Raw genomic sequence first — 110931 nt, 5'->3', positions numbered from 1 at the left:
GCGCAGGCAGCCGACGTCCGCGAGGCCGGAAGGCGCGAGCTGATCGAGGCGGCCGCCCGCAAGGAGGTCTTCATGATGGTGCCGGTCGTGTTCCTCGTCCTCCCGATCACCGTGCTCTTCGCGTTCTGGCCCGGCGTCGTCGGGCTCCACCTGACCACCCGTTGATGTGCCTACTGGCAGAGGAACCCTTGGAGATCGGACGAACCCATGGAACACATCTCGATGGCGCTCACGCGCCTCTACCTCGCGTTGACGGTGCCTCGTGCCCGTGACGAGCGCGGTGACGTGCCGGGCTGGGTGATGATCACGGTGATGACCGCCGGTCTGGTCGTTGCCATCACCAGCGTCGCGAAGGACCAGCTGACGGGGATGCTCGACTCCGCGCTCAACCAAGTGAAGTAGGCGTGGTGAGCAGGCGGCGGGGTGGTCAGCGCGGGTCCGCGGTCGTGGACTTCGTGCTCGTCCTCGTCGTGCTCGTGCCGCTCTTCCTCGGCATCCTCCAGGTGGCGCTCGTGCTGCTGGTGCGCAACACCCTGGCGTCGGCGGCCTCCGAGGGCGCCCGCTACGCCGCCACGATGGACCGGGGTCCCGCCGACGGCGCGGCCCGGACTCACCGCCAGATCGACGGCGCGATCTCGGGCCGGTTCGCGCGCGACATCGAGGCCCGCCCCGCGATGGTCGACGGGGCGCCGGGCGTCGAGGTGATCGTGCACGCCACCGTTCCGGCGCTGGGCATCGGCGGCCCCGGGATCTCCCTGACCGTGACCGGGCACGCCGTCGAGGAGGAGCGACCGTGAGGCCCCGGTGCCGGGGCCGCCGCGACGAGCGGGGGAGCGCGCTGGTCGAGCTGGTCTGGCTCGGCATCCTGCTGCTCATCCCGATGCTCTGGATCGTGATGTCGGTCTTCGAGGTGCAGCGCGGCGCATTCGGCGTCAGCGGCGCCGCCCGCGCCGCGGCCCGGGCGTACGCCCTCGCCCCGACCGACGTCGAGGGCAAGGCGCGAGCCGAGGCGGCGGCCCGGCAGGCGTTGGACGACCAGGGTGTCCACGGCGTCCCGATCGACGTCCAGGTCCGGTGTACGCCGTACCCGCACGACTGTCACGCCGGCACCTCCGTGATCACGGTGGTCGTGTCCTCCCACGTCGACCTGCCGCTGCTGCCGAGCTTCTTCGGCGGCGGGGCGCCGAGCTTCGCCCTCGACGCCACCCACACCGTCCCGATCGGGCAGTTCCAGGAGATCGACCGTGCGGCGCCCTGACCCGCGCCCTGACGAGCGCGGCCAGGCCACGCTGATGATCATCGGGTTCGCGTTCGTGCTCGCGATGGCGGTGGCGATGGTCGTGGACGCCTCGGCGGCGTACCTGCAGCGGCAGGGTCTCGACACCGTCGCCGACGGGGCCGCGCTGCGCGGGGCGGATCTGGGAGCGACCGGTCGCGAGGTCTACACCGGCGGCGTGCCGTCGGACCGGCTCGACGTGACCGCGGCGGCCGTGCGGGCTTCGGTGCACGACTACCTGGTCGCCTCCGGCGCCTATGCGAGCTACCCGGGGCTGAGCTTCACCGTCGATGTCGACCCGGCGGTCTCGAGCGTCACCGTGCACGTGCGCGCGCCGCTGGACCTGCCCCTCACCGTGCCCGGCTCGCCCGGTATCGCCGAGATCGGGGCCACCGGGTCGGCGATCGTGGCCGTCGAGCAGTGAGTGTGCCGAGGGGCGAGCGGGTCACAGGCGGAGGCGGTGAGCCTCGCGTCCCCCTCAGGGGACGGGCTGAGCGCCAGCGCCGCCTCGTGGAGCTCGAGGGCTGGCACGTCTCCACGCACTCGCGATCGGGGAGCAGACGCCAGGTCGTTCGCCGGCCACCCCTGCTTTGCTCGTGGCGGTCGCCTCCAGAGCGGCCCCGTCTCCCGGTGACGACGGCCCCGAGCGGCCCCGGCCGACTCAGCTCACGGGTGCGACGAAGCCCAGGCGGTAGGGGTCGCGGCCGCCGAGGTTGGGCTCGATCCAGGACGTGAACGCCAGACCTGTCTCGGTGTCGCCGGTGATCGACCACAGGCGCCCGCCCCAGCCGTCGGTCGGGTCGGGCGCCACCGCGCCGGTGGTGGCGTCGAGGAATCGGTGCGAGGCGCCGTCGACCCACAACAGGTCGCCGAGCGGGGTGACTCGCGCCAGCACCCGGTTGCCGGTGAACGCCGCCGGAGCGAACGTCGAGGACCGGTGAGAGCGGCTGTCCATCATCGTCAGCCCCGGGCTCGTGAAGTCCGAGCCCTGGTAGACCCGGGTGAACAGGCCGGCGGCGTACAGCGAGCGGCCGTCGCTCGCCACGTCGTAGACGGGGCCGTCGATCTTGGGGTCGAACCAGCCACGGCGCTTGCCCGTGCGCGGGTCGACCCGGATCACCGCGGTATCCCGGATGGGGTATGCCTTGAAGCTGCCCGCGGCCACCAGGTCGCCGTCGATGGTGCCGAGCTCGGTGACGTACCCGCGCAGGGGGAGCACGTACGACGCCACCCGCGCGCCGGTCGGGCCGTAGACGTCGACCCGGTTGCGGGGGAACCGGACGTCGCTCTGGAGCCGTCGCGCGACGTAGAGCCGGTCGCCGATCGTGGTGAGCCCCGTCAGGTCGCGCACCCGCAGCGACCGTCCGGGGAGCGCCGCCCCGGTGGCGGTGTCCAACGCGCGGACCGGCCACGTGTAGTGGGAGTAGAAGTGGTGGCTCGCCGCGGCCACCCGCGACGTGTCGTAGCCCATGAAGTGGGTGTTCGCGACGAAGAGCGCCCCGTCGCCCGGGACCAGGTCGCCGTACGCCGGCTGTGACACCGCGAAGCCCGGCACCGGCTCCAGCGTCTCGGCGTCCAGCGCCGCGATGCCGGCGGTGCGGACGTAGTCGGTCAGGTAGAAGTGCCCGCCGACGAAGGCGCGTCCGCCCGAGAGCTCGACCGCGTTGACCTGCAGGTCGTACGCCGGCACCGCGGGGCCGGCCAGGGCGCCCGTCTCGGCGTCGAGCACGGCGAGGCCGCCCACGGGCGTGCCGGCCACGGAGGTGAAGCTGCCGGCGGCCCAGAGCCGGTCGCCGTCCAGGGCGAGGTCGTAGACGCCGGCGGGCACGCCGGCCGGGTTGCGGCCGGGATCGACCTGCGGAGCGAACGCGGGGTCGACCGCGCCCGTACCGGGGTCGAGCGCCATCAGCCTGTCGGCGGCCTGGTCTCCGCCGGCGTAGAGCCGGTCGCGGGTGTAGAGCAGCGCGTGCACGCGCCCGTCGGAGGCCGGCCCCGTCGGAGGCGCGAACGCCGGGTCGGTGGCGCCGGTGGTCGGGTCCAGCGCGACCAGGCGCGAGGCGCCCACATAGAGCCGATCCCCGCCCACGACCATCGCCCGCACCGGCCCGTCCACGGTCGCGGTGAAGCCGGCGACCGCGTGGCCCGTGGTCGGGTCGACTGCGGACACCTGCTCGGCGCCCACGAACAGGCGCGCGGAGCGGCCTCCCGCGGCCGGTGTGAGCGCCAGCTCGGTCACGCGGGCGGCCTGGGGCGCGTCGAAGTCCGTGACCGTCCCGTCGCTGGTGCGCAAGGCGACCAGGTGCCGCCGCGACACCCCGCCGACGGACTCGAAGACGCCGCCCGCGTAGAGCGTGTCGCCCTCGAGCGCCAGCGCGCTGACCAGGCCGTCGGCGACCGGGAGGAAGCCGGGGTCCAGGGTGCCGTCCGCGAGCACGTGCGCCAGCCCGCCGGCCGCGTGGCCGTCGATCCGGGTGAAGTCGCCGCCGAGGTACCAGCCGCCCGCGCCGTCGGCCACGCTCGCGGAGACCTGGCCGTCGGCGATCGACGGCCCGGCCGCCCGGGTGCCGGTGACGGCGTCGAGCACCGCGCCGGGACCGGCGTACCGGCCGACGGTGCGGAAGTCGCCGTGCGCGTAGACGCGGTCGCCGGCGCGGACCAGCTCTTCGATGCGCTCGTCGGCGACCACGGAGCCGGCCGGCAGGTCGTCCGCGGTCGGGCCGGTGGTCGTGCGCGGGGCGCGGGCGAGGTCAGGGCCGTCCGCCGGGACGGGGCTCACGGGCCCGAGGCCCAACGCGAGACCCAGCGAGAGCGCGGCGGGCACGACGACGGTACTGAGGCGATGGGGGGACACGGGTCGGCACGCTAGGCGGACAACCCCGCCATGGTCGGGTGATGCGCGGAATCCGTCCCGACGTCTAGCCCATGCCGGTCCGCCATCCGGAGATCCGGCGGGGCCACGAGGTTCCGATCGCGCGCCGATTCACCTAACGTGGAGACGACTCTTACCGATTCGGGGGACAACGGTCGCAGGCGTGAGCGTGCTCTGGACCCTGAACAGGAAGTCGTCGAGACGATGCCCCATCTCGGAAATGTGGACTCCGGCCCGAAGGGACGCCCGGGCAGGCTATCCCGCCCCCAGGCCCCGGCGGGCCCCTCCCAACGGGTGAGTCTCCCCGCGCGTGTGCGGTCCCGCGCCCGGTTCCGGGCAGCTCTCGGGGTGTGGGCGCTCAGCGTCGCGACCGCCCTGTCCGCCCTCGGGGTGGTGACCACCGCCGCCGCGCCCGCTCAGTCGCGGACGATCACCGCGACCTACCAGTCCGAGGCGTTCGCCGCGACCAACACACAGCGGGTCCTCCACGCGCGGCTGGCGCTCGCCCCTGGTGCGTGCGTGCAGAAGTGGGCGGTACGCCAGGCGCGGAAGATGGCCAACCAGCAGCGGATGTTCCACCAGGACCTCCAGCGCGTCGCGAACGACTGCCACCTCTCCTACGCCGGGGAGAACGTCGCCTACGGCTATGCGTCCGGCGCCGACGTGGTCCGGGCCTGGATGAACTCCGAGGGCCACCGAGCCAACATCCTCAACCGCCACTACCGGGCGATGGGCATCGGGGCTCGCAGGGACGCCGACGGCACGTGGTACGTCGCGCAGGTGTTCGGCCGCCGCGCGCCCTGAGCGCCGATCGTACGAGTGACGATCAGCGCTGGGCCGGGTCGCTCACCGTGACCTCGGTGGGCCCCATGTCGGTCGCCGCGGCCAGCTGCGCGACCGACACCAGCGTCACCGCGAGCAGGCCGACGCCCGCGACCACACCCGCGATGCGCGCACGGTAGCGGCGCAGCGCGGGGGTCGGGCGGACCTCGATGATCATGGGGGCTCCCACGGCGGTCGGGCGAGTGGTTGGCAGGCGCTACCCGAGCAGCGCCTGCGGAAACGGTGACATGTCGTCCGGTGGTCCGGGCCGGATTCGTGCCTCACTTACGTGCGCTGCAGAAACCTGCAAAAGGCCCGCCGGCGGAGCGCGACACCAGGCCACCGGTTGGGTTAGGTTCCCCGGGTGTCCGGGGGCGTGGGTGAGGCGGCGGGCCGTCCGACGATCGTGATCGTCGACGACGCCCCGGAGGTGCGGGCGCTGGTCCGCACCCGGCTGCGCCTCTCGGGCCGGCTGGAGGTGGTCGGCGAGGGGTCGAACGGCGTCGAGGCGCTCGCAGCGGTCCGTGAGCACCGACCCGACCTGCTGCTGCTCGACGTCTCGATGCCGGTGATGGACGGGCTCGAGGCACTGCCCCGGGTGCTCGAGGTGTGTCCGTCGACCCGGGTCGCGATGTACAGCGGGTTCTCCGAGGAGGGCCTGGCCCAGCGGGCCCGCGAGCTGGGCGCGTCGGCCTTCCTGGAGAAGTCGACGTCGCTGGAGCAGCTCGCCGACCAGCTGGTCGCACTGCTCGACGACCCCGCTGCCGCAGCGGTGGCGAGCGCGCCCGTCGTACCCGAGCTCGACGAGGCCGACCGCACGGTCCTGCGCGAGCACCTCGAGCGCTTCCGCGAGGTCTTCGAGGATGCGGCGATCGGCATGGCGACCGTGACGCTCGCCGGCCAGGTGGTGCGCGCCAACGCCGCCCTCGCGTCGCTCCTCGGGCTGCGGCTCGAGGAGCTCGTGGGGACGGCGTACGGCGACCTCGCGGGCGAACGTGCCGACCTCGTCGAGGACGCGCTCGACCAGATCCTCTCGGGACGCAGCCGCGTCGTGCAGCTCGAGCACGACGTCGCGGATCCGGTCGGGTCCCGGCGGGTGATGGCGACCCTCGCGCCGGTGCTGGACAGCAGCCAGCGGCCGCTGTACCTGTTCCTCCAGGTGCAGGACGTCACCGCGGAGCGCCGCGCCGAGGAGCAGCTGCGTCGCAGCGAGGCGAGGTTCCGGCTGCTGGTCGAGAACGTCGAGGACTACGCGATCTTCATGCTCTCGCCCGAGGGCCTGATCGAGAGCTGGAATGCCGGAGCCCAGCGGATCAAGGGCTACACCGAGAGCGAGATCGTCGGCCGGCACTTCCGGACGTTCTACCCGCCCGAGATCCAGACGAACCGGCACCCCGAGCACGAGCTGGAGCTCGCTCTGCGCGACGGCCACTACGAGGAGGAGGGGTGGCGGGTCCGCAAGGACGGGAGCAGGTTCTGGGCCAACGTGCTCATCACCGCGGTCCACGACCAGACCGGCGCCCACATCGGGTTCGCGAAGATCACCCGCGACAACACCTCCCGCCGGGAGATGCTCGAGGAGCGCGAGCGTGCTGCGGCGCTGCTCGCCGAGGTCAACGCCCAGCTCCAGCGGGCCGCCGAGGACCAGTCGCACTTCCTCGCCGTCACGGCCCACGAGCTGCGCACGCCGGTGGGTGTGCTCGCCGGCACGGCCGAGATGCTCGCGGCGCACGGAGACGCGCTCGAGGAGGAGGAGAGGCGTGAGCTGCTGGCGGGCATGAGCTCGAGCGCGGCCCGGCTGCGCCGGCTCCTCGCGGACCTGCTCACCGCGTCCCGCCTGCAGGCCAGCGCCCTCGACCTCGCCGTGGAGACCGTGGACGTCGCCGAGATGGTGGAGGCCGCGGCGCGAGCCGCTCGACGGTCCCATCCGGGCGTCGCGGTGGAGGTCGCCGCAGAGCCCGGACTGCTCATCCGCGGCGACCGCGACCGCCTGGCGCAGGCTGTGGACAACCTGATCGCCAACGCGCTGCGCCACGGCACCCCGCCGGTGCGGGTGACCGTCCACGGTGTGGCCGCGGACGCGCCCGGCGGTCGCGAGGCCGTCGAGATCCAGGTCTCCGACGCGGGGACCGGGGTCAGCGACGACATGCGGGACCGGCTGTTCGAGCGGTTCGCGACCGGCCGGACGGGCGGCGGCACCGGGCTCGGCCTATACATCGTCCGCCAGCTCGCCCGCACCCATGACGGGGACGCGACGTACCGCCCCGGCGAGCAGGGCACCAGCGGCTCCTTCGTCATCACGCTGCCGCGGGCGGACGGCGAAACCGCCTGATCAGCGGCTGACACGCCGTCGGGTAGGTGCCAGGACGGCTCGGAGCGCCTACGCTTCCTCCGTGCCCATCCGCGTCCTCCTGGTGGACGACGTCGTCGAGGTACGCCGGCTGGTCCGCACCACGCTTCGTTTCCGGGGCGGATTCGAGGTCGTGGGCGAGGCGGCTGACGGTGTCGGGGCCGTCGAGCTCGCCGCGCAGCTGCGTCCCGATGTCGTCGTCCTCGACCTCGGCCTGCCCGACATCGCGGGCCGCGAGGTCCTCACGCGCGTGCGGGAGGTCTCGCCGGGCACGAAGGTCGTGGTGTTCTCGGGGCTCGAGACCACCGATCGGGCCTGGATCAGCGATCACTCCGAGGGATTCGTGGTCAAGGACGCCGACCTCGGCTACCTCGTCGACCTGCTGGAGTCGGTCGGCCGGCGCGACGAGACCCGCGCCGTGCTCGACCTGCCCGACGACCTGCGCAGCGTGAGCACCGCCCGCGGGTTCGTGCGCACCAAGCTCTCCGAGTGGGGGATCGACGGCCCGCTGGACGACGCCTTGCTGGTCACCAGCGAGCTCGCCGCCAACGCGTTGACCCACGCCCGCTCGTCGTACCGGCTGCTGCTGTCGATCAGCGACCACGCCCTGCGCATCGAGGTCGCCGACGCCGGGTCCGGCACTCCTGAGCCGCAGCCGCTGACCGAGACCGAGGAGCACGGCCGCGGCCTGCACCTCGTGGGAGCGCTCGCCGCCTCGTGGGGCATGGAGGCCGCCGAGACCGGCGGCAAGCGGGTCTGGGCCGAGCTCGCGCTGCCCGTCTCAGTCGCCGACTAGGCGCGAAGTAGGCGGGCTGCGCGCCGCACCGTAACCTTGGTCCTTGTGGCAGGACCGGATTACGACACCCAGATCAAGCAGCTCCAGGCGACGATGCACACCATCGAGCAGGTGCTCGACCTGGACACGATGCGCCGTGAGATCGACGACCTCGGTGAGCAGGTCGCCGCGCCCGACCTCTGGGACGACCAGGCCCACGCCACCCGGGTGACCGGGCGGCTCTCCGCGCTGCAGGGCGAGATGGACCGCGTCACGGCACTGCGGGGTCGCATCGACGACCTCGCGATCATGGTCGAGATGGCGCAAGAGGAGGGCGACGCCGACGCGTTGGCCGACGCCGACGCCGAGCTGGCCCGCCTGAAGAAGTCCGTCGAGGGCCTCGAGGTCCGCACGCTGCTCTCCGGTGAGTACGACGCCCGCGAGGCGATCGTGTCGATCCGCTCGGGCGCCGGCGGCGTCGACGCGGCCGACTTCGCCGAGATGCTGATGCGGATGTACACGCGCTGGGCCGAACAGCACAAGTACCCCGTCGAGGTCTACGACGTCTCCTACGCCGAGGAGGCCGGCATCAAGTCGGCCGAGTTCGCGATCCACGCGCCGTACGCCTACGGCACGCTCTCGGTCGAGGCCGGCACCCACCGGCTGGTCCGGATCTCGCCGTTCGACAACCAGGGCCGCCGCCAGACGTCGTTCGCCGCCGTCGAGGTCGTGCCGGTGCTCGAGCAGACCGACGAGGTCGAGATCGACGAGAACGACCTCCGCGTCGACGTGTTCCGCTCCGGTGGTCCCGGCGGCCAGTCGGTCAACACCACCGACTCCGCGGTCCGCCTCACGCACCTGCCCACCGGCATCGTGGTCAGCTGCCAGAACGAGAAGTCGCAGCTGCAGAACAAGGCGTCCGCGATGGTCGTCCTCAAGGCCAAGCTGCTCGCGAAGCAGAAGGCAGAGGAGGCCGCGCTGAAGAAGGAGCTCAAGGGCGACGTCGTCGCCGCCTGGGGCGACCAGATGCGCAACTACGTGCTCAACCCCTACCAGATGGTCAAGGACCTGCGGACCGGTCACGAGGTCGGCAACCCGCAGGCAGTGTTCGACGGCGACGTCGACGACTTCATCGAGGCCGGCATCCGGTGGCGCCGCGGCGCCGAGAAGGCCGCCGCCAACTGACCCGGTGACATCACCGGCGCCGCTGAGGCGGAACCTGTTCTAGTCTCACCTCCATGCGCCGCGACCACTGGAAGATGCGGAACGACTCGCTCGACCCCGAGACCGACTTCGTCGAGATCTACCGCAACGTGGTGATGTACGAGTTCCCCTGGGACATGAACCAGGCGCTGAGCTTCGCGCTCTTCCGCACCTACGCCGTGCCCGGGATCGGCCGGCTGCTCGACGAGACCGGCGCGTTCACCCTCGAGGTGCAGAAGCGGTACGACGACACCGCGCTCCTGCTCGAGCCGCCGACCCGGCTCGGCTTCGCCCACCCCGAGGCCAAGGCCGCGATCCGGCGCATCAACGCGATGCACCGGGCCTACGACATCCCCAACCACGAGTTCCGCTACGTGCTGGCCACGTTCGTGGTGGTCCCGAAGCGGTGGCTCGACGACTACGGCAAGCGGCCGCTCACGCCGACCGAGCTCGAGGCCTCCGTGCGCTACTACCGCACGCTGGGCCGGCACATGAACATCCAGGACGTGCCCGAGACCTACGCGGGCTTCGAGGAGCTGATGGACTCCTACGAGGCCGAGCACTTCGGCTACGACCCGGGTGCCCGACGGGTCGCCGACTCCACGCTCGCGCTCATGCAGACGTTCTACGCGCCGCCGGTGCGACGGCCGGCCGGGCTCTTCGCGAAGGCGCTGATGGACCAGCCGCTGCGCGAGGCGTTCCGGTACGGCGCTCCGCCGGCGGTCGTCCAGCGGGTCAGCCGGGCGGCGCTGCGGGCGCGAGGCCTGGCCCTGCGCGCCTTCCCGGCCCGCCGGTCCCCGAAGCTGATCGAGGACATCTCCTGGATCCGCAGCTACCCCGAGGGCTACCGGGTCGATGAGCTCGGCACCTTCCCGGTGCCCGGCGTCGCGGGCTGCCCGGTGCGCCACGAGGAGCGCCCGGCCGGCTGACCGGTCAGGCCGTCGCGGCCGCCAGGACGGTCGCGCACCACTGCGCGGCGCGGTCGAGCTGGTCCGGCCCCGGCCCCGGTGTCCGCAGGGAGCAGGAGAGCCACGCATCGCCGAACAGGCCGTGGAACGTGGTCTCCACCCCGTTCCCGCTGGCCGCACCGTCCCCGCCGGTGCACCGCAGGGCTGCGTCGTGGGTCCCGAAGCCGGGCGCTCCCGGCACGGGCTCGCACCCGGCGACCCGGGTCGCCGCCCGCCGCAGGGCCTCGGCCTCGGCGGCGGTGACCGGGGGAGCGAACACCCACGCCCGGGCCGTCGTACCGCTCGCGGACCAGGCGCAGCCGTACTCGTGGGCGACGTCGGTGACGCCGGGCGCGAGGCGGGCGCGTTCGCCGTTGGACCAGGTCTGGGACCCGGCCGGTGCGGATCCGAGCGCCGCCTCGACCGCCGCGGGCGCCACCTGCTCGCAGAAGTCGTCCCGGGCGACGGTCACCGTGCCGGTGTCGACCTCGGCCAAGGGGGTGGTCCCGGCACTGGGCGTCGGGTCCGCAGCGGGCTCGTCGTCGCCGGTGCAGGCGGTGAGGACGGACAGGGTCAGCAGGGTGGCGGTGATCACGGCGACGACCCGGGCTGACCTCACATCCATGATCCTCTCAGGTGGGGCGTCTAGGCTCGACTCCCGTGATCCGGTTCGAGAAGGTGGTCAAGACCTACCCAGGCCAGGCGAGCCCCGCGCTCGACCAGGTCTCGGTCGACATCGAGAAGGGCGAGTTCGTCTTCCTCGTCGGCACCTCGGGGTCCGGCAAGTCCACGTTCCTGCGGCTGGTGCTGCGCGAGTACCGCGCCACCTCCGGTCGGGTGTACGTCGCCGGCAAGGAGATCAACCGGCTCGCCAGCTGGAAGGTGCCGCGGATGCGCCGTCAGATCGGCACCGTGTTCCAGGACTTCCGGCTGCTCCCCAACAAGACCGTGAGCGAGAACGTCGCGTTCGCGCTGCAGGTGATCGGCCGCTCGCGCTCGGAGATCAACCGCCTGGTCCCCGAGACCCTCGAGCTGGTGGGGCTGGACGGCAAGGGCGACCGGATGCCCGACGAGCTTTCCGGCGGTGAGCAGCAGCGGGTCGCGATCGCCCGGGCGTTCGTGAACCGGCCGATGATCCTGATCGCCGACGAGCCCACCGGCAACCTCGACCCGACGACCTCGGTCGGCATCATGAAGCTGCTCGACCGGATCAACCGCACCGGCACGACCGTGCTGATGGCGACCCACGACGCCGGCATCGTCGACCAGATGCGCAAGCGCGTCATCGAGCTCGACGACGGCCGGGTCGTGCGCGACCAGGCCCAGGGCATCTACGGCTTCCAGCACTGACCACGCGAGACACCCGAGACCGAGCACCGACCCCCGAACGAGGACTCTCACTCCGCCATGCAGCTTCGCTACGTCTTCTCCGAGCTCGGCCAGGGTCTGCGCCGCAACCTGTCGATGCACCTGGCGGTGATCCTGACGCTGTTCGTGTCCCTCACGCTCGTCGGCCTGGGGGTGCTGCTCAACCAGCAGGCCACCAGGGCCGCGGACCAGTGGGGTTCCGAGCTGCAGATCACGGCGTTCTTGTGCAAGGCCCGTGACGACAACCCGGCCTGCACCAGTGAGGTGACCGACGCCCAGAAGGAGCGGATCACCAAGGTCGTCGAGGACAACCCCGAGGTCGACAGCTACCGCTTCGAGTCCAAGGACGAGGCGTTCGCGAAGATCAAGGACCTCTTGGGTGCCGACAAGTTTCAGGGCCCCAACCCGGCAGCGACGGCGGACGACATGCCGGAGTCCATCTGGATCACGCTCAAGGACCCCGACCACTACACCGGCATCGAGAGCGCCATCGTCGGGCTCGACGGGGTGTCCAACGTGCGCGACCAGCGCAAGATCGTCGGGCCGGTGCTCCAGGGGCTGCGCGTGATGCAGTGGGGCGCCTTCTGGGTGGCGGCGTTCCTGGTGCTCGCCGCGCTGCTGCTGGTGGCCAACACCATCCGGCTCGCGGCGTTCGCCCGGCGCCGTGAGATCGGCATCATGCGGCTGGTCGGGGCCTCGACGCTCTACATCGCGCTGCCGTTCATCATGGAGTCCCTGGTGACGGCGGCGATCGCCGTCGGGGTGTCCATCGGGACCCTGGGGGCCTTCATGTGGTTCGCCGTCCATGGCCGGTTGGAGGACCTCGTGGGCTTCATCCCGTGGATCGGCGTCGACGAGTTCGCGGTCGCGTCGGTGTGGGTGGCGATCCTCGGACCGGTGCTCACCCTGCTTCCGACACTCGTGCTGACGCGCAAATACCTCAAAGTCTGATCCGCGCACGTTACCGTCGAGGCGTTCACTTCCCCGAACACGTGAAGGCATACCGGTGCGTCTCTTCCCCCGTACCGCACGCCATCGCCTTGCGGCGGCCACTGCGGCCTGCTCGCTGGCGGTCGGTGCGCTGGCCGTTCCCTACGCGAACGCCGACCCCAAGGACCTCAAGCACCGCCAGCACCAGGCCCATCAGCAGGTCGCGAGCGCACAGCGCGACCTGGATGAGTCCAGCGACCGGCTGCGCCAGACCCAGGGCGCTCTCGACCGGGCGGTGCGTGAGCTGTCCGCGGCCCGGGGCGACCTGCGGGTCGCCACGGCCCGGCTCCAGGCGGCACAGCTGCGCGACCAGGAGATGCAGGACCGCCTCGATGCGGCCGAGCAGCGGTTGACCGATGCCCAGACCAAGCTGACCGACGGCCAGTCGGCGCTGGCCGACCAGCGGCTCCAGCTCACCGACACCGTCACCGACATCTACGAGCAGGGCGACCCCCAGCTGCTGGCCTTCGCGACGATGCTCGAGTCCCGGAGCACGGCCGACCTGACCCGCCAGTCCGCGTTCAACGACGTCGTCGTGGGCCGCGAGGCGCGGGCGTACGACGACCTGCACGCCGCCGAGGTCCTGCTCCAGGTCCGGGAGAACGAGGTCCAGGCCGCCCACGACGACGTCGAGGTCCAGCGCGAGGCCGCCGCCGAGCACCTGGTCACGATGGAGCAGCTCCACCAGCAGGCCACCGACGCGCGCAACAAGGTGGTGGGGCTGGTCGAGACCCGCCGCGGGGCCCGCGCCGACGCCGTACGCGCGCGGCAGCAGGACCGCCGTGCGCTCCAGGAGGCGCAGCGCCGCGAGAACCACGTCAAGCAGCTGATCCTCGCCGCCCAGCGCCACGCCAGGGGCGGCTACACCGGATCGACCAACGGGCTGCTGATCAAGCCGGTCGACGGCCCCGTGACGTCGCCGTTCGGCTACCGCATCCACCCGATCTACCACTACTGGGGCCTGCACGACGGCACCGACTTCGGGGTCTCGTGCGGGGAGGGCATGCGGGCGGTCGCCTCCGGCACCGTGATCTCGCGGTACTACTCCGAGGTCTACGGCAACCGCCTCTACCTCAGCCTCGGCAACATCAACGGCAAGAACGTCACCGCGGTCTACAACCACGCCACCGGCTACCGCGTCGGCGTCGGCGACCACGTGAGCCAGGGCGAGGTGGTGGGGTACGTCGGCTCGACCGGCTGGTCCACCGGCTGCCACCTGCACTTCACGATCCTGGTCAACGGCAGCCCGGTCGACCCGATGACCTGGCTGTCCTGACGCCGACTCGGCATCCCGGTTGCAGCCACTGAGAGAATGGTGGGATGGCGAAGGAGCAGGGGCACAAGCCGGTCGCGCAGAACAAGAAGGCGCGGCACGACTACCACATCGAGGACACCTATGAGGCGGGCCTGGTCCTCCAGGGCACCGAGGTGAAGTCGCTGCGGCTGGGTCGTGCGTCCCTGGTCGACGGATTCGTGGACATCGAGGGCCATGAGGCCTGGCTGCACGGTGTCCACATCCCGGAGTACTCCCAGGGCACCTGGACCAACCACGCGGCCCGCCGCAAGCGCAAGCTGCTGCTCAACCGCGACGAGATCGACAAGATCGAACGCCGCGTCAACGAGAAGGGCCTGACGGTCGTCCCGCTGTCGCTGTACTTCAAGGACGGCCGGGCCAAGGTCGAGATCGCCCTGGCCAAGGGCAAGAAGTCGTGGGACAAGCGCGCCGCCCTCGCCGAGCGACAGGCCACCCGCGAGACCGAGCAGGCGATCGGCCGCCGGATGAAGGGCATGGATGACTGAGCACCCGGACGTCGCTGACGTCCGGAGGTTCTGGGAGAGCCTCGGCCTGCCGGGGCTCTTCGACGTCCACGTGCACTTCCTGCCCCCGAACATCCAGCGCGCCGTCTACGCCGTGTTCGACGCCGCGGGTCCCAAGATCGGCCGCGAGTGGCCGATCCGCTACCGCCAGTCGCACCAGGAGCGGGTCGAGCTGCTGCGGGCGATGGGTGTGCGCCGGTTCCCGACCCTGCCGTACGCCCACAAGCCCGGCGTCGCGACCTATCTCAACGACTGGGCGGCCGGGTTCAAGCGGGACGTGCCGGAGTCGCTGTGGTCGGCGACGTTCTTCCCCGAGCCCGACGCGCCGGTGTACGTCGGGGCGGCGATCGCCACGGGCGTCGAGGTGTTCAAGGTGCACCTGCAGGTGGGGGAGTTCCACCTCGACGACCCGCTCCTCGACGAGGTCTGGGGTCTGCTGGAGGCCGCCGGCACCCCCGTGGTCGTGCACGCCGGGTCGGGACCGGTCGGCAACGACTTCACCGGTCCGGGCTCGACCGAGCGGCTGCTCGCGCGGTTCCCGCGGCTCAGGCTCGTCATCGCGCACATGGGCGCCCCGGAGTGCGCGGAGTTCCTCGCGCTCGCGCAGCGGCACGAGCGGGTCTTCCTCGACACCACGATGGTGTTCACCGACTTCTTCCCGCCCTACCCCGTCGACCTGGTGCCGCGGCTGCGCGACCTGGGCGACCGGGTGCTGCTCGGCAGTGACTTCCCGACGATCCCCTACCCCTACGCCCACCAGCTCGAGAGCCTCGCGCGGCTCGACCTCGGCGACGACTGGCTGCGGGCCGTGTGCTGGGAGAACGGCCTGCGCGTGTTCGGCGAGGCCGCAGACGGGGTAGGAGGCTGACCATGGGACGCCACGACGACGATCGCGAACGCACTGTGTCGGGAGGGCTGGGCACGCCCGCCCGGGCCCTCGAGGGCGAGGTCAGGCTGCGCACCGGCGCCGCCCTGGCCTGCCTGGTCTGCGGCGGGGGTGACTTCACCCACCGCGAGATCAAGCTGAACACGACCGGCATGACCTTCATGGACCTCGACTGGGCCAACCGGTCCGGCGACGGGGCGATCTGCCGTGCGTGCGGCTATGTCCACACGTTCCTCGACGGTGACCTGACCTGGGGCTCCTGACTTCCTGAACGCGTGGCCGCGGGGGCCTCGGCCCGCCAGAATGTGCCCATGGACCCGTGGGCACAGATCGCCGCCGAGCGCCGCTCGCTCGCCGACCTGCTCGACACCCTCACCCCGGCGCAGTGGGAGACCACCAGCCTGTGTGGCGCCTGGACGGTCAAGGAGGTCGCCGTCCACCTGACCAGCGGCCCGTCCACCTCGGTGGGCACGTTCCTCAAGGCGATGGCACGCGGGCACGGTCGCTTCGACCGGGCCAACGAGCTGTTGGTCGCGTGGCGGTCCGACGTCGAGCCCGCCCAGGTCACCGGCTGGCTGCGGGAGTACGCCGAGCACCGGTTCAGCCCGCCGGGCATGGACTGGCGCGCGCCGCTCAGCGACCTGCGCATCCACACCCAGGACATCGTGGTCCCGCTCGGCCTGGACGCCGGCGTACCGCTCGAGCCGTGGCGCGACGTGCTCGGGTTCCTCGCCTCCAAGGCGGCCGCCCGCGGCTTCGTGCCGAAGGGGCGCCCCGCGCTGACCTGGTCTGCGACCGACATGGACTGGTCGGCCGGCGCCGGGGCGAGGGTCGAGGGCCCGGCGCGCGCCCTCGCCACGACCATGTGCGGCCGCAGTGCGCTCCTCGACCAGCTCGCCGGCCCCGGCGTACCCGCTCTGGAGGCCTGGCTGCGGAATCGATGAGGCCTCGCAGACGTTGTGCACCTAGACTGGAAGCACAACTCAAGAGGGGCTGATCGGTTTCGACTTGGGACGTTAGTTCCAGGGGAAGCGGGTCGAGAAGCCAGCGTCATCTCGTAAACGATCGCTGGAAACCTATAACTGCCAACACCAATCGCAGTTCCTTCGCTCTCGCTGCCTGAGCAGTGATCGAAGCGCACACCCGGGCATCCGTCTCCGTCCCGGTCGTGTGCGTCATCTAGGAGACTTGCTGCTCACTCCGGGTCACGGAGGGTGAGCGGGACTATTCCGTGACTGAGCCTGTCGGGGACGCGTCCGTGCGAGCCCCGGGGCCGAGAAAAGCGACATCGCGGACTGCACCCGGAGAAGACCTGGTTCGACGCTCGAGGACGCGGGTTCGATTCCCGCCAGCTCCACTGACACGACCCGGCCCGGCGCGAAGCGTCGGGCCGGTCGTGTTACTGACCGAGCCGAGTCGGCGGTTCTGCATCGGGGGAGCGAAGCGGAGGAGGTGCCGAAGCGCCGACTCGGCTCGGTCACCGCCGGCGGCGGGCGGCCACGGCGAGCGTCGTGCGGGCCCGCGCGTGCGGGCGCACGCCGTGCGCGTCGACGCCGAGGAGTGGACGATCACCGCATGGGTACGTCGTGACGGGGCGCCGTACGGCGTCCACCCCCGACTCGAGGAGTACTCACGTGCCGAAGATCCTGTTCGTGCTGACCGGTTCCGACCACTGGACCCTCAACGACGGGACGGTGCACCCGACCGGGTTCTGGGCCGAGGAGCTGCTGGCGCCGCTGCAGGTGTTCGCCGACGCGGGGATCGACGTCGACATCGCCAGCCCCGAGGGCAAGACGCCGGTGGTCGACGAGGGCAGCCTCGACCCGGGCACCATCGGCGAGGAGGAGTCGGCCAAGCAGCGCAAGGCTCTCGACGCCATCGCAGATCGCCTCGAGTCGACGCGGGTGCTCGCCGATGTCGACCTCGGCTCCTACGACGCGGTCTTCGTGCCCGGTGGCCACGGGCCGATGGAGGACCTCGCCGTCAGCGAGGACCTCGGCCGTCTCCTGGTGACGATGCTCGACGGCGGCAAGGTCGTGTCCTCGGTCTGCCACGGACCGGCCGGTCTCCTGCCGGCTCAGCGCGCCGACGGCTCCTGGCTGTTCGCCGGGCGCAAGCTGACCGCCTTCACCGATGCCGAGGAGCAGCAGGCCGGGCTCGCCGACAAGGCGCCCTGGCTGTTGGAGTCCCGACTGCGAGAGGCGGGCGCCACCTTCTCCTCGGGCGAGCCGTGGGCACCCTTCGTGGTCGTCGACGACAACCTGGTGACCGGTCAGAACCCGGCCTCGAGCACCGAGGCCGCGCAGCAGGTCGTCGGACTGCTCACGGCCTGAGGCGCCCCACCGCCGGCGCGTCAGGAAGCAGGCTGCGGTGCGGCCGCCGAGAAAGTGCTCGGATCGGCGTGCCCGCGGGTGACGACGAAGTACTCACCGATCATGTCCCCGAGCAGGGTCCCGCCGGCGATGTCGCTCGCGACGTGCCCGGCCATGTAGATCCGCGAGTAGTCGATCTGGTCCTGCCACGAGCGGTACTCCTCGTCGCGCTGCGGCATGAAGTAGGCCAGGAACGTGCGCGACGCCGCCGCGGCGGAGGCGTGCCGCGAGGGGTAGCTGCAGGGGCAGACATCGCCCGGGTTGACGGTGTGATCGGTGCGCAACGACGGCTCCAGGACGTACGGCGCGGACATCTGGAACTTGGTGCCCAGGTCGTCGGCGACCTTCTTGGTCATCGACAAGACGTCGTCGACGGCGTTCTTCCGGTTGTCGCCGGACGTGCTGGTGAGGTACTCGGCCTGGTCGTGCGCCTCGAGCTTCCACAGGTCCTTCTTGCCGTGGGTCTCCAGCCACGTGGCGGCGGTGATGCCCGCTCCGGTCCGCTGCCGGTCCAGGCGCTCGACCTCGGACATCTCGTTGCTGCGCTCGGCGGCCGTCGGCGGCCCGGGGAGCGAGGCCTCGAGGAACGCCTGGAACCCGCCGTCGTCCGCACTGGTCCCGTGCTCGCTCCACCACTGCCGCATCAGTGCCGTCGCCCGGGCGAGCTGGGGGTCGGTCAGCGAGTCGACGCGCCGCACCGTCGCTTCCGGGAAGAGGCTGGGAGGCGGGTCTGCTGCGATCCGGTCCTTGGCCGTGCTGCCGGTCAGGTGCCCGTAGACGGCCGGAGCGACCAGCGCACCGACCAGCGCCAGCACCGCGAGCACGGCGACGACGACGTAGCGGGCGGGCGGCCGACGGCGCCGCGCCTTCGGGGTGGGCGCGACGCCGCCGGCGGTCTCTGGGCGAGCGATCGTCTTGGTCGTCATGAGGCCTCCTGGGCGAGTCGGGGGAGCTCGTCGTGGACGCTGACACCGCGCCCCACCAGCCGGCGTACGTGGTTGTCGGGGATCTCGTCGGCCAGCAGCGCCGCGGAGGTGGCGTACTTGCTGAGCGCCAGCGGGCGGTGACCCATCGCGCCGAGCAGCCGGTCGGCGGGCCCGGGACGGAGACCGCTCTTGGTCTCCACGATCACCCGGTCGTGATCGACGCACACGGCGCCGGTGCCGAGCACGCGTGCTCCGGCGGCAGTGGGGCGCCCGACGACACCGTGGTCGACGGTGAGCCGGGTCCCCTCGTCGAGGTCGACGAGGGTGGCCCGGGTGTAGCCGATCTCCAGCACGGGGTGCAGATCGGCGACCGCCGCGTGCCGCTCGTCGAGAGCGCCGCTGATGAACACCCGCTCCACGGCGCCGTAGCGACCGTAGGCGGCCGGGTCCAGGTCGACCGAGTGCTTGAGGGTCTCCCCGCGCGCGCCCCGGACCTTGACCTCGAAGCGGCACAGCCCGTCCTCGACGTAGAAGCGGCTTCGCGCCTTCCACCGCAGCCGGCGTCCCTGGAGGTGGTCGCGGCACAGCCTGAGGTCGTCGGTGTCGAGGTACGTCGACCGGTAGGTCGTGGTGCGGCGACCGCGGATCTGGAGCGCGTGGTGGGTGTCGGCGAGTGCCGCGACCAGCCGCGACGCGTCGCTGGTGGGGACGAGGTACTTGCGGTCGACGCGGCGGGCCAGTGGCGCCACCCTCATGACGGTGGCCAGGTCGACGGGCGCGAGCTCGGCGAGTCGGAGGCGCTCGGTGAGGGTCATCGGACCGCCCCCGGCTCCAGCAGCTCGTCGTCGAGCTCGTCGGGCGCCTGGTCGCGGGTCGCCCACCAACCGGGCGTCGACTCCACCAGCACGGAGACCCGGGTGGTGTCCCGCACGGTGTCGATGTCCTCGATCACCACCGCGACCGGTGGCTCGGCGAGCCGTTCGGCCAGTGCGGCCCGGGCGGAGGCCTCGTCGAACACCGCGCGGTCCAGGATGACCCGGATGCGCCGGGTCGTCGGTTGCCGCCGCGAGTCGTCGGTGACCCACACCGCGACCAGCACGACGAGGTTGAGGCCGAGCACCAGTGCGAGGTTGCGCTCGGGCAGCCCGTTGACCAGCGCCAGGACGAGCACCAGGAAGGTGTAGGCGACGTCCTTGAGCGTGAACGCGGCGCTCCTCAGGCGGACCAGGCTCAGCAGGCCGAACAGCCCGAAGCCGATGCCGGTGGGGAAGTCGCCGGTGCCGATCACCGTGACCGCGGCGAACAGGCCGATGTTGAGCGACGTCAGGACCAGGGCCATCTCGGGCAGTGTCGAGCGGCGGCGGTGGAGGATCCCGACGAGGATCAGGATCGCGACGACGTCGAGGCCGAGGCGACCCACGAAGCCGGACAGGGCGGTATCGAACATGGACGCGACGGTAGGAAACGGTCGATGAAGGGAAGATGAACGACGTCTCGTGGCGGGTCGAGACCGCTCGACGTCCGGTGATCGTCGCGGTCGGCGCCGACTCGTCGTACGTCGCGTGGAGGGCTGGTCAGGCTGTCGAGTCCTCGAGGCCCGCAGCCTCGCGACCCGCAGCCTCGAGACCCTGGCGGTACGCGCGGGAGACCGCCACGTCGGCCAGGTAGACGGACGCGCCGATCGCGACCGCACGCAGGGGAGCCGGAACCCGAGCCGCGCGGGCCCCGGCGTCGACGAGCAGGTTGAGCGCCGCCCAGGACGCTGCTCCCGTCGCGCTGGTGACGAGGTCAGCGTCGACGCTGACCAGGACATTGATGCCCGAGCTCGGGCTGATCGCCAGCGGCTGGAGCCCGACCGGGTCGAGCCGGCGAGCCCCCAGGTCGGAGCCCGCGAGGATCAGCGCCCGGGTGGAGAGAGATGCATGGCCGCCGATCGCGGCGGCGAGGGCCGCCCCAGTGGCGCGGACCAGTGAGCTCTGGCGGATCTCCACGCTGCGATCTCCTCTGTCGGTCCTGCCCGGGGGTGCCGCCGAGCATGTCAGGCGCCGTTGTCGCCTGTCACCCGTCGGGGGCGTTGACGAAGTGGCTGCGACCGGCAATAGTTAGGTATGTGCCTAAGTATCACGACGAGCTCGACGCCGTGCTCCGCGCTCTCGCGGATCCCACGCGCCGGGCTGTCGTGGAGCGACTGGCGCAGTCGCCGGCGGTCGTGTCCGAGCTCGCAGCGCCGTTCTCGATGGCGCTGCCGTCGCTGATGCAGCACCTGCGAGTGCTGGAGGACGCCGGCGTCGTGACGTCGGAGAAGCACGGCCGGGTGCGCACCGTGAGCCTGCGCCCGGGTGCCCTCGACGTCCTGCACCTGTGGCTGGGCGAGCAGCGCACACCTGCCGAGCGCCAGGCCGACCGCCTCGGCATCCACTTGACCCGCACGTCCCCCCAGGAGCCCTGACATGACCCGCGTCCGCATCGACCTCAACATCTCGCTCGACGGCTTCGCCTCGGGCGAGCCGACCCCCGACCACCCGATGGGTGCCGGCTGGGACCGGATCACCGCGGCCTACGTCGGCACCCGCACGTTCCGCCAGCGGGTCCTCGGCGACACCACCGGCGAGGGGACGACCGGCATCGACGACGCGTACGCCGCGGCGTACTTCGAGGGGGTCGGGGCCGAGATCATGGGTGCGGCCATGTTCGGTCTGCACTCGTTCCCCGACGACCCGGACTGGAAGGGCTGGTGGGGCGACCGGCCGCCGTTCGGCTGCCCGGTCTACGTCCTCACCCACACCGCGCCGCGTCCGTCGATCCCGATGGAGGGCGGCACGACGTTCCACTTCCGCAGCACCGCGATCGAGGAGGTGCTCGCCGAGGCCGTCGCGGCGGCCGGCGGCTCGGACGTCCGGGTGGGCGGCGGCGTCGGCACCGCGCGCGACTTCCTGCGAGCCGGGCTGGTCGACCAGCTGCACGTCGCGGTCGCGCCGGTCCTGCTCGGCGGGGGCATCCGCCTGTGGGACGACCTGCGGGACCTCGATCTGACCCACGAGGTGACCGCGGAGGTCGCCGAGAGCGGCACGACCCACGTCACGTTCGCGCGCTAGGAGACCGGGCCATGACGATCGAGCGCCGCCTCGCCCACGCCGGATTCACCCTGACCCGCGACTACCCCGTCGCCGTCGAGCGCGTCTGGGCCGCGTTCGCCGAGGAGGACCAGAAGGTCGCCTGGTTCGGCGACGCCGACGCGTTCGAGCGCGGCGAGTGGGTCTTCGACTTCCGGGTCGGCGGACGAGACGTCGCGGAGGGCAGGTTCCACGACGGGCCCGTCTCGCGCTACGTCGCGACGTACGCCGACATCGTCGAGCACGCCCGGATCGTCACGACGTACGACATGTGGCTCGACGGGGTGCACATGTCCACCTCGGTGGCGTCGTTCGAGTTCGAGCCGATCGAGGCCGGCGCCCGGTTCACGCACGTTGAGCACGGGGTGTTCTTCGACCAGTTCCGGGCGGACGCGCCGGGCCGTGAGGAGGGCAGCCGGGGACTGCTGGAGCTCCTGGCCCGACACCTCGCCTGAGGCCGGGCCTCGCGACGATCTCGGGTCAGGCGTCGACCGAGGGCGGGGCCTGCACGATCCTCAGCGCGGCGTTCCGCACGGCGATCCGCTCGAACGCCCAGCTCCACTCGGTGATCTCGAGGTGGGCCCCGCGGATGGCGGCCTCGGCCTGCGCCCGCGCGAGCGCCTGAATGCCGGCCGCGTCCACGAACGTCACCTGGCGTAGGTCGAGCCGGACCCGGTCGCTGTGCTCGTCGAGGCTACGGGTGATGGTCGTCCGGAGGAGCAAGGCGGTGCTGAGGTCCAGCTCGCCGATCACCTCGATGACCACCGCGGGGGAGCCCGGCAAGGGCTGAATGGTGAACTGCATGATGTCCCGATCCGTTGACGAACAACCGGGAACGGCGGCGCCTCGACCGGCGCAACACGAGAGACTCTCGGAGTGTGTGCCCAGCGTACGTCGGCCGCTGTTCTGGCGGGTACACCCACAAGGGTTGTCATCTGTCAGCCCGCGATCGACCGCGATTACCGTGGCCGGATGAGCCTGACCGTGCGGGCACCGGCGCGCACCGACCACTGGCGGTCCCTCCCGGGCGAGACGCGCTGGGTCGACTACTCCCACCAGCAGGTCGGGGACGACCTCGTCGTCTACCTCCACACGTTCCGCCGCGTGCGCGAGCGGTACGACGGCCGCACCGACGTGCTGCTGTGGAAGCCGGCGACGACCGGCCTGGCCCACCGCTACGTCGAGGGCGAGTGGGTCGACGTCGTCGACGTCGAGCGCGCGTGGCCTCCGACGGACCTGGTGCACGTCCCGCGGCGCGAGCGGACTACCCCTCGTCGAGGCCGTGCTCGATGGCGTAGCGGGTGAGCTCGACCCGGTTGTGCATCTGCAGCTTGCCGAGGGTGTTCTGCACGTGGTTCTGCACGGTGCGGTGGGAGACCACCAGCCGCTCGGCGATCTGGCGGTAGGACAAGCCCTTGGCGACCATCTTCAAGACCTCGGTCTCGCGGTCGGTCAGCGGGGTCAGCGGTCCTTGGGGGGTCTGGGGGGTCTGCTCGGAGTGGCGCTGGAACTCGCCCAGCACCAACCCGGCCAGGCCGGGCGTGAAGACCGGATCGCCCTCGGCGGTCCGGCGTACGGCGTCCAGCAGCTCCTCGCGCGAGGCCGACTTCACCAGGTAGCCGGTCGCGCCGGCCTTCACTGCCGCGAGCACGTCGGACTGCTCGCCCGAGGCCGACAGGATCAGCACGCGCGCCTCCGGCAGCTGCTCCGCGATCGCGGCGGTGACCGCCACCCCGTCGGGCTCGGGGATCCGCAGGTCGAGGAGCACCACGTCCGGCCGGGCGGCGGGGAACCGCGCCATGGCCTCCCGGCCGTCGGCGGCCGTGGCGACCACCTCCAGCCCGGCGGCGGCCAGGTCGCGCTCCACGGCCTCGCGCCACAGGGGGTGATCGTCGACCACCATCACCCGGATGCTCATGCCGGCGAGCCTAGATGAGTGGGTCCACGGATCGTGCCAGCAAGCATCGCGCAGCGCGCGCGACAGCGGACTCACCCATCGAGGGGGACCGTGAGCTCCCACTCCGTGCCGAACGCACCCGTGGTGAGTACGGCGGTGCCGCCCAGGTCGGCGAGCCGGCCGCGGATCGACCCGGTCACACCGAGGCGACCCTGCTCGGCCGCCTCCTCGAGCCGGCCGGGCGGGATACCGGGTCCGTCGTCGCGCACCGACAGCTCCACCCGGTCGGGGAACGCCTGGAGCAGCACCCAGGCGGGGGCCCGCTCGCCCACGTGGACCCGGACGTTGTCCAGGCAGGCACGCACCGCGGCCACCAGCTCGAGCCCCACGGCCGTCGGCAGCTCGACCGGGGCTCCGGGCGTCGAGACCGTGACGGCGTACCCGCGCTCGAGCTCGGTCAGCTCGGCCACCAGGTCGACCGTCCCCTCCGTGGCCGGCACCAGGTCGTCCTGGGTGCGGATCAGTCGTCGCAGCGCGCGCTCCTGCTCCCCGGCCAGGCGGCCGAGCTCCGCACCCTCGCCGCCCAGCTCGCGACCGCGCCGCTGCACCAGTGCGAGCACCTGCAGGACACCGTCGTGCACGGCCCGAGCCAGGCGCGCGCGCTCGGCGGCCATCGCCGCGGCCCGCTCGGCGACCTCCCGCTCGGTGGCCATCCGCTGCACGGAGCCGCTCATGAACCCGACGATCGGGCCGGCGATCACGAGCAGGAACGCGTTGCCGTAGTCGGACTGCGCGACATCGGCTCGCTGGACGAGGTCGGCGGTGGCCAGCACGAGCCCGGCGGCGAGCCCGCCCTGCCACCGGTAGTGGATCGACCAGCTGAGCAGCGCGCCGGCGATCCAGAACCCGGGCAGGCTGGCGGTGAAGTCGTCGCCCTTCACGAGCGGTGAGAGCAGCAGCATCCCCAGTGCGATCCCGAGGTCGGGCCCGAGGACGAGGGCCGTGCGCCGGTCCGGCGCCGCACAGGCCCACGTCACGAGAGCGGTCCACCCGACCATCACCGCGATGCAGGCCGCTCCGACTCGAGGGTGGGTGAAGTCGTCGGCTCGGTAGATGCTCAGCGCGACGGTGTTGAGGAGCACGATGACGCGCAGCACGGCGAGTGCGCGGAAGAGCCGGCTCTCGACCGCGACCGCGGCGGGGGAGGACCACGAGCTCACGTGGCGCAGTTTCGCACCTCAGGCGCTCGGGGGCGGTGATGGCGGTGTCGAGCCTCGACATCCATGGATCTGAGTACGCGTACCCGTGCCGGTGCGGCGCCGGTCCGATGGGATCAGGTCATGGAATCCAACGCACCCACCGCCAAGAACACCAACGCCTTCTTCGCCCAGGCCGCCATCGCCTTCGGGGTCTCGCTGCTCACGATGCTGCTCGCGATCTTCTACCTCCCCAGCGACCCGTGGCCCAAGGCGTTCCTCGCCCTCGGGACGCTGTTCCTGACCACCTCGGCGTTCACGCTCGCCAAGTGCGTGCGCGACGCCCAGGAGACGCAGTACGTCGTCTCCCGGCTCGACCAGGCCCGGGTCGACCGGATCCTCGCCGAGCACAACCCGTGGAAGGAGGTCGGGTGATCACCGGATCGCGATGACCGTCGTCCCGCGCCAGGTCTTCACCCGAAAGTCACGGTGCGACCACCCGGCGGGTCTTCCATTTCTCCCGAGTTCGGAGTATTCAAGAAGTCAGCAGTCGACAGGCCTCGGAACCGCCCTTACGCAGTGGCGATCCGAGGCCATGTCGTGTCAGGGCGTCCGGGCGCTCAGGCCCGGTCGGAGTCCCGTGTCCGTGCGCCCCTGAGACGCGGCGCGAGCGCAGGTCGCCCCTCAGGCGGTGCGGGCCAGCGGTCGGACCCGGCCGATCTCGGCCAGCACCGACATGATCGACCGCGGGGTCATGCCGGTCGCGAGCAGTGCGCGGCACGCCGCGTCGACCACGGGGTCGCCGGTCGCGGCGCCGTCCTCCAGGCAGGCGAGGAGGTCGTCGGGCCAGCTCTGATGCCTGATCGCCATGCTGCCTCCTCTGATCGGGGCGGGTTGTCGTTCATCGAGTGTCGGACGGGTGTGACGTGGGCGACAGGGACCTTGGTCCTGGTCCAGAGGTCCCTGTCTCCCGGGCTGCCGTCCTGGGGTCAGGCCGCCGGGGTGGCGCGGGTGCGCCGGCCCGCGTGCCGCGTCAGGAGCGCGAGCACCCGGGCCCTGCCCTCGGTGAGGTCGCGCGGCCAGACCCGCGCGACCTCCGCGAACGCGCGCTCGACCGCGGCCTCGGCGCGGTGCTGGTCGGCGTGCAGGCAGCACGCCAGCCGCCAGGCGGCCGGGATCGTGGCGTCGTAGAGCTCCTCGGGAGAGGGTGGGTCAGTGACGGTCATCGGGTCCTCCCCGGTTGTGTTCAACGCGGTGTTGAGGTTTAGGGTACAACTATGAACATGATGTCGAGTTCTGCGCAAGAGGTGACCCTCTCGATCGGCGATCTCGCCGAGCGCACCGGCGTCGCGCCCGCCACCTTGCGCATGTGGGAGCAGCGCCATGGCTTCCCGGTCCCCATGCGGCTCGCCAGCGGACACCGCCGCTACCGAGCTGAGGACGCGGTGGTTGTGGAGGACGTGCTGCGGCGCCGCGAGGAGGGGGTTCGCCTCGACGTCGCGATCGAGCAGGCCACGGCCAAGCTCGCGGAACACGCCGAGCAGTCCCCGGCGTCGGTGTTCGCCGAGCTCACCCGGCGCCACCCCGACCTGGCCGTCCACCGGCTGCGGAAGTCGTCCCTCATCGCGCTGTCGTGGGCGATCGAGGACGAGTTCTGCGCCAAGGCGTCGCGCCCCTACCTGTTCGGTGCCTTCCAGCGCCCGGAGTTCCTCGAGTCGTCGCAGCCGCGGTGGCGCGAGCTGGCCCGGGTCGCGCGGGCGGCGTACGTCTTCGCCGACTTCGCGCAGCGCGACGCGGCCGCGCGACCGGTCGAGGTCGACCTGGCCGAGGATGCCCCGATGCGTCGCGAGTGGGTGCTGGTCTGCGACTCACCCGAGCTCTCCGCCGTCCTGTCGGCCTGGGAGCTGCCCGGTCAGCACGACGTGCCCGACCGGGAGCGGGTCTTCGAGAGCGTCTGGACCGTCGACCCCGCGGCGACCCGCGAGGCGGCCCGGGTGTGCGCGCGCATGGCCGCCGCCGCGGACGCCGCCGGCGCGGCCGAGGTGGCCGCCGAGCTGGCCGCCCGCGAGATCGAGTCGCGCCCCGACCTGGTTGCGGTGACGGCACTGTTCAACCGCGTCGTCGCCTACGGAGACGCGGCCGCCGGGCGGGACCGGCGGCGCACCCGCCAGGACTAGCCCTCGGAGCCGGGAAGGCGGGTTCGCCGGACGTGCACTGCGGCGGCACCTAGCCTCGCCCCGTGCCCCTCTCTGCTCGTCGTCGCTTCGGCCTGCCCGCAGCACCCGCCATCGCGCTGACCGCGGCCCTCCTCCTGCTCACCGCCGCGTGCTCGGCCGGGGGGTCGGACGGGGGCTCGGACGGCGGTCCCGGAGGGGCGAAGCCGGCCGCCCACACCGGGCGTGAGGGCGACGGGTGGACGGTCCTGCACTACTCGATGGCCGACACCAACCTCGAGCCGTTCATGGTCGCCGACGTCAACGAGCTCGGGGCCGTGGGCTCCAACGAGAACCTGCAGATCCGTGAGTTCATGGACCGCTCGAGCGAGTACGGCGAGGATGCGGTGCTCGACCAGGGCAGCTGGGTCGGCAGCCGCGTGCTGGACCTGGGCGCGGATGGTGCGACCGAGGTCGTGGACGACCTCGGGGACGTCGACTCCGCCGACCCGGCCGTGCTCGCGTCGTTCATCGCCGACGGCATCGAGGCGCACCGAGCCGGCCACTACGCCCTGGTGATCTCCGATCACGGCGCCTCCTGGCCGGGCATCGGGCCCGACGAGGGCAGCGACTACGACGTCCTCGACCTCGCCGAGATCACCGACGCGATCTCGAGCGGGCTGGAGCAGGCCGGGGTCGACAAGCTCGACCTGCTGGGCTTCGACGCATGCCTGATGGCGAACTACGAGGTCGCGAGCGCCGTCGCGCCGTTGGCCGACCGGCTGGTCGCCTCGCAGGAGCTCGAGCCCGGCCACGGCTGGGACTACGGGTCGCTCCAGCTGTTGGCCGACGACCCGGACGCCACGGCGGACGAGCTCGGCGAGGAGATCCTGTCCGGTTTCGCGGGCCAGGCCGCCGACCAGGGCACCCAGGACCAGATCACGCTCGCGCTGATCGACCTGACCAAGATGGGCGCCGTCGACGAGGCGGTCTCGGGCTTCGCGAACGCGCTCACCGAGCAGTCCACCGACGTCGCGCCGGTCGTCGGGCAGACCGAGGCGACCACGCTGGGGTTCGGCAAGAGCCCGGACGAGACGCAGGACAAGCACCTCAGCGACCTCGGCCTGCTGGCGCGGGGGATCGGGGATGCCGCGCCCGAGGTGGCCGAGCAGGCCGATGCCGTGGTCGGCGCCCTCGACGACGCCGTGGTCGACACGGTCGACGGGCTCGGCACCGCCGGCGCCACCGGGCTGTCGATCTACCTCCCGCCCGTGCCCGGGCTCGCGGACCCGGCGTACGCCGACGTCGCCACCTCCGGCGACTGGGCCGGCTTCCTCGACGCCTACTACAGCGCCGGCGAGGCGATCCCGGCCGCCGAGCAGCCGGAGTTCACCGACCCTGCGGACGGGCCCGACGTCAGCTTCGACGACGACGGCAGCATCACCTTGACAGGCACGTTCGACCCGGCCGCGCTCGACAACATCACCGAGGCGACGATCAGCTACGCCCTGGTCAACGACGACGACTCGGTCACCTACCTCGGTGAGGAGGTCGCCGACTTCGCCGACGACGGTGCCGCACCGGAGGCCTCGGGCAACTACGACCTCACGGTCCTGCAGATCACCGACGGGGAGGACACCGCCTACGCCTACGTCGACCTGGGCCTCAGCGACGACCTCAGCACCGCGTCCTTCGACGTACCCCTCACCTACTACGCCTCCACCGATCGCCGCGGTAAGCACCCGCTCGATGCGCAGCTGTCGCTGGTGCTCGACATCGAGGCGGGTGAGTTCACCAGCGAGACCATCTACATCTACGACGAGGAGTCGGGCGGGTACGGCGAGCTCGCGCCCGACCCGGAGGGCATCATCGTCCCCGACGTGCTGACCGTGGGCGCCGACGGCGAGCAGACCTGGGAGCCCACCACCGACGTCGGGCTGTACGCCGACATCGCGAACCTGACCTACGAGTTCGTGCCGCTCGACTCCGGCACGACGATCCAGGCGGACCTCACGCTCTACGACTTCGGGGGCAACTCCAGCACGTTGAGCTCGCTGGTCGAGGTGCCGTAGCGCCGCCGAGCCGGCTCGCCGCCCGGGGGGCGTCAGGCACACTGAACCGCATGCATCTCGGGCATGCGGTCGTGGTCGGCGTCCTCTCAGCGGTGGTCGTGGTGGGTGTGCTGCCCGCTGCCTCCGCGGCACCGACGCTCCGGGCGGCGACGTCCGAGCTGTCCCTGCGCGCGGATCCGGCGTATGCCGACGACGACACCGGCCTGCACGTCGAGCTGGTCGACGGGGGAGGGGCACCGGTTGCGAACGCCCCGGTCACCCTCGAACGGAGCACCGCGGACGGTTGGTCTCCGGTGGCGACGGTGACCACCGGCGAGGACGGCCGGGCCGCCCAGTCGGTCACGCTCAGCCGGGCGCCCGGCGACAACGTGTTCCGGGCGACCTTCGCCGGCGACGAGAGCCACGACGCGGCGACCGCCCAGACCCAGGCCGAGCTGAAGCGACGGGCCAGCCGGCTGATGGTCGGTGGGCCGGGCACGGTGGTCGACGGCAGGCCGGTCGCCGTCAGCGTGCGGTGGACGACCAAGGGCGGAACACCCGTCGCGGGCCGGGTCACGCTCTACCGGTCGCTCGGCTCCGGCCCGTGGCGGCGTGTCCGCACGCTCACGACCGGTGACGACGGCCGCGCGCGCATCACCACGACCCCGCGGCTGGACTCGCGCTGGCGGGCTCGAGCGGCGGCACAACCGTGGGTCGCGGGCGACCGCAGTCCGGTGCACCGCATCGACAACCTGCCGCCCGGCAGGCCGGTGCGCCTGCCGCGGGCCGCGCCCGCCCCGCGCCGCCACCTGCCGCCGCAGCCGCACGCGGTCGGGGCCGGGGCGAACGTCGTGGTGAGCGCGATCCCGGACGCCATCTGGCGACAGATGACGGGGGCCTCCTGGCATCGCGGCTGCCCGGTCGGGCGGGCCGGCCTGAGGCTGGTCCGGGTCAACTACTGGGACTACGACGGCTACCCACGGCGTGGGGAGCTCGTCGCGAGCACCACGGCCGCTCGGGCGATGGGGTCGGCGTTCGCCGAGATGTTCCGCCGGGAGCTGCCGGTGCGCGCGATGTACCGCGTCGACCGCTTCGGCTGGGGCGGGCGCTCCCACGGCGGCAACGACTACGCGTCGATGGCGGCCGGCAACACCTCGGCCTTCAACTGTCGCGACGTCACCGGCCGTCCGGGCGTCCGCTCGCCGCACAGCTACGGCCGGTCGCTCGACGTCAACACCTGGGAGAACCCCTACCGCTCGGCGCAGGGCACCGTACCCAACACCTGGTGGCAGTCCCACTCCCACCCGCGCGTCGCCTGGCGCTCGCGCTCCCACCCGGTCGTGGCGCTGATGGCGCGTCACGGGTTCCGCTGGACCTACGGGCTCGGGGACACCCAGCACTTCGACTACGTCGGCAGCCGGGCCCGGGCCGAGGTCTCGCCGCGTCCGTGCGACCGGTGGTGCGACGAGGTGGTGACTGATCCGCAGCCCACGGGCTAGCGTCCCGCGCATGGTCGCCTTCCTCGTCGCCGGCGTGATCCTCGGAGTGCTCGCCCGGGTGCTCCACCACGAGCCCGACGACCCGGGCGTGCCTGTCACCCTGGTGCTGGGCGTGGCCGCCGCCGCGGTCGGCGGCGCCGGGATGAACCTCGTCCTCGGCGACCCGCTGACCGACCTGGGGGCCTGGAGCTTCGCCGCGGCCTGCGTGCTGTCGTTCGTGCTGCTCGGCCTGCTCGAGGGCGGCGTGGGCAGGAAGCGGCCGTGAGCGACTGCGTGTTCTGCGGGATCGTCGCCGGAGACGTCCCCGCCGACGTGGTGATCGAGGACGACGACTTCGTCGGGTTCCTCGATCGGCGGCCGCTGTTCAAGGGGCACACGTTGCTGGTGCCGCGCGAGCACATCGTCACGCTCCCGGACCTGCCCGCGCGACTGCGCGACGGGTTCCTGGCCGCCGGGCAGCGGCTCGCGACCGCGATGGTCGACGGGCTCGGCGCGCAGGGCAGCTTCGTGGCGATGAACAACGTCGTCAGTCAGTCGGTGGCGCACCTGCACCTCCACGTGGTGCCGCGCACCAAGGGCGACGGGCTGCGCGGGTTCTTCTGGCCGCGCACGACGTACGCCGACGGTGAGGCGGCGGCGTACGCCGAACGGTTGCGCACATCACTTCGCTGACCGGCAACCATCGCGACCAGGGCGGCGTCGGATGGGTATGCGAGCACGCCTCCTCGGCATCCTGGCCCTGATCCTCCCGCTCCTGGCCCTGCCCTCCGCGGCTCCCGCGGTCGCCGCCCCCGCGCCCGGTGAGGGGTGGTACCTCGCCGTCGTCGACCACGGACCCCGCGGGGAGTTCGGCATCGAGCCGACCCGGCAGCGGCTGGTGCTGATCGCCCCCGACGGCGAGCAGCGCACGGTGCTCGAGCGCAGGGCCGGGATCCAGCTCGTGGACTGGACGCCCGACGGGGCCACCGCGCTGCTGCTGGCGGGCCGCGACGGCCATCACCGGGCGATCGCCGTGGACGTAGCCACCGGTGACACCACCTCGATGCGCGTCCCGTACGACGCGGCGACCGTCGTCCTGGCGCCGGACGGCACCGGGCTGCTGGTCGCCTCGTTCGGCGACGGCATGGGCGAGCCCCTGTCACGCGTCGCGTGGGACGGCACCCGGACTCGCTTCGAGACCCGGATGAACAGCGCGGTGCTGCCCTCCCTGGACGGCACCACCCTGCTGACCAACGGCTCGCGCTGGGGCGTCCACGTGATGCGAGTGCTCTCAGCCGTCGACGGCTCCGTCGTACGCCGGATCCCGGTCGACGGGCACTGCCAGCCGGTGCGCTGGTGGGACGCCGACCGGGCGCTGGTCACCTGCGACGGCGACCTGGCGCTCCTCGACCCCGCCACCGGCGACGTCGAGAGCCTCACCCACCGCCACGATCGCCGGATCGGCGACCTCGGTCACCTGGACGCCCGGCGGATCGACAGCGGCCTGTTCGTGCAGGTCGCGGGACCGTGCGGATACGTCTTCCTCGGCCGGCAGCACCCCGACGGCCGGGTCACCCAGGTCGACGTGCCGCGTGCCGTGGGCAACGTGATCCTGCTCGGGGCGACCGCGGACCGGCTGGTGATCGAGCACGCCCAGAGCTGCGACGGCGGCGCGCCACGGTCGGTGATCGCCCGGTTCGACCCCGCCACGGGCCACGAGCGCACCCTGGTGCGGCTGCCCCGCTCGGAGGACTTCGGCCGGATCCTGGAGTTCGGGACGCGTCAGGCCCTCGGTTACTGACCGGTTCGGACGTCGCTAGGGTGGGCCCGGACGGGACCGACCGCCGGGCCCGCCGGACCACGAGGAGCCACTTCCATGGGCCGTTTCGACGGACGGGTTGTTGTTGTCACCGGCGCCGCACGCGGCATCGGCTTCGGGACCGCGACGCGGTTCGCCGAGGAGGGCGCCTCGGTCGCCGTCCTCGACCTCGACGAGGCCGCCGCCGCCGAGTCAGCCGCGAGGCTGCCGCTCGCCGACGGCGCCAAGGCAGTCGGCATCGGCTGCGACGTCAGCGACAGTGCGGCCGGCGAGGCCGCGATCGAGCGCGTCGTCGCCGAGCTCGGCGGCATCCACGTGCTGGTCAACAACGCCGGCATCACCCGCGACAACCTGCTCTTCAAGATGACCGACGACGACTGGGACCTGGTCGTCAACGTCCACCTGCGCGGGGCCTTCGTGATGACGCGCGCCGCCCAGAAGCACTTCGTGGCGCAGAAGTACGGCAAGATCCTCAACCTCTCCAGCGTCTCGGCGCTGGGCAACCGCGGCCAGGCCAACTACTCGGCCGCCAAGATGGGCATCCAGGGGTTCACCCGCACGCTCGGCATCGAGCTCGGCCCGTTCGGCATCAACGCCAACGCGATCGCGCCCGGTTTCATCGCGACCGAGATGACCGACGCCACCGCCGCGCGTCTGAAGATGGACGTCGAGGAGTTCCGCAAGCTCAACGCCGAGGCCAACCCGGTCCGCCGCGTGGGCTATCCCGAGGACATCGCGGCCGCGGCGGCGTTCCTGTGCAGCGACGAGGCGTCGTACATCACCGGTCAGACGCTGTACGTCGACGGCGGCGCCAAGCTGGGGTGAGGGACGCGTCCCTCCTGGGCGCGCCTCCCCATCCGGACGGCGCGCCGCTGCACACTTGAAGTCGACCAGACCACACGAGTTTGATGATTCGGAGCGATCCCGTGCGCCGTGCCCGCCTCACCTCCACCGCCCCCCTCGTGGCTCTCGCCGTCACCGCGAGCCTCGCGCTCGCCGGCTGCGGCGGTGGCAGCGACTCCGGCGGCGACAAGACCCCGGCCTCGCAGCAGGTCGAGGGCGCCCAGGAGGTCGCGGCGGACTGGCCGCTGACCGGGCTGCCCGTCACCGGTGACGACGAGGTCGAGCAGGACCACCCGGTGCTCGTGGCCAAGATGGACAACACCTACGCGAGCGCGCCCCAGATCGGGCTCGGGTCGGCCGACCTGGTCGTCGAGGAGCTCGTCGAGGGCGGGCTCACCCGGCTGGCTGCGTTCTACTACTCCAAGATCCCCGACCTGGTGGGCCCGGTGCGCTCGATGCGCGCCAGCGACATCGGGATCGTCTCCCCGGTCGGCGCCACCATGGTCACCAGCGGCGCCGCCGGCCAGACGATCGCGCGGATCAAGGGGGCCGGGATCCAGTTCTTCCAGGAGGGGGCGAAGGGCTTCGAGCGCGACAACTCGCGCAGCGCGCCGTACAACCTCTTCGCGCACCTGACGCAGGTCGCCACCGAGGCGAAGACCGACGCCGCTCGGCCTCGCGACTACCTGCCCTGGGGTGACGAGAGCGCGTTCCCGAAGGGCCAGCCGGCCAAGACCATCGCCGCGGTGTTCGGCGGCGGTCACACCACGAACTGGACGTACGACGGCAAGGGCTACGTCAACGAGAACAGCTATGCCGCCGACGGCGACCAGTTCCCGGCCGACACGGTTCTCGTGTTGCGGGTGCAGGTCGGTGACGCCGGCTACCTCGACCCGGCCGGCAACCCGGTGCCCGAGACCAAGCTCGAGGGCAAGGGCGACGCGATGATCTTCCACGGCGGCCGCCTGGTCCGTGGGACCTGGGAGAAGAGCGGTCTCGACTCGCCGATCACCCTCTCGACCAAGGCCGGCAAGCTGGACGTTCCCGCGGGCCACACCTGGATCGAGCTGGTGCCCGCCGCCAGCGGTAACGTCACGTTCGCCAAGTAGGCCCACCGCGGCGGGCCTCCGGGGTCAGTCGACGGTCTCGACGACCTCGCCCGAGGGCAGCTCGACGCCGCTCTCGGCGAGCGCCCGGAAGCCGGCGAGGATGAAGCCGATCGCGGTCTCGACGTTCGCCGCGGCCTGGATCGGGTCCGGGGCGCTCGAGACCGACTCGCCGGCGGAGGACATCGCGCCGAAGAAGATCCGCGCGAACGTCTGCTGCAGTGCGTCGTCGAGCTGCCACTTGCCGGCCGCGAGCACCGACTGGACGATCTCGAGGACGTTCGCGAACGTCGAGCGCTCCTCCTGCTCGCGGTAGCGCTCGTAGCCGAGCACGGAGGGGCCCTCCTGGATCACGATCCGGCGGTAGCGCGCCTCTCGCACGACCTCGAGGAACGCCCGCAGGCCCGCCTGGGCCTTCTCCCACGGGTCGCGGTGGCCCTTGAGGGCCTTCTGGATCGCCCGGGCCGCGTCGTTCTCGACCCGCTCGAACACGGCCTCGAAGAGCGCCTGCTTGCCGCTGTAGTGGTGGTAGAGCGCGCCCTTGGTGACCCGGGCGCCGGCCACGATCGCGTCGAGGGAGGTCGCGGCGTACCCGTTCTCGGTGAAGAGCTCCTCGGCGACGTCGACCAGGGCGCGCTTGGTCGAGGCGGAGTACTGCTGCCGGCGACTGGCGCCCGGCACCGGGACGCCCGGCACCCGGGGGACCAGCTTGGAGACCGACGGCTTGCTCATAGTCCGGGCAGCCTAGGCCATTCCGTCGGTACGTACCCCCGGTACGGGTGACCACGATCACCGCGGCTGCGATTGCGTACCGTCGGTATGGTTACGTACCGTGGGTACGTACTTACGGTATGTAGGCCGTGCCCCTTCGAAGGAGCAGACCATGACCTGGAAGTCCTTCCACTCTCGCGGTGAGATCCTCCGCGCCGTGATCACCACCGCCAACGAACGCCGCGACGGCGTCCTCCCGATGGACGTCGAGGGCGTCACCGACACCTTCGGCGACGAGCTCACCCTGCTCGGCGCCCTCCAGCTGCGCTGGCACACCCGGCTTGCCGGTCGCATCGACCGTGAGCTGATGAGCCAGCCCCTGGACCTCGAGGGCGCCGTCCTCGCCGCGTGGCACGCCACGGCCGACGAGCTGCCCGGCGTGCTCGCGATCCTCGACCACTACCGCGCCGAGCCCCTCGACGAGCCCATGGCCGAGGCCATGACCAAGTCGTCGGCGAAGGAGCGGATCATGCTGGCCGTGATGGCCGGCCGGGTCAGCACGCCCGACCGGGTCGCGGTCCGGGTCGGTGCGTCGATCGAGGCCCAGGCCCGCGCGACGTACCGCCCGGTGCGTCCCGCGGTGCCCTCTCGTCGAGCCGCCCACCCGCGGCTCCTCGCTCGCCTCAAGGCCGCGCTCGCGGCCTGAGCCCCACGACCGACAGCCCCGACCCGGCGCACCCTCCCAGGGGACGATTGCACTCGCAGTCGCCCTACCGCGCCGGGCGGGGGTTGTCGCCTGCCTCGCCGGACCTGCTCCGCCGGCCGTGCCGGTGGGTGATGATGGAGACATGACCGAGGCCCGGGCCGGGATGCTGCTGGTGGCGACGCCTGCGCTGCTCGACCCGAACTTCGCCGCGACCGTGGTGCTGCTTCTCGACGTCGACGAGCAGGGTGCGCTCGGGGTCGTGCTCAACCGGCCGTCGGCGGTCCCGGTCGACGAGGTCCTCGACGGCTGGGGCGAGGTCGTCACCGAGCCCGAGGTGCTCTTCCAGGGTGGGCCGGTCGGCCTCGACGGCGCCCTCGCGGTCGCCACCCTCGCCCGGCCCGACGACGTCCCGGTCGGCTTCCGCGTCGTCGACGGCCTGCTCGGCCTGGTCGACCTCGACACGCCAGTGGAGCTGATGCGCGGCGGCCTCCACGGGCTGCGCATCTTCGCCGGCTACGCGGGCTGGGGCGCCGACCAGCTGCGCGGCGAGATCGAGGAGGGCAGCTGGTACGTCGTGCCGGGGGAGTCGGCCGACGTCTTCCGCCCCGACTGCACCGACCTGTGGCGCGACGTCCTGCGCCGCCAGCCCGGCGAGCTCGCCTGGAACTCCACCCGCCCGTTCGACCCCGACCTCAACTGAGGCGGGTGCCGACTCGGCGCGTCTGCACGCGTGTGGGGGTCGAGTCGGCGCAACTGCACGCGCAGCGAGGGTCGAGTCGGCGCGTCTGCACGCGTGTGGGGGGTCGACTCGGCGCAACTGCACGCGTGGCGGGGGTCGAGTCGGCGCAACTGCACAGACGGGGCGTGCAGTTGCGCCGACTCGGTGGTCTGGGGCGTGCAGTTGCGCCGACTCGGTGGTCTGGGGCGTGCAGTTGCGCCGACTCGGTGGTCTGGGGCGTGCAGATGCGCCGACTCGGTGGAAGGGGCGGAGGGGGGCAGGACCGTGGCCGGGCTCGATTACAGTGGGGTCCGTGACCACCATCGGATTCTCGACAGACACGGACGTCCGTGAGGACCGACGTACCGTCCCGACCGACGAGGGTGACCACGAGCGGTTCTCCCACTACGTCGACAAGGACAAGCTCACCGAGGCCATGGTGATGGGGACACCCGTCGTGGCCCTGTGCGGCAAGGTGTGGGTGCCGAGCCGGGCTCCGGAGAAGTTCCCGGTGTGCCCGGACTGCAAGGAAGTCTGGGAGTCCCTCCGCGACGACTCGGACAAGAACGCGTGACGGGTCGGCCCGAGGCCGACCTCCAGCCCAACGCGCTGACCCCGGCCTGGCCGGAGCGTGCTGCCTGGGGAACGGCCCCGTCGCTGCGCGCGTGGCAGTCGGCCGCGATGCGGCAGTACTTCACCGACCAGCCGCGCGACTTCCTGGCGGTCGCCACCCCGGGAGCAGGGAAGACGACGTTCGCGCTCTCGGTCGCCGCCGAGCTGCTGGGCCGGCGGATCGTCGACCGGATCACGGTCGTCGCGCCCACCGAGCACCTCAAGCTCCAGTGGGCCGAGGCCGCCGCGCGGGCGGGGATCCCGATCGACCCGACCTACGCCGCGGGCAAGGGCAAGACCTCGCAGGACTTCGTCGGCATCGCGGTGACGTACGCCGGTGTCGCCGTCAACCCGCTCGCGATGCGCATCCGCACCGAGCGCTTCAAGACCCTGGTGATCCTCGACGAGGTGCACCACGCCGGCGATGCACTCAGCTGGGGCGAGGGCGTCCGCGAGGCGTTCGAGCCCGCCAACCGCAGGCTGGCCCTGACCGGTACGCCGTTCCGCTCCGACATCAACCCGATCCCGTTCGTCACCTATGCGCCCGGCGCCGACGGCGTCCCGCGGTCGGTCGCCGACTTCACCTACGGCTACGCGCACGCGCTCGCCGACCACGTCGTACGCCCCGTCCTGTTCATGGCGTACTCCGGTGAGATGCAGTGGCGCACGCGCGCCGGCGACGAGATCGCGGCCCGCCTGGGTGAGCCCCTCACCAAGGACCTCACGGCCCAGGCGCTGCGCACCGCGCTGGACCCGAGCGGGTCCTGGATCCCGTCCGTGCTGGCCGCCGCCGACAGCAGGCTCACCGAGGTACGCCGCCACGTCCCCGACGCCGGCGGCCTGGTGATCGCCAGCGACCAGGACTCGGCGCGCGCCTACGCCAAGGTGCTCAAGCAGGTGAGCGGCGAGCCGGCGACGGTCGTGCTCTCCGACGAGAAGCTCGCCTCGAAGCGGATCACGGAGTTCACCGACAGCGACCGCCGCTGGATGGTCGCGGTGCGGATGGTCTCCGAGGGTGTCGACGTGCCCCGGCTGGCCGTCGGCGTCTATGCGACGACGACCTCGACGCCACTGTTCTTCGCCCAGGCGGTGGGGCGTTTCGTGCGCGCCCGCGGCCGGGGCGAGACCGCGTCGGTGTTCCTGCCCTCGGTCCCGAGCCTGCTGGGGTTCGCCTCGGAGATGGAGGTCGAGCGCGACCACGTGCTCGGCCGGCGCGTCAGCGACGAGGGCGACATCTTCGCCGCCGAGAACGACCTGCTCGCCCAGGCGAACGCCGGCGAAGCGGCCTCTGACGAGCTCGAGTCGTCGTGGGAGGCACTGGGCTCGGAGGCGAGGTTCGACCGGGTGCTGTTCGACGGCGGCGAGTTCGGGCACTCCGGTGAGGTGCACGTCGGCTCGGAGGAGGAGATGGACTTCCTGGGGATCCCCGGGCTCCTGGAGCCGCACCAGGTGCGCGAGCTGCTGCAGACCCGGCAGAGCGAGCGCGCCCGCAAGCAGAAGGCCGCCGCGCCCGAGGTGGCCGGCGACTCGGTCGCGGAGGTCTCGACCCACGAGCACCTCGCGACGCTGCGCCGCGAGCTCAACGGTCTGGTCGCGGCCTGGCACCACCGCACCGGCCAGGCGCACGGCATCACCCACGCCGCCCTGCGCAAGGAGTGTGGGGGACCGGCGGCCGCGGTCGCCACGGCCGACCAGCTGCACGCCCGGATCGACAAGCTCCGCGAATGGGCGCTCCGCAAGACGTCCTGAGCACCGGCTCCGGGGCTCCCTAGACTCAGAGGCGTGCCGGCCGAGACCTCACAGACGCTGGACCGTGGACTGCGGGTCCTCGGCGCGCTGGCGGCATCGCCCGACGGCCTCACCGTGACCGAGCTGGCGGCCCGACTCCAGGTCAACCGGACGGTGGTCTACCGGCTGGTGAGCACGCTCGAGCAGCACGCGCTCGTACGCCGCGACCCGCGGGGCAGGCTGCACGTCGGGTTGGGAGTGCTGCACCTGGCCTCCGCGGTGCAGCCGGTGCTGCGCGACCTCGCCGTACCCGTGCTGCGCGAGCTGGCCGAGGCCGCGGGGTGCACCGCGCACCTGACGGTAGCCGACGGCGAGGAGGCTCTCGCGCTCGCGGTGGTGGAGCCGTCGTGGACCGACTTCCACGTCAGCTACCGGGTGGGGGCGCGGCACCCGCTGGTCCAGGGCGCGGCCGGCAAGGCGATCCTCCTGGGACGGCGCGGCGACCCTGCGCCGTTCGCGGTGACTGCCGGTGAGCTCCAGGCCGGAGCCCGGGGTCTCGCGGCGCCGGTGCGCGGCGTGGACGGCCTCGAGGCGAGCGTCGGGATCGTGACCCTGGGCAGTGACGTCGACGTCGACGTGGTCGGGCCGCTGGTGTGCCGGGCGGCCGAGGAGGTTGCGGCCCGGCTCTCGTGAGAGCCGGGCCGCGCCTCCCCATGGTGTCGGCGCCGGAGGGCGGCGACCAGGAGGGTCGTGGCTAGTAGGTGAAGCGTCCGACGAGTGCTTGCATGTCGGCGGCCATGCGGGCGAGCTCTTCGGCGGCTTGGCTGGTGCTGGTGGCGGCGGTGGTGGTGTCGGTGGCGGCGCGGGCGACGCCGGTGATGGTGTGGGCGATGTCGGTGGAGCCGGTGGCGGCTTCGGTGACGTTGCGCGACATCTCGTTGGTGGTGGCGGTCTGTTCCTCGACCGCGGAGGCGATCGTGGTCTGGGTGTCGCTGATCTGGGCGATGATCTCGGAGATGTGGCCGATGGCGACGACGGCTTCGCCGGTGTCGGTCTGGATGGCTTCGATGCGGCGGCTGATGTCTTCGGTGGCGCGGGCGGTCTCTTGGGCGAGTTCCTTGACCTCGTTGGCGACGACGGCGAAGCCCTTGCCTGCTTCGCCGGCGCGGGCGGCTTCGATGGTGGCGTTGAGGGCGAGGAGGTTGGTCTGTTCGGCGATGGAGTTGATGACCTTGATGACGTTGCCGACCTCGGTGGAGGAGTCGCCGAGCTTGGCGACGGTGGCGGTGGTGGCTTCGGCGGCTTCGACGGCGCGGCCGGCGACGGAGGCGGCGTCGGTGGCGTTGTGAGCGATCTCGCGGATGGAGGCGGACATCTCCTCGGTGCCGGCGGCGACGGTCTGGACGTTGTGGGAGACCTGTTCGGCTGCTGCGGCGACGAGGTCGGTCTGGGTGGCGGCGTCGGTTGCGGCGCCGGACATCTGGGTGGAGACCTCGGAGAGGCGGTTGGAGGCGGCGCTGAGGCCGTCGGCGTTGGTGCTCATCTGGCGCAGGGAGTCGGTGATGGTGTCGAGGGCCTCGTCGAGGGCGGCGGACATCTCGCCGACCTCGTCGCCGCGGTCCAGGGCGGAGCGTTCGCCGAGCTGTCCGGAGGCGACCAGACGGAGCTGGTCGACCATGTGCCGCACCGGACGCACCACGGAGCGGGTGACGAGCAGGAGCAGGCCGATGGCGGCGACGAGGACGGCCACCAGCGCCATCCACACGAGCCGGCGACCGGACTCCAGCTTGGACTCCTGGTCGTGCTGCATCTTCGCGACGCGGGCGTCGATGAGCTTCTGGAACCTGCCGGTGGCGTCGTACGTCGCCGACCACGACTCGCCGGCGGGGCCGCCGTTGACGCTGTCCATGACGTCCGGCAGCGCGGCGATCCCGCGGGTGGTCAGCATGGCGCGGATCTTGACGTCCTCGGCGAAGAACTGGTCGAAGCTGTTCTTGACCTCGGTGATGATCGCGTCCTCCTTGGACGTGAGCATCGAGCGGTCCATGGTGCTGAAGAGCTTGTCGATGCCCTGTTGCGAGGTGGCGAACCCCTGGACGTTGTAGTCCTCCGCGTCCAGGGCCTTCTTGACGCCGTAGGCGCCGATGTCGGCGAGGTAGAGGCCCTGCCAGCCGCTGATCTCGTTGATCGCGATCAGGAGCTGGTCGGAGTACTGCTGGCCGGCCTCGGCCCGCTCCACCTGGTCCTCGATCCCCGACGCGTCATGCTGCGCCTTCACGTCGAGCGCGAAGGCGGCCGCGATCAGCAGGCCGCACAGCGCGAAGACGGCACCCAGTCGTACTCCGATCCGGAGATTGTCGACGCGGCGTGCAAGCTTCTTCACCATGGCTCCCTTGTGTTGAGTTGGCTCGAGGCAGCCGAGGGTCGCCCGACGCTCTCGTGAGACAACATCGGCCGCGAGCCTCCTCGGATGAGCGGTCCGAGGTAGTGCAAGGTGCAATGAGTAGGTGAATCAATAGGTGAAGCGTCCGACGAGTGCTTGCATGTCGGCGGCCATGCGGGCGAGCTCTTCGGCGGCTTGGCTGGTGCTGGTGGCGGCGGTGGTGGTGTCGGTGGCGGCGCGGGCGAAGCCGGTGATGGTGTGGGCGATGTCGGTGGAGCCGGTGGCGGCTTCGGTGACGTTGCGTGACATCTCGTTCGAATCGGCCGCGAAACGTGTTACTTGAGAGTCCGGGCCAGGGGGAGCACCCGGTAGGGGACCTGGGTGGCCAGCGCGATCACGGTCGAGGAGCGCACGATCGTGGGTGCCTCGAGCACGAGGTCGATCACTCGTTGCAGGTCGGCGTTGGACCGCGCGACCACGCGCGCCCACAGGTCGCCGGCCCCGGTGATGGTGTGCACCTCGAGCACCTCCGGGATCGAGGCGAGGTGCTCGCCGACCGCGTCGTGACCTCCGGTGCGGGCGTCCTGCCGGATCTCGAGGGTGAGGAACGCCGTGACCGGGTAGCCCAGCGCGGCGGGGGACAGCTCGGGCCCCCAGCCGGTGATCACCCCGGCGGCGGTGAGCTTGTCCAGCCGCGCCTGGATCGTGCCGCGGGCGACGCCGAGGCGCCGCGAGGCCTCGAGCACGCCCACCCGCGGGTGCCGGGCGAACAGCTCGATCAATCTGCCGTCGAGCTGGTCCATCGAAGCGCCTCCAATTGAGCAATATGTCCAGCGAATCAGGTTAGCCTTGCACATCCTGTGTGACCCTGACCACGCTGCGGCCATGACATTGACACCGGACGAGCTCAAGGCCGATCTGACCCTCGAGCAGCTCAAGGAGCTGGTCGGGCTCGTGGAGTACGACGCGGAGAGCGACGTCTTCCCGGTCACCGGGTGGGACGCGATCGTCTTCGTCGTCGGCAATGCCACCCAGGCCGCGCACTACTACCAGTCCGCCTGGGGCATGGACCTGGTCGCCTACGCCGGACCCGAGAACGGCACCCGCGACCACAAGTCGTTCGTGCTCCGCTCCGGATCGATCAAGTTCGTCGTCACCGGCGCGGTCGACCCCGACAGCCCCCTGGCCGACCATCACCGCCGGCACGGCGACGGCGTGGTCGACATCGCCCTGGAGGTGCCCGACGTCGACCGCTGCATCGCCCAGGCCCGGAGCGCCGGCGCGCGGGTCGTCCGGGAGCCCGAGGACCTGACCGACGAGCACGGCACCGTCCGGATCGCCGCGATCGCGACGTACGGCGAGACCATCCACACCCTGGTCGACCGCAGCCGCTACGACGGCCCCTACCTGCCGGGCTACGTCGCCCAGCAGAGCACCTGGCAGAAGCGTCCGGGCCAGCCGAAGCGCCTCTTCCAGGCCCTCGACCACGTGGTCGGCAACGTCGAGCTCGGTCACATGGACGAGTGGGTGGCGTTCTACAACCGGGTCATGGGCTTCACGAACATGGCGGAGTTCATCGGCGACGACATCGCCACCGACTACTCCGCGCTGATGTCGAAGGTCGTCGCGTCGGGCAACCACCGAGTGAAGTTCCCGCTCAACGAGCCGGCGATCGCGAAGAAGAGGTCGCAGATCGACGAGTACCTCGAGTTCTACCGGGGCGCCGGCGCCCAACACCTCGCGGTGGCGACCAACGACATCCTGGCCTCGGTCGACGCGCTGCGAGCCAACGGCGTGGAGTTCCTCTCGACGCCCGACTCCTACTACGAGGACCCGGAGCTGCGGGCCCGGATCGGCAACGTGCGCGTGCCGATCGAAGAGCTCCAGCGGCGCGGGATCCTGGTCGACCGCGACGAGGACGGCTACCTGCTGCAGATCTTCACCAAGCCGCTCGGCGATCGCCCGACCGTGTTCTTCGAGCTGATCGAGCGGCACGGCTCGCTCGGCTTCGGCAAGGGCAACTTCAAGGCGCTGTTCGAGGCCATCGAGCGCGAGCAGGAGCTGCGGGGGAACCTGTGACCGACTCGTGTGCCTGAGCACGTTCCATGGCGCGTGCTCAGGCACACGACCCGTCGGTCGCCGAGGTCCTCAGGCCAGGTCGCCGAGCAGCTCGGCCTCGGCCTCCGCCTCGGCGGACGGCGCCCCGGCGTGCAGGGCGCGCCGGATAGTGGGCGTCCCGGCCGCCACGACGATCACGCCGATGGTGACCGCCCCGGCGCCGAACCAGAACGGTGCGTGCACGCCCACGTTCTCGCCCAGCTTGAGCGCGACGTAGGGCCCGAGCGCGCCGCCGGTGAAGCGGAGGAAGGAGTACGCCGCCGAGGCGACCGGCCGCTCGACGGGTGCGGCGCCCATGACCGCCTCGGTCACCAGGGTGTTGTTGACGCCGATGAACGCGCCCGCGAGCACGATGCAGCTCGCGACGACGGCCTGATGCTCGGCGTACACCGCGATCACGGCGAGGTCGGCGGCGAACAGCGCGAGCACCCCGGTGAGCGTGGGCAAGGTGCCGAACCGGCGCTGCAACACCGGCGCGGCCCACACCGAGGTGAGCGCGAGCAGCAGGCCCCAGCCGAAGAACGTCCAACCGACGTCCATGATGTCGAAGCTCGGCAGGGCGAACGGGCCGGCGGCCAGCAGCGTGAAGAAGCCGAGGTTGTAGAAGATCGCGACCACGCCGAGCAGCAGCAGGGCGGGGTGGCGCAGTGCCCGGAACGGGTCGGCGAGCGACGTACGCCGTCCGGTCGGCGGTGTCGCGGGCAGGAACAGGGCCGTGGCGACGACGGCGATCGTCATCAGTGCCGAGACGCCGAAGAACGGTCCGCGCCAGGAGTGCTCGCCCAAGAGGCCGCCGAGCAGTGGACCCGAGGCGATGCCGAGCCCGAGCGCGGCCTCGAACAGGATGATCGCCTGCCCGACCGAGCCCTTGGACGCGCTCACGATCGTGGACAGCGCGGTCGCGACGAACAGCGCGTTGCCCAGTCCCCACCCGGCGCGGAAGCCGATCACCGCGCCGACCGAGCCGGACGCTCCGGCCAGGCCGGCGAACACGATGATCAGCACGAGACCGGTGAGCAGCGTGCGCTTGGGACCGATCCGGCTCGACACCACGCCGGTGACGAGCATCGAGATGCCCATGATCGCCATGTAGCTGGTGAACAGCAGCGAGACCTGGCTCGGGCTCGCCTCGAGCTTCGCTGCGATCTCCTTGAGGATCGGGTCGACGAGCCCGATGCCCATGAAGGCGATCACGCAGGCGAAGGCAACGGCCCAGACGGCACGGGGCTGCCGGAGGCGACCGTGCTCGGAGGGTCGCTCGGTGGCGGACTCAGGGGAGGGGTTCACGAGATGGGGCCCTTCTCGAGGACGGCCCGGAGCACGGCGACGGCCGTGGCGAGGTCCTCGGTGGTGAGGTCGGGGTGGTCGGTCAGCAGCGCGGCGACGCGCTCGCCGTGGCGGCGGCGTACGCCCGCGAGCTCGGCTCGGCCCGCGGCGGTCAGGGTGACGACGTTGCTGCGGGCGTCGTCGGGATGGGGTGCCTTGGTGACCCAGCCGTGCCGCACGAGCTGGGCGACCGCCGCCGACATCGTCGGCTGGGAGGAGCGATCGACCGCGGCCAGCTGGGTGATCGCCAGGGGGCCGTGCTCGTCGAGCAGCGAGAGGATCCGTGTGCCGGCGGGCAGGTCCAGCTCGCGACGTACTGCGCGGACGAGGCGCGCGGCCTGGACGACCAGGTCGCTGGCGAGCTCGATGTCGGACACGCAGGACATAATGCATCGCAAACCTATGTAATTCCCACTCGGGCAGGATGTGGTCATGGCCACGTACGTCGGGTTCCTCCGCGCGATCAACCTCGGCGCCAAGCGGAAGTTCCCCAAGGACGACATCCGGGCGGCCGTCGCGGCGGCCGGCTTCACCGGCGTCGAGACCTACATCAACACCGGCAACATCCGCTTCGAGACCACGCTGCGGTCTCGGGCGAGGATCGAGTCGGTGCTCGAGTCCGCGTTCCTGGCCGATCGGGGGTTCGAGGTGCCGACGATCGTCTTCACGCCGGCGGAGCTCACGCGGATCGCCGAGCACGCGGCGACCTTCGGCCACGGCGGCCGGCACTACGTGTCACTGCTCAAGCAGGAGCCCTCGGAGGCGGCCGTCGCGGCGCTCGAGGCCACCGCGACCGCGGACGAGGTGGCCAAGGTCGGCGGGCGCGCCGTCCACCTCCTGCTGGGCGAGAACTACCACGAAGCGAGGCTCACCAACGCCGCCGTGGAGAGGCACCTGGGTGTCGCGACCAATCGCAACCTGACCGTCATCCAGGCGTTGGCCGAACGGTGGGGCGCATGACGCCGAACGGTGGTAGAACGTCCTGAGGATCACTCGTTTCCCAGGAGGAATTCGTGTCACAACCCATGCCGTCGCGTCGTGCTGTTCTCGCAGGTGGAGTCACCGGAGGTGCCGCGCTCGCGGCGGCCGGGTACGCCACCACCCCGTCGTACGCCGCGGAGTACGACCCCCGCAAGCCCGGCAAGCGCGTGCGCCTGACGGTGCTCGGCACGACCGACCTGCACGGCAACGTCTACAACTGGGACTACTTCAAGAACAAGGAGTTCGACAACTCCGCCCACGACGACATCGGCATCGCCAAGGTCGCGACGCTCATCGAGGCCATGCGCGCCGAGCGCAAGGGTGAGCCGATCCTCACCCTCGACGCCGGCGACACGATCCAGGGCACGCCGTTGGCGTACTACTACGCGCGGATCGCCCCGATCACCCAGGGGGGCGTGCACCCGATGGCGAAGGCGATGAACCTCGTCGGGTACGACGCGGCCGCGCTGGGCAACCACGAGTTCAACTACGGGCTCGACATGCTGCGCACGTTCGAGGACCAGCTGGACTTCCCGTTGCTCGGTGCCAACGCGGTCGACCCCGCGACCGGGTTGCCGGCCTTCCCGCCGTACATCATCAAGAAGTTCAGCGTCGGCCAGGGCCGCACGCTCACGGTGGGCATCCTCGGACTGACCAACCCCGGCATCGCGATCTGGGACAAGGCCAACGTCGAGGGCAAGATGGAGTTCCCGGGCCTGGTCCAGCAGGCGAAGAAGTTCGTGCCGAAGATGCGCGCCAAGGGCTGCGACATCGTGATCGTCTCGGCTCACTCCGGTGCCGACACCTCCTCGTCGTACGGCGACGCGCTGCCGTTCCCGGAGAACGCCGCGTCCCTGGTGGCCGCGCACGTGCCCGGCGTCGACGCGATCCTCGTGGGCCACGCGCACAAGGAGATCGACCAGCGCTTCGTGCGCAACGTGCACACCGGCCAGCAGGTCCTGCTGTGCGAGCCGTACTACTGGGGCATGCGGCTGGCGGTGATGGACTTCATCGTGCGCGAGGGATACACCAAGCAGGGCAAGCTGAAGTGGGACCTGGTCGGCGTCGGCTCGCAGCTGCTGAACTCCAACACCGTCGACGCCCACCCGGCCGTCGCGGCGGCCGTGCAGGAGCAGCACGACACCGTGGTGACCTACGTCAACAGCCCGGTCGGCACCTCGGCCGCTGCCCTCTCGGCCGCGCGCGCGGTCGTCGAGGACGTGCCGATCATCGACTTCGTCAACTACGTCCAGGCCGATGCGGTCAAGGCGGGGCTCACCGGCGCGGCGGCATCGCTGCCGGTGCTCTCGATCGCCGCACCGTTCAACCGCTCGGCGTCGTTCCCCTCCGGCCAGGTCTCCGTGCGTGACGTCGCCGGCCTCTACATCTACGACAACACCCTGCTGGGTGTGCAGGTGTCGGGCGCCGACGTGAAGGCCTACCTGGAGTGGTCCGCGCGCTACTTCAAGCAGATCACCGGCACCGGTCCGTTCACGATGGACCAGGTCACCAACGCGGTGACGGCCACGGCCCCCAACGGCACGCCCGACTACAACTACGACGCGATCGCCGGCCTCGACGCCCCGCTGACCTACGACATCGACATCTCCCAGCCGGTCGGTTCGCGGATCCTGAACCTGGCCTATGGCGGCAAGGCGGTCGAGGCGACCGACCAGTTCGCGATGGCGGTCAACAACTACCGGCAGTCCGGTGGTGGTGGCTTCCCGGCCGTCTCGACCGCGACCGTGGTCTACAACCGGCAGAACGAGATCCGCCAGCTGCTCATCGACTGGGTCACCGCCCACGGCACCATCGACCCGGCCAAGTTCGCCTCCGTCGACTGGCGCCTGGTCTCCGGTGGCAAGCCGATCACGGTGAGCTGAGGCTCCCTTCCGCTTGTAACGCTCCTTTATTGCCCTTGTCGACGCGGTCGCCAAGCGTGGCCACCCGGCCATAAAGGAGCGTTACAAGGGGGCCGGCAGTCGTCCACAGGGCGTCCGGCACCCCCGCGATCCACAGGCCGGCTGCTCGTCGGCGCGGCGAAGGTCGGCTCGCGGCGAGGCTCGCGGGATGACCGACGACATCGCTGCAGCGCGGATGGCCGCGCAGGGCGGGCTCCTTCTGCGCCGCGAGGCACTCGCCTGCGGGCTGTCCCCGAAGCGGATCACCCGCCTGCTCCGTGACGGTGACTGGGTCGCCGTGCGCTGGGGCGTCTACACGACCCGGCTGCTGTGGGACTCCCTCGACGAGTACGTCGGCCGTCCCTGCCTCGAGGCCAGGGCGGCCAGCATGAACATGGTGGTTCCCCACGTGATGAGCCACGACTCCTCGGCACTCCTTCAGGAGCTGGCCGTGCTGGCGGTTCGCCCTCGCCTCGTGCACATCACGCGGTTCGGCGTGCTCGGCCACCGGACCCAGCACGGCGTGAAGCACCACAAGGCGCCGTTCACGCCCGAGCAGATCGCGTTCGTCGGTGAGGTCCCCGCCCTCGACGTACCGCGCACGGTCGCCGACATCGCTCGCGAGCACGGCCTGCGACACGGAGTGGTCGCGGCGAGCTCGGCCCTGCGCGCCGGGGTGGCTCGGCGCACGCTCGAGGCAGCGATCGTGCCGATGCGCAGCTGGCGACATGTCACCGTCTGCCGCGAGGCGGTGGAGCTCGCCGACGGCCGATGTGAGAGCCCCGGGGAGGCCCTCGCCATGCTGATGGTCAAGCAGCTCGAGATGGGTGAGGTGGAGCTGCAGTTCGGACTGCGCGACGCCGGCCGGACGGCGTTCGCCGACCTGCGCATCGGGCGACACCTGGTCGAGTTCGACGGCCGGCTGAAGTTCCGCACCGCGGCCGATGGTGGGTTCGCCATCACCCCCGAGGACGCGCTGTGGCACGAGAAGCAGCGGCAGGACTGGATGTGTGGCTTCAAACTCGGCATGTCGAGACTGGTCTGGCCCGATGTGCAGCCCGGCAGGTGGGCCGCCACCCAGCGCCGGCTCAGGCGCGAGATCACCGCGACGAACACCCTCTTCGGCACCTCGATCGACGACCTCGCGCCGTACGTCGTACGGCGAGCTGGGTGATCGCTCGACCAGCTGTAACGCTCCTTTATCGCCCTGGGCCAGCGCTCGAGGACGTCTGCCCAAGGGGCAATAAAGGAGCGTTACAAGGGGCGGCGGCGCGTCACTCCCCGCGGAACACCGGCCGCCGGCGCTCGGAGAAGGCGCGCATGCCCTCGGCGGCGTCGGTGGTGCGGAGCAGGACGGCCTGGCCGGAGCGTTCGCGCTCGAGCGCGTCCTCCAGGCCGGGGAGGGTGGCGGCGTTGACCGCCTTCTTGGTGGCGGCGAGCGCCAGGGGTGCGCCGGCGGCGAGGCGCGCGGCGAGCGAGGAGACGTACGCCGAGAGCTCGTCGTCGGCCACGAGGTGGCTGACCAGGCCGGCGGCGTACGCCTCGGCCGCGCTCAGCGGCTCGGCGAGCAGCGCCATCCGCATCGCGCGAGCCCGCCCGATCGCCGCGGCGACGGTGGCGGAGGCGCCGCCGTCGGGCATCAACCCGATCCGGGAGAAGGCGAGCAGGAACGATCCCGAGGCCCCGGCCACGGCGAGGTCGGCGGCGAGGGCGATCGAGCAGCCGACGCCGGCCGCGACGCCGTTGACGGCGGCCACCACCGGCTTGGGGCAGGACGTGATCGCGCGGACGATCCGGTTGGCACGATCGAGTGCCGAGACGTCGAAGTGCTCATGGGCGTCCGTGCCCGAGATGTCCGCGCCTGCGCAGAAGGCCGCTCCGGCGCCGGCGATCACCACCACCCGGACGTCCTCGCGAGCGGTCGCCGACTCGACGGCCGCCGCGAGCTCGTCGGCCATCGGGCCCGTGAGCGCGTTGAGCATGTCCGGGCGATTCAACGTCAGCCGCAGCACCCCTGCCGAGGCGCCGATCTCGAGGTCAGACAACGGTGACTCCGGCGGCACGCAGCTCGTCGAGTGCCGCCGCCGAGGTCTCCGGGGCGACCCCGGCGCACAGGTCCCGGAGCACCCGCGTCGTGAGCCCGGCGCGTACGGCGTCCAGGGCGGTGGTGCGCACGCAGTAGTCGGTGGCGATCCCGCACACGTCCACCTCGGTGACCTCGTGCTCGCGCAGCCAGTCGGCCAGTCCGACGCCCTCGACCGTGCGGCCCTGGAACCCGGAGTACGCCGCCTCGTGCTCGCCCTTGAGGAAGATGGCGTCGAAGGGCAGGGGGTCGAGGTTCGGGTGGAAGGACGCCCCGTCGGTCCCGACCCGGCAGTGGACCGGCCAGGAGTCGCGGTAGTCGGGCTCCCGCGACCAGTGCGCTCCCGGGTCGACGTGGTGGTCCTTGGTGGCCACGACGTGGGCATAGTCGGGGGCGTCCGGCCCGCCACCGACCCACGCGTGCACGACCTCGGCGATGTCGGCAGCCACCCGGGCCCCTCCCTCCACGGGCAGCGACCCGCCCTCGCAGAAGTCGTTCTGGACGTCGGTGACGAGCAGCGCACGCTTGATGTCGCTCATGCTCGGAGTCTGTCACTGCTCTCGGGCGCGCGGCACGGTCTCGGCGAGGGGCACTAGCGTGGCATCCGCACACCGCAGGAGTGAGGAGCAGCTCGTGATGGACCGCGAGGCCGAGGGCAGGAGGCTGCTGGCCTTCGCCCGCAAGAGCGCACTCCCCGGGCTGGGCTTCGGGTGGCTGGACGACGACGGTGTCGTGGATCCCGGCCAACCCGTGCAGACCTGGATCACCGCACGGATGACCCATGTCTTCGCGCTCGCGACGCTGCGAGGTGAGCCCGGCGCGGCCGAGCTCGCCGCGCTCGGCGCCGGTGCGCTCGCCTCGGGCCCGCTGCGCGACCGGGACCACCCCGGCTGGCTCGGCTCCGTCGACCGGTCCGGCGACCCGGCGGCCGAGCACAAGCTGGCCTACGACCACGCGTTCGTGGTGCTGGCCGGGTCCGGAGCGCTCGCGGCCGGCGTACCCGGTGCCCGGGAGCTGCTCGACGAGGCGGTCGAGGTCTTCGAGCGGTTCTTCCTCGACGACCGGGGGCGCGTGGTCGACGGCTACCCGCGCGACCTGGGCACCCCCGAGGCCTACCGGGGAGCCAACAGCAGCATGCACTCCGTGGAGGCCCTGCTCGCCCTCGGCGACGTGAGCGGCGAGGGCCGCTGGCACCAGACCGCCCTCGGCATCGCCGAGCACCTGGTGCACGAGGTCGCGGCCGCCCGCGGCCACCGGGTCCTCGAGCACTTCGACGAGCACTGGGCGCCGCTGCCGGAGTACAACGCCGACCGGCCCGGTGACCAGTTCCGGCCGTACGGCGTCACGCCGGGGCACCTGCTCGAGTGGGGGCGCCTGCTGCTCCAGATCGAGGCGGCGCTCGACTCTCCGCCGGCCTGGCTGCTCGAGGACGCTCGCGCGCTGTTCGACCGCGCGGTGGAGATCGGCTGGGGCGTCGACGGGGCTCCCGGGTTCGTCTACACCACCGACTGGGCCGACCGTCCCGTCGTACGCAACCGGATGCACTGGGTGCTGGCCGAGGCGATCGGCGTGTCGGCCGCCCTGGCGTTGCGCACCGGCGAGCAGCGGTACGCCGACCTCGAGCGGGAGTGGTGGGACTTCGCCGACCGGCACTTCGTGGACCACGTCCCGCACGCCGGCAGCTGGTTCCACGAGCTGGATCCGGCCAACCGGCCCGCTGCCGGCGTCTGGTCGGGCAAGCCCGACGTCTACCACGCCTACCAGGCAACGCTGCTCAGCCGGCTTCCCATCGCGCCCTCGCTGGCCGGCCAGCTCAGGGCTCCGAGCCGGAGCTGAGCCGAAGGCTCACACCTGGAGGGTGGGGATGACCGGCTCGCCGCGCGACATCTGCTGCGCAGCCGCCGGCAGCTCGGCACGTGCCGACCGGTGCCGGTTCCGCGCGGCCTCCAGCGACTCACGCCCCACGATCTCGCCGTCGCGCACGAGGGGCACGAGCAACGGGCGGTCGTCCCCGTCGTCGACCGGGGGCGTGCCGATGCCGACGACCTCCGCCTGCGCGCGTCCGGAGGCCGACCGGCGTCGCAGCGCGTACTTGCGGCCGCCCACCGAGGCCTTGTCGACGCTGCGCTTGGCCACCGCCACCATCTCGGCGTCCTCCTCGAGCCCGGCGGCGTGGGCGACGAGCTTGTAGACGAACCCGCACGTCGGGTGGCCGCTGCCGGTCACCAGCTCGGTGCCCACGCCGTACCCGTCGACCGGCGCCGCTGCCAGGGCGGCGATCGCGAACTCGTCCAGGTCGCTGGTCACCACGATCCGGGTCCCGGTGGCGCCCAGGGAGTCGAGCTGCGCGCGAACCTCGTGGGCGAGTGCGCCCAGGTCGCCGGAGTCCAGGCGTACCGCGCCGAGGTCGGGGCCGGCGACCTCGACGGCGAGCCGGACCGCCTCGGCGACGTCGTAGGTGTCGACGAGCAGCGTGGTGCCGGTCCCGAGCGAGGTGACCTGGGCGCGGAACGCGTCGGCCTCGGTGTCGTGCAGCAGCGTGAAGCTGTGGGCGCTGGTGCCCGCGCTCGGCACGCCGTACCGCTGCCGGGCGGCGAGGTTGGAGGTCGTCGCGAAGCCGGCGATGTACGCCGCCCGCGCGGCCGCGACCGCCGCCTCCTCGTGGGTGCGGCGCGAGCCCATCTCGATGCAGGGCCGGTGGCCGGCGACCATCGTCATCCGCGAGGCGGCCGAGGCGATCGCGGAGTCGTGGTTGTAGATCGAGAGCAGCAACGTCTCCAGGAGCACCGCCTCGGCGAACGTCGACTCCACGATCGCGACGGGGGAGTACGGGAAGTACGCCTCGCCCTCGGCGTAGCCCCAGACGTCACCCGAGAAGCGGTACGACGCCAGCCACTCCAGCGTCCGTGCGTCCACCACCTCGGAGAGCACCGCGAGCGCCGGATCGTCGAACCGGAACCGCTCGATCGCGTCGAGCGCGCGGCCCACGCCGGCGACCACGCCGTACCTCCGCCCCGAGGGGAGGCGGCGGGCGAAGAGCTCGAAGACCGATCGCCGGTGTGCCGTGCCGCTCTGCAGGGCGGCCTGGAGCATCGTCAGCTCGTAGTGGTCGGTCAGGAGCGCGGTGCTGAGTCCAGGGCTGAGGCTGGGTGCGGGGGAGTGGGGCACACCCGACAGTGTGCCAACATGGGTGGCGTGTCTGCCCCCGTCGAGGTCGAGCCGACTCTCACGCCCGACGAGATCACCCAGACCGCGAAGCCGTGGGTGACCATCGTCTGGAACGACCCGGTCAACCTGATGTCGTACGTCACCTACGTGTTCCACAAGTACTTCGGCTACTCCAAGAAGAAGGCGGAGAAGCTGATGATGGAGGTCCACGAGGACGGCAAGTCGGTGGTCAGCTCGGGCACCCGCGAGGAGATGGAGCGCGACGTGCAGGCCATGCACGAGTACGGCCTGTGGGCAACGATGGACAAGCAGGAGTGAGCGTGAGCGTCCCGGTGAGGAACCGATGAGCGGCTTCCACCGGCACCGCCGCAGCAAGCTGATCATCGCCAACTTCACCGGCTTCGAGGCGGACCTGCTGCGCTCGCTGGCCGGCCAGCTCGTCGAGCTGCTGCGCAACGAGGCCGCGGTGCCGCGCGACGACCTCGACCCGTTCGAGGCGATGATGGACTTCTCCGGGCCGACCCAGGCGCCCGAGGATCCGGTGCTGGCGCGGCTGTTCCCGACGGCGTACCCCTCCGACGAGGAGGCGGCGGCGGAGTTCCGCCGGTTCACCGAGGGGGCGTTGCGCGACGGCAAGGCCGCCGCCGCGGTGGCGATCATCGACGGTCTCGAGGAGGCCGGACTGCCGCCGGAGCTGACCGAGGACGGCCTGATGATCGACGTCGAGCTCGACGCGCCGACCGCCGAGACCTGGATGCGGTCGTTCACCGACCTGCGACTGGCGCTCGCCACCCGGCTCGAGGTCGAGGAGGGTGACGAGGAGTACTGGCACTCGCTGCCCGACGAGGACCCGCGGGCCCAGGCCCACGACATCTACGAGTGGGTGGGCTACCTGCAGGAGACCCTCGTGGAAGCGCTGAGCGACTGATGCCGATCCCTCCGTTCGTCGCCGAGCTCCGTGCCCTCGTCGGCACGCTGGAGCTGTGGCTGCCTGCGGTCACCGCCGTCGTGCTGCGTGAGGGGCAGGCCGGCCCCGAGGTGCTGCTGACCCGCCGGGCCGACAACGACGAGTGGGCGCCGATCACGGGCATCCTCGACCCCGGCGAGGAGCCGGCCGTCGGGGCCGCCCGCGAGGCACTCGAGGAGACCGGAGTCGTGGTCACGGTCGAGCGGCTGGCGTCGGTCGGCTCGAGCCCGCAGGTCAGGCACGGCAACGGCGACCTGGGCGTCTACCTCGACCTCACCTTCGCGTGCTCGTGGGTGTCCGGTGAGGCACGGGTGGCCGACGACGAGAACACCGACGTCCGCTGGTGGCCGGTCGACGCGTTGCCCGAGATGACCGACTGGCTGCGGGAGCGGATCGACGACGTCCTCGCCGATGAGACCGCGGCGAGGTTCCGCGGCTGAGCGCCTACGCTGGAGCGGTGCTGACCATCGCCCGAGCGACGTACGACGCCATCGTCGCGCACGCGTTGCGAGACCACCCCGACGAGGCCTGCGGCGTGGTCGCCGGCCCCGAGGGCACCGACCGTCCCGAGCGGTTCGTCGAGATGGTCAACGCGGCCGGCAGCCCGACGTTCTACGAGTTCGACTCCACGGACCTGTTCCAGCTCTACAAGGAGATGGACGCGAACGACGAGGAGCCGGTGGTGATCTACCACTCGCACACGGCCACCGAGGCCTACCCCAGCCGCACCGACATCGGCCTGGCCAGCGAGCCGAACGCGCACTACGTGCTCGTCAGCACCCGCCACTCCTTCACGGAGGATGGGAATAACGACGGTCCCGTGGAGTTCAGGTCCTACAGGATCGTCGACGGCGAGGTGACCGAGGAAGAGGTCACCGTGGTCGACGCCCTGCCCACGAGCAACTGAGGAGCAACCCATGGCCATCGAGGTCCGGATCCCGACCATCCTGCGCACCTACACCGGCGGCGAGAAGGCCGTCACCGGCGAGGGCGCCAGCCTGACCGCGCTGATCGACGACCTGGAGGCCAACCACCCCGGGCTCAAGGACCGGCTCATCGAGAACGGCGACCTGCGACGGTTCGTCAACGTCTACGTCAACGACGAGGACGTCCGGTTCATCGGCGGGCTCGACGCCGAGCTCAGCGACGGCGACCAGGTCGTCGTGCTGCCGGCCGTCGCCGGCGGCTGAGCACCATGGCCGGGCGGCGCACGTTCGTCCTCGTCGACGGGGAGAACATCGACGCGACCCTCGGCAACTCGCTGCTGGGTCGTCGTCCGCTCCCCGAGGAGCGGCCGCGCTGGGAGCGCGTGACGGCGTACGCCGAGGAGCTGTGGGACCAGCCGGTCACCGGGCTGTTCTTCCTCAACGCCTCCAACGGCCAACTACCCGCGACGTTCGTGCAGGCCCTGCTGGCGATCGGCTACCGCCCCGTGCCCCTGGCCGGCAGCACCGACCAGAAGGTCGTCGACATCGGCATCCAGCGCACGCTGGACGCCCTGGCCGCTCGCGGGGACGACGTGCTGCTGGTCAGCCACGATGCCGACTTCGTCGACCACCTCGGCCGGCTCGCCGACGGCTCGCGCCGCGTCGGCGTGATCGCGCTCCGCGAGTACACCAGCATCCAGTACGACGCGCGGGGGATCGAGGTCTACGACCTCGAGGACGAGGTCGGCGCGTTCAAGGTGCCGCTGCCGCGGGTGCGCATCATCCCGCTCGACCAGTTCGACCCGGAGACGTTCCTGCGATGACGCGCTACGACAACCTGCTCGCCTCCGTCGGCGGCACGCCGCTGGTCGGGCTGCCGAGGCTGTCCCCGTCGCCCGACGTACGCCTCTGGGCCAAGCTCGAGGACCGCAACCCCACCGGCTCGATCAAGGACCGTCCGGCCCTGAAGATGATCGAGGAGGCGGAGAAGGACGGCACGCTGCGCCCCGGGTGCACGATCCTCGAGCCGACGTCCGGCAACACCGGCATCTCGCTGGCCATGGCCGCGAAGCTCAAGGGCTACCGGATCGTGTGCGTGATGCCGGAGAACACCTCCGAGGAGCGGCGGCAGCTGCTGCGGATGTGGGGCGCCGAGATCATCTCCTCCCCGGCGGCGGGCGGCTCCAACGAGGCGGTGCGGGTCGCGAAGCGCGTCGCCGACGAGCACCCCGACTGGGTGATGCTCTACCAGTACGGCAACGCCGCCAACGCGCTCGCCCACGAGCAGGGCACCGGCCCCGAGCTGCTGGCCGACCTGCCCTCGATCACCCACTTCGTGGCAGGCCTCGGCACCACCGGGACGCTGATGGGCGTGAGCCGGTTCTTCCGCTCGGCCAAGCCCGACGTGCGGATCGTCGCCGCCGAGCCGAGGTACGGCGAGCTCGTCTACGGCCTGCGCAACCTCGACGAGGGATTCGTGCCCGAGCTGTACGACGCCGACCTCATCGACTCCCGCTTCTCGGTCGGCCCGCGCGACGCCGTACGCCGGGTCCGTGAGCTGCTCGAGCTGGAGGGCATCTTCGCGGGCATCTCGACCGGGGCGATCCTGCACGCCGCGCTCGGCCAGGCCGCCAAGGCGCTCAAGGCCGGCGAGAGGGCCGACATCGCGTTCGTCGTGTGTGACGGCGGCTGGAAGTACCTCTCCACCGGCGCCTACGAGGGCACCGTCGACGAGGCGGAGGACCGCCTCGAGGGCCAGCTCTGGGCCTAGCGAGGACGCGTCAGCGGACTCGCTGATGGTGGTCGCCCTTCGAGACGCCTTGTCCCTCGGCTCCTCAGGAACCGCAGCCGCGCGACCGAGCTTGCGAGGACGCGACCGGCGTGTCGAGACCTGCCGAGCCGCTCAGCAGGGAGAACCGCTACACCCCGTCCAACGTCGCCGGCTCGGCTCGCACCAGGTCGCCGGGCTCGAGCCCACCCTCCACGAGCGGCTCGATCAGGTCGTTCATCATCACCCGCGCCGACTCCAGCGTGCGGTCCAGGTAGGCCTGGCAGCCCTCGGCGTCGCCCAGCTCCAGGGCGTACCTGGCGGCCGTGAGCCCCTGGACGACGTTGTCGTTGATCTCCGCGGCCTGGCGCCGGCGCAGCCGCACCTCGCTGAGGTGGGCGGCGGCTGCTTCCCGCTCGCGCTCGGCGAGCACCTGCTCGGTCACGTCGATGCAGGTGCCGCGCATCCGCTCCGGAGTGCCGTCCGCTCCCATGATCACCTGGCCGTTGGAGTGCAGGTAGCGCACCTCTCCGTCGGGTCGCACGACCCGCTCGATCATCTCGTAGGGCTCGCCGGTGGCGTAGGCATGCTGGTGGAGCGCCTGGATCCGCTCGCGGTCCTCGGGGTGGATGAGGGACAGGAACCGCTCGTACGTCGCGTTGAACGACTGCGGCTCGTAGCCGTAGATCCGGAACAGCTGGTCGGACCACCGGTTGGTGTCGGTGGGGATGTGCCAGTCGTAGTCGCCCATGTTCGCCAGTGCCTGGGCGTTGTCGATCCGCTGCTTGAGCTGCGCGAGCTCGTGCTCCGCGGCTCGTCGTGCGGCGACCGCGGCGGCCAGGGCCTCGGCTGCCTCCTGCGGCGGCGTGTGCTCCGCCGGCGACTCGGCTCCCATGGACCGATTGTGGCCCTGGTGGGCCGGTGCTGGCGAGGGAATCGCGGGTTGGGGTCCCGGGCCGCTGAGTGAGGGGTTACGGTGACCTCAACCGGTCCGGCCGCCACCAGGAGCAGCACTTGCGCGAGATCGTCGTCTTCAGCGGCAGCGCCCACCGGTCCCTCGCCACCGCGATCTGCCAGGGCCTCGGCGTACCCCTGTCGTCGGTGGAGCTGACGCGGTTCAGCAACGACTGCCTCCAGGCGCAGCTGCAGGAGAACTGCCGGCAGCGTGACGTCTACATCGTGCAGCCGCTGTCGCCGCCGACGCAGGAGCACCTGATGGAGCTGCTGCTGATGGTCGACGCCGCCCGCGGTGCCTCGGCGGCGCAGATCACCGCCGTCATCCCGTACTACGCCTACGCACGCTCGGACAAGAAGGACGCCTCGCGCCTCTCGATCGGCGGTCGGCTGGTCGCGGACCTGCTGGTCGCCGCCGGCGTGGACCGGGTGATCACGATGACGCTCCACGCGCCCCAGGTGCACGCGTTCTTCTCCGTGCCTGTCGACCACCTGACCGCGCTCGGGGTGCTCGCCGACCACTTCCAGGGCGCGGACCCGGCCACCACGGTCGTGGTGTCGCCCGACTTCGGAAACGCCAAGACCGCGAGCCAGTTCGCACGGCTCCTCGGCCTGCCGGTCGCGGCCGGGAGCAAGAAGCGGCTCGCGGACGACCAGGTGGTCATCGACGCGATCGTCGGTGACGTGGCCGGCCGGAAGGCCATCGTGCTCGACGACGAGATCGCGACCGGCGGGTCGATCGTCGAGCTGCTCGACCGGCTCGCCGAGCAGGGCTGCACCGAGGCGGCGGTCGCCTGCACGCACGGGCTCTTCGTCGGCAAGGCGCTCGAGCGGCTCCGCGACCACCCGATGATCACCGAGGTCGTCACCACCGACACGGTCCCGCCGCCGGCGGACTGGCCGGAGCTGGAGGTCCGCACCATCGCGGACCTCTTCGCCCAGGCCATCGAGCGCATCCACGCGGGTGAGTCGGTGAGCAGCCTCTTCGACGGCGTCGACCCCTCGCTCGGGCCGCCGCAGCCACGCCTGTTCGACTGACCTGCAACGGCTACCAGCTCACCCGCACCGCAACGACCGGTCCGCCTGGCGTCTGCAGCGTGAGGCCGAGCTCGCGAACGCCGTCGGGCGGTCGTGGCCGGAACGACCACGACGCGTCCCACTCGGTGCCCGTGCCGCCGTGCCGCATCGAGCGGCGGGCGTACTCGGTCCCGCTGGTGTCCTCGACCGAGATCGCCAGCTGCGTCAGCACCTCGGACGGGTACTCCGGTGGCTCGCCTCGCCTCTCCTTCGCGGTGAGCGCCCACCGTTCGAAGGCCTCGTCGTACTCCCGGGTCCGCCGGTCAGGCTCCGCCCCGGGCAGGGCGACCACGTGGACGGTCACGAAGCTGGCCACGTCCACTCCGACGACCGCCACGTCCAGCCCCTCGATCGAGCCGACGGGCACGGGTGCGGCCGGCCGCCACCGCCGGCGGGGGACCTTCTCGACGGTGACCTCGAGGGTGTGGTCGTGGCCGCTGTCGTCGAGCACGACGACGCCGCCGTCCAGGCGCGAGATCTTCCGATCCTCTCCGCTGTGATCGAGGGAGTCGAGCACCTCGAACAGGGTGGACAGCAGCGCCCCGACCTCGGCCTCGTCGTCCAGGCTCACGGTCGGCTCGCCGAGTCGCTGACGACGAGCGTCTGGTCGGCGTCGATCTCGCTGCCCGGTACGGCGCCGAGCCCGAGCAGACCGGCCGCGAGGTTCGCCACGTCGCCGTTGCGCACCGGCTGCCTCCCGGCGTACGACGACCGCCTCGTGCCCGGATCGGCGAAGCCGGGGTTCATCGCGTAGAGGTCGCCCTGGTCCACGCCCGCACCCCACACCAGGAACGGGATCCGGTAGTTCTCGAGGTCCCCGCGGCCCGAGTGACGGGTCGTGCCCGTCGCGAAGCCGTGGTCGGCGGTCAGGACCACCGTCACGTCGCTGCCCGCGAGGGCCCGGACCAGGGTGCCGAGCTGGGTGTCGGTGCGCTGCACGGCCGCCAGGTACCGGTCCGACATCCCGCCGTACACGTGGCCGAACCGGTCCGGGAGCGAGACGTGGAGGAAGGTGAACTCCGGGGCGCCGTCGGCCAGATCGGCGCGAGCCAGGCGGACCAGACGCGCCTGGTTCTCGTCGACCACGAACGTGTTGATGCCGGACGGCCACGACCGCCGGTAGAGCGCGAACTTCTCCTTCGTGGAGTAGAGCGCGCTGTCCCCGCCCGACGCGTGCACCCGGGAGAAGATCGACGCCACCGGGTGCCCGGCCGCCCGCTGCACGGTCGTCCCGGGGCGGTCGTCGTCCCAGGTCACGCCGTGCCCGCCGCGTGCGGCGTCGATCCGCCGGCCGGTCATCATGCTCGTGTGGTTGGGCAGCGTGACGGTCTGCTCGACCTCCGTCCGCGCGTTCAGCGTGCCCGCACCTTCGGCGAGCAACCGGTGCAGCGTCGGGGCGTCCCGCGCGCCGAGCCGCGCGATCGCGGTCGTGTTGAGCCCGTCGACGGAGATCGCCAGCACGTGCCTCTCGGCCGCCGGTGCGCCGGACAGCCGGGCGTGAGCGGAGGGTGGATCCTCCGAGGAGCACCCGGCGAGACCCAGGGCCACCGACAAGGAGAGGACGGCGGCGGCGAGGACGCGACGACGAGGCATGTGACCGACCGTACCCACCGTGCCGACCGTGATCGTCGTCTCCCGTGACCTCCGTCGCGTGCCCATGCGCTGGGGCCCGGGAGGTTCTAGCCTTGCGTGCTGTGCGCCCAGCAACGATCGACGCGACGACGGCCGAGACGACCGACGCCCCGATCGGCATCTTCGACTCCGGCTTCGGCGGCCTGACCGTCGCGCGCTCGGTGATCGACCAGCTGCCGCACGAGTCGATCGTGTACGTCGGCGACACCGCTCGCCAGCCCTATGGGCCCAAGCCGATCGGCGAGGTCCGTGAGTACGCCCTCGAGTGCCTCGACCACCTCGTCGAGCAGGGGGTGAAGGCCCTGGTCATCGCGTGCAACTCGGCCAGCGCGGCGATGCTGCGCGACGCCCGGGAGCGCTACGACGTGCCGGTCGTCGAGGTGATCTACCCCGCCACCCGCCGCGCGGTCGCCGCGAGCCGGACCGGGCGGATCGGGGTGATCTGCACCCGCGCCACCGCCGAGTCGATGGCCTACGACGACGCGTTCGCCGCGGCTCCGCACGTGCGGCTCTTCACCCAGCCGTGCCCCCGCTTCGTCGACTTCGTGGAGGCCGGCGTGACCTCGGGGGACGAGCTGATCTCGGTCGCCCACGAGTACCTCGACCCGCTGATCTCCGAAGGCGTCGACACGCTGATCCTCGGCTGCACGCACTACCCGCTGCTGACCGGGGTCATCTCGCTGGTCATGGGCGACAACGTGACGCTGGTGAGCAGCGCCGAGGAGTGCGCCAAGGACGTCTACAAGATGCTCGTGCACACCGGCCTCGTCCGAGCCGGCGGCGAGGCGTCGTACACCTTCCTGACCACGGGAGCGCCCGGAGAGTTCGAGACCATCGGGCGCCGGTTCCTCGGCCCGGAGATGGTCGGGGCGTCGCAGTTCGTCGGCGGGTTGGTGGTCTGACCAGATGAGGCTCACGATCGTGGGGTGCTCGGGCTCCTACCCGGGACCGGAGTCACCGGCCAGCTGCTACCTGCTCGAGGCCGACGACGCCACGGGCCGCACCTGGCGGGTGCTGCTCGACCTCGGCAGCGGCGCGCTCGGTGCGCTGCACCGGTACGCCGACCCGCTCGCCGTCGACGCCGTGCTGCTCAGCCACCTGCACGCCGACCACTGCCTCGACCTCACCGGCTACTACGTGCTGCGCAAGTACCACCCGCTCGGTCACCAGCCGCGCATCCCGGTGTGGGGGCCGGCCGGCACCGCGGGCCGGATGGCTCGCGCCTACGACCTGCCCGAGGACCCGGGGATGGGTGAGGAGTTCGACTTCCGCGAGTGGGCCGGCACCGAGCAGATCGGCCCGTTCACCGTCGAGCCCGTCGCGGTCAACCACCCGGTGCCGGCGTACGGACTGCGGGTCACGGCCGACGGCGCCACGATCGCCTACAGCGGCGACACCGGTCCCTGCGCGTCGCTGCACGACGTGGCCCGCGACGCCGACCTGTTCCTCGCCGAGGCGTCCTTCCGCTCCGCCGATGACAACCCGGCCGACCTGCACCTCACCGGCACCGACTGCGGGCAGGTCGCGGCCCGCTCCGGCGTCCGGCGGCTCGTGCTCACCCACGTCCCGCCCTGGCACGACCCCGAGGACGCGCTCGCCGAGGCGGTTGCGGCGTACGCCGGCCCGGTCGAGCTGGCCAGCGCAGGCGCGACGTACGACATCTGAGCCCGCGTCTCGCGCGGTGTCGCTCTTGGGCCGGTCGTCCGACGCTGTGGTTGCGGTCGCGCGTGGCTTGCAGGCTCAACCCGGGCCGAGCCTCAGGGACACAGGCCCGCGTCGTGGACGCAGATGGCGATCTGCACGCGGTTGGTGACCTGGAGCTTGTCGAAGAGCCGGGACACGTGCGCCTTGACCGTGGGGACGGAGAGGTAGAGCTCGCGGGCGATCTCGGCGTTGCTGAGGCCACGCCCGACCGCCAGGGCGACGTCGCGTTCGCGGTCGGTGAGGAGATCCAGGCGGGCCTGGGCGTCGGCGGTGCGAGCGGCGGCCACGTCGCTGGCCGTGTCCGGCTCGTCGCGCAGCCGGCGGATCAAGGTGCGCGTCACCGAGGGCGAGAGCATCGGCTCATCGTCGACGACCTTGCGGATCGCATCGATGATCTGCGGCGGCGGGGTGTCCTTGAGCAGGAAGCCGTCGGCGCCCGACGCGAGCGCCTCGACGACGTGCTCGTCGGCGTCGAACGTCGTCAGCACGATGACGCGTGGCGGGTGGGGACGCGCGTGCAGCTCCCGGGTCGCGCCGAGTCCGTCGAGCCGCGGCATCCGGATGTCCATCAGCACCACGTCGGGCCGCAGCTCGCGGGCCAGACGGACTCCTTCGTGGCCGTCGCCCGCTTCGCCGATCACGTCGATGTCTGCCTGACCGCCGAGCATCAGCGCGAGCGCCGAGCGGACGAGCGGGTCGTCGTCGACGAGCAGCACCGTCGTCGGCCCCGAAGTCAGCTCAGTCATGCCGCCCACGGTATCCACCCGTGCAGGACGAACGTCGACCCGTCACGTCCCGCCTCGATCCGCCCGCCGCGCAGCTCGGCGCGCTCGGTGAGGCCGATCAGGCCCAGCCCGGCGCCGGGGGTGGTGCTCTTGCCGAACCCGATGGGGTTGCGGAGCAGCACGTCCATGCCGTGCTCGGCCGAGCCGCTCACGGTGACGGTGACCAGCGAGCCGGGGGCGTGCTTGCGCGCGTTGGTCAGGCCCTCCTGCACGATCCGGTAGACCGTCCGGCCGGTGGCCTCCGGCGGGTCGCCAGCCACGAGGTCCTGGAGCTCCACGTGCAGCCCTGACTCGCGGGCCTCGTCGACCAGGGCCGGCACGTCGGCGTACGTCGGTTGGGGGCCGCGCAACCGCGCGCCGGTTGCGTCGTCGCGCAGCACGCCGAGCACCCCGCGCAGGTCGGTGAGCGCCTCGTGGGCCTTCTCCCGGATGACCCCGGCGCTCGACCGCATCTCGTCCGCGGTGAGGTCGTCACGGAAGGCCAGCGCCCCTGCGTGCATGGAGATCTGCGAGATCCGGTGAGCGAGCACGTCGTGCATCTCGCGCGCGATCCGGGCCTGCTCGTTGCTGCGGGCCTGCGCGACGCGCAGCTCCTGCTCGGCCTCTGCGCGCTCGGCGCGGCTGCGCAGCGTCCAGATGAGCTCGCGGCGTGACCCGATGTACATGCCCCACCCGAGGATGCCGGCCGTGGCGACGGCGTTGACGATCAGGTTGACCCAGAGCGGGTCCTGGTCGGTGGCCGTGAGCGTGCTGAAGAACTGGGAGCCGGCGAAGTTCAGTGAGCCCACCACGGCGAGCTGGCGCCAGCGACGGTGGGTGGCCAGTGAGACGGCCGCGAGCACCGCTGGTCCGGCGGCGATGCCCGAGACGCCGGCAACGAGAGCGGTCAGCACCGCGACTCCCAGCGGCCAGCGGCGCCGCGAGAACACCACGACGTAGGCGCCGACCCCGAGCAGCAAGTCCGAGATCACCCACAGCGTGCTGGTGTCGGACTCGTGGTCGGCGACCGGCAGCCAGGCGATCGCACTGATGGACAACATCAGCACGACTCGCCACACGTGGCTCCAGGCGCGCAAGCGCGGCTGGTAGTCCTCGGGGGTCGGCCGGTCCACGGCCCCACGGTAGAGCGGGAGCCGCTCCTGCGCAGGCGCCGGGGGTCGCGGGGACACCCCTACTTTGGTCAGGGACCACCCCTCCGCGTGGCCGATGCGGGAGCGGGCGGGCTTCGGGCAGGGTGGACCCATGATCACGGTCGAAGGACTCACCAGGAAGTACGGCTCGTTCACCGCTGTGGACGACGTGAGCTTCGTCTGCCAGCCCGGACGGGTGACCGGCTTCCTCGGTCCCAACGGTGCTGGCAAGACGACCACCATGCGCGTCATGGTCGGGCTCACCCCACCCACCGCGGGTCGGGTGACCATCGGCGGCCACCTCTACAACGACATCCCCAACCCGGGCCGCCACGTCGGTGTCCTGCTCGACGCGTCCGCCCAGCACGCGGGCCGCACCGGCCGGGAGATCCTCGAGCTCGGTGCCCGCACCATGGGCCTGCCCGCCACGCGGGTCGACGAGATGCTCGAGCTGGTCTCGCTCACGCCGTCCGAGGCCAAGCGTCGGCTGCGCAACTACTCCCTCGGCATGAAGCAGCGCCTCGGCATCGCCCACGCCCTGCTGGGCGACCCGTCGGTGCTGATCCTCGACGAGCCGGCCAACGGTCTCGACCCGGCCGGCATCCGCTGGATGCGTGGCCTGCTCAAGGGCTACGCCGAGCGGGGCGGCACCGTGCTGCTCTCCAGCCACCTGCTCAACGAGGTCGAGCTGATCGCCGACGAGATGATCCTCATCGGGCACGGGCGCATCGTCGCCCAGGGCGACAAGAAGACCCTGCTGGCAGGGGCGACCCACACCGCGGCCACGTTCGTCACGGCTCTCGACAACGACGCGTTCGCCGGGATCCTCACGGCCCGCGGGCTCACGGTCGCGAGCGCGGGCGAGGGGCTGAAGGTGGAGGCCGAGCCGGTCGAGGTCGGCCGCGCCGCGGCCGAGAACGCCGTCGTGCTCGTCGACCTGCGCGCCGCCGATGGCGGCCTCGAGGACCTGTTCCTCGAGCTCACCTCCGACACCCAGCGAGAGGACGTCGCATGACCACGATCCCCGCCTCCGGCCTCGGGCACTCGCTCGACCTGTCCTCGACCACCCCGACGCCGTTCGGGCGGCTGGTGCGCGTCGAGCTGCGCAAGACCTGGGACACCCTGGCCGGCTTCTGGCTGCTGCTGTCGACGGCGATCCTCACCGCGCTGGTCATGGTGATCCAGCTCGCCGTGGGCATCACCCAGGACGACGTCTCGCTCACCTACAACAGCTTCCTGACCTCGACGAACTTCTCGATCGGCGTGCTGCTCCCCATCATCGGCATCATGCTGCTCACCAGTGAGTGGAGCCAGCGCACGGCCATGGTGACGTTCTCCCTGGAGCCGCGCCGTCCGCACGTCATCGCGGCCAAGCTCGTCGTCGGCCTGATCCTGGCGGTCAGCGCGGTGGTCATCGCCCTCGTCCTCGCCACGATCTGCAACGCGCTGTACGGCGTGCTCTCGAGCGACCCGACCGTGTGGAACGCGAGTGTCACCCACACCGGGGCCTTCGTGCTGCTGCAGGTGGTCGGCATGCTCACCGGCTTCGCGTTCGCCGCGCTGTTCCTCAACACCCCGGCCGCGATCGTGATCTACATGGTCTACTCCTTCGTGCTCCCCGGCCTGTTCGAGCTCGGTGCGCAGCTGATGAACTGGTTCGACTCGATCCGGCCCTGGGTCGACTTCAACTACGCCCAGGGCCCGCTGGCCGACGCCACGATGACCGGCAAGGACTGGGCCTACTACGCCGTCTCCGGGTTCATCTGGCTCGCGATCCCGCTCGCCGTCGGCCTCTGGCGGGTGCTGCGCGCGGAGGTGAAGTGAGGTGAGCCCCACCGCTCCGGAGCTCGCTCCTGGGCTGGGGCACGCCCTCGACCTGTCCTCGACGAGGCCGGTCCCGTTCGGGCGACTGGTCCGGGTCGAGCTGCGCAAGTCCTACGACACCCGGGCGGGCTTCTGGCTCCTGCTGTCGATCGGGCTTCTCGTCCTCGCGGCCGAGGCGATCGCTCTGGCGGTGACGACCGTCCAGGACGAGGCGATGCAGTTCGGCGACTTCGTCGGCACCGCCGCGTTCGTCACCTCGGTCCTCCTGCCCGTGCTCGGGATCATGGTGCTCACCAGCGAGTGGAGCCAGCGCACCGCGATGGTGACGTTCGCGCTCGAGCCGCGGCGCCCGCTGGTGATCGCCGCCAAGGCGCTGGTGGGCGTGATCCTGACGCTGGCCACCGTCGCGGTCTCCATCGCCATCGGGACGGTCTGCAATGTGCTCTACGGCGCCATCGAGGGCCACGTGGACTGGACGTTCGGCTGGCCCGACTTCGTGGCGTTCACGATCACCCAGGTGCTGGCGATGCTGGGCGGGTTCGCGCTCGCGGCGCTGTTCCTCAACACCGCAGCAGCCATCGTGGTCTTCTTCGTCTACAAGTGGGTGCTTCCTGGGCTCTTCGCAGTCGGGGCTGGACTGATGGGCTGGTTCAGCGACCTGCGCCCGTGGATCGACTTCCAGGTCGCTCAGGAGGCCATCTGGGACTGGTCGGGCTCGATGCGCGACTGGGCCCAGGTCGTGGTCTCCGGGTTCGTCTGGCTGGGGGTGCCGCTGGTGTGGGGCGTCTGGCGGGTGCTGCGGGCCGAGGTGAAGTAGTCACCGAGGGTTGACCGACACGTCACCTCGTGGCGGTGGGGGAGCACCCGCCGCCACGAGGCTGAGGGCATGTACCTGCGGCTGGCAGCCCTCGGTGACAGCACGACGTACGGCATCGGGGACCCGGTCCCCGGAGGTTGGCGGGGGTGGGCGCGGCTGCTGGCGGACGCGCTCGGCACGTCGTACGACGTGTCGTTCTGCAACCTGGCCGTCTCGGGTGCGACCTCGGCCAGTGTCCGCGAGGACCAGCTGGACGACGCGATCGCGCACCGCCCCGACGTCGCCTCGCTCGTCGTCGGCGTCAACGACACGATGCGCTCGGCGTGGGACCCCGCGCGGATCCGACGGGACCTGCTGACCTGCGCCGAGGGCCTCCACGCCTCGGGAGCGTTGCTGCTCACCGCACGGTTCCACGACCACGGTGCCGTGTTCGGGCTGCCCGGAGTGTTGCGCCGCCCGCTCGCCGAGCGCATCGAGGTCGTCAACCGGGTCTACGACGAGGTGCACGTGAGCTTCGGCGGCCTGCGGCTCGACCTGGCGACCCGACCGGAGGTCGCCACGCGGCGGTTCTGGTCGGTGGACCGGCTGCACCCCTCCGAGCTCGGGCACCGCGCGCTGGCCCGGGCCTACGCCGACCTGCTCATCGCCGAGGGGTTCGCGTTCTCGCCGCCCGGCCTCGAGCCGGAGGGCGGCTTCGACCCGACCTGGCGGCGCGACCTGGCCTGGATGGTCGCCGAGGGAGCGCCCTGGGTCGGACGGCGGGCGCGTGACCTGGGCCCGTGGGCGGTGCGGATGGCACTCGCCGACCGGGCTAGGGTCGCCCCATGAGTGCGCCACGTGAGGACGTGCCCCGAGCAGATGGCCGGGCCGACGACGAGCTTCGCCCGATCACGATCACCCGCCACTGGCTCGACCACGCGGCCGGGTCCGTGCTGGTGGAGTTCGGCAAGACCAAGGTCCTCTGTGCCGCGTCCGCATCCGAGGGTGTGCCGCGGTGGCGCAAGGGCTCGGGCCTGGGCTGGGTCACCGCCGAGTACGCCATGCTCCCCGCCTCCACCAACACCCGCTCGGACCGCGAGTCGGTCAAGGGCAGGATCGGCGGCCGCACCCACGAGATCAGCCGGCTGATCGGCCGGTCGCTGCGGGCGGTCATCGACTACAAGGCGCTCGGCGAGAACACCATCCAGCTCGACTGCGACGTGCTCCAGGCCGACGGCGGCACCCGCACCGCCTCGATCACCGGTGCGTACGTCGCGCTCGCTGACGCCATCGCCCACCTGCGCTCGACCGGGGCCCTCACCGGGGAGCCGCTCACCGGGTCCGTCGCCGCCGTCAGCGTGGGGATCGTCGACGGCATCCCGCGGCTGGACCTGCCCTACATCGAGGACGTGCGGGCCGAGACCGACATGAACGTCGTGATGACCGGCGACGGCAAGTTCGTCGAGGTGCAGGGCACTGCCGAAGGTGCGGCGTTCGACCGCGCCGAGCTCGACGCGCTGCTGGCGCTGGCCGAGAAGGGCTGCGCCGACCTCACCCGGCTCCAGCACGAGGCGCTGGCCCGGTGAGTGAGGCGGTGACTGACCCGGTGAGTGGTCCCCGCGTGTTCCTCGCCTCGCGCAACCGCAAGAAGATCCTCGAGATGGAGCGGATCCTCCGCGAGCACGTCCCCGGCCTGGTCGTCGTCGGCATCGATGACGTCGAGCACTACGACGAGCCGGTCGAGGACCAGCCGACGTTCGAGGGCAACGCGCTGCTCAAGGCGCGGGCCGGCCGGGCCGCGACCGGGCTGCCGTCGCTCGCGGACGACAGCGGCCTGTGCGTCGACGCGCTCAACGGCATGCCGGGCGTGCTGTCCGCCCGGTGGGCGGGCCCGCCCAAGAGCGATGCGCGCAACAACGAGCTGCTGCTCGCCCAGCTGGCCGACGTACCGGACGAACGCCGGGGCGCGCACTTCCAGTGCGCGGTCGCGTTCTGCCACGACGGCGGCGAGGAGCTCACCAGCGGGGTGATGCCCGGGCACGTGATCCACGAGGCGCGGGGGACCGGCGGGTTCGGCTACGACGTGCTGTTCGTGGCCGACGACCGCCCCGGGCTGACGACGGCTGAGCTGAGCGTCGAGGACAAGGACGCGATCTCCCACCGGGGCTGGGCGCTGCGCCGGATGGCCCCGATCGTCGCCCGGATCCTCGGATGAGCCGCCACTTCTTCATCCGTCGCAACCTGGCGCGGCTGCTGCTCAGGCTCGCCCGCTGGAGGACGGTCGGCGAGGTCCCGCGCAAGGGCATCCTGGTCGGCGCGCCGCACACGTCCAACTGGGACTGGGTGCTGACGATGCTGCTCGCCTGGGACAACAACGTGCAGATCCGGCTGCTCGTCAAGGACTCGTTCTTCAAGGGTCCGTTGGCGCCGATCATGCGGGCCAGCGGTGCGGTCGAGCTCGACCGGTCCAACCCGGGCGCCACGATCCGTGCGCTGATCGCCGACGCGGCGACCGACGAGACGTTCCTGCTCGGCATCGCCGCCGAAGGGACGCGCAGCAAGGGGGAGTACTGGAAGTCCGGGTTCTACCGGATCTCCCAGCAGACCGGCCTGCCGGTCACGCTCGCGTTCCTCGACGCCCCCACGCGCACGGTCGGCTGGGGCCCGACGTTCGAGCTCAGCGGCGACGTGTCGGCCGACATGGACCGGATCCGTGCGTTCTACGCCGACAAGCGGGGCATCAAGCCCGAGGGCACCACCGAGCCGCGCCTGCGTGAGGAGCAGTCCCGCGGGGAGTGAGTGCGCCCGGAGAGACTCGAACTCTCACTGGTCAGGACCTAAACCTGATGCCTCTGCCAATTGGGCTACGGGCGCGCGGGGTGAAGTCTCGCACGGTGCGGTCGTGACGCTGACTCGGCGCGTCTGCTCACGGTTGGGGTGTCGAGTCGGCGCGTCTGCACGCCTCAGGGGTGTCGAGTCGGCGCGTCTGCCCGTGCCAGGGGCGTCGAGTCGGCGCGTCTGCCCGTGCCAGGGGTGTCGAGTCGGCGCGTCTGCTCGTCTCGCGGGATCGACGCGCGGTGCGGCGTGGGCAGATGCGCCGACTGGGCCTGTTCTGGGCGGACATTTGCGCCGACTCGGCGATCCCGGAGCCTGCGGCGAACCGCAACCACACCGTCGGACCATCAACCCGAAGAGCGATCCCGCGGCCCGCGCGGCGACGAAGTCGACGCGCGAGACGCGGTCAGGCGCCGTTGTGGGGTTCTTCGTCGGCGTGGTTGAGCTCGAGGTCTCGGCGCAGCTTGGCGACGTGGCCGGTGGCCTTGACGTTGTACTGCGCGAGGAACACCTTGCCGTCCTCGTCGACGACCACGGTGGAGCGGATCACGCCCTCGACGGTCTTGCCGTAGAGCTTCTTCTCCCCGAAGGCGCCGTACTGGCGCAGCACGGACTTGTCGGGGTCGGAGAGCAGCGTGATCGTCAGCGCGTCCCGCTCTCGGAACTTCGCGAGCTTCTCGGGCTTGTCCGGCGAGATGCCGACGACCTCGTAGCCCGCCGCCTGCAGCGAGGCCAGGGAGTCGGTGAAGTCGCAGGCCTGCTTGGTGCACCCGGGCGTCATCGCGGCGGGGTAGAAGTACACGATCACCTTGCGGCCGAGGAAGTCGCTCAGCCCGACCTCCGCCCCGGTGTCGTCGAGCAGGGTGAACTCCGGCGCGGTGTCACCGGGGGATAGGCGCGAGGTGTCGCTCACGATGAGTAGCTCCTTGTCGCAAACAATGTGCAATAACGTAGGGTGGGCAATCACGGCCGGTCCCAACCTAGTCGCTTCCCAGGAGTGAGCATGCACGTGCCCGACGGGTTCCTCGACGCCCCGACCTCGGTGGCCACCGGCGCCGTGGCCGCGGTGGCCGTCGGGACGGCCCTCGCACGGGCTCGCCGGGAGCTCGACGACAAGACCGCTCCGATGGCGGGCCTCGTCGCCGCCTTCATCTTCGCCGTCCAGATGCTCAACTTCCCGGTGGCCTCGGGGACCAGCGGGCACCTGTTGGGCGGGGCGCTGGCCGCCGTGCTCGTCGGGCCCTGGACCGGCATCTTGTGCCTGAGCGTGGTGTTCATCGTCCAGTGCCTGCTGTTCGCGGACGGCGGCATCACCGCCCTCGGCACCAACATCACGCTGATGGGCCTGACCACCGTGGCCGTCGGCTGGCTGGTCTTCAAGGGCCTCCAGCTGGTGCTGCCCAGGCGGCTCTCGCTGGTGCCGCTGCAGGCGGGGATCGGCGCGCTCGTGTCCGTGCCGGTGGCGGCGCTGCTCTTCGTCGCGCTATACGCCGTGGGAGGTACGGCGGACATCCCGCTCGACAACCTCGCCGCGGCCATGGTCGGCGTGCACGTGCTCATCGGCATCGGCGAGGGCGCGATCACTTTCCTCGCGGTCGGGGCGATCATCGCCGTCCGACCCGACCTCGTCCACGGCGCTCGACCGCTGCTGGAGGCCCGCGAGCTGGTCATCAAGAGCGCGGGAGCGGCCGCATGAAGCGCGTCTCCACCACCTGGGTGCTCCTCGGCATCGCCGTGGTCGCGCTCCTGCTGGCCGGCGTGGTGAGTCGGTTCGCCGACCACGACCCCGATGGTCTGACGAAGGTGTCGGAGGACCACGGCTTCGCGCACACCGCGAAGACCCGTCACGGCGTCCTCGGGGGCTACGGAGGGGCGACCGGTGTCGTCGGCGTGGTGGTGGTCCTCGCCGTCGCCGGCGGGGTCGCGTACGGCGTACGCCGGCGCGGCTCGCGAGACGAGCGGTCCTGACGTGGGGGCCGGGCACGGTCACAAGCTGCACTTCCACGGGCACTCGCCGGTCCACCGCGCGCCCGCGCACCTGAAGGTGCTGGCGCTGCTGGCCTTCATGATCACCGTGGTGGCGACGCCCCGCGACTGGTACCCGGCCTTCGGCGTCTACCTGGCGCTCGTCGCCGCGGTCATCGGGCTCTCGCGGGTGCCGGTGACCTACCTCCTCAAGCGCACGGTCGTCGAGATCCCGTTCGTGTTCTTCGCGGTGCTGCTGCCGTTCGTCGCCACCGGCCCGCGGGTCGACGTCCTCGGCGTGGACGTCAGCCGGCACGGCCTCGAGGCGGGGGTCGCGCTCCTGGTCAAGGGCACGCTCGGCGTGCTCGCCAGCCTGACCCTGGCGGCGACGACCGAGCCCAACGACCTGCTGCTCGGCCTGGAGCGGCTGCACCTGCCGAACCAGCTCGTGCAGATCATGGCGTTCATGATCCGCTACCTCGACGTCGTCACGGGGGAGATGCAGCGGATGCGGATCGCGCGCGAGTCTCGTGGGTTCTCCGCCCGTGACCCGCGGCAGTGGCCGGTCCTGGCCCGGTCGGCCGGGGCGCTGTTCATCCGGTCCTACGAGCGCGGGGAGCGCGTGCACCTGGCGATGCTGTCGCGCGGCTACACCGGCAAGATGCCCCGGTGATCCACGCATGAACGCTCCCGTGCTCGACGTCCGCGGGCTCGCCTACGCCTACCCCGACGGCCACCAGGCGCTGTTCGGGGTCGACCTCCACGTCCATCGCGGTGAGCGCGTCGCGCTCCTCGGTCCCAACGGCGCGGGCAAGACCACGCTGGTGCTGCACCTCAACGGCATCCTGACCGCGGGCGCCGGCAGCGTCGCCGTGAGCGGGCTTGCCGTCGAGAAGGCCAACCTGACCGAGATCCGGCGTCGCGTCGGGGTGGTCTTCCAGGACCCCGACGACCAGCTGTTCATGGGCACGGTCCGCGCCGACGTGGCCTTCGGGCCCGCCAACCTCGGCATCCGCGGCGCCGAGCTCGACCGTCGGGTGATGAGCGCGCTCGACCAGGTCGGCATGGCGGACTTCGTCGACCGGCCCCCGCACCACCTCTCGTTCGGTCAGCGCCGGCGGGTCGCGGTGGCGACCGTGCTGGCGATGGAGCCCGAGATCCTGGTGCTCGACGAGCCCTCCTCCAACCTCGACCCGGCCTCGCGCCGCGAGCTCGCCGACATCGTGCGCGCGCTGGACGTGACGGTGCTGATGGTGACCCACGACCTCCCGTACGCGCTCGAGCTGTGCCCACGCTCGGTGGTGCTCAGCGGCGGCGCGGTGGTCGCCGACGGGGCGACGTACGACGTCCTCACCGACGAGGAGCTGATGCGGGCGCACCGGCTCGAGCTGCCGTACGGGTTCGACCCGCGGACGGTCCAGCCCCGCCCCTGACCTGGGGGGTGGGCGGTTGATAGCCTCCAACCGACACCGACGTCGGAGGAGACCCCCGTGAGCCAGGACGACCAGCTGTCCTCCCTCGAGCGCGAGATCGAGGAGACCAGGGAGCGCCTGGCGACCACGATCGACCAGCTCCTCTACCGCGCCAGCCCCAAGACGATCGTGGGTCGCGAGGTCAGCAGCATCAAGGCGCACTTCGTGGACGCCGAGACCGGCGCCCCGCGCACCGACAACATCCTCAAGGTCGCCGGCGCCGTGGTCGGCGTGGTCGCGTTCGTCGTCGTGCTCCGCAAGGTCGTCAACTAGCGCCGTGGTGTCCGACAAGACCCCCATCAAGATGCTCCACGACCGGCTGCTGGTCGAGGTCGACCGCGAGGCCGGCGAGCGCCGGTCCGCCGGCGGCATCGTGATCCCCGCGACCGCGGCGATGGGCGCCCGCCGTCTGGTCTGGTCCAAGGTCGTCGCGGTCGGGCCCAACGCCCGGTCCGTCGAGGTCGGTGACCGGGTGCTCTTCGAGCCCGAGGACAAGGCCGAGGTCGAGGTCGCGGGCGAGCTCTACGTCGTGATGCGCGAACGCGACGTCCACGCCGTCGCCGCCGAACGGGTCGGCGACCAGGCCACCGGCCTCTACCTGTAGCGCGCCCGCCCTCCATAACCTCCTCGCGTCCCGGCCCGTTGTGTCGGCATGCTCCGCCGCCTGCTCGCCGCCACCGCGGCCGCCGCCCTCGTCCCGTTGACCGGGCTCGCGCCGTCTCCGGGTGGCGCGGTCGCTGCTGCGCCCCACCCGAGTCGCTACCGCGCGACCATCGAGATCACCGCGCACGGCATCCCGCACATCACGGCCGCCGACTTCGGGTCGCTCGGCTTCGGGAGCGGGTACGCCGCGGCGCAGGACACGATCTGCACGCTCGCCGACACCCTGGTGACCGCGCGGGGCGAGCGGTCGCGCTGGTTCGGCCCGGACGCGCGCTACAACGACCAGGTCACGCTGGAGGCCTCCAACCTGCAGGTCGACGCCTTCGTCACGGACCTGCACCAGCGGCACGTGGTCGAGAAGCTGCTGCGCGACCCCGTCGCCGGGCCCGGCGCCGAGGCCAAGCAGATGGTGCGCGGCTACGTCGCGGGCGTCAACGAGTTCCTGCGTGACGAGACCGTCACCGACCCGGCCTGCCGCAACGCGCCGTACCTGAAGCCGGACGTCACCGCCCTCGACCTCTGGTACGGCGTCTACCTCGCCAACCTGCTCGCCTCCAGCGGCGTCTTCGTCAAGGAGATCGTCGACGCGGCGCCGCCCACCCCCGGCGACCCGGGCCTCCCGGAGCTGCCGGTGAAGGCCGCGCAGGTCGACCGCGATGCACTGCTCAAGGCCCTCGGCCGCGACCCCGAGTCGCCGTTCGGCTCCAACGCCACGGCCGTGGGTGGCGCGGCGAGCACCACCGGCAAGGGGATGCTGCTCGGCAACCCCCACTTCCCGTGGCGCGGGCGCTACCACTTCACCCAGCAGCAGCTGACCATCCCGGGCCGCTACGACGTCGCGGGGGCCTCGCTGGTGGGTTCACCGGCGGTGAACATCGGCTGGAACAGGGACGTCGCGTGGAGCCACACCGTCTCCACCGCCTACCGCTTCACGCCCTACGAGTACAAGACCGTCGGCCCCGGCACGACGTACCTCACCGATGCCGGACCGCAGCAGCTGATCCACGACACCGTGCAGGTGCGCGTCAAGAAGGGCGACGGCTCGCTCGGGACCGCGACCGAGGACCTCTACCGCACCCCGCTGGGCTACGTCATCGACGCGCCGGCCCAGCTGATGCCGTGGGGCCCGGCCAGCGTGTGGGCGATCCGCGACGCGAACGCCGAGCACCTGCGCACGATCGACACGTTCTTGAACATGGGCAAGGCGACCAGCGTCCGCGACCTGCTGCGCCGACAGGACGCCGGCGGCGGCATGCCCTGGGTCAACACCACGGCCGCCGACCGGCACGGCGACGTCCTGTACGCCGACCACTCGGTGGTGCCCAACGTCCCCGACGACCTCGCCCAGCAGTGCCTCACCCCGACCGGTGCCGTGCTCGACCAGGTCGCGGGCCTGCCCGGGCTGGACGGCACGTTCGCCGACTCGCGCTGCGCGTGGCGCACCGACGAGGACGCGGAGCGGCCGGGCATCTTCGGGCCGGCGAACCTGCCGATGGAGGTCCGCCGCGACTGGGTGATGAACGCCAACGACTCCTACTGGCTCCCCAACCCCGCGCAGCCGTTGGAGGGTTACGCCGGCATCATCGGCTGCGAGCGGTGCGTGCGCACCATGCGGACCCGGATGGTCTCCCACTACGTGATGGACCGGCTCGCCTCGGGGGCCAAGGAGTCCCCCCGGAGCCTGCGCGGGCACGAGCACGAGAACCGCCTGATGGCCGCCGAGGTGATGCGGGCGAACGGCGATCTCGACACCGTGTGCGCGGCGACCGGCGAGACCGAGGCCTGCCGGGTGCTGCACGACTGGGACGGGCGGTCCAACACGGACTCGGTCGGCACCCACATCTTCGAGGAGTTCGTCGCCCGGCTGCCCAGCCCTCCGGTGGACGCCGTCGACCCGGTCTGGCTCACCCAGTTCGACCCCGCTGACCCGCTGGACACGCCGCGCGACCTCAACGTCGCCAACCCCCAGGTGGTGCAGGCGATGTCGGACGCGATCTCCTCGCTGCGCGAGCGGGGCATCCCGTTCGACGCCACCTGGGGGTCGCTCCAGGTCGCCGGCGACCGGGGCGCGCCGGCGATCCCGCTCGGCGGCGGCACCGGCGACTCGGTCGGCAACGCCAACGCGCTGGCGTCTCGGTGGGCCCGGGACAACACGGACCACTACCGGCCGGTGACCTACGGCTCCTCGCACATCCAGGCGATCTCGTTCCTGCCCGGCGGCCGGGTCGACGCGCGTACGATCTTGACCTACGGCCAGTCCGAGGACCCGCGCTCGCCGTACTCCTCCGACCAGACGCGGATGTTCTCCCGCAAGCAGTGGGTGCACTTCGCGTGGACCGATGCCCAGGTACGCCGTGACCTGGTGCGCAGGTTCGTGGTGACGGGCTGACGGCCCGACGTGCCGACATGGAAGGGGCCGGCGGCCGGTGTCCCCCCTCGGACCCCGGCCGCCGGCCACCCCCACGCTCGCCGGGTCAGCGGACCCGGACGGTGAGCGCCCCCGTGGTGTCGCCCGTGGTGCTGAGCGTCTGCGACAGGGTCAGTCGATAGGTGTAGCTGCCCCGCTGGGTGAACCGCGGGAACGTGACCCGCGCGGTGCCCCGGCTCGTGGTCGGGATCGTCTTGGCGACCTGCCAGGTGCCGTTCACGTACTGCTCCAGCGTGAGCACCTCGCCGGCGGCGGCCTGGCCGACCTCGACGGCGTCGGTCGGGACCGTCGATCCGCGCCGCACGCTGACCGTGCCGGTCGTGAAGTCCTCGATCTCGGCCACCGCCTGCGGCACGTCCGGGGTCGACGGGTCGCCGTCGGTCGAGCACGCGACGTCGCCCTGCCAGTGGTAGTTGGTACCGCCCACCTGGACCCAGGTGATGTCGTACGACGACACGCCCAGGGGCCAGCTGCGGTGCGAGGTGAACGGGAACGTCGTGGTCCCGCCCCAGGTGCCCTCGTTGTTGTGGAAGTTCAGCGTCACCTGACCGTGGTCGGTCTCGACCCGGACGTTGACGTCGTTGGCCTGACCGCTCGGGATGTCCGCGGGGTAGGCGACGGTGAGGGCGCTGCACGTCGGGTCGGCGTACTTCCAGTCCCAGGTGAACGGCGTGGTGCTACCCGGGCCCGTCTCGGTCGGCCCGCCGTTGTCGCCCGGGTCCGTCGAGTCGCCCGGGTCCGTCGAGTCGCCCGGGTCCGTCGAGTCGCCCGGGTCCGTCGAGTCGCCCGGGTCCGTCGAGTCGCCCGGGTCCGTCGAGTCGCCCGGAGTCGAGCAGGGGCCGACCCAGAACACCTTCGACTTCGTGTTGTTGCCCTTCGAGCCTTCGGTCGCGGTGGTCACCTTGACGTGGTAGCCCTGGACCGGGTGCGGGTCACCGGCGAACGTGAGGGTGTAGATCTCGCGACCGTCGAGGTCGGAGTTGCCCTTGGCGGCGTCGTCCTCGAGCACGACCGAGGTCTTCCCCTGGACGCCGGTGACGGTGACGTCGTGGTCCTGGCTCTCGAAGGTGACCTCCGAGCGGGCCCGGGCGTCGAAGTTGTACCACTCCAGCGCGAACGTGCATCCGACGTGCGGGTCGTTGCTCTCGGTGCCGACCTGGTCGACCTCGGCAACCTTGATCGTGCCGTTGTTGCCACCGGCGTCTGCCATCGCGGGGGTGGCGCCGAGGGCGAGTACGGCAGGCAGTGCGGCGGCGGCCGCTGCGGCGACGAGTCGAGATCGCACGGGGTGCTCCTGGGGGGTCGGTCGGTCTGTCCAGAGGAGCGTGACACGCCGATGCGCGCTCGAACGGCCCCGTGGAGGAACCGTGCACGAGCCGTGGCGGAACCTTGCGAGTTCCTTGAGGAACTTGCGTGAGAACCGGTGTCTGCCCAGGTCAGCGCCGTCGCAGGCCACAGGTGGTCGGGCCCTCCAGGACCTCGCCGTCCGGCCCGAAGCGGGAGCCGTGGAGCGGGCAGTCCCAGCTGCGCTCGGCGTCGTTCCACCGCACGACTCCGCCGAGATGGCTGCACACCGCGGACACGGACCGCTCGACGCCGTTGGCTCGGGAGACGGCGGTCGGGGTGCCGACCCGGTCGAACCGGACCTCACCCTCGCCGTCACCGAGCGCTGCGCGCGAGGTGAGCGCACGCAGCGGACGCAGCCAGCCGGTGGTCATCTCGACGGCGACCTCCGCGTTGACGCGCGCGCTCTCGGGCAGGCCGGCGAGCTCACGCGTGCTCCACGGTTCGAACGCCGACGCCCACTCCTGGTGTCCGCCGAGGATCCGGCCGGCGAGGGCGAGCGACGCCGCCACACCGTTGGTCATGCCCCACTTGGAGTAGCCACCGGCGACCAGCAGCCCGTCGGTGCCGGGCAGGATCGGGCCGACGTACGGCAGCCCGTGGTGGGGGACGTAGTCCTGGGCGGACCAGGCGTGGGTCTCCACGGCGTCGGGGAAGAAGCCGCGAGTCCACTCGCGCAGCCCGTCGAGGTGGCTGAGCTCCGAGGTGGGGCCGCCGGTCTTGTGACCGTCGCCGCCGACCAGCAGGATGCTTCCGGTCCCGTCGGTCGTGGGTGCGTCGCGCAGCGAGCGGCTGGGGGCGTCGGCGGAGAGGTACATGCCGTCGACCGCCTGCTCCTCGGTCCGGAACGCCAGCCCGTAGGAGCGCGCGGGCTTGGCCCGGGCGAAGAACCCGCCTCGGTCGAGGATCGGCATGTTGGTCGCCAGCACGACGGTCGTCGCCGTGGCCTCGCCACGGTCCGTCACCACGGTGTACGGCGTGTGCCCCTGAACCCGCTGCACCCGGGCACCCTGCACGACCACCGCACCGTGGCTCGTGGCGTCGGCCGCGAGCGCACCCAGCAGCTCCAGCGGGTCGAGCTGGGCCTGGTCGGGCACCATCACCGCCCCGCGGACGCGGAACGGCAGGGGGAGGTCGTCGACCCAGGTCGCCTGCTCGACACCGGCACGGTGCAGTGCCTCCAGCTCCGAGCGCACCGAGCGGACGCCGGAGGCCGACGTCGCGTACGTGAACGCCGGCCGGCGCTGCAGCTCGACGTCGTGCTCGTCGCAGAACCGGACCACCCAGGCGAGCGCCTCTGCGTTGGCGTCGGCGTACTTGCGCAGCACGGACGCGGGGTGGCGGCGGGCGATCCGGGAGTAGTGCGTGCCCTGCTGGACGCTCACCTTCGCGGTGCTGCCGCCGGTGGTGCCGGCGCCGACGTGCCGGGCCTCGATCACGAGGACCGAGCGTCCGGCGCGGGCCAGCAGGCCGGCGGTGGCCAGGCCGGTGATGCCGGCGCCCACCACGATCACGTCCCACTCGCCCTCGACCAGGGCGGTGCCCGTCGTCTCGACGGGGTGGCGGTCGCGCCACACGGAGGTCAATGTCATGTCAGGCCTTCCTCTTGCCGGGGCCGCGGCGGGCGCTCAGCCGGATCGCCCGGCCGCGGCGCTCGTCGTCCTCGTCCTTGGCCTGGGCCTTCTCGATGTTGCGGTCGTCGCGGGGCGGCAGCTGGATGACGCGCTCGGCGGGCAACCCGGACTGCAGCTCGCGACCCCGCTCGAGCTCGGCGTCCAGCTCGGCGCCGAACAGCAGCGCGAGGTTGGTCAACCACACCCACAGCAGGAACGCGATCACGCCGCCGAGGGCGCCGTACGTCTTGTCATAGGAGGAGAAGTTCGCGACGTAGAAGCCGAACGCCGCGGACACCACGACCCAGGTGAGGATGGCGAGCACGGCGCCGATGCTCACCCACCGGAACCGCGGCTGCCGGACGTTGGGGGTCGCGTAGTAGAGCAGCGCGACCATCGCGACGACCGCGACCGCGATCACCGGCCACTTCGCGATGTCCCAGACCAGCTTGAGGGTCGAGCCGACCCCGAGGGCGTCACCCACCGAGTCGGCAACGGGCCCGGTGACCACCAAGGCGAACAGGACCGCCGCGGCCAGGACCACCAGCACCAGCGTCAGCAGGAGCATCATCGGGCGCAGCTTCCAGACCGGCCGGCCCTCGCGGATCTCGTAGATGCGGTTCATCGCCCGGCCGAACGCGCCGACGTAGCCGCTCGCCGACCACAGGGCGCCGGCCAGACCGAGCGCGAACGCGAGCCCCGCCGCCTGGGACCGACTGATCTCGAGCAGCGGGTCGCGCACGCTGTCGACGACGGACCCGCCGCCGAGGTCCCCGATGATGCCCAGCAGCGTCTCGACGCTGCTGGTGCCCTGGCCGACCAGCCCGAGCAGGGAGGTCAGCGCGATCGCGGCGGGGAAGACCGCGAGCACGGCGTAGTAGGTGAGCGCGGCGGCCAGGTCGGTGCACTGGTCGTCGGAGAACTCGCGCACGGTCTTGCGGGCGACGTAGAACCACGAGCGCCGGGACAGGTCGGTCGGGGAGTCGACCAGGCCCTCGTCGGGGTCACGGGCGGTGTCGAGCCGCCGGTCGGTGTCGCTGCTCATTCCTCCCGGGTGCCCCGGGACGGCCGTCGGCATGCCACGGCACCGGGGAGGAGCGGGTCAGCCGGCGCGGGTGCCGGCCTGGGCGGCGACCAGGTTCGCGAGCTCCTGCCGCCCGAGCGGGGCACCCGCGTCGGCGGCGGCGAGCAGCGCCGCGCCCAGCACCGGCGGCAGGAGCGGGGACCGGAGGTCGGAGCCGGGGACCGCGGCCCGCAGGCCGGCCTCGAACGCCGCACGGACCTCGGGCACGGAGAAGACCCCGCCCGAGTAGGACACCGGAGCGACCTCGTCCACGCCGAACCCGAGTCGCCGGTGCGTGGTCGCGACGAGGGCGACGAGCTCGTCGGCCGCCTCCCGCAAGATGCTCCGAGCGGTCGCGTCGCCGGCTCGTGCGGCCACGGCGACCGGCACGGAGAGCGCGGCCACCGACCGCCGGCGATCGGTCCACCGGTTCAGGGCCAGGTCGATCACCTCGAGGTCGTCGCTCAGCCGCAGGTGCCGGCGCAGGGCGTCCAGCAGTGGGCCGCTCTCCAGGCGGCCGTCGCTCATCCGGGAGAACGCCTGGAGCCCGCGCTGGCCGATCCAGTAGCCGGATCCCTCGTCCCCGAACAGCTCGCTCCAGCCACCGACCCGGACGCCGCGCCCGTGTCGCTCGCCGTACGTCATGGATCCGGTGCCCGCGATCACGTTGATCCCGTCGGCGCCGCCCAACGACCCGGCCCAGGCGCACACCATGTCGTTGGCGCACCGGTAGCGGACGTGGCCAAGGGCCCGCCCCACGCCTGCCTGGACGGCCGGGACGTCGGCAGGGACCTCGCCGTAGCCGGGCAGGCCGAGGAAGGCCCGGCGTACGTCGGTCGGGTCGATCCCCGCCGTGGCGCACAGCGCGGGGACCGCGGTGGTCAGCACCTCCTCCACCAGCCCCACGCCGGGGCCGTCGGGCCGGCCGAGGTAGTAGGTGCCCGGCGCGGTCGACCTAGCCAACAGGTCACCTGTGCCGGTCACCAGGCACAGCGCGGTCTTCGTGCCGCCGCCGTCGACGCCCAGGTAGATGTCCACGCCCTCAGCCTGGCAGCGTCAGGCCGGGAACGCGTGCACGGTGACGCCCTGGACGACGCGGTTCACCTCGCCGTCCGGGAACGGGTTGTCGGGGGTCAGGCCGAGCGCGACGGAGCTGCCCAGCCCGAGCAGCTGGCCGACGATCACGAACGGGAGGCCGACCAGGCAGTCGTCGAGGCCGTCGAGGCCGGTGAACGCGAACCCCGGTCCGGACACCGGCCCGGCGGCCGAGACCACGAAGACGTGCTCCGCGCCGACGGTCGCGCGCAGCTCGGTGACGATGTCCTCGTCGTATCCCCGGGTGTAGGGGTTGTTCGAGAGGTACACCACGGCCAGGCTCTGGTCGTCGAGGAACGCCTTGGGCCCGTGCCGGAAGCCCAGCGAGGTGTCGTACGACGCGGCGACCTGGCCGGCGGTGAGCTCGAGCATCTTCAGCGAGGACTCCCGGGCGATGCCGCGCAACGACCCGCTGCCGAGGTAGACGACCCGCTGGTAGGAGCGGGCGACGAGGTCGTCGATGCCGTCGGCGTCCGCGAGCAGCTGCGCCGCGGCAGCCCCGAGCCGGGCGCCGTGCTCGCGGCGCTCCGCGGCCGGGACCGCGATCGCCAGCCAGGTCGCGAGCATCATCGAGGTGAAGCTCGAGGTCATCGCGAAGCCCCGGTCGTTGGCGGCCTCGGGCATGGCCAGCACCAGCGAGTCCTCGCGGCCCCGGTGCTGACGCGCGAGCGCCCCGTCGGTGTCGCAGGTGACCACCAGGTGGTGGGCGTCGGGGAGCAGCTGGTCGGCCAGCGCGGTGGCGGCCGTGCTCTCGGGGCTCTCCCCGGAGCGGGCGAACGAGATCAACAGCGTGGGCATCCGCTCGGCGAAGACCAGGTCGGGTCCGGACACGATGTCGGTGGTGGCGACCGCGTCGACGCGTCGGCCGAGCGCGCGGGTCAGTGAGGGCTGCAACGCCTCGCCGATGAACGCGGAGCTACCCGCGCCGGTGAGGACGATGCCGAGGTCGGGCCGCTCCAGGAGCGGGTCGAGGAACGCCCGGATGGCCGGCTCGTGCTCATCGATCCTCGCGCAGACGTCGGCCCACACCTGGGGTTGCTGGGCGATCTCCCGCGCGGTGGCCGAGTCGGTCGTCCCGCTCGTCACGGTGACGGCTTCGAGGTTCACTGGTGGCTCCTGTTCTCGACGGAATCGCCCGTCGACCCGAGATCTTCACGGCGGGACGAGGGGGAGGAATCGCTGCAGGCGAGGGCATAGCCGCGCAGTACGTCGCGCACGCGGTCGACCGCCAGGCTGCGCGGGTCGGAGGCGATCTCGCCGGTCCGCACCCGGGTGTACTGGGTGGGCAGGTGCGCGCTGACCATCGTCAGCGGCACCGTGACCCCGTCGAGGTTGGCCAGCAGCCGGTCGGTGGCCGCCGTCACCTCGGGGGTCGCCCAGTAGTAGCGCATCCGGTCGGAGTAGCTGTACGTGCGCGCGATCCGCACCTCGGTGGCGTCGCCCTCGTAGTAGCCGGCCCACCAGTGCGGGTCGGCCTCCATGGCCCGGGCGACGACCTCGACGAGGCCGGAGCGACGCCCGGCGGGGACCAGCTCGTCCTCGATCGCAGCCAGCGCGAACAGCGCCTCGCGGAGCGCGAACGTCAGGCCGGGGCCGACCTTGAGGATCGCCCAGTGGTCCGCGACGAGTGCCGCGAGGCGTTCCGGGGTCTGGTAGTCGGTGGAGTGCGCCTCCAGCACCAGGGCAGGCGGGGACTGGTCGTCGTCGACCACCTGGCGCAGGCTCGTGGTCCGGTCGGGCTCGTAGTCGAACACCGCGTGCGCGTCGAACTCCACGCCCGGCTGGACGACCAGCCCGACCACACGCGACCAGCAGTCGGCCACCCCGGCCTCCGCGAAGGCGTCGCGGTGGGCGGCGAGCGTGGCGCGGGCGGCCTCGAGCGAGGTCGGGGTCAGGCTGTCGATCTGCTCGTGGGCGCCGCCGGGGACCGGGACCTCCGTGCCGATCACGTAGACCGGAAGCGAGGCCGCGCCCAGGGCCTGGGCGGTGTCCTCGGCGACCCGCGCGAGGCGTGCGGCCCGGTGAGCGACCACCTCGTCGGTCAGAGGGGTCTCGTCACCGGCGCAGGACATCGAGCAGTCGAGGTGGATCTTGGTGTAGCCGGCAGCGACGTACGCGCGGACCAGGTCCTCGGCCTTCGCCATGGCCGCGTCGCCGCCCTCCTGCCGCCACACCTGGGGTCCCAGGTGGTCGCCGCCGAGGACCACGTCGCCGGCGTCGAGGCCGGCTGCGGCCGCGATCTCGAGCACGAGGTCGCGGAACTGCGCCGGCAGCATCCCGGTGTAGCCACCGAACTGGTCGACCTGGTTGCTGGTGGCCTCGACCAGCAGCACCGAGCCGTCCTCGGCGGCCTGCTCCGCGGCCGCGCGCAGCACCAGGGGGTGCGCGGAGCAGACGGCGGTGACGCCGACCGGTGCGCCACGCCGATGACGGCGCAGCAGGTCGAGCAGGGGGCCGGCGGAGGTGCCGTGGTCGGCGGCCGTGGCGGGGGAGAGGTGCGGGAGGGGGTTCATTTCACACTGCCTGCGAGTAGTCCGTTGACGATGTAGCGGCTGAAGGCGAGGGCGATCGCGGCGGGTACGGCGATCGCGAGCATCCCGGCGGCGCTGAGCAGGGTCGTGGGCACGACGTGCCGGCCCTGCAGCGATGCGATGACCACGGTCAGCGGCTGGGTCGAGAGATCGCTGGAGAGCACCAGGGGGAACAGGAACTGTGCCCAGGCGAACAGGAACGTGATGATCGCCGTCGAGATGATCCCCGGCCGGGCCAGCGGCAGCATGATGTGCCACAGCACCTGGAGCCGGTGCGCACCGTCGACGAGGCCTGCCTCCTCGAGGCTGGTCGGCAGGCTGGCGAAGTAGTTGTGCAGGACCCAGGTGGCCAGTGGCACGAAGCCGGATACGTAGACCAGCACGAGGCCGGAGTAGGTGTTGACCAGGCCGAAGGTGCTCATGATCCGGTACAGCGGGATCAGCGTCGCGTACGCCGGGAGCGCCATCGTGGCGAGCACCGCGTAGAACAGGATCCGGCTGCCGTGGAAGCTCATCCGGGCGAAGGCGTAGGCCGCCAGCGTGGCGAGCACGACGGTGACCACGGTGGCCGCCGAGCACTCGATCACGATGTTGAGAGCCGCCCGCCGGATCTGGCCGGGCACCTCGCCGTCGCCGGTGAGGAGGGCGCGGTAGTTCGCGAGCGTCGGGTGCGTCGGGGCGTACTGCACCGGCGTGGCCCGGGCGTCGGCCTCGGTCTGGAAGCTCGTGCGCAGCGCCCAGTAGATCGGGACCAGCGACCACACGAGGATGAGCAGGACCCCGAAGGCCTGGAGGCGACGGCTCTTCACAGCTCGACCTTCCGGTAGATCCCGGTGACCACGGCGAGCGAGACGACCAGGGTGACGATCGTGACCAGGAGCGAGAGGGCGTAGCCCTCGCCGAAGTCGAGGTCCTGGAAGCTGACGAAGTAGGTCTGCATCATCACCGAGGAGGCGGTGCGCGAGGCGCCGTTGAGGACGTAGGGCTGGTCGAAGACGTTGAGCGTCGCGATCACCGACTGGACCATGGCCACGGCGACCGCCGGGCGGATCAGCGGCAGCGTGATCCGGCGGAACGCGCCCCAGGACCCGCACCCGTCGATCTGGGCGGCCTCGTAGAGCTCGCCGGGGATGACCTGCAGGCCGGCGAGTATCAGCAGCGCGGACAACGGCATGATCTGCCAGACCTGCACCAGCTCGATCAGTGCGATCGTCTGGATGCGGTCCTGCCCGAGCAGCACGGCGTCGCCGCTGCCGAGGTGCAGGGTCTGGGCGAGCGCGTTGATCAGGCCGGCGTTCGGGTCGAAGATGCCTGTCCACAAGATGCCCTCGACCACGCCGGGCAGGGCCCACGGCAGGATCAGCACGGCGATCACCAGGCTCCGGCCACGGAAGGGCCGCTGCAGCACGATCGCGGCCGCGATGCCGAGCAGCGTCGAGGCGAGGGTCCCGACCACGACGTAGATCGCGGTGTTGCTGATGCTGGTGCGTACGGCGGGGTCGTCGAGCAGCCGCCGGAAGTTGCCGAGCCCGTCGAAGCGGGTCGGCGGGTCGAGCGCGTCGACCCGGAAGAACGACTCGACGACCGTGAAGAGCGCCGGGCCGATGGCGAGCAGCAGGATGAACAGGGCGACCGGGGCGACGAGCACGTACGGCACCCAGCTCTCGCCACGGCGCCCCACGAGCCGGCGCCGGCGTCGCCGGAGGCCGTCACCCGCTGCCGGCGTGGCAGCGAGGTCGACCTCCGGCGACTCCATCAGCGGGGCCTGGTGGCTCACGACTCGTTGGCGAGCTGGTCAGCCGTGTCGGCGATCGCGGCGATCGCATCCGCCACGGACATCGAGCCCGTCGCCGCGGCGTGCAGGTTGGTGTAGACGGCGTTGGAGAACTTCGGGTACCACGCGGGTGCGCCGCCCTCGAAGACCGGCTTGGAGCTCTGCAGCATCGTGGCGAGGATCTCGCCGCCGACCAGGTCGCCCTTCGCGGTCATCTCCTTCACCGCCGAGAGGTGGGAGGGCATGGCGTACGCCGGGAGCGCCTTGTCGGGGCCGTTCACGCCGGCGAAGTCCACCTGCTGGGCGGGATCGGTGAACCACTCGATGAACTTCGCGGCGGCGTCGGGGTACTTCGCCTGCTTGGGGATGCCGATGCCGTCGGGGTTCGACAGGTTGGCCGCCGGCCCGTCGGTCCCGGGCGTGGCGAGGTACGTCACCTGGTCCACGACCGTCGACGACGCCGGGATGTTGTAGAGGCTGCCGACGGTGCCGGAGTAGTCGGAGAACGTGCTCGCGGACTGGCCCTTGGCCATCAGGGTCTGCTGGCCCTGGCTGTCGGCGACGTTGATGTTGCCCGGCGGCACGAGGCCGGAGGTCATCGCGTCGACCATCCACTGCGCGGCGCGGTAGCCGGCGGAGTCGGGCGAGGTGAACTGCGGCTTGCCCGACTCGTCGAGGATCGTCCCGCCGAACGCCTCGGTCGCCTCGTACCAGTACGTCGAGAGCCCCTCGGCCGCGGCGAACGGGATGTTGAGGGGGTACTTCACGACCCCGGCGTCCTTGATCTTCTGCAGGCCCGCCGTGTAGTCGTCCATCGTCGTGGGGTTCGGGTCGGCGCCGGCCTTCTTGTACAGGTCGGTGTTGACCGTCGTCACCATGAACGAGGCGTCGTAGGGGATCCCGACGACGTGGCCGTCGCTGGTGAACGACGCCAGCTGCGGCATGTCGGACTCCAGGGCCTTGGTGTCCATGTAGTCGTCCATCGGGTAGAACCACTTGAGCTTGCCGAGCTGGCCGACCCGCGACCAGTCGACGTCGGTGGCGTCGGCGAAGTAGGTGTTCGCCGTGGCGGCCGCCGAGATCTTCGTCTGGAGGCTGTCCCAGTCGATGTTGACCCACTTGACGGTGATGCCGGTCTCCTTCTCGAACGCGTCGAGGGAGGCCTGCGGGGGCGGCTCGGAGTTGAGCGCGACCGTGATCGTGACGTCGGTGGTCTTGGTCGAGCCGCCGGCGTTGTCGGAGCCGCAGGCCGCGACGGTCGCGAGGGCGGCGAGGCCGACCGCGACCTGGGCGGTCCTGATGCGCGCCACAGACCGGCGCCGGGCTGGGTGGGTGCTGCTGGTCATCGTGCCTCCTCCGCCGGCCGGGTCCACCCCCGGCGCGGATGACTGAATGTGCGCAACAGTCTGCACACTTGTGCGCACTCGCGCAATGATCTGGGAAGAAAATGCCTGGATCCGCGAAGATTGGCTCTCGCTGAGCGTGCGTCTGGCATCCTGATGCGCGCTCGCGCAGGGTAAGGTGATCGGGTGCGCAAGGCTGAACGACTGAACTGGATCCTCGACCGGGTCGCCGAGGACGGCTCCGCGGCCGTGGCCGCCCTGGCGGGCCAGCTCGACGTGTCCGAGGCCACCGTCCGCCGCGACCTGCAGACCCTGACCCGAGACCGGCTCCTGGTCCGCACGCACGGCGGGGCCCTGGCCCGGGAGGCGGGCGAGGAGATGCCCGCGCGGCTCAAGGCGGCCCGGATGCAGCAGGAGAAGCGGCACATCGGGCAGGCCGCCGCGCACCTGGTCGAGGACGGAGCCGTCGTCGGGATGTCCGGAGGCACGACCTCGCTGGAGCTCGCCAGGGAGCTGGCGGGACGCCGCGGCCTGACCGTGGTCACCAACGCCGTCGACGTGGCCGCCCAGCTGGCGGGGCGCCCGGAGCTGAACCTGATCTCGGTCGGGGGCATCGTGCGCGGCTCGCTCGAGGCGGTCGGCCCGGCTGCGGAGGAGATGCTGTCGCGCTACCACCTCGACGTGGTCTTCGTCGGGGTCGACGGACTCACGGTCGACGCCGGGTGCACGACGTTCGACGAGATGGAGGCCCAGACGGACCGGGCCTTCCTGCGCCAGGCGCGTCGCCGGGTCGTCATCGCCGACTCCAGCAAGCTGGGCGTGGTGACGTTCGCGAGGATCGCCGCGCTGGACGAGCTCACCGACCTGGTCACCGACTCCGCGGCCGACCCCGAGCAGGTCGCCGCGCTCGAGCACGCGGGGCTCCGGGTCCTGCTCGCGTGACCGGGATCGTGTTGCGCGTCCGGGGCATTGCTGTGAACCTGTGCGCGTGATGGCGTCGCGCGAGGATGGACCGTCCGGCACCGAGCGGAGAGTCCGGCGCCAGGAGCGGCTCGAGCACGTGATCGCGCTGCTCGCGGACGGCCGCGAGGTCACCGTGGCGGAGCTGGTGGCCGAGCTGTCGGTGTCGTCGGCATCCGTACGCCGCGACCTCGAGCTCCTCGAGCAACGCCGGCTGCTGGTGCGCACGCACGGTGGCGCCGTGGGCGCGCCGAGCGTGAGCTACGAGCTGCCGCTGCGCTACCGCTCGGCCGCGCGGATCGAGCAGAAGCGCGCGATCGCCGCGCAGGCGGTCGCCCGCGTGCCGGGCGAGCGGGCGATCGTCGGACTCACCGGCGGCACCACCACCACGGAGGTCGCCCGGGCGCTGAGCGCCGGCGGCGAGGTCACGATCGTCACCAACGCGCTCAACATCGCCTCCGAGGTCGTGGTCCGGCCCACGGTCAAGCTGGTGGTCACCGGCGGTGTCGCCCGCGACCGGTCCTACGAGCTGTGCGGGCCGTTGGCCGAGCGCACGCTGGCCGAGGTACACCTCGACGTCTCCTTCGTGGGTGTCGACGGGCTGAGCGCCGACGCCGGCCTCACCACCCACGACGAGGTCGAGGCCAAGACCAACCTGGTGCTGCTCCAGCGTGCCGCGACCGTGGTGGTCGTCGCGGACTCCACCAAGCTCGGCCGCGCCGCGTTCGCGCGCATCTGCGGCCTCGACGCCGTCGACGAGGTCATCACCGACGACGGTGCCGACCCCGCGGAGGTGCATGCGCTCCGCGAGGCCGGGGTCACCGTCACCGTCGTGTCCGTCTGACCGGCCCTAGCGAAGCGGTACGGCGACCCGCAGCGAGGCGGGCAGCAGCTCGCCGTGCGCGGCGACCATCGCGTCCGCGAGGTCCCAGATCCGCTGGACGTCCAGGGTGGCGGCGGTGTTGGGGTCGACCATCAGCGCCTGTCGCACGAGCTCGGGCCGCTCCTCGACCGCTGCACGCACCGTGAGCTCGACGACCTGGAGGAACGCGGAGTTCAACGCCGCGCACTGCGGCGGGAGCTCGCCCACCGGCGTCGGCCGCACGTCCGGCCCGATGACGACGGGTGCCTCCACCGGCGCGCCGGCGGGCAGGTTGTCGATCAACCCGTGGTTGGGCACCGTGGCCTGGATCTCGCGGCGGGTGCCGGTCACCAGGCTGTGGATGACCTGCGGGGCGTACTCCGCGGCCTGCTCGTCCGGCTCGACGTACGGCGCCTCCGGGCCACCGCGGATGAGTCCGGCGACCTCGTCGGCGTTGGCGGCGCTGATGCCGACGTAGTCGCGCAGCGGGATGCGCAGCCGCTCGACCTCGGCGTCGTCGTGGAGGTACCACGCGACGTACTCCGAGGAGTGCTCGCTGGTCTCGGTGGGGTAGTAGCCCAGGCGCCGGTACATGTCGACGCGCACCCGCCGGCGCAGCTCCGGGTCGGCCTCGATGGCCCGGTCGAGCAGCGGGTAGAGGTCCTCCTCGCCGCGCCTCCAGTCGAGCACCCAGGCCTGGTGGTTGACGCCGGCGCTGCGGAAGGAGACCTCATCGAGCGGGACGCCGATGAGCCGGGAGAGGTCGTGGACCGTCCAGTACACCGAGTGGCACAGCCCGAGCGCGCGGAGGCCGGGATGGCGCCGGGCGAGATAGCCGATGTTCATCGCCATCGGGTTGGTGTAGTTGAGCAGCCAGGCGTCCGGGGCGAGCTCGCTCATCTCGGTGGCCAGCGTGTCGAGGAACGGGAACGTGCGCAGCGCCCGGAACACGCCGCCGACGCCCAGGGTGTCACCGATGGTCTGGCGCAGGCCGAAGGACTCCGGCACGTCGAAGTCGGTCACCGTCGCGGCGTGGCCGCCGACGTTCACCGTGTTGATGACGAAGTCGGCGCCCGCCAGCGCCCGCCGGCGGTCCTCGGTCGCCAGGATCGTGGCCGGGTGCCCGTGGTGGCGCACGGTCGCGTGCGCCACCCACTCGGCCAGCCGCAGCCGGTCGGGGTCGACGTCGTGGAGCACGAGCTCGAGGTCGGGCAGGTCCTCGAAGGTCAGTAGGTCACGGAGCAGTTGACGAGTGAAGACCGCCGAGCCGGCACCGATGAAGACGATCCTGGTCATGAGCGGAGTATGACAGATCGCGCAGAAAGCGATCAATAGTGATCAGATCGATTCTGCGCATCTGCGCAGAATCGATCAGGTCGTCGTGGCGAACCGCTCCCACACCCGGTGGAAGGCCAGCTGCTCCTGGACGGCGGCGAACACCTCCACCGCGGAGTCGCCCGGCACGACCCCGGGGCCGCCCGCGCACCCCGCGACGTCGAGCGCCGTGGTGCCGGCGCCCCAGGCCCCGATGACCTTCGCGTGGCGGAAGCACTCCTCGAGCAGCAGCACCACGCGCGGGTCGAGCGTGGCCGTCGCGGCCGCACCTGCCTTCGCATCGCGCGCCGGCAGGGCGTCCGGCGCCGGTGCCGGCGAACCGGCGAGCAACAGCACGTCGAGCTCGACCGAGCGGACGGTCGCGTACGTGCGCTGGACGGCCATCTCGCCCACGGTCCCGCCGTGCGGAGCGATCAGCAGCGGCACCATCCCCGCCGCGAAGACCTGCTCGCGCAGCCCGTCGACCCCGTCGAGGTCGCCGTCGGGATCGACCACGATGCCGACCATCCGACCATCGGGCGGCCACGCCTCGCCCACCTGGGAGAGCGCGGGACTGGGCTCGGCGTCGACCAGGGGGATCGTCGGCTCGGGTGCGGGCAGCCCCAGGCCGGTGGCGACCTCGGCGCACAGCACCGGGTCGATGTTGGCCAGGCACTGCAGCTGACGCTCCTTGATCGTCTGCTCGTAACACTTGCCGAGCTCGAAGGTGTAGGCCCGGATGATGTGCTCACGTTCCGTGGGCGACATGCTCAGCCAGAACTGCCGCACCTGGCTGTAGTGGTCGTCGTACGACGCCGGGTTGGCCCGCACCTTCGTCGCCTCCGGCACGCGCACGGCCAGGTCCTCGAGCGCCGGCCCGTCCGCCCCGGCGTGGAACGGGCAGCCGCCGTCGAGGGAGTTGGGACGGTACGGTGCCACGCCCACGTGGTCGGCGTGCTGGTGGAAGCCGTCGCGCAGCATGTCGTTGACCGGTGCGTGCGGACGGTTGATCGGGATCTGCGAGAAGTTGGGGCCACCGAGGCGGGTCAGCTGGGTGTCGAGGTAGGAGAACAGCCGGGCCTGCATCAGCGGGTCGTCGGTGACGTCGATGCCCGGGACCAGGTGGCCGACGTGGAACGCGACCTGCTCGGTCTCGGCGAAGAAGTTGGTGGGGTTGCCGGTGAGCACCATCAGTCCGACCGCCTGCACCGGCGCGAGCTCCTCCGGGATGATCTTGGTCGGGTCGAGGAGGTCGATGCCGTCGAACATCTGGTCGTCGGTGTCCGGGAACACCTGCACCCCGAGCTCCCAGGCAGGGTAGGCACCGGCCTCGATCGCGTCGTACAGGTCCCGGCGGTGGAAGTCGGGGTCGATGCCGCCGAGGAGCTGGGCCTCCTCCCAGGTCAGGGAGTGAACCCCCAGACGCGGCTTCCAGTGGAACTTCACCAACGACGTCTGCCCGGCCTCGTCGACGCACCGGAACGTGTGGACGCCGAAGCCCTCCATCATCCGGTAGGAGCGGGGGATGCCCCGGTCGGACATGTTCCACATCGTGTGGTGCTGGGCCTCGGTGTGCAGCGAGACGAAGTCCCAGAACGTGTCGTGGGCGCTCTGGGCCTGGGGGATCTCCCGGTCGGGATGGGGCTTCGCGGCGTGCACGACGTCGGGGAACTTGATGCCGTCCTGGATGAAGAACACCGGCATGTTGTTGCCGACGAGGTCGAAGGTGCCCTCCTCGGTGTAGAACTTCGTCGCGAAACCACGCGTGTCCCGCACGGTGTCGGCCGAGCCTCGGGAGCCGAGCACGGTCGAGAACCGCACGAACACCGGGGTCTCGACGTCCTTGGCGAGGAACGCCGCCCGGGTGATGGTGTCGGCGGTGCCGTAGCCCACGAACACTCCGTGGGCGCCCGCGCCGCGGGCGTGGACGACTCGCTCGGGGATCCGCTCGTGGTCGAAGTGGGTGATCTTCTCCCGGAGGTGATGGTCCTGCAGGAGCGTCGGCCCGCGCTCGCCTGCCTTGAGCGAGTGGTCGGTGTCGCGCACCCGGGCACCCTGCGAGGTGGTCAGGTAGGCGCCCTGCTGGGCGCGGACCGCCGGGTCGGCGCCGGTGTCGGCGCCCGTGGCCGTGCGCACCTCCGGGGCGGCCTGGTCCGGCGTGCGCGGCAGGGGCTCGTGGGGCTCGGTGGGCTCCTCGAGGGCAGGCGGTGCGCTGGCCGGCGCACCGGGGACAGGTGGCTCGGTGAGCTGAGCTGCCTTGGCCGCGACCTCGGCGACCTTCTCGAATGCTTCCTTTGCGAGCTGCTTCGGATCCATGTGACCTCCCCGGGACGACTGTGTCCGGGCGGGGTACCCCGACCTCGCGGATCGACACCCCACCGAAAGGAGGGGGTTCGGTCCGGGGCGTGGTGGCTACCGGGACCCGTCACATCACCACGCCGCAAGGAGTCACCATGGAAGCCACTACCCGCGGGCCGGCTGGCCCGCGCGCATCCGAGAAGTCCGCCCGGACGGCCGCAGCCGCCGTCGGCGCGGTCTTCCTGCTGGTCGGCGTGCTCGGCTTCGTGCCGGGCATCACGAGCCACTACGGCGACATGACGTTCGCCGGCCACGAGAGCGGCGCGCAGCTGCTCGGGATCTTCGACGTGTCCGTGCTGCACAACATCGTGCACCTGTTGTTCGGCGTCGCCGGCCTCGCGCTGGCGCGCTCGGGGATGAATGCGGTGCGCTACCTCATCGGTGGCGGCGTCGTCTACCTCGTGCTCTGGCTGTACGGGCTGGTCGTCGACCGGCACAGCAACGCCAACTTCGTGCCTGTCGACAGCGCCGACAACTGGCTGCACCTGATCCTGGGCCTCGCGATGGTCGCCCTCGGGGTGGCTGCCCTGCGCGCCGTGCGCGGGGACATCGGGAGCCAGTCGCCGATGTGACCCGGGCTGCCCCCGGGTGTGGGCCGTCGTCAGGAGTCTGCGGGAGCGAACCCGTTCAGCAGGCACCAGGCGACGGCCCGGCTGCGTGAGGTCGCACCGATCTTGCCGTACGCCGAGCGGATGTAGGTCTTCACGGAGTTGATCGAGAGGTAGAGGCGGTCGGCGATCTCCTGGTTGCTCATCCCCTGGGTGATCAGCGCCAGCACCTCCACCTCGCGCGGGGTCAGGCCGACGTCGTGTCCGAGGCGGTCACCCGGCTCCGTGAGCCCGTCTCCCGCCGCCGCAGCCTCCACGGCCTCCACCAGCTCGAGGGCGGTCACGCTCATCGAGACCCAGCCATGGGCGCCCGCGGCCAGGGCCCGGGCGCGCAGGTCGGGACGCAGGTCGCGGCTCACGGCCAGGATGATCGCGGTGGTGTCCCGGCGCAGCGGCTCGAGGTCCTCGCCCTGGTTGCGGTGCACGCCGAAGACGTCGTACAGGATCACCTGTGCCGCCTTGCCCTGGCTCACGACCGTCACCCGGTCGGGGTGCTCGGCCAGCATCGCCCCCAGGCCCTTGCCGAGCACCTCTTGGTGGCTCACGATGCCCACGCGGGTCGGTTCTGCACGCACTCGCACATCGTGGCGTCACGGGAGTTTCGTCGCCATCGTGGCGGTACGCCCGAAAGGGTGAAAGGCCCCGCCGCCAGGAGTCCGAGAAACTGAAACAGGTCAGTGGCCCCGAGGGGCCGCTGACCTGTTCATGCAACTTGGTGGTACGCCATCGCGGACTCGAACCGCGAACCCGCTGAGTAGAAGCCGCTCGATACTGGGGGATCCCTGCTCTCCCCCACGCTCGCTGGGTGGGCGGGAACAACAGGTGATCGGGTACCTGGCGTACCCCTCCGTTATAGCCCAATTCGGGGGATAGACGGGGAGCTTCCCGCTGCTACCTCGTGCGTCAGCTCGTGGAGTCGCTGCTGATGCACGTCGGCCCCTCCGGCGTGCCTCGCAATCACTAGGGTGAGCCTGTGGACCTCCGAGACGCGCTCGCAGGAGTGGTTGGATACGTGCATACAGCCGGGAAGCAACAGCCGGCGCAGCAGCATCTCTGGCAGGTCCCACGCGGGGAAATCGCTCAGTTCCCTCTCGGCCTACGATGCCGCGTGAGCGGCAGTGGTCAGAGTCTTCCGCTGGTCCCATGGATCGCACTATTGGATCCCGACGTCACGACTACTGCGACGGACGGTCTGTATCTCGTCTACCTCTTCGACCGGAGTGTCCGGCGTGTGTATCTATCGATGAACCAGGGCGCAACCCAGCATCGACGTAACGCCGAGGCTCAAGGGCTGCACGGGAGGGCCGCAGAGCGAGCCGCGCTTGCGGAGATTTCGTCCGAAACTACTTTGCTTCGCAGCCGGGTAGACCCCACGCTTCTGGCCGGAACCGTCGGGGACATTGACCTCGGTGCAGCCACCTTCCTCCCAGAGGGTTACGAGGCCGGTTCGATAGCGGCGATCGAGTATTCGACTGCGTCACTGCCTGGCTCTGACAAACTGGCCGACGACCTGGCCCACTTCGCGGATCTGTATCGGGTCTGCGTTGAGCTCAAGACTGAGCTCGCGGCAGATCAACAGGTGCGGACGCGGGCGCGTGCCGCGTCAGGACACCCGGTGGTTCACGCAGAGCCTGTTTTCAAGCCGAAGGACTCGACCGACTACACAGCCAACGTCAGCGCGGCTGCGCAGCGTCGAACTCGGAGCCACGAGGCGCTGATCGAAGCGTTCGGAACGAGCGCAATCGCCTGTGGCCGTACGGTCGCGACGAACGTCCATCCCCGCGACCTCACCGTTGATGATGGGCCCGACCACTGGCTCGTCGAGGCGAAGACGGTCGGCCCGAATGCCGAACCCGCGGTCAGGGACGCGATAGGCCAGCTCGTCGCCTATCGACACTTCTACTACCGGGAGCGGGGGCTCCCTGACCCGCGCATGCTTGCGTTGTTCAACGCGCCGATAGGTGAGGCGTTTGGAGCTTTGCTTGGGTCACTCGATATCGACTACGTCTGTCGCGATCGCGGCCGGTGGTCGGGCACGCCCGCAGCACTGGCGCTACTGAGCTGACAACGGCGCCACGAGGCCCCTGGGTGGGGGTGTGACCCGCTGCGCGCTTGCTCAGCGACCGGTGGTCCATAGCACCCGGCCATCCGCCACGGTTTTGACCCTCGGTAGGGCCCTCGCGCCTCACAGAATCGGAAGGTCGGGTGGGTCAGTGAGGATGAATGCCGAGATTGCATCGACGGCGGAGCGGTCCTCAGATGTCGCGTGCCCCTGGGCTCCCAGGCGCAGAAGCCGCATCATGGCGCTCAGAGTCTCGCCCAACCCAGGGACCCCTTCGGCGACAGCAAGACTCCGGAGAGGACGCAGCTCTGCAACCCCGGCGGGATATCCCGCTTCAAGTGCAGCGATCGCTCTGCCTGCAATCCAATGTGCCATGAGTCCTCTCGGTAGCACAGGGGCGCCGTCTCGCTCCATACGTGAGAGGGCCGTCATGAACGCCATCTGCCTTGCGGCGCCGTCGAGACCATGCTGGGCACGAACGGCATCGAGGTCGATCAGCCAGTCCTCCCGGCGGTCACTACTCGCGATGCGTATCGATACTTGCAGCCATGAGCGGCCAACAAACAAATGGGCAAGCGCCGCAAGGTGCGCCGAGGTGAATCTCTGAGCGGAGAAGGTCACCAGCGCCGTCTCTGAAGATTGTTCTACGGTCACGTCGGTTGCACCCGCGAAGCCGAGAAGCACGCCGGCGAGAGCGTCGATTCCGATCCCGAGGGCATCGAGATACTCCGATCCGACGATCTCGGTCCCAACGTCGTTGGCTGCTACCACCAGCGCCAACCCTGCCGCCGTTAGGCACTCATTAGCCGCGAGGAGGTGGTCGAGGATCTCGTCATCCGTCAGAGTTATGTCGCCGTTCCTGGCATTCAAGACGACAGACTCATCGTCGACTCGATAGCTCTGATGGGCGAATGCGATGCGGATGGATCGGTCAAGGCCGTAGAAGATTTGCCGTAGACGGCGGTCTTGTTGTGCCAACGCGATCTGTTCGGCCCCGTCGGCCCGCAATGCAGTTTCAAAGTGGCCCTTCCCGACGATCTCGAGGAAGAGGATCGCAAAGCGTCGGCCCGGTCCTTCGAACAAGGAGTGCATAGTGGCCAGCGCAGCTCGAACGGACTGTCGGCGACTCACGGTGTCGGCAACGATGTTGGCCGACGAGGCAGTCATGTCCGCAAGCTGGAGCCATCCATTTCGGACCTCCCTCAGGACGGCGGGGCGTGCGAGCGCCGCTCGGAACTCATCCCGGTGCTCCGCGGCTAGCCGATCGGCGGCTGCCAGAGACCGGGAGAAGCGATCTTCGTCTCCTAGCAGGTGAATCCACTGCCGGCTGAGCAACACCACCGGGCCCATACCCTCGCCGGGGTCGCGACCGGTCAGTTGCTCGTACTCCTGGCGACCCGCCATGTCGAGAGCCCCGAGATCCTCCGCGCCGGCCACTGCGAATGCCTCTTCAGCCATCCGAGCCAGCGTTTCCGTGAGGTCGTCAGACTCGATGATGGAGTCCCAGCGGTCAACGAGCTCAGAGAACCTCTGGATATCGTCTCCGGCCTGGTCCATGATCGCCTGAGCCGATTGACCAAGCGTTTGGCTCTCGATCGGAGTGCGCGCCGAGAAGGCGGCCAGGTACTTCCACATCACCTGCATCAACGATCTGGTGGCTGCCTCCGTCCGCTGGGCCGTCAGGATCCATGGGCGGCGCCGCTCGGCCCGACTCAGCTTGTCGCGGACTTCAACGATTCGTTCGCATGCGTCGAGAACCGTGGGCGCCTGGTCGGACTCGGACTGAGCTGCTGCTGCCATTCCAGACAGGAACTGCGGGAGCACTTCGCTCAATGAATGCATGAGATCTGGGTAATGCGTAGCCACTTCGTCCGCGTTCACGTTCGCTGACCCTGGGCTGCGAGACAGGACGCTGCGCGCTCGGTCGGCAACGCGCTTGCGGCGTTGCCATCCCACGTCTACTTCGTGCTTCCCGGGCAGACGGTGACAGTCCGGACATGCGACACCGACGGGCCGTCGTCCCCCGCATGCGCAGGTGGTCAGGTCGAAGGCGAGAGTGATCCGGGACCTCTGATGGTCCCCTCCAGAGCTGCTCATGCACTCTCCCTTCGCGCCACGCTATGCCAGCACCGGGACTCGGGTTTCCGGTAGAGCAACGCTTGCTCGGACTCGGGCACTGCGGCTGCTCCCGAGTGTGGTCGTGACCACCGACATGGGCCTGCTAGGTCAGGATCAAAGCGGCGTGATCCGCAATCGGCTGGGCTAGGTCTCGGCCCGGCTCGGCACCGCAGCTCCGAATGCGCTCGGCAGTCGCCCAAAGCACTTCGGGGGGCGGATCGTTTAGGAGCTTTCTCAGAGCGGATTCCTGAGCTGGCGTTGGGATGAGAACGAAAATGTCCGAGATCAGGATCTCACGGAACCTGCTCTGATGCGGCTTGCGCATCTTCGAACTTCGGCGCCGTATCCATCGATAGTCGATGGATGAAAAGTCGGTGGCGGGCAAGATTCCAGTCGCGATGAGTTCCTCTTGAAACTCGCGCCATCCGCCGATTTCGCGATCGCGTCCGGAGGTGAACCAACTGGCCATCGATAGCACGCGCCAGCCAGGCACGCTGAGACGGAGATCTCGCCGACTCGTGTCGTCTAGCTTCACGACTTCGTCTGGCTGATACCCGATTCGTTCGAGTTCGGCTCTACCGGGTTCGTAGAACTTGTAGACCCCGCCGACTGGCTGGAAGTGTCCCCATCGCTGACTCTTTACTAGGAGGTACCGATCATCCACTTGAATTCTGAACAGGTATGAGATGGAGAGACGAGTCCGGCCAGCACATCGGGTAATGGAGTAGTAGAGAGCGCGCAACCGAAACCAGTCATGAGCGAGAACGTCGATGACGGGAAAACAAACTCCTCCTAGGATTCCGACAACTGCCCAGAATGCCTCGTCATCGGGATCGAGGACGAAGATCAAGAGCAGGACCTGGGCAACGATTAGCGCAAGCCACACCAGTATGCGTCGCACGTAGAGCAACCTTTCAATTGTAGTCCCTGGCCACCGGCGGAGATGCGAAACCCTGTTGCTGAAGCATCTCTAGCGTGATCGCGTTCGATTCGGACTCGCCAAGCCACTTCCGAACGCGTCTCGGAGGCTCGCCCGCTCGCAGGGCAGCGAGTGACAGGACGCGAATGGTCTGCGGCGACTGCTCGAATGCCATACGGGTGGCGATGATGTCCCGGGCCGCGTCCGGCTCCCAGACTGCCATTCGTTGGGCGGAGAGCGCGACCAAAGGCAGACCCCCTGCTGCGCCTCCGAGTGCATCCGCAAAGAGCCGGACCATCTTCTTTCGCGGGCGTCTCCTCGATGGCACCGACGTTCCGAACTGTGCGAATGCCCATTCGAACGTGTTCCAGCCGCTTGAGGCGAAGTCAAGTAGCCAATCCTGTATGTCTGATGAAGGAAGAACGTCGCGGAACAGCCGCGACAGCGAGTCGGCGGCATGGGGCATCCGATGGGCGACGTCGATCAGGTCGTTTACGCGATATGAGACCCCGTGATCCCTCATTCGCTTGACAGCAAAACGAACGGTGGTTCGGTCTGCATACTCGACGCTATCTAGAATCTGGTCTATCACTGTCTCGAGCGGTTCGGTCTTATTTATCAGAAGAGAACCATCGACGGCACTGTGTTGAATCTTCCTGGCTGCTTCGACCAGGTCGATTCCTTCCAGCAGCTTTGTCTTACTAGTATTTAAAGTAAGTCGAGAATTCAAGAGTTCCGACTGAAGAGCGACCTGAGCCTTCCGTAAGGCGGCCACGTCGTCATTGAAGATCCACATATCGTCCATCCAGCGGCAACAGCTTCGGGTCTTGCGTAGTCGCCTGAAACCCGGGCTGAGGGTGCCCGTTGCATGGTCGGACAGGACAGGGTCAATGCTTGACAGATACATGTTTGCGAGTACCGCCGAAGCCGTCGAGCGTTGTGGAAGACCCCTCCGGGAGGTCGACTCCTCCCAGCCGTGGAGCATTCGAGCCAGCTTGTCGATCGCAACTACGTCGTCGGTGCGGTCGATCAATTGGTGAACGACGCCGTCGACAGGGATGCTGGCAAAGCAGGATGCGATATCCGTCTTCAATCCGGCGTCGAAGATGCCCGCGAAGTGAGAGAGCTCCCTACGATATCGGTCCCACTGGAATGCCTGGCGAGCGTATTCGCCCGCGCCTCGCGGTTCGGGTGGCAGTCTCCACCCGAAGGCATTCGGGGACAGGTCGCCGATGATGTCCACGCTCACACGGTCAACCATGAGTTGATAGACGATCCGATCGACCAGGTCCAGCACCATGGCCGGGCGCAGACCAAAGTTCTCTTTGGGCACGTCGATCTCTGCGACGCTTCGCGGAGGCCCGTGGCTACGTGCGCGATTGCGGATGATGCGGTCGCCGCCCTTAAGGATGTGGTCGTACTCGGGCCAACGCCATGGGTCGCGGTACCAATCGCCGGTCTCCTCTGCGCGGAGGTTTTGGATCGCGCGACGCAGACCTTTCGACGTTGAACTCCCTGACTTCGGCATGACCCCTCAAATTCGAAGCTTCCGGAACAACCGCCTTCGTGACCCCTAGAGACGATAGGACCTTGAGTTCCGGAGCGCAGAGGCTCCGATGACTTCGTTGCCATTGCCTGCTCTGGTGCCGCGCTCGATCCACAATCGTGGGCTCAAGCTCGTACGCGGGCGCCCGAGGGCTGCCCCGAGCGGCCGGGCCGGCGTGCGTGCCGGCGGCGGAGCTTGTGGCTTCCGCCGCCGGCACGAAGCGGCTCAAGCCTTGCGGGCCCGCCCCTCTAGCACGTATCCGTGTGCCCGCAGCGCGTGACGGAGAGCCTCGTTGAGGTGTCGTACGATCTCATTCTCGGAGTCAACGATGCCCTGGCGATTGCTGATTCGGTCGCCGTCGAGGATCACATTGAAGTGAGACCCGATCGGACGCCCGGACGGGTGGCGGACATGGTCGTACCGAACACGGCCGACGGTACAGCGCACTGGGACCCCCGCATCCAGGAGGCGTCGGCCGGCATCGTCGGACCAGTCGTCCCGGTCGCTGACCACCTGGCAGATCTGACCGACCGCTCGCCCCAGGCCGACGGTCGCCTGATCGACAGTCTTCGTGACGTCCTTCGGGCGGACGATGCGAGCGACATCCTCGGCTACGAACTCGCAAAGAGCCTCCTGCTCAGATACGCGGGCGGCGTCCAGAACGGCCTGTGCGCCGTCGACGAACCTGCGTGCGAGCTCGACTGAAGACGCAGCTGACGCCAGCTCAAGCGGGTCAACGGCCTGGCTCTCGGCGCGAGCCAGTGTGGCCGCATGGGTCTCACGGGCTTCCATGAGCTTCAGGTGTGCGTCGGCAAGTGACGCCTCGGCGGCCTCTCGCTCAACGACGGCCCTCTCGTGGGCCTGGGCCACTGTCTTGGTGATGTTAGGCAAAGCGGTGTTCTTTCTATTAGAAGGGTTTGCAGTTCTAGGCGGCTTTTCGGCCCTGTGAGGGCCGCAGCAGGTCCAGGCCGTCGGGTGACGCGACCTGGCCATCTCGAAGCAGAAGGACCCATCCGCCGCGGCTCCAAGCCATTCGATGACGATGTTCGGGGCAATGGACCCGAGTCCTCTCGGGGCCATCAACGATGTCAATCGGGAGCACGACGCAGCGTTCGTTCGAGCCGGGGGCCAGCAAGTCGGCGCGGATCAGCCGGGCAATCATCTTCCGGATGGACCGCTCGTTGTAGCGAGTGATTTCACCAGTTGACTTGCTCGTCCGTTCGAGAAGATCCGCAAGCTCCCCGGGATTGAACACCGCGTGGTTTGCGTATCCGCTCCGCTGCACTGAGAGCAGCCACATGCGGAACTCGGCGCTAATCTCGGGATCCTGAGCCGCTCGGCCGGCGGCGCTGCGCCTCAGCTTGAGCCAGGGGTACTGGGCATCACGCCAGGAGGACTCGGCTTTGGTGCGGCGGTGCACTAGGCACCACCCGCCGTCACTGTCAGCGCCGCCTCGTAGTCGACGACCTCGTCCTCGTTGTAGCGAACCAACGATCCGAGCTTCACATATGGCGGACCGACTCCGGCGCACCGCATGTTGGCGAGCCAGCTGGTTGAACACGCCCACCTCGCAGCCAGGTCGCGCGGCGTGAGCATTGCGTCAGCACTCATTCTTGGAGTTCCTCCTCTGTCTGGGCGATCCCCGGCGGGACCTCCTGACACCAAACCTATGGATGACGTAGACAGGTTCCCCGAAACATCACTGTTTACGGTAGGATCTTCGCTTGGAGGCGATCGGTCTCCCGATCCAGCAGGCTTGAGCCCATGAACGAGCGACGACGAATGGTGACGCAGCGGGTGGGGGAGTACGACGTAGCGGTCACGGTCACCCCAGGCGAGGGCGGCTACCGCGCGATCGATCTCACTGTGAGTGCGTCGTCCGGGGCGAGCATCACGGCGTCAGGTCTTGAGCGGCTGCCGTTCAGCCGCCTCATCGACGAGGCGAAGGTCCAGGCCGTCCGTGATGACAGGATCCAGATGCCGTCCGACCCGCCTGCCAGCTTCTTGGTGGACCGACGTGGGCAGTCCCCCCGGCCAGCTCGCGCGTACGTCGAGCTTGCCAACCGGATCGCAGCCGCTCCCGCTGCCGAGCATCGAAAGCTGCCGGCTCGGTGGGCGGCCCGTTTTCCCGACGGCCCGACGAAGCTCACGTGGCGCAATCACAAGGCGAAGGCGATGGCCTACTTGGAGGCGTCAGACGATCCTGCGTACCTGACATTGACCGCCGAAGCCCGACAGATCCTTTACGGAGATCCGAGCGTCGAAGAGCGCCGACTGCTCCTAGCCGAGGAAGTCCTAGCAGGTGGCCCCGATCAGGATCGCCGCATGGCGCAAGCCCGTCGGGAAGCCGCACGCGGACGCGACGGGCGCCTTCTCGACGAACAGCGAAAGCACGCCGAGGCTCAGGCGGTCGTAGACAAGTGGTACCGCGGCACTTCGCACGAGGTGCCGGGCCGGGCCGGACAGCAAGATTCAGAGGAGGAGTAGGGGTTGGCACGACCAAGAACGGCGATCGGCACCAATGGGCGCATCTCGTTGGTAGGTCAGGTGCGAACTGACGATGGCAACTGGGTCTCGGTGCCTGAGAATGAGCGTCCCGATCGTTGGAGGGCGCGCGCCAAGTTCCGCGACGAAGATGGAGTGCTCCGCGATGTAGAGCGGTTCGCCGACGCGAAGTCGCGCGCTGAGGCCAAGCTTCGTGATGCGTTGAAGGATCGCGCGGCTCCCAGCTCGGGAGCTCAGATTGGACGCGAGACAACGGTCACCCGGGCGGGTACCTTCTGGCTGTCGCAGGTAGCGCGTGCTGACAGCAACCTGTCGCTGAACACGAGGGAGCAGTACGCAGCCGCCTTCCGCAGGTACGTGGCAGGGAGCCGAATCGCGTCGCTCACTCTGCGCGAAGCGAATCGAGTGCCAGTCCTGGAGCTGTATCTGCAAGGCATTGCGGACGCCCACGGGTCGGGCGCTGCGAAGACGGCACGATCAGTCGTGTCCAACATCATCGGCATGGCTGTTCGGTACCGAGTCCTCGACCACAACGCGATGCGCGATGTGCGACCGGCGAAGTCCGCAACGCAGATTGAGGCGCCGCTTCGGGACACGCGTCGGGCATTGACGAGGATCGAGCGCGAACGAGTGATGTTGACGGCGGATTGCAGCGACTATGCGCGGGGTGCCGATGTAGCGGACATCGTTGCCTACCTGGCTGGCACTGGCGTCCGGATTGGCGAGGCTCTCGGGCAGAGCTGGGACGACATTGATCTGCCAACCGGACGAATCTACGTGCGCGGCACGAAGACCGCCGCCTCAACCCGTTGGCTGACGGCGCCGCCGTGGCTCGCGGAACGACTGCGTGGACGCGCCGAGCGAACTGGGTCGGAGGGCTTGTTGTTTCCGTCCCCAGGAACCACGGACCGGATGAAGCCTCGCGACAGTAGGAATGTTGCGCGTCTGCTTCGGCGGGTGCTTGACGACGCGGGGTGTGAGTGGGCGACTCCGCACACGTTCCGCCGGACCGTGGCGACGCTTCTCGACGAAGCGGGAATGCCGATCGCCCTGGCTGCCAACGTGTTGGGACATGCAGATCCGTCGATGACGGCGCGGGTGTACCTGGGGCGCAAGAGCGACACAGCCGCGGCCGCGGCAATCCTCTGATCGGTCGCCGAGGAAATGTGACGATTCGAATCCGGGGGGTTCCTGGGGAACCAGCACTAAATGCCAAGTCCCCTGATCAGCGTATGTGCTGGTCAGGGGCCTGGGTGGTACGCCATCGCGGACTCGAACCGCGAACCCGCTGATTAAGAGTCAGCTGCTCTGCCAATTGAGCTAATGGCGCGTGCGGTGAAGCGACGTGAACACTACCAGCGGGCGACCCGTCGCAAAAATCGCGGGGGTGTCAGCGTGACGCCAGCACCGCCTGGGCCGCGTTGTGACCGCCGAGGCCGGAGACGGCGCCGCCGCGGCGCGCACCGGAGCCGCACATCAGGACCGAGGCGATGTCGGTCTGCACGCCCCACTGCTGAGCAGGGGTCTCGAGGCGGGCGCGGTTCGGCGCCCACGGCCAGTCGAGGTCGCCGTGGAAGATGTGGCCGCCCGGCATCGCCAGGTCGCGCTCGACGTCCTGCGGGATCTTGGCCTCGATGCAGGGGTTGCCGTCCGCATCCTTGGCCAGGCAGGCCTCGAGCGGCTCGGCGAGGTGCTCCTCGATGGCGGCCAGGGCGCGTGCGACCGCGGCCCGCTTCGTGCCCTCGGGGTCGGAGTCGAACAGCGCCGCGGGCGTGTGGACGCCGAAGTACGTCAGCGTGTGGGTGCCGGGCCGGGAGTCGCCGAGGATGGAGGGATCGGTCAGCGAGTGGCAGTAGATCTCGCCCGGGAGCGTCGAGGGCAGCCGGCCGGCGGCCGCGTCGGCGTACGCCGCCTCGAGCTGGGTGTAGTCCTCGGCCAGGTGCAGGGTCCCGGCGAACGCGACCTGCGGGTCGATCCCGGAGCGCAGGCGGGGCAGCCGGTCGAGCAGCAGGTTGATCTTCAGCTGAGACCCCTGCGGCTTCGACTCGGGCTCCTCGCCCTCGCCGAGCAGGATCCGCAGCACCCACGGCGCGACGTTGGAGAGGACCCGGCCGGCCGTGACGGTGTGGGTGCCCGATCCGTCGTGCCAGGTGACCTCGGCCCCGTCCTCGCCGGCCCGGATGCCGCTCACCCCGGCGGAGGTGAGGATCTCGGCCCCGGCCGAGGCCGCAGCTCGACCCAGCGCGTCGGTCACGGCACCCATCCCGCCCACGGGCACGCGCCACTCACCTGTGCCGTTGCCGATCAGGTGGTAGAGAAAGCAGCGGTTCTGGATCAGCGAGCGGTCGTGGAGCGACGCGAACGTGCCGATCAGCGCGTCCGTCGCGGCGACGCCGCGCACGGTGTCGTCGGCGAACCGGGACTCGAGGGTCTCGCCGATCGGGTTCACGACCAGGTCGCGCCACAGGCCGGGGTCGACCCGCGCGCGCACCTCGCGCTCGAGCGGCAGCGGCTCGAGGAGCGTGGGTGCGACGACGGCCGCGAACGCTCCGACCTCGTCGTAGAAGCTGTTCCACGCGGCGTACTCCTCGTCGCCGCCGGTCAGGGCACGGAACGAGTCCGCCGTCCGCGGCCCCGCGGGACGCTCGACCAGGAGCCCGCCGGGCTCGCCGTTGCGGATCGTCGGTGTGTACGACGCCACCGACCGCGAGGCCAGCCGGAGGTCGAGGCCGAGGTCGCTGATCAGCTGCTCGGGCATCAGCGACACGAGGTAGGAGTAGCGGGAGAGACGGGCCGGCTGACCGGAGAACGCCCGGGCCGAGACCGCCGCCCCGCCGGTGTGGGCGAGCCGCTCGAGCACGAGCACGGAGAGGCCGGCGCGGGCGAGGTAGGACGCGGCGACCAGGCCGTTGTGCCCGCCCCCCACGACCACCACGTCATAGCTGTTCTTCGACGAATCCACCGGACCAACGTAGTGCGCGTCCGGCCGTTCGCACCGCGCGCGGGCCCCGACACCGCCAAGATGGTCCCGGCGACGGAGTGCTGGGTGGGCACTCGAGAGGGGGGTCTGTGGCGAGGGTCTGGGGGGCGCGCGTGTTCGTCCTGCTCGCGGCGATGACCATGCTGGGCGTCACCGCGGTCTGGGGGGCGCCCGACGGCGGCCACGCGATCGGGATCTGGCCGATCGGCCTCGGCACCGCGTGTCTGCTGGTGTCCTCGCGTCCCCGAACCCAGCTGTTCGTCCCGCTGGTCGCCGCGCTCGCCGCCGGGAGCATCCGGGCAGGCGGCCGCCCGCTGGACGTCGCCGTGGGGCTCGGCATCGGGCTCGCGCTCGGCATGTGGGTGATGTGGCGGATCTTGGCCTACGGCCGGCGCGAGCCGGCGCCGCTGCGCACGAGCGCGGACCTGGCCCGGTTCCTCGGGGGAGGGTTCGCCAGCGCGCTGACGGTGGCCGCCGCGGCCGCGGTGACCAGCTCCGTCACCGGCTGGGGCGAGGCGGGTCTGCTCGCGCTCTCGGTCGGCGCCTCCACCCTCTGCTCCCAGCTGACGGTCGTCCCGCTGTTCTGCCGACTCCGCAACCACGCCCCGGTGGCCACCCTCGCCGAGAGAGCAGCCCAGTGGGTGCTGATCCTCGCGATCACTCCTGCGGTGTTCCTGCCCCAGGACTTCCCTTCCGTCGTCTTCCTCGTGGTGCCGGTGCTCGTCTGGGGCGCGATGCGCAGCAGCCCCTACGAGGCGCTCGCCCAGCTGCTGGCGGTGCTGGGGTTCGTCATCCCGCTCACCACCTGGGGTCACGGGCCGTTCGCGAACGCGGGCCCGCGCTTCGGCATCTCGGTCGACGGGCAGGGCATCCTGCTCGCGACGTACGGCGCGGTCTGCGCGCTCGTCGTCATCCCGTTGGTCCTGACGGTCGGCGAGCAGCTGGAGCACGCGCGTCAGTCCGCGGCTGAGCGTGACAGGGTCCAGAACATCGTCAACGGCATGACGGGTGTTGCGGTCATCGGGACCGACGAGCTGGGCCGGGTGACGCTCTTCAACCCGGGAGCGGAGCGGCTGCTCGGCTACCGCGCGCACGAGGTGCTCGGCGAGGTCACCCGCCGTTTCCACTCGGACGACGCGATCGCGGCCAAGGCGGCCGAGCTCGGGGTCGAGAACGACTTCGGTGTGGTGGCCTCGGCGCTGATCGGGCAGGGCGCCACCGACATGCGGTTCGTGCGCAAGGACGGCGAGGAGCGCAGCCACTCGATGTCCCTGAACCGGATCAAGGACGACCGTGGCCAGGTGATCGGCTACGTGAGCACCTCGGAGGACATCACCGAGCGGGTGGAGGCCCAGGCGCGACTGGTGGAGTCCCTGGAGACCGAGCGGCAGGCGGTCGAGCGTCTGCAGGAGGTCGACCAGGTCAAGGACGCGTTCGTGTCGAGCGTCAGCCACGAGCTGCGCACCCCGATCACCAGCATCCTGGGCTACACCGAGATGCTCGAGGACGGCGTGTACGGCGACCTGGGGGCCGAGCAGCTCGACGCCGTGCGCCGGGTGGCCGCCAACAGCACCCGGCTCCTCTCGCTCATCAACGACCTGTTGACGCTGTCACGGGTGCAGGACGACGCCATCGGGTTCTCCGACCGGGTCTTCGACCTGCGCGCGATCGTCGCGGCCGGCGTCACCGTGGTCGCGCCGACACTCGAGCGGCGGGGCCTGGAGCTGGTCACGGATCTTCCTGACGAGCCGGTGCCGTTCCTCGGCGACCGCGACATGCTCGAACGCGTCGTGATCAACCTGGTCGGCAACGCCGTGAAGTTCACCCCCGAGGGCGGCCGGATCGCCGTCCGGCTCAAGACGAGCGCCGTGGACACCGTGGTCGAGGTCAGCGACACCGGCATCGGCATCCCGCGGCAGGAGCAAGAGCGCCTGTTCAGCCGGTTCTTCCGGTCCTCCCTGGCTCAGGCGCAGGCGATCCCGGGCAGCGGGCTCGGCCTCTCGATCGCCCACGCGATCGTGGAGAAGCACGGCGGGACGATGAGCGTCGAGTCCGAGCCCGGGGACGGCACGACCTTCCGCGTCCACCTGCCGTCGCTGACCGCTTCCTGACGGAGCACCTCGCCGGCCGGTGGTGACCAGCGTCGCTCAGACGGGTGGCACCACGAGCCGGCAGAACCCCGGCCCGGCGAAGGGCTCCAGAGCGCTGCCGTCCGGGTCGACGCCCTGCTCGGCGAGCATGCCGTGCACGATCCCCAGGTGGATGCCGCACACGACGCCGGGGGAGCGGTGCGCCGCCTCGAGGAGCGGGCAGCGGGCGAGCCGCACCTCGGCCACGTGCTCGCCAGGACGCGGCTCGAAGCCGAGGTCGTCGAGCAGCTCGATCACCTGGTCCCGCGCGTGCGCGGGCGTGGTTGCGCCGGCCCGCCGCTCCCGGGCCAGCTCGCGTCCCCACTCCTCGCCGACGGTCGCGGCATGGCGGGACGGCTCGCTGCTGCTGAGCTCCAGCGCGTCGGCCAGGGCGACGGCCAGCCGGGCGTACTCCCCGTGGCCGTACTCCGCGTGCTCGTAGAGGTGCGCCGGGCGCCCGCGGCCGCGCGGCTGTCCGGTGGTGCGGCGTACCAGACCTCGGCGCACGAGGGCGTCGAGGTGCTCGCGGACGGTGTTGGCGTGCAATCCGGTGATCTGCACCAGGGCGCCCAGCGTCAGCGGTTGGGGCTGGTCGCGCAGGTGCCCGAGGATCGCCCGGCGCGAGGCCGAGAGGGGCGGATGATCGGCCCCGGGACGCGGGCCGAGGGCTAAGGACCTAGTCCCCCTGTTTTCCACGGAGACGAGTGTAGTAAAAACCTCGAAACGGCTACCGCGGGTGGTCGAGGAGTGGAAGGGTGCCCCGGGTTGGCAGCGCCACGAACATCGGACAGTGTGGTGGACGACACGATCTCGGGAGGACGGTCATGACGATCGCAGAACAGGGCCGAGACACCCGGCAGGACACCGCGGGCAACCCGTGGACGATGCTGGTGATGGCGACCGTCGGCTTCGCCGTGAACTTCTGGGCCTGGGCCCTGATCAGCCCGCTGGGACCGCTGTTCCGCGACAACGGGCGTCTGGGTGACCTCAGCGAGTCCGACGTCGCGCTGATGGTCGCGGTGCCGGTCATCGTCGGGTCGCTCGGTCGCATCCTGGTCGGCGCCCTCACCGACAAGTACGGCGGCCGGGTGATGTTCCCGCTGGTCTCGGCCGCCACCATCGTGCCGATCCTGTTCCTGGCGTTCTTCGCGCTCGACTCCTACGCGCTGATCCTGGTCGGCGGGTTCTTCCTCGGCATCGGCGGCACGGCCTTCGCGGTCGGGGTGCCGTTCGTCAACGCGTGGTTCCCGCCCGAGAAGCGCGGTCTCGCCGTGGGCATCTTCGGCGCCGGCATGGGCGGCACCGCCATCAGCGCCCTGACCACGGTGAAGCTCTACAAGCACCTCGGCGACACCGCACCGTTCCTGATCACCGCCGCGGTGCTCGCGGTCTACGCAGCCGCCGCGTGGCTGATCATGCGAGACGCCCCCGGTCGCACCGCTCCGACGACGTCGCTCGGGTCCCGCCTGGCGGCCAACTCCAAGCTCCCGATCACCTGGCAGGCCTGCGTCCTCTACGCCGTCGCGTTCGGCGGCTACGTCGCGTTCTCGGTCTACCTACCCTCGTACCTCAAGACCGCCCACGGCCTCACCCCGGCGGACGCCGCCAACCGGATGGCCGGGTTCGTGGTCGTCGCGGTGATCATGCGACCGGTCGGCGGCTGGCTCTCCGACCGGTTCGGTGCGATTCCGGTGCTGGCCGGGGGCTACGCCGTCGTCGTGGTCGGTGCCGCGATCTCCGCCGGCACGCCCCCGCTGAACGGCGTCGGCACCGTCGCGTTCCTGGCGATGGCGGCTGCGCTCGGCTCCGGCAGCGGTGCCACGTTCGCCCTGATCGCGAAGGTCACCGAGCCGTCCCGCGTCGGCGGGGTCACCGGCCTGGTCGGCGCGGCCGGGGGGCTCGGCGGATTCGTGCCCCCGCTGATCATGGGCTACGTCTACGGCCGCACCGACTCCTACGCGATCGGGCTCTGGATGCTGTCGATCACCGCCGCCCTCACGCTCGTGCTGACCTTGACCGTCGTACGCCGCACCGCCGTCAACCACCAGATCAGTGAGAGGACTCCCGCGTGACGATCGACCGAACGTCCCAGCCCGGGCTCGACGGAGCGATCAGCGACGCGCTGGTGCGCAGTCGCCGCTACTTCACCAAGGGCACCGTCTCCGCGGACCTGCGCACGCTGACCAAGAAGGGCGGGCGGCAGGCGGACGACTTCTACCGGGACCGGTGGAGTCACGACAAGGTCGTGCGCTCGACCCATGGGGTCAACTGCACCGGGTCGTGCTCGTGGAAGGTGTACGTCAAGGACGGCATCATCACCTGGGAGACCCAGCAGACCGACTACCCGTCGGTCGGCCCGGACAAGCCGGAGTACGAGCCCCGCGGCTGCCCGCGCGGGGCGGCGTTCTCCTGGTACACCTACTCGCCGACCCGGGTGCGCTACCCCTACGTCCGCGGCGTCCTCCTGCAGATGTACCGCGAGGCCAAGCAGCAGCACGACGGCGACCCGGTCAAGGCCTGGGCGCACGTCGTCGACAACCCGCAGCGCGCCCGCGCCTACAAGGCCGCGCGGGGCAAGGGCGGCCTGGTGCGCGCGACGTGGGACGAGGCGGTCGAGATGGTCGCGGCCGCCCACGTGCACACCATCGCGAAGTGGGGCCCGGACCGGGTCGCTGGGTTCTCGCCGATCCCCGCGATGTCGATGGTCTCCCACGCGTCGGGTGCCCGGTTCATGCACCTGATCGGCGGCTCGATGCTGAGCTTCTACGACTGGTACGCAGACCTCCCCGTCGCGTCCCCGCAGGTCTTCGGCGACCAGACGGACGTGCCCGAGTCGGGCGACTGGTGGGATGCCGGCTACCTGATCATGTGGGGCTCCAACGTGCCGGTCACCCGGACCCCGGACGCGCACTGGATGACCGAGGCGCGCTACCGGGGCCAGAAGGTCGTGGCGGTCGCCCCCGACTACGCCGACAACGTCAAGTTCGCCGACGAGTGGCTGCCGGCCAACCCCGGCACCGACGGCGCGCTGGCGATGGCGATGGGTCACGTGATCCTCAAGGAGTTCTACGTCGACCGGGAGACGCCGTACTTCCAGGACTACACCAAGCGCTACACAGACCTGCCGTTCCTGGTGAAGATCGAGGTCGGCGCCGACGGCGTGCACCGGCCCGGCAAGTTCCTCACCGCCGAGGACCTCGCGGACCACCGCGACGAGGAGAACGCCGCCTTCAAGACCGTGCTCGTCGACGCCGTGACCGACGCCCCCATCGTGCCCAACGGCGCGCTGGGGCACCGGTTCGGCGAGACCGGCATGGGCCGCTGGAACCTCGACCTCGGCGACGTCGACCCGCGCCTGAGCCTGGCCGGCCCGGACGCCGAGTCCGTCGAGCTGGAGCTGCCGCGCTTCGACAACCCCGACGGCACTGCCGGCGGCCTGCGCCGCGGCGTGCCCGTCCGCACCGTTGAGGGCCACCTGGTCACCACCGTGCTCGACCTGATGCTCGCCCAGTACGGCGTGGGCCGCCCCGGGCTGCCGGGAGAGTGGCCGACCGGGTACGACGACGCCGAGGGCGTCGGCACTCCCGCCTGGCAGGAGCGCTTCACCGGCGTCCCCGGTTCGGCCGCAGCGCGCATCGGCCGCGAGTTCGCCCAGAACGCCGAGGAGTCCAAGGGCCGCTCGATGATCCTGATGGGAGCGGGCACCAACCACTGGTTCCACTCCGACACGATCTACCGGACGTTCCTGGCCCTGACCACGCTCACCGGCTGCCAGGGCGTCAACGGCGGTGGCTGGGCCCACTACGTCGGGCAGGAGAAGGTCCGCCCGATCACCGGCTACAACCAGGTCGCGAACGCGTTGGACTGGAACCGGCCGCCGCGCAACATGATCCAGACGGCGTACTGGTACCTGCACACCGACCAGTTCCGTTACGACCAGTTCGGCGCCGACACTCTCTCGGCCCGCACCGGGATGGGGCAGCTCGCTGGCAAGAGCAGCGCCGACGTGATCGCCCAGAGCGCCCGGATGGGCTGGTCGCCGTCGTACCCGACGTTCGACAAGAACCCGCTCGAGATCACCGAGGACGCCGCCGCTGCTGGGCGCAGCGTCGCCGACCATGTCGTCGCGGGGCTCAAGGACGGGTCGCTCAACTTCGCCTGCGAGGACCCGGACGCTCCCGAGAACTT

Annotated in this window: 119 protein-coding genes, 2 tRNA genes and 1 other RNA gene (2 of these 122 cut by a window edge); 76 read left to right on the top strand and 46 right to left on the bottom strand. The window is 70.9% G+C overall.

Annotated elements, in window-relative coordinates; all coding sequences use genetic code 11:
- The 5 genes in view from AC3ANS_RS17310 to AC3ANS_RS17290 are tightly spaced (at most 42 nt apart) and all read left to right on the top strand, a layout consistent with a single transcriptional unit that may run on beyond the window.
- A protein-coding gene (locus AC3ANS_RS17310) for a type II secretion system F family protein (RefSeq protein ID WP_488292817.1) crosses the window boundary here: on the top strand, window positions 1-165 show its 3' portion. It extends 777 nt beyond the left edge of the window; the window shows 165 of its 942 coding nt (coding positions 778-942); its start codon lies beyond the left edge, outside the window; the stop codon is at window positions 163-165.
- A gap of 42 nt (window positions 166-207) precedes the next feature.
- Window positions 208-402, top strand: coding sequence for a hypothetical protein (locus AC3ANS_RS17305; protein ID WP_488292816.1), 195 nt, complete (start codon window positions 208-210; stop codon window positions 400-402).
- A gap of 5 nt (window positions 403-407) precedes the next feature.
- On the top strand, window positions 408-797 hold the full coding sequence (locus AC3ANS_RS17300; protein WP_488292815.1) for a TadE/TadG family type IV pilus assembly protein: 390 nt from the start codon (window positions 408-410) through the stop codon (window positions 795-797).
- Window positions 794-1258, top strand: coding sequence for a hypothetical protein (locus AC3ANS_RS17295; protein ID WP_488292814.1), 465 nt, complete (start codon window positions 794-796; stop codon window positions 1256-1258). The genes AC3ANS_RS17300 and AC3ANS_RS17295 overlap by 4 nt, the downstream gene beginning before the upstream one ends.
- Window positions 1245-1700, top strand: coding sequence for a Tad domain-containing protein (locus AC3ANS_RS17290; protein WP_488292813.1), 456 nt, complete (start codon window positions 1245-1247; stop codon window positions 1698-1700). Before AC3ANS_RS17295 ends, AC3ANS_RS17290 begins: the two co-directional genes overlap by 14 nt.
- 237 nt (window positions 1701-1937) lie before the next feature.
- Here AC3ANS_RS17290 and AC3ANS_RS17285 read toward each other — a convergent pair whose 3' ends face one another.
- Complete coding sequence (locus AC3ANS_RS17285; RefSeq protein WP_488292812.1) at window positions 1938-4127, bottom strand: PQQ-binding-like beta-propeller repeat protein; 2190 nt, start codon at window positions 4125-4127, stop codon at window positions 1938-1940.
- Between the two features lie 312 nt (window positions 4128-4439).
- Here AC3ANS_RS17285 and AC3ANS_RS17280 point away from each other — a divergent pair, with 312 nt between their 5' ends.
- Window positions 4440-4949 carry a CAP domain-containing protein gene (locus AC3ANS_RS17280; protein WP_488292811.1) on the top strand — a complete coding sequence of 170 codons (510 nt, stop codon included), beginning with the start codon at window positions 4440-4442 and terminating at the stop codon, window positions 4947-4949.
- A gap of 22 nt (window positions 4950-4971) precedes the next feature.
- On the opposite strand, the gene AC3ANS_RS17275 is transcribed toward AC3ANS_RS17280, so the two are convergent.
- A complete protein-coding gene (locus tag AC3ANS_RS17275) occupies window positions 4972-5145 on the bottom strand; it encodes a hypothetical protein (protein WP_488292810.1) in 174 nt (57 codons plus the stop codon).
- A 186-nt stretch (window positions 5146-5331) separates the two neighbouring features.
- On the opposite strand from AC3ANS_RS17275, the gene AC3ANS_RS17270 reads away from it, so the two are divergent.
- The 4 genes from AC3ANS_RS17270 to AC3ANS_RS17255 all read left to right on the top strand — a co-directional run bounded on the left by AC3ANS_RS17270 (window position 5332) and on the right by AC3ANS_RS17255 (window position 10224).
- The gene (locus tag AC3ANS_RS17270; protein WP_488292809.1) at window positions 5332-7299 is read left to right on the top strand and encodes a PAS domain S-box protein; all 1968 of its coding nucleotides are present in this window, start codon (window positions 5332-5334) and stop codon (window positions 7297-7299) included.
- A gap of 61 nt (window positions 7300-7360) precedes the next feature.
- Window positions 7361-8113 carry a response regulator gene (locus AC3ANS_RS17265; RefSeq protein WP_488292808.1) on the top strand — a complete coding sequence of 251 codons (753 nt, stop codon included), beginning with the start codon at window positions 7361-7363 and terminating at the stop codon, window positions 8111-8113.
- Between the two features lie 45 nt (window positions 8114-8158).
- Window positions 8159-9277: a peptide chain release factor 2 gene (gene prfB, locus AC3ANS_RS17260; RefSeq protein WP_488292807.1), complete on the top strand. Its 1119-nt coding sequence runs from the start codon at window positions 8159-8161 to the stop codon at window positions 9275-9277.
- A 53-nt stretch (window positions 9278-9330) separates the two neighbouring features.
- The gene (locus AC3ANS_RS17255; protein WP_488292806.1) at window positions 9331-10224 is read left to right on the top strand and encodes an oxygenase MpaB family protein; all 894 of its coding nucleotides are present in this window, start codon (window positions 9331-9333) and stop codon (window positions 10222-10224) included.
- A gap of 4 nt (window positions 10225-10228) precedes the next feature.
- Here the strand turns inward: AC3ANS_RS17255 and AC3ANS_RS17250 are convergent, their stop codons facing one another.
- Window positions 10229-10861: a hypothetical protein gene (locus AC3ANS_RS17250; RefSeq protein WP_488292805.1), complete on the bottom strand. Its 633-nt coding sequence runs from the start codon at window positions 10859-10861 to the stop codon at window positions 10229-10231.
- Window positions 10862-10902: 41 nt separating this feature from the next.
- Here AC3ANS_RS17250 and ftsE point away from each other — a divergent pair, with 41 nt between their 5' ends.
- The 9 genes from ftsE to AC3ANS_RS17205 all read left to right on the top strand — a co-directional run bounded on the left by ftsE (window position 10903) and on the right by AC3ANS_RS17205 (window position 17637).
- Window positions 10903-11592, top strand: coding sequence for a cell division ATP-binding protein FtsE (ftsE, locus tag AC3ANS_RS17245; RefSeq protein WP_488292804.1), 690 nt, complete (start codon window positions 10903-10905; stop codon window positions 11590-11592).
- A 57-nt stretch (window positions 11593-11649) separates the two neighbouring features.
- Window positions 11650-12561 (top strand): permease-like cell division protein FtsX, encoded by a 912-nt coding sequence (gene ftsX / locus AC3ANS_RS17240; RefSeq protein WP_488292803.1) that lies wholly within the window; start codon window positions 11650-11652, stop codon window positions 12559-12561.
- Window positions 12562-12616: 55 nt separating this feature from the next.
- Window positions 12617-13876: a peptidoglycan DD-metalloendopeptidase family protein gene (locus AC3ANS_RS17235; protein ID WP_488292802.1), complete on the top strand. Its 1260-nt coding sequence runs from the start codon at window positions 12617-12619 to the stop codon at window positions 13874-13876.
- Window positions 13877-13920: 44 nt separating this feature from the next.
- Window positions 13921-14400 (top strand): SsrA-binding protein SmpB, encoded by a 480-nt coding sequence (gene smpB / locus AC3ANS_RS17230; RefSeq protein WP_488292801.1) that lies wholly within the window; start codon window positions 13921-13923, stop codon window positions 14398-14400.
- Window positions 14393-15286, top strand: a complete 894-nt coding sequence (locus tag AC3ANS_RS17225) for an amidohydrolase family protein (RefSeq protein WP_488292800.1) — start codon at window positions 14393-14395, stop codon at window positions 15284-15286. Before smpB ends, AC3ANS_RS17225 begins: the two co-directional genes overlap by 8 nt.
- A gap of 2 nt (window positions 15287-15288) precedes the next feature.
- A complete protein-coding gene (locus AC3ANS_RS17220) occupies window positions 15289-15567 on the top strand; it encodes a hypothetical protein (RefSeq protein WP_488292799.1) in 279 nt (92 codons plus the stop codon).
- A gap of 48 nt (window positions 15568-15615) precedes the next feature.
- Window positions 15616-16248 carry a maleylpyruvate isomerase family mycothiol-dependent enzyme gene (locus AC3ANS_RS17215; RefSeq protein ID WP_488292798.1) on the top strand — a complete coding sequence of 211 codons (633 nt, stop codon included), beginning with the start codon at window positions 15616-15618 and terminating at the stop codon, window positions 16246-16248.
- A gap of 45 nt (window positions 16249-16293) precedes the next feature.
- Window positions 16294-16664: a transfer-messenger RNA gene (ssrA, locus tag AC3ANS_RS17210) on the top strand.
- A 274-nt stretch (window positions 16665-16938) separates the two neighbouring features.
- On the top strand, window positions 16939-17637 hold the full coding sequence (locus tag AC3ANS_RS17205) for a type 1 glutamine amidotransferase domain-containing protein (protein WP_488292797.1): 699 nt from the start codon (window positions 16939-16941) through the stop codon (window positions 17635-17637).
- A gap of 20 nt (window positions 17638-17657) precedes the next feature.
- On the opposite strand, the gene AC3ANS_RS17200 is transcribed toward AC3ANS_RS17205, so the two are convergent.
- The 4 genes from AC3ANS_RS17200 to AC3ANS_RS17185 form a co-directional block, all read right to left on the bottom strand.
- Window positions 17658-18602, bottom strand: a complete 945-nt coding sequence (locus tag AC3ANS_RS17200) for a phosphatase PAP2 family protein (RefSeq protein WP_488292796.1) — start codon at window positions 18600-18602, stop codon at window positions 17658-17660.
- On the bottom strand, window positions 18599-19417 hold the full coding sequence (locus AC3ANS_RS17195; protein ID WP_488292795.1) for a polyphosphate polymerase domain-containing protein: 819 nt from the start codon (window positions 19415-19417) through the stop codon (window positions 18599-18601). Before AC3ANS_RS17195 ends, AC3ANS_RS17200 begins: the two co-directional genes overlap by 4 nt.
- Window positions 19414-20049 carry a DUF4956 domain-containing protein gene (locus AC3ANS_RS17190; RefSeq protein WP_488292794.1) on the bottom strand — a complete coding sequence of 212 codons (636 nt, stop codon included), beginning with the start codon at window positions 20047-20049 and terminating at the stop codon, window positions 19414-19416. The genes AC3ANS_RS17195 and AC3ANS_RS17190 overlap by 4 nt, the downstream gene beginning before the upstream one ends.
- Window positions 20050-20176: 127 nt before the next feature.
- Complete coding sequence (locus tag AC3ANS_RS17185) at window positions 20177-20593, bottom strand: hypothetical protein (RefSeq protein WP_488292793.1); 417 nt, start codon at window positions 20591-20593, stop codon at window positions 20177-20179.
- 119 nt (window positions 20594-20712) lie between these two features.
- Here AC3ANS_RS17185 and AC3ANS_RS17180 point away from each other — a divergent pair, with 119 nt between their 5' ends.
- From AC3ANS_RS17180 to AC3ANS_RS17170, 3 genes are read left to right on the top strand one after another with little or no spacing between them, the layout of a single operon-like run.
- Window positions 20713-21051, top strand: coding sequence for an ArsR/SmtB family transcription factor (locus tag AC3ANS_RS17180; RefSeq protein WP_488292792.1), 339 nt, complete (start codon window positions 20713-20715; stop codon window positions 21049-21051).
- A 1-nt stretch (window position 21052) separates the two neighbouring features.
- On the top strand, window positions 21053-21697 hold the full coding sequence (locus tag AC3ANS_RS17175; protein ID WP_488292791.1) for a dihydrofolate reductase family protein: 645 nt from the start codon (window positions 21053-21055) through the stop codon (window positions 21695-21697).
- Between the two features lie 11 nt (window positions 21698-21708).
- A complete protein-coding gene (locus AC3ANS_RS17170) occupies window positions 21709-22170 on the top strand; it encodes an SRPBCC domain-containing protein (protein ID WP_488292790.1) in 462 nt (153 codons plus the stop codon).
- Window positions 22171-22195: 25 nt separating this feature from the next.
- Here AC3ANS_RS17170 and AC3ANS_RS17165 read toward each other — a convergent pair whose 3' ends face one another.
- Window positions 22196-22519, bottom strand: coding sequence for an STAS domain-containing protein (locus AC3ANS_RS17165; protein ID WP_488292789.1), 324 nt, complete (start codon window positions 22517-22519; stop codon window positions 22196-22198).
- 168 nt (window positions 22520-22687) lie between these two features.
- Here AC3ANS_RS17165 and AC3ANS_RS17160 point away from each other — a divergent pair, with 168 nt between their 5' ends.
- Entirely contained in the window at window positions 22688-23020 is a 333-nt protein-coding gene (locus AC3ANS_RS17160) for a hypothetical protein (RefSeq protein ID WP_488292788.1), read from the top strand.
- On the opposite strand, the gene AC3ANS_RS17155 is transcribed toward AC3ANS_RS17160, so the two are convergent.
- Together AC3ANS_RS17155 and macS are read right to left on the bottom strand one after the other, a co-directional pair.
- A complete protein-coding gene (locus AC3ANS_RS17155; protein ID WP_488292787.1) occupies window positions 22980-23633 on the bottom strand; it encodes a response regulator transcription factor in 654 nt (217 codons plus the stop codon). The genes AC3ANS_RS17160 and AC3ANS_RS17155 overlap by 41 nt on opposite strands.
- Before the next feature lie 71 nt (window positions 23634-23704).
- Window positions 23705-24832, bottom strand: coding sequence for a MacS family sensor histidine kinase (macS, locus tag AC3ANS_RS17150; RefSeq protein ID WP_488292786.1), 1128 nt, complete (start codon window positions 24830-24832; stop codon window positions 23705-23707).
- A gap of 120 nt (window positions 24833-24952) precedes the next feature.
- Between macS and AC3ANS_RS17145 the strand changes: the two genes are divergently transcribed.
- Window positions 24953-25243 (top strand): YiaA/YiaB family inner membrane protein, encoded by a 291-nt coding sequence (locus tag AC3ANS_RS17145; protein WP_488292785.1) that lies wholly within the window; start codon window positions 24953-24955, stop codon window positions 25241-25243.
- A gap of 249 nt (window positions 25244-25492) precedes the next feature.
- Here AC3ANS_RS17145 and AC3ANS_RS17140 read toward each other — a convergent pair whose 3' ends face one another.
- Window positions 25493-25678: a hypothetical protein gene (locus tag AC3ANS_RS17140; protein ID WP_488292784.1), complete on the bottom strand. Its 186-nt coding sequence runs from the start codon at window positions 25676-25678 to the stop codon at window positions 25493-25495.
- Between the two features lie 119 nt (window positions 25679-25797).
- Complete coding sequence (locus AC3ANS_RS17135; protein WP_488292783.1) at window positions 25798-26034, bottom strand: hypothetical protein; 237 nt, start codon at window positions 26032-26034, stop codon at window positions 25798-25800.
- 60 nt (window positions 26035-26094) lie between these two features.
- On the opposite strand from AC3ANS_RS17135, the gene AC3ANS_RS17130 reads away from it, so the two are divergent.
- The 8 genes from AC3ANS_RS17130 to AC3ANS_RS17095 all read left to right on the top strand — a co-directional run bounded on the left by AC3ANS_RS17130 (window position 26095) and on the right by AC3ANS_RS17095 (window position 34261).
- The gene (locus AC3ANS_RS17130; RefSeq protein WP_488292782.1) at window positions 26095-26985 is read left to right on the top strand and encodes a DICT sensory domain-containing protein; all 891 of its coding nucleotides are present in this window, start codon (window positions 26095-26097) and stop codon (window positions 26983-26985) included.
- A gap of 62 nt (window positions 26986-27047) precedes the next feature.
- Window positions 27048-29033: a clostripain-related cysteine peptidase gene (locus AC3ANS_RS17125; protein WP_488292781.1), complete on the top strand. Its 1986-nt coding sequence runs from the start codon at window positions 27048-27050 to the stop codon at window positions 29031-29033.
- Between the two features lie 50 nt (window positions 29034-29083).
- Entirely contained in the window at window positions 29084-30511 is a 1428-nt protein-coding gene (locus AC3ANS_RS17120) for a M15 family metallopeptidase (protein ID WP_488292780.1), read from the top strand.
- 10 nt (window positions 30512-30521) lie between these two features.
- Window positions 30522-30776, top strand: coding sequence for a hypothetical protein (locus tag AC3ANS_RS17115; RefSeq protein ID WP_488292779.1), 255 nt, complete (start codon window positions 30522-30524; stop codon window positions 30774-30776).
- Complete coding sequence (locus tag AC3ANS_RS17110; protein ID WP_488292778.1) at window positions 30773-31183, top strand: HIT family protein; 411 nt, start codon at window positions 30773-30775, stop codon at window positions 31181-31183. Before AC3ANS_RS17115 ends, AC3ANS_RS17110 begins: the two co-directional genes overlap by 4 nt.
- Window positions 31184-31220: 37 nt before the next feature.
- Window positions 31221-32291 (top strand): TolB-like translocation protein, encoded by a 1071-nt coding sequence (locus AC3ANS_RS17105; RefSeq protein WP_488292777.1) that lies wholly within the window; start codon window positions 31221-31223, stop codon window positions 32289-32291.
- A 75-nt stretch (window positions 32292-32366) separates the two neighbouring features.
- Window positions 32367-33134: an SDR family NAD(P)-dependent oxidoreductase gene (locus AC3ANS_RS17100; protein WP_488292776.1), complete on the top strand. Its 768-nt coding sequence runs from the start codon at window positions 32367-32369 to the stop codon at window positions 33132-33134.
- 101 nt (window positions 33135-33235) lie between these two features.
- Complete coding sequence (locus tag AC3ANS_RS17095; RefSeq protein WP_488292775.1) at window positions 33236-34261, top strand: DUF3048 domain-containing protein; 1026 nt, start codon at window positions 33236-33238, stop codon at window positions 34259-34261.
- A 24-nt stretch (window positions 34262-34285) separates the two neighbouring features.
- On the opposite strand, the gene AC3ANS_RS17090 is transcribed toward AC3ANS_RS17095, so the two are convergent.
- Window positions 34286-34990 carry a TetR/AcrR family transcriptional regulator gene (locus AC3ANS_RS17090; protein WP_488292774.1) on the bottom strand — a complete coding sequence of 235 codons (705 nt, stop codon included), beginning with the start codon at window positions 34988-34990 and terminating at the stop codon, window positions 34286-34288.
- Window positions 34991-35141: 151 nt separating this feature from the next.
- On the opposite strand from AC3ANS_RS17090, the gene AC3ANS_RS17085 reads away from it, so the two are divergent.
- The 5 genes from AC3ANS_RS17085 (at window position 35142) to AC3ANS_RS17065 (ending at window position 39426) form a co-directional block, all read left to right on the top strand.
- Window positions 35142-35675 (top strand): hypothetical protein, encoded by a 534-nt coding sequence (locus tag AC3ANS_RS17085; protein ID WP_488292773.1) that lies wholly within the window; start codon window positions 35142-35144, stop codon window positions 35673-35675.
- 142 nt (window positions 35676-35817) lie between these two features.
- Window positions 35818-36375, top strand: coding sequence for a YqgE/AlgH family protein (locus tag AC3ANS_RS17080; RefSeq protein ID WP_488292772.1), 558 nt, complete (start codon window positions 35818-35820; stop codon window positions 36373-36375).
- Window positions 36376-36706: 331 nt separating this feature from the next.
- Window positions 36707-36967 (top strand): DUF3039 domain-containing protein, encoded by a 261-nt coding sequence (locus AC3ANS_RS17075; protein WP_488292771.1) that lies wholly within the window; start codon window positions 36707-36709, stop codon window positions 36965-36967.
- Between the two features lie 35 nt (window positions 36968-37002).
- Window positions 37003-38754 carry a DEAD/DEAH box helicase gene (locus AC3ANS_RS17070; protein ID WP_488296519.1) on the top strand — a complete coding sequence of 584 codons (1752 nt, stop codon included), beginning with the start codon at window positions 37003-37005 and terminating at the stop codon, window positions 38752-38754.
- A 33-nt stretch (window positions 38755-38787) separates the two neighbouring features.
- Window positions 38788-39426 carry an IclR family transcriptional regulator gene (locus AC3ANS_RS17065; RefSeq protein WP_488292770.1) on the top strand — a complete coding sequence of 213 codons (639 nt, stop codon included), beginning with the start codon at window positions 38788-38790 and terminating at the stop codon, window positions 39424-39426.
- Window positions 39427-39487: 61 nt separating this feature from the next.
- On the opposite strand, the gene AC3ANS_RS17060 is transcribed toward AC3ANS_RS17065, so the two are convergent.
- From AC3ANS_RS17060 to AC3ANS_RS17050, 3 genes are read right to left on the bottom strand one after another with little or no spacing between them, the layout of a single operon-like run.
- Window positions 39488-41233, bottom strand: a complete 1746-nt coding sequence (locus AC3ANS_RS17060) for a methyl-accepting chemotaxis protein (RefSeq protein ID WP_488292769.1) — start codon at window positions 41231-41233, stop codon at window positions 39488-39490.
- Between the two features lie 12 nt (window positions 41234-41245).
- Window positions 41246-41425, bottom strand: coding sequence for a hypothetical protein (locus tag AC3ANS_RS17055; protein WP_488292768.1), 180 nt, complete (start codon window positions 41423-41425; stop codon window positions 41246-41248).
- Window positions 41426-41451: 26 nt separating this feature from the next.
- Window positions 41452-41919, bottom strand: coding sequence for an Lrp/AsnC family transcriptional regulator (locus AC3ANS_RS17050; protein WP_488292767.1), 468 nt, complete (start codon window positions 41917-41919; stop codon window positions 41452-41454).
- Window positions 41920-42001: 82 nt separating this feature from the next.
- On the opposite strand from AC3ANS_RS17050, the gene hppD reads away from it, so the two are divergent.
- On the top strand, window positions 42002-43195 hold the full coding sequence (gene hppD / locus AC3ANS_RS17045) for a 4-hydroxyphenylpyruvate dioxygenase (protein WP_488292766.1): 1194 nt from the start codon (window positions 42002-42004) through the stop codon (window positions 43193-43195).
- A gap of 69 nt (window positions 43196-43264) precedes the next feature.
- On the opposite strand, the gene AC3ANS_RS17040 is transcribed toward hppD, so the two are convergent.
- Together AC3ANS_RS17040 and AC3ANS_RS17035 are read right to left on the bottom strand one after the other, a co-directional pair.
- Window positions 43265-44521, bottom strand: coding sequence for an MFS transporter (locus tag AC3ANS_RS17040; RefSeq protein WP_488292765.1), 1257 nt, complete (start codon window positions 44519-44521; stop codon window positions 43265-43267).
- Complete coding sequence (locus AC3ANS_RS17035; RefSeq protein ID WP_488292764.1) at window positions 44518-44937, bottom strand: MarR family winged helix-turn-helix transcriptional regulator; 420 nt, start codon at window positions 44935-44937, stop codon at window positions 44518-44520. Before AC3ANS_RS17035 ends, AC3ANS_RS17040 begins: the two co-directional genes overlap by 4 nt.
- A gap of 55 nt (window positions 44938-44992) precedes the next feature.
- On the opposite strand from AC3ANS_RS17035, the gene AC3ANS_RS17030 reads away from it, so the two are divergent.
- The 3 genes from AC3ANS_RS17030 to AC3ANS_RS17020 all read left to right on the top strand — a co-directional run bounded on the left by AC3ANS_RS17030 (window position 44993) and on the right by AC3ANS_RS17020 (window position 48616).
- Window positions 44993-45520 carry a DUF1697 domain-containing protein gene (locus tag AC3ANS_RS17030; RefSeq protein WP_488292763.1) on the top strand — a complete coding sequence of 176 codons (528 nt, stop codon included), beginning with the start codon at window positions 44993-44995 and terminating at the stop codon, window positions 45518-45520.
- Between the two features lie 53 nt (window positions 45521-45573).
- A complete protein-coding gene (locus tag AC3ANS_RS17025) occupies window positions 45574-47424 on the top strand; it encodes a bifunctional metallophosphatase/5'-nucleotidase (RefSeq protein WP_488292762.1) in 1851 nt (616 codons plus the stop codon).
- A gap of 187 nt (window positions 47425-47611) precedes the next feature.
- Complete coding sequence (locus AC3ANS_RS17020; protein WP_488292761.1) at window positions 47612-48616, top strand: hypothetical protein; 1005 nt, start codon at window positions 47612-47614, stop codon at window positions 48614-48616.
- 100 nt (window positions 48617-48716) lie between these two features.
- Here AC3ANS_RS17020 and AC3ANS_RS17015 read toward each other — a convergent pair whose 3' ends face one another.
- Window positions 48717-49487 (bottom strand): enoyl-CoA hydratase-related protein, encoded by a 771-nt coding sequence (locus AC3ANS_RS17015; protein WP_488292760.1) that lies wholly within the window; start codon window positions 49485-49487, stop codon window positions 48717-48719.
- Window positions 49480-50064 carry an isochorismatase family protein gene (locus tag AC3ANS_RS17010; RefSeq protein ID WP_488292759.1) on the bottom strand — a complete coding sequence of 195 codons (585 nt, stop codon included), beginning with the start codon at window positions 50062-50064 and terminating at the stop codon, window positions 49480-49482. The genes AC3ANS_RS17015 and AC3ANS_RS17010 overlap by 8 nt, the downstream gene beginning before the upstream one ends.
- 58 nt (window positions 50065-50122) lie before the next feature.
- Between AC3ANS_RS17010 and AC3ANS_RS17005 the strand changes: the two genes are divergently transcribed.
- Window positions 50123-51361, top strand: a complete 1239-nt coding sequence (locus AC3ANS_RS17005) for an AGE family epimerase/isomerase (RefSeq protein WP_488292758.1) — start codon at window positions 50123-50125, stop codon at window positions 51359-51361.
- Window positions 51362-51370: 9 nt separating this feature from the next.
- On the opposite strand, the gene AC3ANS_RS17000 is transcribed toward AC3ANS_RS17005, so the two are convergent.
- Window positions 51371-52702: a nicotinate phosphoribosyltransferase gene (locus tag AC3ANS_RS17000; protein ID WP_488296518.1), complete on the bottom strand. Its 1332-nt coding sequence runs from the start codon at window positions 52700-52702 to the stop codon at window positions 51371-51373.
- Window positions 52703-52711: 9 nt separating this feature from the next.
- Between AC3ANS_RS17000 and clpS the strand changes: the two genes are divergently transcribed.
- Genes clpS through AC3ANS_RS16965 form a run of 7 tightly spaced genes read left to right on the top strand, consistent with a single transcriptional unit; the run spans window position 52712 to window position 56357 of the window.
- Window positions 52712-53011: an ATP-dependent Clp protease adapter ClpS gene (clpS, locus tag AC3ANS_RS16995; RefSeq protein WP_488292757.1), complete on the top strand. Its 300-nt coding sequence runs from the start codon at window positions 52712-52714 to the stop codon at window positions 53009-53011.
- Window positions 53012-53036: 25 nt separating this feature from the next.
- Window positions 53037-53621 (top strand): DUF2017 domain-containing protein, encoded by a 585-nt coding sequence (locus tag AC3ANS_RS16990; RefSeq protein ID WP_488292756.1) that lies wholly within the window; start codon window positions 53037-53039, stop codon window positions 53619-53621.
- The gene (locus AC3ANS_RS16985; protein ID WP_488292755.1) at window positions 53621-54100 is read left to right on the top strand and encodes an NUDIX hydrolase; all 480 of its coding nucleotides are present in this window, start codon (window positions 53621-53623) and stop codon (window positions 54098-54100) included. The genes AC3ANS_RS16990 and AC3ANS_RS16985 overlap by 1 nt, the downstream gene beginning before the upstream one ends.
- 17 nt (window positions 54101-54117) lie before the next feature.
- On the top strand, window positions 54118-54567 hold the full coding sequence (locus AC3ANS_RS16980) for a M67 family metallopeptidase (protein WP_488292754.1): 450 nt from the start codon (window positions 54118-54120) through the stop codon (window positions 54565-54567).
- Window positions 54568-54577: 10 nt separating this feature from the next.
- Complete coding sequence (locus AC3ANS_RS16975; protein ID WP_488292753.1) at window positions 54578-54850, top strand: MoaD family protein; 273 nt, start codon at window positions 54578-54580, stop codon at window positions 54848-54850.
- A gap of 5 nt (window positions 54851-54855) precedes the next feature.
- The gene (locus AC3ANS_RS16970; protein ID WP_488292752.1) at window positions 54856-55410 is read left to right on the top strand and encodes an NYN domain-containing protein; all 555 of its coding nucleotides are present in this window, start codon (window positions 54856-54858) and stop codon (window positions 55408-55410) included.
- A complete protein-coding gene (locus AC3ANS_RS16965; RefSeq protein WP_488292751.1) occupies window positions 55407-56357 on the top strand; it encodes a PLP-dependent cysteine synthase family protein in 951 nt (316 codons plus the stop codon). The genes AC3ANS_RS16970 and AC3ANS_RS16965 overlap by 4 nt, the downstream gene beginning before the upstream one ends.
- Window positions 56358-56505: 148 nt before the next feature.
- Here the strand turns inward: AC3ANS_RS16965 and AC3ANS_RS16960 are convergent, their stop codons facing one another.
- Window positions 56506-57249 carry a PAS domain-containing protein gene (locus AC3ANS_RS16960; protein ID WP_488292750.1) on the bottom strand — a complete coding sequence of 248 codons (744 nt, stop codon included), beginning with the start codon at window positions 57247-57249 and terminating at the stop codon, window positions 56506-56508.
- Window positions 57250-57368: 119 nt separating this feature from the next.
- Here AC3ANS_RS16960 and AC3ANS_RS16955 point away from each other — a divergent pair, with 119 nt between their 5' ends.
- Window positions 57369-58346, top strand: a complete 978-nt coding sequence (locus AC3ANS_RS16955) for a ribose-phosphate diphosphokinase (protein WP_488292749.1) — start codon at window positions 57369-57371, stop codon at window positions 58344-58346.
- 10 nt (window positions 58347-58356) lie between these two features.
- Here AC3ANS_RS16955 and AC3ANS_RS16950 read toward each other — a convergent pair whose 3' ends face one another.
- Together AC3ANS_RS16950 and AC3ANS_RS16945 are read right to left on the bottom strand one after the other, a co-directional pair.
- A complete protein-coding gene (locus AC3ANS_RS16950) occupies window positions 58357-58956 on the bottom strand; it encodes a hypothetical protein (RefSeq protein ID WP_488292748.1) in 600 nt (199 codons plus the stop codon).
- Complete coding sequence (locus AC3ANS_RS16945; protein ID WP_488292747.1) at window positions 58953-59978, bottom strand: alkaline phosphatase family protein; 1026 nt, start codon at window positions 59976-59978, stop codon at window positions 58953-58955. Before AC3ANS_RS16945 ends, AC3ANS_RS16950 begins: the two co-directional genes overlap by 4 nt.
- A gap of 101 nt (window positions 59979-60079) precedes the next feature.
- Between AC3ANS_RS16945 and murI the strand changes: the two genes are divergently transcribed.
- Window positions 60080-60919, top strand: coding sequence for a glutamate racemase (gene murI / locus AC3ANS_RS16940; RefSeq protein ID WP_488292746.1), 840 nt, complete (start codon window positions 60080-60082; stop codon window positions 60917-60919).
- A 4-nt stretch (window positions 60920-60923) separates the two neighbouring features.
- The gene (locus AC3ANS_RS16935) at window positions 60924-61682 is read left to right on the top strand and encodes an MBL fold metallo-hydrolase (RefSeq protein WP_488292745.1); all 759 of its coding nucleotides are present in this window, start codon (window positions 60924-60926) and stop codon (window positions 61680-61682) included.
- A 92-nt stretch (window positions 61683-61774) separates the two neighbouring features.
- On the opposite strand, the gene AC3ANS_RS16930 is transcribed toward AC3ANS_RS16935, so the two are convergent.
- Together AC3ANS_RS16930 and AC3ANS_RS16925 are read right to left on the bottom strand one after the other, a co-directional pair.
- Window positions 61775-62467, bottom strand: coding sequence for a response regulator (locus tag AC3ANS_RS16930; RefSeq protein WP_488292744.1), 693 nt, complete (start codon window positions 62465-62467; stop codon window positions 61775-61777).
- Window positions 62464-63618 (bottom strand): sensor histidine kinase, encoded by a 1155-nt coding sequence (locus AC3ANS_RS16925; protein ID WP_488292743.1) that lies wholly within the window; start codon window positions 63616-63618, stop codon window positions 62464-62466. The genes AC3ANS_RS16930 and AC3ANS_RS16925 overlap by 4 nt, the downstream gene beginning before the upstream one ends.
- Window positions 63619-63748: 130 nt before the next feature.
- Here AC3ANS_RS16925 and AC3ANS_RS16920 point away from each other — a divergent pair, with 130 nt between their 5' ends.
- From AC3ANS_RS16920 to AC3ANS_RS16890, 7 genes are all read left to right on the top strand, one after another.
- On the top strand, window positions 63749-64651 hold the full coding sequence (locus AC3ANS_RS16920) for an ABC transporter ATP-binding protein (protein ID WP_488292742.1): 903 nt from the start codon (window positions 63749-63751) through the stop codon (window positions 64649-64651).
- Window positions 64648-65460 carry an ABC-2 transporter permease gene (locus AC3ANS_RS16915; protein ID WP_488292741.1) on the top strand — a complete coding sequence of 271 codons (813 nt, stop codon included), beginning with the start codon at window positions 64648-64650 and terminating at the stop codon, window positions 65458-65460. Before AC3ANS_RS16920 ends, AC3ANS_RS16915 begins: the two co-directional genes overlap by 4 nt.
- A gap of 1 nt (window position 65461) precedes the next feature.
- On the top strand, window positions 65462-66277 hold the full coding sequence (locus AC3ANS_RS16910) for an ABC transporter permease (protein WP_488292740.1): 816 nt from the start codon (window positions 65462-65464) through the stop codon (window positions 66275-66277).
- Window positions 66278-66346: 69 nt separating this feature from the next.
- Window positions 66347-67105, top strand: coding sequence for an SGNH/GDSL hydrolase family protein (locus tag AC3ANS_RS16905; RefSeq protein ID WP_488292739.1), 759 nt, complete (start codon window positions 66347-66349; stop codon window positions 67103-67105).
- The gene (rph, locus tag AC3ANS_RS16900; protein WP_488292738.1) at window positions 67102-67842 is read left to right on the top strand and encodes a ribonuclease PH; all 741 of its coding nucleotides are present in this window, start codon (window positions 67102-67104) and stop codon (window positions 67840-67842) included. The genes AC3ANS_RS16905 and rph overlap by 4 nt, the downstream gene beginning before the upstream one ends.
- 20 nt (window positions 67843-67862) lie before the next feature.
- Complete coding sequence (rdgB, locus tag AC3ANS_RS16895) at window positions 67863-68471, top strand: RdgB/HAM1 family non-canonical purine NTP pyrophosphatase (RefSeq protein ID WP_488292737.1); 609 nt, start codon at window positions 67863-67865, stop codon at window positions 68469-68471.
- A complete protein-coding gene (locus AC3ANS_RS16890) occupies window positions 68468-69055 on the top strand; it encodes a lysophospholipid acyltransferase family protein (protein ID WP_488292736.1) in 588 nt (195 codons plus the stop codon). The genes rdgB and AC3ANS_RS16890 overlap by 4 nt, the downstream gene beginning before the upstream one ends.
- A 1-nt stretch (window position 69056) precedes the next feature.
- On the opposite strand, the gene AC3ANS_RS16885 is transcribed toward AC3ANS_RS16890, so the two are convergent.
- Window positions 69057-69130, bottom strand: a tRNA-Leu gene (locus AC3ANS_RS16885).
- Between the two features lie 367 nt (window positions 69131-69497).
- Window positions 69498-70004: a thioredoxin-dependent thiol peroxidase gene (bcp, locus tag AC3ANS_RS16880; RefSeq protein WP_488292735.1), complete on the bottom strand. Its 507-nt coding sequence runs from the start codon at window positions 70002-70004 to the stop codon at window positions 69498-69500.
- A gap of 90 nt (window positions 70005-70094) precedes the next feature.
- Between bcp and AC3ANS_RS16875 the strand changes: the two genes are divergently transcribed.
- Genes AC3ANS_RS16875 through AC3ANS_RS16845 form a run of 7 tightly spaced genes read left to right on the top strand, consistent with a single transcriptional unit; the run spans window position 70095 to window position 75580 of the window.
- Complete coding sequence (locus AC3ANS_RS16875) at window positions 70095-70787, top strand: energy-coupling factor ABC transporter permease (protein ID WP_488292734.1); 693 nt, start codon at window positions 70095-70097, stop codon at window positions 70785-70787.
- Complete coding sequence (locus AC3ANS_RS16870) at window positions 70784-71059, top strand: PDGLE domain-containing protein (protein ID WP_488292733.1); 276 nt, start codon at window positions 70784-70786, stop codon at window positions 71057-71059. Before AC3ANS_RS16875 ends, AC3ANS_RS16870 begins: the two co-directional genes overlap by 4 nt.
- A gap of 1 nt (window position 71060) precedes the next feature.
- Window positions 71061-71729 (top strand): cobalt ECF transporter T component CbiQ, encoded by a 669-nt coding sequence (cbiQ, locus tag AC3ANS_RS16865; protein ID WP_488296517.1) that lies wholly within the window; start codon window positions 71061-71063, stop codon window positions 71727-71729.
- 7 nt (window positions 71730-71736) lie between these two features.
- The gene (locus AC3ANS_RS16860; protein WP_488292732.1) at window positions 71737-72489 is read left to right on the top strand and encodes an energy-coupling factor ABC transporter ATP-binding protein; all 753 of its coding nucleotides are present in this window, start codon (window positions 71737-71739) and stop codon (window positions 72487-72489) included.
- Window positions 72490-72546: 57 nt separating this feature from the next.
- Window positions 72547-72801 carry a DUF3618 domain-containing protein gene (locus AC3ANS_RS16855; RefSeq protein WP_488292731.1) on the top strand — a complete coding sequence of 85 codons (255 nt, stop codon included), beginning with the start codon at window positions 72547-72549 and terminating at the stop codon, window positions 72799-72801.
- Between the two features lie 7 nt (window positions 72802-72808).
- On the top strand, window positions 72809-73132 hold the full coding sequence (locus AC3ANS_RS16850; protein WP_488292730.1) for a GroES family chaperonin: 324 nt from the start codon (window positions 72809-72811) through the stop codon (window positions 73130-73132).
- Window positions 73133-73180: 48 nt separating this feature from the next.
- Window positions 73181-75580 (top strand): penicillin acylase family protein, encoded by a 2400-nt coding sequence (locus AC3ANS_RS16845; RefSeq protein WP_488292729.1) that lies wholly within the window; start codon window positions 73181-73183, stop codon window positions 75578-75580.
- Between the two features lie 85 nt (window positions 75581-75665).
- Here AC3ANS_RS16845 and AC3ANS_RS16840 read toward each other — a convergent pair whose 3' ends face one another.
- The 9 genes from AC3ANS_RS16840 to AC3ANS_RS16800 form a co-directional block, all read right to left on the bottom strand.
- Window positions 75666-76904, bottom strand: coding sequence for a hypothetical protein (locus AC3ANS_RS16840; RefSeq protein ID WP_488292728.1), 1239 nt, complete (start codon window positions 76902-76904; stop codon window positions 75666-75668).
- 151 nt (window positions 76905-77055) lie between these two features.
- Window positions 77056-78555: an FAD-dependent oxidoreductase gene (locus AC3ANS_RS16835; protein WP_488292727.1), complete on the bottom strand. Its 1500-nt coding sequence runs from the start codon at window positions 78553-78555 to the stop codon at window positions 77056-77058.
- 1 nt (window position 78556) lies between these two features.
- Entirely contained in the window at window positions 78557-79621 is a 1065-nt protein-coding gene (locus tag AC3ANS_RS16830; protein WP_488292726.1) for a YihY/virulence factor BrkB family protein, read from the bottom strand.
- Between the two features lie 57 nt (window positions 79622-79678).
- Window positions 79679-80677, bottom strand: coding sequence for a BadF/BadG/BcrA/BcrD ATPase family protein (locus AC3ANS_RS16825; RefSeq protein ID WP_488292725.1), 999 nt, complete (start codon window positions 80675-80677; stop codon window positions 79679-79681).
- 18 nt (window positions 80678-80695) lie between these two features.
- Complete coding sequence (locus AC3ANS_RS16820; RefSeq protein ID WP_488292724.1) at window positions 80696-81841, bottom strand: SIS domain-containing protein; 1146 nt, start codon at window positions 81839-81841, stop codon at window positions 80696-80698.
- Window positions 81838-83247, bottom strand: coding sequence for a D-tagatose-bisphosphate aldolase, class II, non-catalytic subunit (locus AC3ANS_RS16815; RefSeq protein WP_488292723.1), 1410 nt, complete (start codon window positions 83245-83247; stop codon window positions 81838-81840). The genes AC3ANS_RS16820 and AC3ANS_RS16815 overlap by 4 nt, the downstream gene beginning before the upstream one ends.
- Window positions 83244-84074, bottom strand: a complete 831-nt coding sequence (locus AC3ANS_RS16810) for a carbohydrate ABC transporter permease (RefSeq protein ID WP_488292722.1) — start codon at window positions 84072-84074, stop codon at window positions 83244-83246. Before AC3ANS_RS16810 ends, AC3ANS_RS16815 begins: the two co-directional genes overlap by 4 nt.
- On the bottom strand, window positions 84071-85042 hold the full coding sequence (locus AC3ANS_RS16805; protein ID WP_488292721.1) for a carbohydrate ABC transporter permease: 972 nt from the start codon (window positions 85040-85042) through the stop codon (window positions 84071-84073). Before AC3ANS_RS16805 ends, AC3ANS_RS16810 begins: the two co-directional genes overlap by 4 nt.
- Window positions 85039-86385 carry an ABC transporter substrate-binding protein gene (locus AC3ANS_RS16800; RefSeq protein ID WP_488292720.1) on the bottom strand — a complete coding sequence of 449 codons (1347 nt, stop codon included), beginning with the start codon at window positions 86383-86385 and terminating at the stop codon, window positions 85039-85041. Before AC3ANS_RS16800 ends, AC3ANS_RS16805 begins: the two co-directional genes overlap by 4 nt.
- A gap of 183 nt (window positions 86386-86568) precedes the next feature.
- On the opposite strand from AC3ANS_RS16800, the gene AC3ANS_RS16795 reads away from it, so the two are divergent.
- Together AC3ANS_RS16795 and AC3ANS_RS16790 are read left to right on the top strand one after the other, a co-directional pair.
- Window positions 86569-87324: a DeoR/GlpR family DNA-binding transcription regulator gene (locus AC3ANS_RS16795; protein WP_488292719.1), complete on the top strand. Its 756-nt coding sequence runs from the start codon at window positions 86569-86571 to the stop codon at window positions 87322-87324.
- 49 nt (window positions 87325-87373) lie between these two features.
- Window positions 87374-88186, top strand: coding sequence for a DeoR/GlpR family DNA-binding transcription regulator (locus AC3ANS_RS16790; RefSeq protein ID WP_488296516.1), 813 nt, complete (start codon window positions 87374-87376; stop codon window positions 88184-88186).
- A gap of 6 nt (window positions 88187-88192) precedes the next feature.
- Here the strand turns inward: AC3ANS_RS16790 and melA are convergent, their stop codons facing one another.
- Both melA and AC3ANS_RS16780 read right to left on the bottom strand, forming a co-directional pair.
- Window positions 88193-89500 (bottom strand): alpha-galactosidase, encoded by a 1308-nt coding sequence (gene melA, locus AC3ANS_RS16785; RefSeq protein WP_488292718.1) that lies wholly within the window; start codon window positions 89498-89500, stop codon window positions 88193-88195.
- A gap of 75 nt (window positions 89501-89575) precedes the next feature.
- A complete protein-coding gene (locus AC3ANS_RS16780) occupies window positions 89576-91834 on the bottom strand; it encodes a catalase (protein ID WP_488292717.1) in 2259 nt (752 codons plus the stop codon).
- Between the two features lie 137 nt (window positions 91835-91971).
- Between AC3ANS_RS16780 and AC3ANS_RS16775 the strand changes: the two genes are divergently transcribed.
- On the top strand, window positions 91972-92448 hold the full coding sequence (locus tag AC3ANS_RS16775) for a DUF4383 domain-containing protein (RefSeq protein WP_488292716.1): 477 nt from the start codon (window positions 91972-91974) through the stop codon (window positions 92446-92448).
- Window positions 92449-92477: 29 nt separating this feature from the next.
- Here the strand turns inward: AC3ANS_RS16775 and AC3ANS_RS16770 are convergent, their stop codons facing one another.
- Entirely contained in the window at window positions 92478-93059 is a 582-nt protein-coding gene (locus AC3ANS_RS16770) for a helix-turn-helix transcriptional regulator (protein ID WP_488292715.1), read from the bottom strand.
- A gap of 398 nt (window positions 93060-93457) precedes the next feature.
- Between AC3ANS_RS16770 and AC3ANS_RS16765 the strand changes: the two genes are divergently transcribed.
- Window positions 93458-94549, top strand: coding sequence for an MrcB family domain-containing protein (locus AC3ANS_RS16765; RefSeq protein WP_488292714.1), 1092 nt, complete (start codon window positions 93458-93460; stop codon window positions 94547-94549).
- Window positions 94550-94669: 120 nt separating this feature from the next.
- Here the strand turns inward: AC3ANS_RS16765 and AC3ANS_RS16760 are convergent, their stop codons facing one another.
- From AC3ANS_RS16760 to AC3ANS_RS16750, 3 genes are all read right to left on the bottom strand, one after another.
- Complete coding sequence (locus AC3ANS_RS16760; RefSeq protein WP_488292713.1) at window positions 94670-96427, bottom strand: hypothetical protein; 1758 nt, start codon at window positions 96425-96427, stop codon at window positions 94670-94672.
- Between the two features lie 340 nt (window positions 96428-96767).
- Complete coding sequence (locus AC3ANS_RS16755) at window positions 96768-97565, bottom strand: SMODS-associated NUDIX domain-containing protein (RefSeq protein WP_488292712.1); 798 nt, start codon at window positions 97563-97565, stop codon at window positions 96768-96770.
- Between the two features lie 13 nt (window positions 97566-97578).
- The gene (locus AC3ANS_RS16750) at window positions 97579-99111 is read right to left on the bottom strand and encodes an RNA-directed DNA polymerase (protein ID WP_488292711.1); all 1533 of its coding nucleotides are present in this window, start codon (window positions 99109-99111) and stop codon (window positions 97579-97581) included.
- Window positions 99112-99426: 315 nt separating this feature from the next.
- On the opposite strand from AC3ANS_RS16750, the gene AC3ANS_RS16745 reads away from it, so the two are divergent.
- From AC3ANS_RS16745 to AC3ANS_RS16735, 3 genes are all read left to right on the top strand, one after another.
- The gene (locus tag AC3ANS_RS16745; protein WP_488292710.1) at window positions 99427-99834 is read left to right on the top strand and encodes a hypothetical protein; all 408 of its coding nucleotides are present in this window, start codon (window positions 99427-99429) and stop codon (window positions 99832-99834) included.
- 1059 nt (window positions 99835-100893) lie between these two features.
- On the top strand, window positions 100894-101616 hold the full coding sequence (locus AC3ANS_RS16740; RefSeq protein ID WP_488292709.1) for a hypothetical protein: 723 nt from the start codon (window positions 100894-100896) through the stop codon (window positions 101614-101616).
- Between the two features lie 3 nt (window positions 101617-101619).
- The gene (locus AC3ANS_RS16735) at window positions 101620-102783 is read left to right on the top strand and encodes a tyrosine-type recombinase/integrase (RefSeq protein ID WP_488292708.1); all 1164 of its coding nucleotides are present in this window, start codon (window positions 101620-101622) and stop codon (window positions 102781-102783) included.
- A 105-nt stretch (window positions 102784-102888) separates the two neighbouring features.
- Here the strand turns inward: AC3ANS_RS16735 and AC3ANS_RS16730 are convergent.
- Window positions 102889-102964: transfer RNA gene (locus AC3ANS_RS16730), tRNA-Lys, on the bottom strand.
- A 60-nt stretch (window positions 102965-103024) separates the two neighbouring features.
- Window positions 103025-104566, bottom strand: coding sequence for a phytoene desaturase family protein (locus AC3ANS_RS16725; RefSeq protein ID WP_488296515.1), 1542 nt, complete (start codon window positions 104564-104566; stop codon window positions 103025-103027).
- Between the two features lie 137 nt (window positions 104567-104703).
- Here AC3ANS_RS16725 and AC3ANS_RS16720 point away from each other — a divergent pair, with 137 nt between their 5' ends.
- Complete coding sequence (locus AC3ANS_RS16720) at window positions 104704-106725, top strand: ATP-binding protein (protein ID WP_488292707.1); 2022 nt, start codon at window positions 104704-104706, stop codon at window positions 106723-106725.
- Window positions 106726-106761: 36 nt separating this feature from the next.
- Here the strand turns inward: AC3ANS_RS16720 and AC3ANS_RS16715 are convergent, their stop codons facing one another.
- On the bottom strand, window positions 106762-107439 hold the full coding sequence (locus AC3ANS_RS16715) for a helix-turn-helix transcriptional regulator (RefSeq protein ID WP_488292706.1): 678 nt from the start codon (window positions 107437-107439) through the stop codon (window positions 106762-106764).
- Between the two features lie 128 nt (window positions 107440-107567).
- On the opposite strand from AC3ANS_RS16715, the gene AC3ANS_RS16710 reads away from it, so the two are divergent.
- Window positions 107568-108815: a nitrate/nitrite transporter gene (locus tag AC3ANS_RS16710; RefSeq protein WP_488292705.1), complete on the top strand. Its 1248-nt coding sequence runs from the start codon at window positions 107568-107570 to the stop codon at window positions 108813-108815.
- Window positions 108812-110931, top strand: partial view of a nitrate reductase subunit alpha gene (locus AC3ANS_RS16705; protein ID WP_488292704.1) — the 5' portion only. 1603 nt of this gene lie beyond the right edge of the window; the window shows 2120 of its 3723 coding nt (coding positions 1-2120); it begins with the start codon at window positions 108812-108814; the stop codon falls past the right edge of the window. The genes AC3ANS_RS16710 and AC3ANS_RS16705 overlap by 4 nt, the downstream gene beginning before the upstream one ends.

The sequence above is a fragment of the Nocardia sp. 149-1B genome (assembly GCF_057747975.1).
This window is presented reverse-complemented; position numbering and strand designations above follow the sequence as displayed.

What these genes read in the sequence shown, in the direction of transcription:
- AC3ANS_RS16750 (WP_488292711.1), bottom strand. Translation starts at nt 99,111, where the DNA reads ATGCCGAAGTCAGGGAGTTCAACGTCGAAAGGTCTGCGTCGCGCGATC.
- AC3ANS_RS16775 (WP_488292716.1), top strand. Translation starts at nt 91,972, where the DNA reads ATGGAAGCCACTACCCGCGGGCCGGCTGGCCCGCGCGCATCCGAGAAG.
- AC3ANS_RS16930 (WP_488292744.1), bottom strand. Translation starts at nt 62,467, where the DNA reads ATGACTGAGCTGACTTCGGGGCCGACGACGGTGCTGCTCGTCGACGAC.
- AC3ANS_RS17140 (WP_488292784.1), bottom strand. Translation starts at nt 25,678, where the DNA reads ATGGCGATCAGGCATCAGAGCTGGCCCGACGACCTCCTCGCCTGCCTG.
- AC3ANS_RS16965 (WP_488292751.1), top strand. Translation starts at nt 55,407, where the DNA reads ATGACGCGCTACGACAACCTGCTCGCCTCCGTCGGCGGCACGCCGCTG.
- melA (WP_488292718.1), bottom strand. Translation starts at nt 89,500, where the DNA reads ATGACCAGGATCGTCTTCATCGGTGCCGGCTCGGCGGTCTTCACTCGT.
- hppD (WP_488292766.1), top strand. Translation starts at nt 42,002, where the DNA reads ATGACATTGACACCGGACGAGCTCAAGGCCGATCTGACCCTCGAGCAG.
- AC3ANS_RS16960 (WP_488292750.1), bottom strand. Translation starts at nt 57,249, where the DNA reads ATGGGAGCCGAGTCGCCGGCGGAGCACACGCCGCCGCAGGAGGCAGCC.
- AC3ANS_RS16975 (WP_488292753.1), top strand. Translation starts at nt 54,578, where the DNA reads ATGGCCATCGAGGTCCGGATCCCGACCATCCTGCGCACCTACACCGGC.
- AC3ANS_RS16985 (WP_488292755.1), top strand. Translation starts at nt 53,621, where the DNA reads ATGCCGATCCCTCCGTTCGTCGCCGAGCTCCGTGCCCTCGTCGGCACG.
- AC3ANS_RS17200 (WP_488292796.1), bottom strand. Translation starts at nt 18,602, where the DNA reads ATGACGACCAAGACGATCGCTCGCCCAGAGACCGCCGGCGGCGTCGCG.
- AC3ANS_RS16815 (WP_488292723.1), bottom strand. Translation starts at nt 83,247, where the DNA reads ATGAACCCCCTCCCGCACCTCTCCCCCGCCACGGCCGCCGACCACGGC.
- AC3ANS_RS17030 (WP_488292763.1), top strand. Translation starts at nt 44,993, where the DNA reads ATGGCCACGTACGTCGGGTTCCTCCGCGCGATCAACCTCGGCGCCAAG.
- AC3ANS_RS17055 (WP_488292768.1), bottom strand. Translation starts at nt 41,425, where the DNA reads ATGTCACGCAACGTCACCGAAGCCGCCACCGGCTCCACCGACATCGCC.
- AC3ANS_RS17195 (WP_488292795.1), bottom strand. Translation starts at nt 19,417, where the DNA reads ATGACCCTCACCGAGCGCCTCCGACTCGCCGAGCTCGCGCCCGTCGAC.
- rph (WP_488292738.1), top strand. Translation starts at nt 67,102, where the DNA reads ATGAGTGCGCCACGTGAGGACGTGCCCCGAGCAGATGGCCGGGCCGAC.
- AC3ANS_RS16905 (WP_488292739.1), top strand. Translation starts at nt 66,347, where the DNA reads ATGTACCTGCGGCTGGCAGCCCTCGGTGACAGCACGACGTACGGCATC.
- AC3ANS_RS17305 (WP_488292816.1), top strand. Translation starts at nt 208, where the DNA reads ATGGAACACATCTCGATGGCGCTCACGCGCCTCTACCTCGCGTTGACG.
- AC3ANS_RS16835 (WP_488292727.1), bottom strand. Translation starts at nt 78,555, where the DNA reads ATGACATTGACCTCCGTGTGGCGCGACCGCCACCCCGTCGAGACGACG.
- AC3ANS_RS17010 (WP_488292759.1), bottom strand. Translation starts at nt 50,064, where the DNA reads ATGAGCGACATCAAGCGTGCGCTGCTCGTCACCGACGTCCAGAACGAC.
- AC3ANS_RS17115 (WP_488292779.1), top strand. Translation starts at nt 30,522, where the DNA reads ATGGTCGCCTTCCTCGTCGCCGGCGTGATCCTCGGAGTGCTCGCCCGG.
- AC3ANS_RS16915 (WP_488292741.1), top strand. Translation starts at nt 64,648, where the DNA reads ATGACCACGATCCCCGCCTCCGGCCTCGGGCACTCGCTCGACCTGTCC.
- AC3ANS_RS17100 (WP_488292776.1), top strand. Translation starts at nt 32,367, where the DNA reads ATGGGCCGTTTCGACGGACGGGTTGTTGTTGTCACCGGCGCCGCACGC.
- AC3ANS_RS17170 (WP_488292790.1), top strand. Translation starts at nt 21,709, where the DNA reads ATGACGATCGAGCGCCGCCTCGCCCACGCCGGATTCACCCTGACCCGC.
- AC3ANS_RS16845 (WP_488292729.1), top strand. Translation starts at nt 73,181, where the DNA reads ATGCTCCGCCGCCTGCTCGCCGCCACCGCGGCCGCCGCCCTCGTCCCG.
- AC3ANS_RS16830 (WP_488292726.1), bottom strand. Translation starts at nt 79,621, where the DNA reads ATGAGCAGCGACACCGACCGGCGGCTCGACACCGCCCGTGACCCCGAC.
- AC3ANS_RS16920 (WP_488292742.1), top strand. Translation starts at nt 63,749, where the DNA reads ATGATCACGGTCGAAGGACTCACCAGGAAGTACGGCTCGTTCACCGCT.
- AC3ANS_RS17120 (WP_488292780.1), top strand. Translation starts at nt 29,084, where the DNA reads ATGCATCTCGGGCATGCGGTCGTGGTCGGCGTCCTCTCAGCGGTGGTC.
- AC3ANS_RS17085 (WP_488292773.1), top strand. Translation starts at nt 35,142, where the DNA reads ATGACCTGGAAGTCCTTCCACTCTCGCGGTGAGATCCTCCGCGCCGTG.
- AC3ANS_RS17050 (WP_488292767.1), bottom strand. Translation starts at nt 41,919, where the DNA reads ATGGACCAGCTCGACGGCAGATTGATCGAGCTGTTCGCCCGGCACCCG.
- AC3ANS_RS17130 (WP_488292782.1), top strand. Translation starts at nt 26,095, where the DNA reads ATGTCGAGTTCTGCGCAAGAGGTGACCCTCTCGATCGGCGATCTCGCC.
- AC3ANS_RS17020 (WP_488292761.1), top strand. Translation starts at nt 47,612, where the DNA reads ATGACCGACGACATCGCTGCAGCGCGGATGGCCGCGCAGGGCGGGCTC.
- AC3ANS_RS17175 (WP_488292791.1), top strand. Translation starts at nt 21,053, where the DNA reads ATGACCCGCGTCCGCATCGACCTCAACATCTCGCTCGACGGCTTCGCC.
- ftsX (WP_488292803.1), top strand. Translation starts at nt 11,650, where the DNA reads ATGCAGCTTCGCTACGTCTTCTCCGAGCTCGGCCAGGGTCTGCGCCGC.
- AC3ANS_RS16800 (WP_488292720.1), bottom strand. Translation starts at nt 86,385, where the DNA reads ATGACCAGCAGCACCCACCCAGCCCGGCGCCGGTCTGTGGCGCGCATC.
- AC3ANS_RS16790 (WP_488296516.1), top strand. Translation starts at nt 87,374, where the DNA reads ATGGCGTCGCGCGAGGATGGACCGTCCGGCACCGAGCGGAGAGTCCGG.
- clpS (WP_488292757.1), top strand. Translation starts at nt 52,712, where the DNA reads ATGGGTGGCGTGTCTGCCCCCGTCGAGGTCGAGCCGACTCTCACGCCC.
- AC3ANS_RS17135 (WP_488292783.1), bottom strand. Translation starts at nt 26,034, where the DNA reads ATGACCGTCACTGACCCACCCTCTCCCGAGGAGCTCTACGACGCCACG.
- AC3ANS_RS16890 (WP_488292736.1), top strand. Translation starts at nt 68,468, where the DNA reads ATGAGCCGCCACTTCTTCATCCGTCGCAACCTGGCGCGGCTGCTGCTC.
- AC3ANS_RS17090 (WP_488292774.1), bottom strand. Translation starts at nt 34,990, where the DNA reads ATGAGCAAGCCGTCGGTCTCCAAGCTGGTCCCCCGGGTGCCGGGCGTC.
- AC3ANS_RS17105 (WP_488292777.1), top strand. Translation starts at nt 31,221, where the DNA reads ATGCGAGCACGCCTCCTCGGCATCCTGGCCCTGATCCTCCCGCTCCTG.
- AC3ANS_RS17255 (WP_488292806.1), top strand. Translation starts at nt 9,331, where the DNA reads ATGCGCCGCGACCACTGGAAGATGCGGAACGACTCGCTCGACCCCGAG.
- AC3ANS_RS16860 (WP_488292732.1), top strand. Translation starts at nt 71,737, where the DNA reads ATGAACGCTCCCGTGCTCGACGTCCGCGGGCTCGCCTACGCCTACCCC.
- AC3ANS_RS17215 (WP_488292798.1), top strand. Translation starts at nt 15,616, where the DNA reads ATGGACCCGTGGGCACAGATCGCCGCCGAGCGCCGCTCGCTCGCCGAC.
- AC3ANS_RS16970 (WP_488292752.1), top strand. Translation starts at nt 54,856, where the DNA reads ATGGCCGGGCGGCGCACGTTCGTCCTCGTCGACGGGGAGAACATCGAC.
- AC3ANS_RS16875 (WP_488292734.1), top strand. Translation starts at nt 70,095, where the DNA reads ATGCACGTGCCCGACGGGTTCCTCGACGCCCCGACCTCGGTGGCCACC.
- AC3ANS_RS16945 (WP_488292747.1), bottom strand. Translation starts at nt 59,978, where the DNA reads ATGCCTCGTCGTCGCGTCCTCGCCGCCGCCGTCCTCTCCTTGTCGGTG.
- AC3ANS_RS17165 (WP_488292789.1), bottom strand. Translation starts at nt 22,519, where the DNA reads ATGCAGTTCACCATTCAGCCCTTGCCGGGCTCCCCCGCGGTGGTCATC.
- AC3ANS_RS17080 (WP_488292772.1), top strand. Translation starts at nt 35,818, where the DNA reads ATGACCGAGGCCCGGGCCGGGATGCTGCTGGTGGCGACGCCTGCGCTG.
- AC3ANS_RS16710 (WP_488292705.1), top strand. Translation starts at nt 107,568, where the DNA reads ATGACGATCGCAGAACAGGGCCGAGACACCCGGCAGGACACCGCGGGC.
- AC3ANS_RS17275 (WP_488292810.1), bottom strand. Translation starts at nt 5,145, where the DNA reads ATGATCATCGAGGTCCGCCCGACCCCCGCGCTGCGCCGCTACCGTGCG.
- AC3ANS_RS16935 (WP_488292745.1), top strand. Translation starts at nt 60,924, where the DNA reads ATGAGGCTCACGATCGTGGGGTGCTCGGGCTCCTACCCGGGACCGGAG.
- AC3ANS_RS16990 (WP_488292756.1), top strand. Translation starts at nt 53,037, where the DNA reads ATGAGCGGCTTCCACCGGCACCGCCGCAGCAAGCTGATCATCGCCAAC.
- AC3ANS_RS17190 (WP_488292794.1), bottom strand. Translation starts at nt 20,049, where the DNA reads ATGTTCGATACCGCCCTGTCCGGCTTCGTGGGTCGCCTCGGCCTCGAC.
- smpB (WP_488292801.1), top strand. Translation starts at nt 13,921, where the DNA reads ATGGCGAAGGAGCAGGGGCACAAGCCGGTCGCGCAGAACAAGAAGGCG.
- AC3ANS_RS16780 (WP_488292717.1), bottom strand. Translation starts at nt 91,834, where the DNA reads ATGGATCCGAAGCAGCTCGCAAAGGAAGCATTCGAGAAGGTCGCCGAG.
- AC3ANS_RS17220 (WP_488292799.1), top strand. Translation starts at nt 15,289, where the DNA reads ATGGGACGCCACGACGACGATCGCGAACGCACTGTGTCGGGAGGGCTG.
- AC3ANS_RS17160 (WP_488292788.1), top strand. Translation starts at nt 22,688, where the DNA reads ATGAGCCTGACCGTGCGGGCACCGGCGCGCACCGACCACTGGCGGTCC.
- AC3ANS_RS16740 (WP_488292709.1), top strand. Translation starts at nt 100,894, where the DNA reads ATGAACGAGCGACGACGAATGGTGACGCAGCGGGTGGGGGAGTACGAC.
- AC3ANS_RS17225 (WP_488292800.1), top strand. Translation starts at nt 14,393, where the DNA reads ATGACTGAGCACCCGGACGTCGCTGACGTCCGGAGGTTCTGGGAGAGC.
- AC3ANS_RS17155 (WP_488292787.1), bottom strand. Translation starts at nt 23,633, where the DNA reads ATGAGCATCCGGGTGATGGTGGTCGACGATCACCCCCTGTGGCGCGAG.
- AC3ANS_RS16870 (WP_488292733.1), top strand. Translation starts at nt 70,784, where the DNA reads ATGAAGCGCGTCTCCACCACCTGGGTGCTCCTCGGCATCGCCGTGGTC.
- AC3ANS_RS17145 (WP_488292785.1), top strand. Translation starts at nt 24,953, where the DNA reads ATGGAATCCAACGCACCCACCGCCAAGAACACCAACGCCTTCTTCGCC.